This is a genomic window from Neobacillus sp. BF23-41, from assembly GCF_041106275.1.
Window position 1 is genome coordinate 1 of record NZ_JBGBPR010000019.1, and the last position, 87,002, is coordinate 87,002.

Annotated in this window: 74 protein-coding genes, 2 tRNA genes and 1 pseudogene; 59 read left to right on the forward strand and 18 right to left on the reverse strand. The window is 37.0% G+C overall.

Annotated features, from left to right (window positions below):
• Positions 1–104 precede the first annotated feature (104 nt).
• A tRNA-Leu gene (locus AB7942_RS22405) sits at positions 105–186 on the forward strand.
• Between the two features lie 312 nt (positions 187–498).
• Positions 499–572: transfer RNA gene (locus AB7942_RS22410), tRNA-Gly, on the forward strand.
• A gap of 79 nt (positions 573–651) precedes the next feature.
• On the opposite strand, the gene AB7942_RS22415 is transcribed toward AB7942_RS22410, so the two are convergent.
• Positions 652–1,323, reverse strand: a complete 672-nt coding sequence (locus AB7942_RS22415; protein ID WP_369448572.1) for a B3/B4 domain-containing protein — start codon at positions 1,321–1,323, stop codon at positions 652–654.
• A gap of 111 nt (positions 1,324–1,434) precedes the next feature.
• On the opposite strand from AB7942_RS22415, the gene queG reads away from it, so the two are divergent.
• The 7 genes from queG (at position 1,435) to AB7942_RS22450 (ending at position 9,405) form a co-directional block, all read left to right on the forward strand.
• Complete coding sequence (gene queG, locus AB7942_RS22420) at positions 1,435–2,565, forward strand: tRNA epoxyqueuosine(34) reductase QueG (protein ID WP_369448573.1); 1,131 nt, start codon at positions 1,435–1,437, stop codon at positions 2,563–2,565.
• 84 nt (positions 2,566–2,649) lie between these two features.
• Positions 2,650–3,522 (forward strand): amidase domain-containing protein, encoded by an 873-nt coding sequence (locus tag AB7942_RS22425; RefSeq protein WP_369448574.1) that lies wholly within the window; start codon positions 2,650–2,652, stop codon positions 3,520–3,522.
• 73 nt (positions 3,523–3,595) lie between these two features.
• Complete coding sequence (gene trmL / locus AB7942_RS22430) at positions 3,596–4,069, forward strand: tRNA (uridine(34)/cytosine(34)/5-carboxymethylaminomethyluridine(34)-2'-O)-methyltransferase TrmL (protein ID WP_088085886.1); 474 nt, start codon at positions 3,596–3,598, stop codon at positions 4,067–4,069.
• A gap of 52 nt (positions 4,070–4,121) precedes the next feature.
• On the forward strand, positions 4,122–4,871 hold the full coding sequence (nfsA, locus tag AB7942_RS22435; protein WP_369448575.1) for an oxygen-insensitive NADPH nitroreductase: 750 nt from the start codon (positions 4,122–4,124) through the stop codon (positions 4,869–4,871).
• A gap of 324 nt (positions 4,872–5,195) precedes the next feature.
• Positions 5,196–7,091: a PrkA family serine protein kinase gene (locus AB7942_RS22440; protein WP_088085888.1), complete on the forward strand. Its 1,896-nt coding sequence runs from the start codon at positions 5,196–5,198 to the stop codon at positions 7,089–7,091.
• A gap of 275 nt (positions 7,092–7,366) precedes the next feature.
• A complete protein-coding gene (yhbH, locus tag AB7942_RS22445) occupies positions 7,367–8,533 on the forward strand; it encodes a sporulation protein YhbH (RefSeq protein WP_088085889.1) in 1,167 nt (388 codons plus the stop codon).
• A 230-nt stretch (positions 8,534–8,763) separates the two neighbouring features.
• Positions 8,764–9,405: a copper homeostasis protein CutC gene (locus AB7942_RS22450; RefSeq protein WP_369448576.1), complete on the forward strand. Its 642-nt coding sequence runs from the start codon at positions 8,764–8,766 to the stop codon at positions 9,403–9,405.
• Between the two features lie 109 nt (positions 9,406–9,514).
• On the opposite strand, the gene AB7942_RS22455 is transcribed toward AB7942_RS22450, so the two are convergent.
• Both AB7942_RS22455 and nagE read right to left on the reverse strand, forming a co-directional pair.
• Positions 9,515–9,943, reverse strand: a complete 429-nt coding sequence (locus AB7942_RS22455; RefSeq protein ID WP_369448625.1) for a PTS sugar transporter subunit IIA — start codon at positions 9,941–9,943, stop codon at positions 9,515–9,517.
• A gap of 111 nt (positions 9,944–10,054) precedes the next feature.
• A pseudogene (gene nagE, locus AB7942_RS22460) lies at positions 10,055–11,491 on the reverse strand (N-acetylglucosamine-specific PTS transporter subunit IIBC); the annotation flags it as partial.
• A 294-nt stretch (positions 11,492–11,785) separates the two neighbouring features.
• Between nagE and nagA the strand changes: the two are divergent.
• The 5 genes from nagA to AB7942_RS22485 all read left to right on the forward strand — a co-directional run bounded on the left by nagA (position 11,786) and on the right by AB7942_RS22485 (position 16,395).
• Positions 11,786–12,985, forward strand: coding sequence for an N-acetylglucosamine-6-phosphate deacetylase (gene nagA, locus AB7942_RS22465; RefSeq protein WP_369448577.1), 1,200 nt, complete (start codon positions 11,786–11,788; stop codon positions 12,983–12,985).
• Positions 12,982–13,737, forward strand: coding sequence for a glucosamine-6-phosphate deaminase (gene nagB / locus AB7942_RS22470; RefSeq protein ID WP_369448578.1), 756 nt, complete (start codon positions 12,982–12,984; stop codon positions 13,735–13,737). Before nagA ends, nagB begins: the two co-directional genes overlap by 4 nt.
• Before the next feature lie 24 nt (positions 13,738–13,761).
• Positions 13,762–14,484, forward strand: coding sequence for a GntR family transcriptional regulator (locus AB7942_RS22475; RefSeq protein ID WP_088085894.1), 723 nt, complete (start codon positions 13,762–13,764; stop codon positions 14,482–14,484).
• A 21-nt stretch (positions 14,485–14,505) separates the two neighbouring features.
• A complete protein-coding gene (locus AB7942_RS22480; protein WP_369448579.1) occupies positions 14,506–15,243 on the forward strand; it encodes an SIS domain-containing protein in 738 nt (245 codons plus the stop codon).
• Between the two features lie 453 nt (positions 15,244–15,696).
• Positions 15,697–16,395 carry a CAP domain-containing protein gene (locus AB7942_RS22485; RefSeq protein ID WP_483310898.1) on the forward strand — a complete coding sequence of 233 codons (699 nt, stop codon included), beginning with the start codon at positions 15,697–15,699 and terminating at the stop codon, positions 16,393–16,395.
• A 45-nt stretch (positions 16,396–16,440) separates the two neighbouring features.
• Here AB7942_RS22485 and AB7942_RS22490 read toward each other — a convergent pair whose 3' ends face one another.
• Both AB7942_RS22490 and AB7942_RS22495 read right to left on the reverse strand, forming a co-directional pair.
• Entirely contained in the window at positions 16,441–17,712 is a 1,272-nt protein-coding gene (locus tag AB7942_RS22490) for a sensor histidine kinase (RefSeq protein WP_098932761.1), read from the reverse strand.
• A 127-nt stretch (positions 17,713–17,839) separates the two neighbouring features.
• On the reverse strand, positions 17,840–19,366 hold the full coding sequence (locus AB7942_RS22495) for a diguanylate cyclase domain-containing protein (RefSeq protein ID WP_369448581.1): 1,527 nt from the start codon (positions 19,364–19,366) through the stop codon (positions 17,840–17,842).
• 523 nt (positions 19,367–19,889) lie between these two features.
• On the opposite strand from AB7942_RS22495, the gene AB7942_RS22500 reads away from it, so the two are divergent.
• Positions 19,890–21,293, forward strand: coding sequence for an MFS transporter (locus AB7942_RS22500; RefSeq protein ID WP_369448582.1), 1,404 nt, complete (start codon positions 19,890–19,892; stop codon positions 21,291–21,293).
• 311 nt (positions 21,294–21,604) lie between these two features.
• Positions 21,605–22,987: a glycoside-pentoside-hexuronide (GPH):cation symporter gene (locus tag AB7942_RS22505; protein WP_369448583.1), complete on the forward strand. Its 1,383-nt coding sequence runs from the start codon at positions 21,605–21,607 to the stop codon at positions 22,985–22,987.
• A gap of 73 nt (positions 22,988–23,060) precedes the next feature.
• Here the strand turns inward: AB7942_RS22505 and AB7942_RS22510 are convergent, their stop codons facing one another.
• Positions 23,061–24,254 (reverse strand): ROK family transcriptional regulator, encoded by a 1,194-nt coding sequence (locus AB7942_RS22510; RefSeq protein ID WP_098932763.1) that lies wholly within the window; start codon positions 24,252–24,254, stop codon positions 23,061–23,063.
• A 259-nt stretch (positions 24,255–24,513) separates the two neighbouring features.
• Between AB7942_RS22510 and uxaC the strand changes: the two genes are divergently transcribed.
• The 7 genes from uxaC (at position 24,514) to AB7942_RS22545 (ending at position 32,578) form a co-directional block, all read left to right on the forward strand.
• Complete coding sequence (gene uxaC / locus AB7942_RS22515; RefSeq protein WP_369448584.1) at positions 24,514–25,917, forward strand: glucuronate isomerase; 1,404 nt, start codon at positions 24,514–24,516, stop codon at positions 25,915–25,917.
• Between the two features lie 74 nt (positions 25,918–25,991).
• Complete coding sequence (gene gndA, locus AB7942_RS22520) at positions 25,992–27,404, forward strand: NADP-dependent phosphogluconate dehydrogenase (RefSeq protein ID WP_369448585.1); 1,413 nt, start codon at positions 25,992–25,994, stop codon at positions 27,402–27,404.
• A gap of 238 nt (positions 27,405–27,642) precedes the next feature.
• Positions 27,643–28,578 carry an AraC family transcriptional regulator gene (locus tag AB7942_RS22525; RefSeq protein ID WP_369448586.1) on the forward strand — a complete coding sequence of 312 codons (936 nt, stop codon included), beginning with the start codon at positions 27,643–27,645 and terminating at the stop codon, positions 28,576–28,578.
• A complete protein-coding gene (locus AB7942_RS22530; protein ID WP_369448587.1) occupies positions 28,579–29,466 on the forward strand; it encodes a sugar phosphate isomerase/epimerase family protein in 888 nt (295 codons plus the stop codon).
• Positions 29,467–29,468: 2 nt separating this feature from the next.
• Positions 29,469–30,629, forward strand: a complete 1,161-nt coding sequence (locus tag AB7942_RS22535) for a Gfo/Idh/MocA family protein (RefSeq protein WP_369448588.1) — start codon at positions 29,469–29,471, stop codon at positions 30,627–30,629.
• An 81-nt stretch (positions 30,630–30,710) separates the two neighbouring features.
• Positions 30,711–31,715, forward strand: a complete 1,005-nt coding sequence (locus tag AB7942_RS22540; protein ID WP_369448589.1) for a Gfo/Idh/MocA family protein — start codon at positions 30,711–30,713, stop codon at positions 31,713–31,715.
• 2 nt (positions 31,716–31,717) lie between these two features.
• Positions 31,718–32,578, forward strand: a complete 861-nt coding sequence (locus AB7942_RS22545) for a sugar phosphate isomerase/epimerase family protein (RefSeq protein ID WP_335712950.1) — start codon at positions 31,718–31,720, stop codon at positions 32,576–32,578.
• Between the two features lie 521 nt (positions 32,579–33,099).
• Here AB7942_RS22545 and AB7942_RS22550 read toward each other — a convergent pair.
• Positions 33,100–34,281, reverse strand: coding sequence for an ROK family transcriptional regulator (locus tag AB7942_RS22550; protein WP_369448590.1), 1,182 nt, complete (start codon positions 34,279–34,281; stop codon positions 33,100–33,102).
• Positions 34,282–34,515: 234 nt separating this feature from the next.
• Here AB7942_RS22550 and AB7942_RS22555 point away from each other — a divergent pair, with 234 nt between their 5' ends.
• The 8 genes from AB7942_RS22555 (at position 34,516) to tkt (ending at position 43,416) form a co-directional block, all read left to right on the forward strand.
• Positions 34,516–35,784, forward strand: coding sequence for a nickel pincer cofactor-dependent isomerase, group 22 (locus AB7942_RS22555; RefSeq protein ID WP_369448591.1), 1,269 nt, complete (start codon positions 34,516–34,518; stop codon positions 35,782–35,784).
• Between the two features lie 22 nt (positions 35,785–35,806).
• On the forward strand, positions 35,807–36,577 hold the full coding sequence (locus tag AB7942_RS22560; RefSeq protein ID WP_088085909.1) for an SDR family oxidoreductase: 771 nt from the start codon (positions 35,807–35,809) through the stop codon (positions 36,575–36,577).
• 89 nt (positions 36,578–36,666) lie between these two features.
• The gene (gene larE / locus AB7942_RS22565) at positions 36,667–37,470 is read left to right on the forward strand and encodes an ATP-dependent sacrificial sulfur transferase LarE (RefSeq protein WP_369448592.1); all 804 of its coding nucleotides are present in this window, start codon (positions 36,667–36,669) and stop codon (positions 37,468–37,470) included.
• Positions 37,471–37,621: 151 nt separating this feature from the next.
• Entirely contained in the window at positions 37,622–39,094 is a 1,473-nt protein-coding gene (locus tag AB7942_RS22570) for a gluconokinase (protein WP_369448593.1), read from the forward strand.
• Positions 39,095–39,118: 24 nt separating this feature from the next.
• Entirely contained in the window at positions 39,119–39,877 is a 759-nt protein-coding gene (larB, locus tag AB7942_RS22575) for a nickel pincer cofactor biosynthesis protein LarB (protein WP_369448594.1), read from the forward strand.
• Complete coding sequence (larC, locus tag AB7942_RS22580) at positions 39,874–40,815, forward strand: nickel pincer cofactor biosynthesis protein LarC (protein ID WP_369448595.1); 942 nt, start codon at positions 39,874–39,876, stop codon at positions 40,813–40,815. Before larB ends, larC begins: the two co-directional genes overlap by 4 nt.
• A gap of 46 nt (positions 40,816–40,861) precedes the next feature.
• On the forward strand, positions 40,862–41,338 hold the full coding sequence (gene larC2, locus AB7942_RS22585; protein WP_369448596.1) for a nickel pincer cofactor biosynthesis protein LarC2: 477 nt from the start codon (positions 40,862–40,864) through the stop codon (positions 41,336–41,338).
• 65 nt (positions 41,339–41,403) lie between these two features.
• Entirely contained in the window at positions 41,404–43,416 is a 2,013-nt protein-coding gene (gene tkt / locus AB7942_RS22590) for a transketolase (RefSeq protein ID WP_369448597.1), read from the forward strand.
• Between the two features lie 91 nt (positions 43,417–43,507).
• Here tkt and AB7942_RS22595 read toward each other — a convergent pair whose 3' ends face one another.
• The 3 genes from AB7942_RS22595 to AB7942_RS22605 all read right to left on the reverse strand — a co-directional run bounded on the left by AB7942_RS22595 (position 43,508) and on the right by AB7942_RS22605 (position 48,318).
• Positions 43,508–44,788 carry an ArsB/NhaD family transporter gene (locus AB7942_RS22595; RefSeq protein WP_369448598.1) on the reverse strand — a complete coding sequence of 427 codons (1,281 nt, stop codon included), beginning with the start codon at positions 44,786–44,788 and terminating at the stop codon, positions 43,508–43,510.
• 156 nt (positions 44,789–44,944) lie between these two features.
• Positions 44,945–46,051 (reverse strand): metallophosphoesterase, encoded by a 1,107-nt coding sequence (locus AB7942_RS22600; protein ID WP_369448599.1) that lies wholly within the window; start codon positions 46,049–46,051, stop codon positions 44,945–44,947.
• A gap of 92 nt (positions 46,052–46,143) precedes the next feature.
• Positions 46,144–48,318: an MMPL family transporter gene (locus AB7942_RS22605; RefSeq protein WP_369448600.1), complete on the reverse strand. Its 2,175-nt coding sequence runs from the start codon at positions 48,316–48,318 to the stop codon at positions 46,144–46,146.
• 283 nt (positions 48,319–48,601) lie between these two features.
• Between AB7942_RS22605 and AB7942_RS22610 the strand changes: the two genes are divergently transcribed.
• The 10 genes from AB7942_RS22610 to AB7942_RS22655 all read left to right on the forward strand — a co-directional run bounded on the left by AB7942_RS22610 (position 48,602) and on the right by AB7942_RS22655 (position 58,996).
• Entirely contained in the window at positions 48,602–49,543 is a 942-nt protein-coding gene (locus tag AB7942_RS22610) for a DNA-binding transcriptional repressor DeoR (RefSeq protein WP_215003866.1), read from the forward strand.
• 130 nt (positions 49,544–49,673) lie between these two features.
• Positions 49,674–50,348: a deoxyribose-phosphate aldolase gene (deoC, locus tag AB7942_RS22615; protein ID WP_088085921.1), complete on the forward strand. Its 675-nt coding sequence runs from the start codon at positions 49,674–49,676 to the stop codon at positions 50,346–50,348.
• Positions 50,349–50,372: 24 nt separating this feature from the next.
• Positions 50,373–50,543, forward strand: a complete 171-nt coding sequence (locus AB7942_RS22620) for a DUF1427 family protein (protein WP_088085922.1) — start codon at positions 50,373–50,375, stop codon at positions 50,541–50,543.
• 25 nt (positions 50,544–50,568) lie between these two features.
• A complete protein-coding gene (locus tag AB7942_RS22625) occupies positions 50,569–50,967 on the forward strand; it encodes a cytidine deaminase (protein WP_369448626.1) in 399 nt (132 codons plus the stop codon).
• A 321-nt stretch (positions 50,968–51,288) separates the two neighbouring features.
• Positions 51,289–51,801 carry a DUF3189 family protein gene (locus AB7942_RS22630; protein ID WP_088085923.1) on the forward strand — a complete coding sequence of 171 codons (513 nt, stop codon included), beginning with the start codon at positions 51,289–51,291 and terminating at the stop codon, positions 51,799–51,801.
• A 13-nt stretch (positions 51,802–51,814) separates the two neighbouring features.
• Positions 51,815–52,618 (forward strand): pyrroline-5-carboxylate reductase, encoded by an 804-nt coding sequence (gene proC, locus AB7942_RS22635; RefSeq protein WP_335399036.1) that lies wholly within the window; start codon positions 51,815–51,817, stop codon positions 52,616–52,618.
• A gap of 246 nt (positions 52,619–52,864) precedes the next feature.
• The gene (locus AB7942_RS22640) at positions 52,865–53,287 is read left to right on the forward strand and encodes a response regulator (protein WP_369448601.1); all 423 of its coding nucleotides are present in this window, start codon (positions 52,865–52,867) and stop codon (positions 53,285–53,287) included.
• A 1-nt stretch (position 53,288) separates the two neighbouring features.
• Positions 53,289–54,326, forward strand: coding sequence for a HEAT repeat domain-containing protein (locus tag AB7942_RS22645; protein ID WP_369448602.1), 1,038 nt, complete (start codon positions 53,289–53,291; stop codon positions 54,324–54,326).
• Positions 54,327–54,329: 3 nt separating this feature from the next.
• Positions 54,330–55,742: a glycosyltransferase family 2 protein gene (locus tag AB7942_RS22650; RefSeq protein ID WP_369448603.1), complete on the forward strand. Its 1,413-nt coding sequence runs from the start codon at positions 54,330–54,332 to the stop codon at positions 55,740–55,742.
• Positions 55,739–58,996: a hypothetical protein gene (locus tag AB7942_RS22655; protein WP_369448604.1), complete on the forward strand. Its 3,258-nt coding sequence runs from the start codon at positions 55,739–55,741 to the stop codon at positions 58,994–58,996. Before AB7942_RS22650 ends, AB7942_RS22655 begins: the two co-directional genes overlap by 4 nt.
• Before the next feature lie 43 nt (positions 58,997–59,039).
• Here AB7942_RS22655 and AB7942_RS22660 read toward each other — a convergent pair whose 3' ends face one another.
• From AB7942_RS22660 to AB7942_RS22670, 3 genes are all read right to left on the reverse strand, one after another.
• Positions 59,040–59,627 (reverse strand): YitT family protein, encoded by a 588-nt coding sequence (locus AB7942_RS22660; RefSeq protein ID WP_335399044.1) that lies wholly within the window; start codon positions 59,625–59,627, stop codon positions 59,040–59,042.
• 133 nt (positions 59,628–59,760) lie between these two features.
• A complete protein-coding gene (locus AB7942_RS22665) occupies positions 59,761–60,768 on the reverse strand; it encodes an inorganic phosphate transporter (RefSeq protein ID WP_088085930.1) in 1,008 nt (335 codons plus the stop codon).
• An 11-nt stretch (positions 60,769–60,779) separates the two neighbouring features.
• Positions 60,780–61,397, reverse strand: coding sequence for a DUF47 domain-containing protein (locus tag AB7942_RS22670; RefSeq protein ID WP_088085931.1), 618 nt, complete (start codon positions 61,395–61,397; stop codon positions 60,780–60,782).
• A gap of 327 nt (positions 61,398–61,724) precedes the next feature.
• On the opposite strand from AB7942_RS22670, the gene AB7942_RS22675 reads away from it, so the two are divergent.
• Positions 61,725–61,982, forward strand: coding sequence for a GlsB/YeaQ/YmgE family stress response membrane protein (locus tag AB7942_RS22675; protein WP_214999964.1), 258 nt, complete (start codon positions 61,725–61,727; stop codon positions 61,980–61,982).
• Positions 61,983–62,039: 57 nt separating this feature from the next.
• Here AB7942_RS22675 and AB7942_RS22680 read toward each other — a convergent pair whose 3' ends face one another.
• Positions 62,040–62,963 (reverse strand): RluA family pseudouridine synthase, encoded by a 924-nt coding sequence (locus AB7942_RS22680; RefSeq protein ID WP_369448605.1) that lies wholly within the window; start codon positions 62,961–62,963, stop codon positions 62,040–62,042.
• A 107-nt stretch (positions 62,964–63,070) separates the two neighbouring features.
• Here AB7942_RS22680 and AB7942_RS22685 point away from each other — a divergent pair, with 107 nt between their 5' ends.
• Positions 63,071–63,457, forward strand: a complete 387-nt coding sequence (locus AB7942_RS22685) for a YhcU family protein (protein WP_369448606.1) — start codon at positions 63,071–63,073, stop codon at positions 63,455–63,457.
• A 203-nt stretch (positions 63,458–63,660) separates the two neighbouring features.
• The gene (locus AB7942_RS22690; RefSeq protein WP_369448607.1) at positions 63,661–65,403 is read left to right on the forward strand and encodes a phospho-sugar mutase; all 1,743 of its coding nucleotides are present in this window, start codon (positions 63,661–63,663) and stop codon (positions 65,401–65,403) included.
• 145 nt (positions 65,404–65,548) lie between these two features.
• Here the strand turns inward: AB7942_RS22690 and AB7942_RS22695 are convergent, their stop codons facing one another.
• Positions 65,549–65,803, reverse strand: a complete 255-nt coding sequence (locus AB7942_RS22695) for a YhdB family protein (protein ID WP_369448608.1) — start codon at positions 65,801–65,803, stop codon at positions 65,549–65,551.
• A gap of 149 nt (positions 65,804–65,952) precedes the next feature.
• Here AB7942_RS22695 and AB7942_RS22700 point away from each other — a divergent pair, with 149 nt between their 5' ends.
• The 14 genes from AB7942_RS22700 to AB7942_RS22765 all read left to right on the forward strand — a co-directional run bounded on the left by AB7942_RS22700 (position 65,953) and on the right by AB7942_RS22765 (position 81,323).
• Positions 65,953–66,939, forward strand: a complete 987-nt coding sequence (locus tag AB7942_RS22700; protein WP_369448609.1) for a M14 family zinc carboxypeptidase — start codon at positions 65,953–65,955, stop codon at positions 66,937–66,939.
• A 92-nt stretch (positions 66,940–67,031) separates the two neighbouring features.
• Positions 67,032–68,447, forward strand: a complete 1,416-nt coding sequence (locus AB7942_RS22705; RefSeq protein WP_088085937.1) for a SpoVR family protein — start codon at positions 67,032–67,034, stop codon at positions 68,445–68,447.
• A gap of 127 nt (positions 68,448–68,574) precedes the next feature.
• On the forward strand, positions 68,575–69,327 hold the full coding sequence (locus tag AB7942_RS22710; RefSeq protein ID WP_369448610.1) for a GTP cyclohydrolase II: 753 nt from the start codon (positions 68,575–68,577) through the stop codon (positions 69,325–69,327).
• Positions 69,320–70,426, forward strand: coding sequence for a bifunctional diaminohydroxyphosphoribosylaminopyrimidine deaminase/5-amino-6-(5-phosphoribosylamino)uracil reductase RibD (ribD, locus tag AB7942_RS22715; protein WP_369448611.1), 1,107 nt, complete (start codon positions 69,320–69,322; stop codon positions 70,424–70,426). The genes AB7942_RS22710 and ribD overlap by 8 nt, the downstream gene beginning before the upstream one ends.
• Complete coding sequence (locus tag AB7942_RS22720; RefSeq protein ID WP_088085940.1) at positions 70,426–71,001, forward strand: 5' nucleotidase, NT5C type; 576 nt, start codon at positions 70,426–70,428, stop codon at positions 70,999–71,001. The genes ribD and AB7942_RS22720 overlap by 1 nt, the downstream gene beginning before the upstream one ends.
• Positions 71,002–71,183: 182 nt before the next feature.
• The gene (locus AB7942_RS22725; RefSeq protein WP_369448612.1) at positions 71,184–72,359 is read left to right on the forward strand and encodes a hypothetical protein; all 1,176 of its coding nucleotides are present in this window, start codon (positions 71,184–71,186) and stop codon (positions 72,357–72,359) included.
• Between the two features lie 113 nt (positions 72,360–72,472).
• Positions 72,473–73,429 carry an NAD-dependent epimerase/dehydratase family protein gene (locus tag AB7942_RS22730; RefSeq protein WP_369448613.1) on the forward strand — a complete coding sequence of 319 codons (957 nt, stop codon included), beginning with the start codon at positions 72,473–72,475 and terminating at the stop codon, positions 73,427–73,429.
• Positions 73,410–74,360 (forward strand): lysylphosphatidylglycerol synthase transmembrane domain-containing protein, encoded by a 951-nt coding sequence (locus AB7942_RS22735; protein ID WP_369448614.1) that lies wholly within the window; start codon positions 73,410–73,412, stop codon positions 74,358–74,360. Before AB7942_RS22730 ends, AB7942_RS22735 begins: the two co-directional genes overlap by 20 nt.
• Entirely contained in the window at positions 74,357–75,805 is a 1,449-nt protein-coding gene (locus tag AB7942_RS22740) for an alkaline phosphatase family protein (protein WP_369448615.1), read from the forward strand. The genes AB7942_RS22735 and AB7942_RS22740 overlap by 4 nt, the downstream gene beginning before the upstream one ends.
• Positions 75,806–75,808: 3 nt before the next feature.
• Positions 75,809–76,588, forward strand: a complete 780-nt coding sequence (locus tag AB7942_RS22745; protein ID WP_369448616.1) for a glycosyltransferase family 2 protein — start codon at positions 75,809–75,811, stop codon at positions 76,586–76,588.
• Positions 76,589–76,681: 93 nt separating this feature from the next.
• Positions 76,682–77,434, forward strand: a complete 753-nt coding sequence (locus AB7942_RS22750) for a hypothetical protein (protein WP_369448617.1) — start codon at positions 76,682–76,684, stop codon at positions 77,432–77,434.
• Between the two features lie 35 nt (positions 77,435–77,469).
• Positions 77,470–78,393, forward strand: coding sequence for an FTR1 family iron permease (locus AB7942_RS22755; protein ID WP_369448618.1), 924 nt, complete (start codon positions 77,470–77,472; stop codon positions 78,391–78,393).
• A 69-nt stretch (positions 78,394–78,462) separates the two neighbouring features.
• Complete coding sequence (locus AB7942_RS22760; RefSeq protein WP_369448619.1) at positions 78,463–79,926, forward strand: glycosyltransferase family 39 protein; 1,464 nt, start codon at positions 78,463–78,465, stop codon at positions 79,924–79,926.
• A gap of 50 nt (positions 79,927–79,976) precedes the next feature.
• A complete protein-coding gene (locus AB7942_RS22765; protein ID WP_369448620.1) occupies positions 79,977–81,323 on the forward strand; it encodes a UDP-glucose dehydrogenase family protein in 1,347 nt (448 codons plus the stop codon).
• Between the two features lie 21 nt (positions 81,324–81,344).
• On the opposite strand, the gene alr is transcribed toward AB7942_RS22765, so the two are convergent.
• From alr to AB7942_RS22780, 3 genes are all read right to left on the reverse strand, one after another.
• A complete protein-coding gene (alr, locus tag AB7942_RS22770; protein WP_369448621.1) occupies positions 81,345–82,529 on the reverse strand; it encodes an alanine racemase in 1,185 nt (394 codons plus the stop codon).
• Positions 82,530–82,589: 60 nt separating this feature from the next.
• Positions 82,590–83,723: an alanine dehydrogenase gene (gene ald, locus AB7942_RS22775; RefSeq protein ID WP_369448622.1), complete on the reverse strand. Its 1,134-nt coding sequence runs from the start codon at positions 83,721–83,723 to the stop codon at positions 82,590–82,592.
• Positions 83,724–83,852: 129 nt separating this feature from the next.
• Complete coding sequence (locus AB7942_RS22780) at positions 83,853–85,091, reverse strand: helix-turn-helix domain-containing protein (protein WP_369448623.1); 1,239 nt, start codon at positions 85,089–85,091, stop codon at positions 83,853–83,855.
• A gap of 331 nt (positions 85,092–85,422) precedes the next feature.
• On the opposite strand from AB7942_RS22780, the gene alaP reads away from it, so the two are divergent.
• Entirely contained in the window at positions 85,423–86,823 is a 1,401-nt protein-coding gene (gene alaP, locus AB7942_RS22785; RefSeq protein WP_369448624.1) for an alanine permease AlaP, read from the forward strand.
• Positions 86,824–87,002 lie beyond the last annotated feature (179 nt).

Below are 87,002 nucleotides of genomic sequence, written 5' to 3' on the forward strand. Positions count from 1 at the left end.
GCGGAACTGGCAGACGCACAGGACTTAAAATCCTGCGGTAGGTGACTACCGTACCGGTTCGATTCCGGTCCTCGGCATTGCTTTATCAAAACAATTTTATACTCGCCGGTGTGGCGGAATTGGCAGACGCGCACGACTCAAAATCGTGTTCCGTGAGGAGTATCGGTTCGACCCCGATCACCGGTATCATTTTGTTTTAAAAGAACATTTCTCATTAATTTGAGAAGTGTTTTTTTTTGCGAAAATTTAGTGCTTTATTGACCACTAATACATTAAAAGAGTCACAGCTAAGTTATTTGCTATGTTAAAGGATAATAAAATCTATTCGTGCCCCTCGCTGGTGAAAAAACGGCTAGTCATAGAAAATACAGTGTTAGATCATTTTCTATGTAACGAAATAAATTCGACAAAATTTGCGTTTTTCCCTTGACGATACTAAAAATAGCGTGTAATATAAAAAAGGTCAGTTGATGGTTCAAAAATTTGTCACTTATTAATGCGGGTGTAGTTTACTGGTAAAACCTCAGCCTTCCAAGCTGATGTAGTGGGTTCGATTCCCATCACCCGCTCCATACATATTAACTAACGCAGTGTATCGTTACATAAGAGAACGATGCATTGCGTTTTTTTCTATACAAAGAAAAAGATGCCCTATGGACACCTAAGGATTTGGAAGGAAGCTTCTCCTCCATGTAATTTTGTAAACATGTTCATTAAAGATCCTGTTAGTTTCATCGCGTTTTCAACGTCGGTTGAAGGTCTCAAATAAATAATTTGCAGGGCATTTTTAGTAGCAAAAGTTACTGGTGTTCTATCAGAATCAACGAACGGACTTCCAAATGGCCCCAGTTCATCACAAGATACAATTAGACGATTTAAAGAATTTATTCGCCCATTCAATCCAGTATATTCCTCACCCTCCGTTCCCAACCGAATGCTCACCCGTCCCTTTATGAGATCTAGGTCATATATTCCGATTGGTACTTGATATTGGAAAGAGAAAAAATTATTAATATCAATCGCACTATGAACAGAAGTAAGGTAATTTTGTTTTTGTACTCTCCTGTATAACGCCTCTACTGAGGGTCGATACCTGTTCGGGTCTTTACCGATCTTTTTAAAAATAGTACGCCATTCCTGAATGCCAGAGAGTTCAGTAACATTTTTATTTTCTAAATCAAAATAAATAGATTCTTGGAAAAGCTGGAGTCTTCCTTTTATCATTTGCTGCGATTCCCCGACCATAATATCTTTATATTCAATTATCCCCAGCTTAAAGTTAGGTAATTGCTCAAATAATTCCTGTGAGAGTTGAATTTCCAACCATTCCACCTCCAAAATTTCTTGAAAATAGTTTATCATAAATAGATGCTCATCTAATAATATAACAAGCCAATTATTAAATAAATGACTTCTAGGGAAGGAGGGGATCAAATGGATGTCCTAAACTTAAAGGAAGAACTCATCGCCTATAGTAAAGAAATTGGAATCGATAAAATTGGTTTCACAACCGCAGACACGTTCACTGAATTGAAAAGCCGATTAATAAAGCAACAGGAACTCAAATACCAATCAGGATTTGAAGAACCAGATATAAAGAAAAGAGTGACCCCTTCTTTATTACTAGAGGAACCTCGTTCGATCATTTCCATTGCCATTGCTTACCCTTCAAAAATGAATAACCGTGTTGAGAGTAAAAAGGGTGAGAGAAGAGGGATTTTCAGCAGGGCCTCTTGGGGTCTCGACTATCATCATGTTCTAAATGACCGGCTACACAAACTTGAGGAGTTTATCTCAGTAAGAATACCAGAAGCTAGGTTAAAATCGATGGTTGACACTGGAGAACTCTCAGACCGCGCTGTTGCCGAGCGTGCTGGAATTGGTTGGAGCGGAAAAAATTGTTCCATTATTACACCGGAGTTCGGATCATATGTTTATCTGGGGGAAATGATTACCAGTATCCCTTTTGAACCAGATACACCAATTGAAGATCAATGCGGGTCATGCACAAAGTGTTTGGATGCTTGTCCAACAGGGGCTCTTGTACAAGGTGGACAAATTAATGCACAGCGCTGTATTTCTTATTTAACACAAACAAAAACATTTATCCCAGATGAGTTTAGAGACAAAATTGGTAACCGCGTCTATGGCTGTGATTCCTGCCAAACAGCATGTCCGGTTAACAAGGGGAAGAATTTTCATTTTCATGAGGAACTTGAGGCAGATTCTGATATTGCCAAACCGTTACTAAAGCCAATCTTAAAATTAAGTAATCGGGAATTTAAAGCTAAATTTGGTTCCGTTGCTGGATCATGGCGAGGGAAAAAGCCGATTCAACGGAATGCGATTATCGCGCTTGCACATTTTAAGGATATAACAGCAATTCCCGAATTAGTGGATGTATTAGAAAATGAGGGAAGCACAGTATCAAGAGGAACAGCTGCCTGGGCCCTTGGGAAAATTGGCGGTGAAACTGCTTTTGCTGCCTTAAAAAAAGCTCAAGAGCTTGAAACCGATCTGGAAGTACAAAATGAAATAGAAAAAGGTTTAAGTTATTATAGGTAAAAATGAGTGAACTCAAGGGTTCGCTCATTTTTTTGATTGAAATCCTGTCTTCTCTCATATGTATGAGAGAAAGGGGTGAGAAATATGCTTCATTTGATACAAGATTTATTTGATAAAAGAGTAAATCAATTTGTCTCCGATAAAAGAACACATAAAGTATTTTTTCCAAAGGCTGAAATAAAACAATGTGCTTTGTCAAAAAGGTCTGCAGAAATTGTCAAAGTAAAAGCAGCCGGCAGAATAATAGAAAGAAATGAAGAGGATGAATTTCAAACAGTAAAATATCATGCTCATTATCAATATTTAATTAAGCAAAAAGGTATTCTTTACATGGAGGAAGAAGTTGAAGAAAGATTAGCTAAGTTTTATAAAGAGGCTTTAGTGATGGATGAGGAAATCAATCCTTATGAACATCATGAGCCTTATCAAGTACCAATTACACAGAGCTTAGAGGATAGTGATGAACGGTTAAGCTTTCAATACAACCGCTTAAAAGCTGTACAATATGCGGAACGCTGGTGGAATACCTACAATCCTGCCTACAAAAAATTTGAGAATGATTGCACCAATTTTATTTCACAATGCCTCCATACGGGCGAAGCGCCGATGAGAGGCTATCCAAATCGGGGTACAGGGTGGTGGCTCCAAAATAAGAATTGGAGTTATAGCTGGGCGGTGGCACACTCATTTAAGCTTTATTTTGCACATTCTAAAAGTGGTTTACGGGCACGGGAAGTCAGCAGTCCTGATCAATTATTATTAGGTGATGTAATTTGTTACGATTTTGAAGGGGATGGACGATTTAATCATAATACAATTGTTACGGGTAAGGATGCACATGGAATGCCGTTAGTGAACGCCCATACCTATAATAGCCGAATGAGGTATTGGGCATATGAAGATTCATCTGCATACACACCTAAAATAAAATATAAGTTTTATACGATTCTGGGTTAAAAATGCATCATTATTGAAAGGATAAACAAAAGTGGTATAATGGCATGTAGAGTTTTTTTTCGAGGTGAGAAACGTGTCAATAAATGTAGTATTATATCAGCCACAGATCCCTTCTAATACAGGAAATATAGCAAGAACATGCGCCGGAACAGATACCAATTTACATTTAATCCGTCCATTAGGTTTTTCGACCGATGACAAAATGTTAAAAAGAGCAGGTTTGGATTATTGGCAACACGTTAATATTGTCTACTATGATTCACTTGATGACTTTTATGAAAAGAATGCTGGCGGTGATTTTTTTTATATCACAAAATTTGGTCAAAAGCCTTTTAGCAGCTTTGATTATAGTAATTCAAGCAAAGATTACTATTTTATCTTTGGACGGGAAACGACAGGACTTCCGAAAGATGTTATTGAAAATAACAAAGACGTCAGCTTGCGGATCCCTATGAATGAAAATATTCGTTCTTTAAATTTATCCAATACAGCTGCCATTCTTATTTATGAAGCACTTCGTCAGCAAAACTATGCTCATCTAAAATAATAAAAGGAGGTCCTATCGGGCCTCCTTTTGATGAAATGAAAGGAAGTTTGTCATGAATGAAGTTATCAAAACAATTCTTAATCATCGTTCCCTTCGTCATTTTGAGGACAAGCCATTAACAGAGGAACAAATTAAAACGATTGTTACTAGTGCTCAAGCAGCGGCAACATCAAGTTTTATTCAAGCCTACTCTATTATTGGTGTTAAGGACAAAGCGAAAAAGAAAAAATTAGCTGAGATTGCTGGTAACCAAGAATATGTTGAAAAAAATGGTCACTTTTTTGTTTTTTGCGCCGATCTTTATCGTCACAACATTATTGGGGAGAAGGAACAAAAAGATGTTACTCCATCTATCGAAAGTACTGAAAAGTTCATGGTTGCTCTAATAGATGCTTCTTTAGCTGCACAAAATGCAGCGATTGCAGCGGAATCGCTTGGGTTAGGAATATGTTACATAGGTGGAATTCGCAATAACCTAGAAGAAGTTAAAAAGCTTTTAAAGACACCTGAACGGGTTATTCCTTTGTTTGGACTAGCTGTTGGAGTACCAACCAAATTGACAGACAAAAAACCTAGGCTCCCGTATGAACATGTTTATCATGAAGATGAATATGAACAAAACACTGAAGTTTATCTTACTCAACTGCAAAAATATGATGAATTGATTTCGTCCTACTATGAAGAGCGGACCGAAGGGAAAAGAAAGGACCGCTGGTCTGAACAAATGGCTATTATGCTTGATAGGAAGAGTAGAATGTATATGAAGGAGTTTGTTCAAAAAAATAAACTTAATCTTAAATAAAAAAACTGCCGTTTGGCAGTTTTTTTATTTTGAAGAACCTGGTTTATCGTTATAACCTGATGTGAAGATTGCCGCTAAAAACGTGACCATTACTAAACAAACGATGAAAGTGTTCATATTTATGTAATCCTCCTTCGTCATACATTTTTCATTTTTATCACACATATAGTTTTATTATAGCCTATCTTATAAAAATGAAAAGAGGGAGATTCTTTTTATTAACACAAAAAAGATAGACGCTACTTACAATGGTACGCATGTTCAAAAGCTTATCAGCATAGAGTATATTAATCGTCTCTGATTAACCTACAGGGGGAGGGCCTTATGGATATTCTAAAAAAAATCGAGATGTATCGCGAAGAAGAAGAAAAGCTACGGTGGGAAGGGTCATTCGCAGATTATTTACAGTTGTTGAAAGAGAAGCCATGGGTTGCACAGTCGGCACATTCACGAGTTTATAATATGCTTAAAGATGCAGGAATTACTGAAGAAAAAGGGACGAAAAAGTACGAATTCTTTAGCAATCAATTATTTGGTTTAGAGGAATCGCTGGAACGGCTTGTTGAAGAATACTTCCATCCGGCAGCAAAAAGGCTGGATGTAAGGAAGCGTATTTTGTTATTAATGGGTCCTGTCAGTGGAGGGAAGTCAACTCTTGTTACCATGCTAAAAAGGGGACTTGAAGCTTACTCTCTGACGGATAGAGGCTCTGTGTTTGCCATTAAAGGATGCCCAATGCATGAAGATCCACTTCATTTAATTCCACATCATTTACGCAAGGATTTCCATGATGAGTATGGAATTCGCATCGAAGGTAATCTTTCTCCATTGAATATGATGCGTCTAGAACAGGAGTATGGTGGACGAATCGAAGATGTTTTAGTAGAAAGAATCTTCTTCTCCGAAGATAAACGTACCGGAATCGGAACATTTAGCCCGTCCGATCCGAAATCACAGGATATTGCCGATTTAACAGGAAGTATTGATTTTTCAACCATTGCGGAATTCGGTTCAGAATCAGACCCACGTGCCTATCGCTTTGATGGTGAGCTTAATAAGGCGAACCGAGGAATGATGGAATTCCAGGAGATGTTAAAGTGTGATGAGAAATTCCTTTGGCACTTGTTATCTCTAACTCAAGAGGGGAATTTCAAAGCAGGCCGGTTTGCCTTAATTAGTGCTGATGAGCTAATCGTAGCACACACGAACGAAACTGAGTATCGTTCCTTTATCTCCAATAAGAAAAATGAAGCACTCCACTCAAGGATTATTGTTATGCCTATTCCTTATAACTTGAAGGTGTCACAAGAAGAAAGAATTTATGAAAAGATGATTAATGAGAGTGATGTTTCTGATGTTCACATTGCACCGCATACGTTAAAGGTAGCAGCGATGTTTACTATTCTTACCCGCTTAAAGGAACCGAAAAAAGGCGATATTGATTTACTTAAGAAAATGCGACTTTATGATGGGGAAAGTGTGGAAGGATTTAATACGGCGGATGTAGATGAACTTAAAAAGGAATATCCAGATGAAGGTATGAGTGGTATTGATCCTCGGTACGTGATTAACCGGATTTCATCCACGATCATTCGTAAAGAAATACCTTCAATTAATGCACTTGATGTATTAAGATCATTAAAAGATGGGCTGGATCAACACCCGTCCATCACTACAGAGTTACGTGAACGTTATATGAATTATATCTCATTAGCCCGTAAAGAGTATGATAATATTGCCAAGAAGGAAGTCCAAAAAGCATTTGTTTATTCATACGAAGAGTCAGCTAAAACGTTAATGGATAATTACCTTGACAATGTTGAAGCTTATTGCAACAAATCAAAGCTTCGTGATCCACTAACTGGAGAAGAAATCAATCCAGATGAAAAGCTCATGCGTTCCATTGAAGAACAAATCGGCATCTCTGAAAATGCGAAAAAGGCTTTCAGGGAAGAAGTACTAATAAGAATTTCTGCTTTTGCAAGAAAAGGCAAACGTTTTGACTATAACTCTCATGACCGCCTGCGTGAAGCTATTCAAAAGAAATTGTTTGCAGATTTAAAGGATGTAGTAAAAATCACCACTTCATCGAAAACACCTGATGAACAGCAATTGAAAAAGATAAATAACGTGGTGGCCAGGTTAGTTGATGAGCATGGCTATAATACAACATCAGCTAATGAATTGCTGCGTTATGTTGGTAGTCTATTAAATAGATAAGTGGATTAAAATAGCTAGGACTGGCAGAAGGTAATCTGTCAGTCTATTTTTTTCCTTATTAAGGTACGGATAAACCTCGGTGCATCCACATTGATAATTTGTCCAATTTAGTAGGCAAAAGCACAATTGTCAAAATAATTTGTAAATTATTCTATTTTTCTGCATAGGATAAAGTAATCCATATTTATCTTAATTTTTTCACTCGAGTTATAATATGTATTTGATAAAAATTTGTGCATTTTGGAAACTAATAAATTAATAAGGAGGGGTTTACATTGTCAGTTAACAACCATCAATTTGTCATTTCAAGAGAAGATTGGTCCCTCCACCGTAAAGGCCACGATGATCAACAAAGGCATCAAGAAAAAGTCCAGGAGGCAATTCGCAACAATCTTCCAGACTTAATTACAGAAGAGAGCATAATTATGTCTAATGGTCGAGATGTCGTAAAAATTCCGATTCGTTCATTGGACGAATATAAAATTCGTTATAATTATGACAAAAACAAACACGTGGGCCAAGGTGATGGTGACAGTCAAGTAGGTGATGTCGTAGCACGTGACGGTTCTAGCGGTCAAAAGGGACCAGGCAAAGGCCAAGGCGCGGGAGACCAAGCAGGCGAAGATTATTTTGAGGCAGAAGTATCATTAATGGAGCTTGAGGAAGCCCTATTTAAACAATTAGAGCTTCCAAATTTAAAGAGAAAAGAACAGGAAGAGCATCTCGTTGAAAATATTGAATTCAACGATATACGAAAAACAGGTTTAATGGGGAATATCGATAAGAAACGAACGATGATGTCTGCATTTAAAAGGAATGCAATGAGCGGGAAGCCTGCTTTTCACCCTATTTATAAGGATGATTTGAAATTTAAGACTTGGAATGAAGTAGTTAAACCGGATTCAAAAGCGGTTGTCATCGCAATGATGGATACAAGTGGAAGTATGGGGATATGGGAGAAATATATGGCACGCAGCTTTTTCTTCTGGATGACACGCTTTTTAAGAACGAAATATGAAACAGTGGAAATTGAGTTTATTGCTCACCATACTGAGGCTAAAGTTGTTACTGAGGAGGACTTCTTTTCTAAAGGAGAAAGCGGTGGGACGATTTGTTCATCCGCATACCGCAAAGCCTTAGAAATCATTGATGCCAAATACAATCCACGAAAGTTCAACATCTATCCATTCCACTTCTCTGACGGTGATAATCTCACATCGGATAACGCCCGCTGCGTGAAGCTAGTTGAAGAATTAATGAAGGTGTCAAACATGTTCGGGTATGGAGAGGTAAACCAATACAACCGCCATTCAACCTTAATGTCGGCTTATAAGAACATTAAAGATGATCAATTCCGCTACTATATTCTTAAGCAAAAAGCAGATGTATTTCATGCAATGAAGAGCTTTTTCCAAGCAGAAGAAGAGAAATTATTCGCTTAACAAAAACGACTGGTGTCAGGCACCAGTCGTTTTTTTCTATTGCTACAATTTACTTTACATTAAGCTTTGTGGAATTGGTAAAGATGACAGGGTGATAGGGGGAAAGTAGGAAGGTTCATGAATGTTTTTTTCTTGTAGGGTAACATGATGAACCTGCAAGAAAACAGGAGATTTGATTTGCTTAGTGTTCCGGGAGTATTCTTTGAGTTGTATATGAAAGGTGGGTGTATATGCTAAAAGAAGTTTGTGTAGAGAATTTTACTTTGGTTCCTGTGGCTATTGAAAAGGGGGGACATCGCATTGAGCTTTGTGACAACCTATCTGTCGGAGGCACTACTGTTAGTCACGGGGTAGCTGCAAAAACCATTTCATATTGTCACTCCAAAAATACGAAGGTAATGACCATGGTTAGGCCCAGAGGTGGAAACTTTACTTATACTAAAGAAGAAATTGAGATTATGCAAAATGATATTGCCCATTTCAAACAGTTAGGGACAGATGGAGTGGTGATTGGCTGCTTAAATGATTCTGATTGGATTGATGAGGATGCCATGCTCAAACTGCTAGAATCTGCGAAAGGGCTGGATGTAACCTTTCACATGGCGTTTGATCAGATAAAAAATGAATACCAGTTTGAAGCTATTGATTGGCTTGTGAAACATCGAGTGAATCGAATTTTAACACACGGAGGACCGAGTTCTAAATCAATTGAAGACAACCTTAGCCGTTTGAGGGAATTTGTGGATTTTGCGGGTGACCAAATTATTATTCTTCCTGGAGGGGGAATTACTGTCAAGAACTTAAATAATATCGCAAGTATGTTAAATATTAATGAAGTTCACGGGACAAAAATTGTAGGTGAGCTATGTTAAGTTGCTGGCTCGAAAAACACAAATTGATAAGGGTTTGAATATCACTGAATTGATATTCAACCAATAATATCAAAAAATCGACAGGTGCCTGGCCTGCCGATTTTTGTTGTTATTCAATTGATAGGATTCCGTCTTGACCTTGGGTTAATTGTCCCTGTTTCTTTACATTTAATTTTCTTAAGTTTGTAAAGATAACTGGTGTAATTGCTGATGGTACTGATTTCTTAATGAATTCTAGATCAAACCTCAAGATTTCCTGACCTTTAGTTATTTGCTGTCCTTCTTTTACTAGTACATTAAAGCCCTCACCTTTTAAATTAACGGTATCCAAGCCAATATGAATAAGGATTTCATAGCCTTGCTTTGATTTAATTCCGATTGCATGCTTAGTAGGGAAGATATTCATGATTTCGCCGTCCACTGGTGAAACGACAGTACCTTTAGATGGAATAATTCCAAAGCCTTCACCCATCATTTTTTGTGAGAAAACTTGGTCTGGCACTTCAGTAATCGGGATAATTTCCCCTTCGATTGGCATAACAAAATCTTTTTCAGAAAGTGGTGAGAGTTCATTAGTTTCAATAGGAGCTGCCACTTTTTGTGCTAAATCCGAATTAATTCCAGCCTTATCAAATTTATTGGTCCCATTACGATGTTTTATAATTTCGTCTGCTACGAATTGTACATTGGTTCCGACAATCACTTGAATGCTTTGCTTCCCAACGATATTGATTCCAGGTACACCAGTCGCTTTAATTTTTTGTTGGTCGACTGCATTCATGTCTTTTACTTCCATTCTTAAGCGCGTTACACAATTGTCTACAGAAGTAACATTTGCGTCTCCGCCTAATCCTTCATATATCTGTGCGGCCATTGCGGCAAATTTACTTTCACCTGCTGCAACGACAACATCAGAAGACTCCTCATCATCTTCTTCACGTCCAGGAGTCATTAAGTTGAATTTCGTAATGATGAATCTGAATAAGAAATAGTAGATAACCGCAAACACTAAACCTTGAAGGATTAACATATAAGGGTGGTTTGCCATCGGCAATCTTGAACTTAAAACAAAGTCTACTAGACCGGCACTAAAACCAAATCCTGCTGTCCAATGGAATGCAGCTGCGATGGCTAATGAAATACCTGTTAATACCGCATGCACCAAATAAAGCATTGGTGCTACAAACATAAATGCAAATTCCAATGGTTCTGTTACTCCAGTAAAGAATGCAGCGAAACCTGCTGCCAGCATTAAGGATGCTACTTGCTTTTTCTTTTTCGTTTTAGCTGTATGATACATTGCCAGCCCTGCTGCTGGTAAACCAAACATCATGATCGGGAAGAAGCCGGCTTGATACATTCCTGTGACTCCCTTTACTCCCTTTCCAGACCAAAAATTACCAATATCATCGATTCCTGCAACATTAAACCAGAACACTGCGTTTAAGGCATGGTGTAAGCCAGTTGGAATTAGTAGTCGGTTGAAGAATCCGAATAGACCAGCGCCAATGGCACCTAATCCACTTATCCCTTTACCAAAAGAAACTAATCCTGTAAAAATTGGCGGCCAAATAAAGAATAATACTGCAGAAACGACTAACATCGAAACCGCTGTCATAATTGGAACGAGTCGTTTCCCGCTAAAGAATGCTAAAGCATCCGGAAGCTTCACATGACTAAATCGGTTGTACATCATTGATGCGACTATCCCCGAAATAATACCAACGAAGGCATTTCCGATTTTTCCAAACGCAGGATCTACTTCTTCTGGTTTAATTCCTTGTAGCAATGCCACTGATCCTGTTGAAAGCAAGGTTGTTACAACCAGGTAAGCTACTAGACCACTTAACGCAGATGAACCATCTTTTTCTTTCGCCATCCCTAGTGCTACCCCAACAGCAAATAGGATGGGGATATTATCAATAATTGATGAACCAGCTTTAATTAAGAAAGCAGCTAGCGGACTATCCGCCCCCCAACCTGTAGGGTCGATCCAATAACCAATTCCCATCAAAATGGCTGCAGCCGGTAAAACAGCTACAGGTAACATCAATGAACGACCAATTCTTTGTAAATATTTCTTCATCGTATTACCTCCTAACTAAAGTTTTAAAAAAATTAACTATAAAATGAAGTATTCCATCAAAATAATTGATGATTGGTGTAAGCGCTTTTCCATGAGTAAATATACCACTAAATGTTTATAGATGTCTATACCAATTTTAAAAATTTTATAATAGATAGTTACATTCCTTTACTATCAAATGGTTAGTATAAGTGGGGAATTTTTATTTTTTCATCAGATAAAATTGGTATAGACAACTAGAAATAGGTGATGCTAAAATATAGTTGTAGAGTTACCTGAAGGGAAGTAATATCAATGATTCAACAGATTAGGCATATTTTGCTTAAGGGAGTCCAAGTTTATTCAGAAGATATATTAATTGAAAATGGATTTATTAAAATAAATAACGGAAAAATAGTGGAAATCGGATCAATGGAAGAACTTGAAAAGGAAAATGAATTTGAAATTATTGAGCTTCCTGGGCACTATAAAGCAATTCCCGGTTTAATCGATGTTCATATTCATGGCGTCAATGGTGCTGATACGATGGACGCCACTAAGGAAGCACTGGACATAATAGTTACAGCTTTACCGAAAGAAGGAACCACGAGTTTTTTAGCTACAACAATGACTCAAGAAGGTAAACAAATTGAAAATGCTTTAATAAATGCAGGGCAATACATTGAAGAGCAGCAATCAATTGGAAAGGCCGAAATACTTGGCCTCCATCTTGAAGGTCCGTTTGTAAACTCAAAAAGAGCAGGGGCTCAGCCGATTCAGCATATTATTGACCCAGACCTTGCTTTATTTCAAAAATGGCAAAATCTAACAAACGGAAATATTAAACTTGTCACACTTGCGCCAGAGCGACCAGGCGGATTAGAAATGATTCGATATTTAAAGTCAAATGGGATCATTGCATCAATTGGTCACACCGATGCAACCTTTGATGAGGTTGACGAAGCCATTGATGCTGGTGCAAATCACGTAACCCATCTTTTTAATCAAATGAGGGGACTGCATCATCGTGAACCCGGTGTCGTGGGTGCAGCTTTTTTACGAGACGAATTAAAGGCTGAAATTATCGTGGATGGGGTGCATGTTCGTCCGGAAATGGTAAAACTTGCTTTTAAACAAAAGCAAAGTGAAGGGTTAATCTTAATAACCGATTCCATGCGTGCAAAATGTTTGAAAAATGGTAAATATGATCTTGGTGGTCAAGAGGTAACTGTAAAAAATGGAAAAGCGGTCCTTGAGGACGGAACCCTGGCAGGAAGTATTTTAAAATTGGGGCATGCAGTAAAAAATATTATTGCTTACACTGGCTGTCCACTTGAAGACGCAATTGAAATGGCTTCCGTGAATCCAGCAAAGCAGTTGAATATTTATGATCGGAAAGGCAGTATTGCTGTTGGAAAAGACGCAGACATTGTCATTCTTGATGAAGAAATGGAAGTTTATATGACACTTTGCCATGGGGCAATTGCATTTAATAGGGAGGAAAACTCAAAATGAGAATTATCGAAGTAAAAGATTATCAACAAATGAGTAACAGAGCGGCTGAATTTATCATTGAAAAGGTAGTTCAGAATCCAAGTATTAAACTTGGATTAGCAACAGGTGGGACACCAATCGGAACCTATAAAAGTCTAATCGAGGATCACAAAATGAATGGGACCTCTTATCAGAAAGTAACCACTTTTAATTTGGATGAGTACATGGGACTATCAGGTGATAATAAGAACAGCTACCGGTATTTTATGAATAACCAACTTTTTAATTATATTGATATGAATAAAGCTAAATCAAATATTCCAAGCGGAATTGCTGCTGATTTTCAAGAAGAATGTGATCGTTATGAAGATTTAATTGCTAAGCATGGTGGCGTTGATTTACAAATTCTCGGAATTGGCAGTAATGGGCATATTGGATTCAATGAACCAGGGACTTCCTTTGATTCCAAAACGCATATTGTAAAGTTAGCACCTTCGACCATTCAAGCAAATGCAAGATTTTTTAACCGAATTGAAGAGGTTCCTACAAAAGCGATTACGATGGGGATTGCAACCATTATGAAAAGCAAAGAAATTCTTCTTCTCGTTTCAGGTGAAAAGAAAAAAGAAGCACTGTTTAGACTTTTGAACGGCGAAATTAATGAAAGTTTTCCTGCATCCGTGTTGAAAAATCATCCTTGTGTTACAATAATTGCAGATAAAGCGGCAATAGCAGATATAAAGGTTCACTATAGCGAAAAGGTGCCAATGTAAAGGAAAGGATGCAGTTGGAGGAAAATGATTAATAAGAATTCTCCCATTCCAATTTATTATCAGCTTGAAGGATATATCAAAGAGTTAATTGAAAACGGCGAATTACGACCTGGTGATTCTCTCCCTCCTGAGAGAGAATATGCGGAGAAATATCAAATTAGCCGGATGACAGTTAGACAGGCCTTTACACAGTTAGTAAATGAGGGCTATTTATATCGTTTGCAAGGAAAAGGAACATTTGTTGCAGAAAGAAAAATCGAACAGCCCCTTCAGGGATTAACAAGCTTCACAGAAGATATGAAGGCAAGAGGATTGGAACCAGGGAGCCAATTAATCCACTTTGAAATTATTCCGGCGACAAAACAAATAGCAGGTCAGCTTTTGATTTCTGAATATGGACCCGTATATGAAATCAAACGGATTCGTATGGCAGATAGTGTCCCAATGGCCTTAGAAACAAATTATATTTCAGCAAATCTCGTTAAAGGACTTACGGAACAAATTGTAAATGAATCCCTATACGCACATATTGAAGGACAGTTAGACTTAAAAATTGATAGCGCTTCTCAGATTATTGAATCATCAATTGCCAGCCAAAGTGAGGCAAATTATTTAAAGATCAGCAAAGGGTCACCAGTCATGTTAATCCAAAGAAATACTTTTCTTAAAGATACTACCCCGGTTGAATTTGTTAAATCTGTATATCGGGCGGATCGTTACAAGTTTATGATTCAGATGAAACGCTGAAAACAAAGGAGATTATTTATCTTGTTCAATCTTTATTTTTCTAAGCTTAAAGAATTAATAAGCTTAATCGAAAAAGATGAAAATGAAAACCTCAAAATAGCTGCAGAGAAAGTGGCCAAGTGCATCCAAAAGGATGGGATTGTTCATGTTTTTGGTTGCGGACATTCCCATATGCTTGGGGAAGAACTATTTTACCGAGCTGGTGGACTGGTTCCAATTAATCCAATCCTAATAGAAGATTTAATGCTGCATAAAGGGGCGGTTCGCTCCTCTCAATTAGAAAAAGAAAATGATTTTGCAGAACAATTCATGATAAATGTGAAGATTCAACCTCAAGATGTTGTCATTGTCGCATCAACCTCTGGCAGGAATCCTGTGCCAATTGATGTGGCCGAGATTGCTAAAGATAAAGGTGCATTTGTCATTAGCGTCACATCGTATGTTTATACAGAAACAGTGAAGTCAAGACATAAAAGTGGTAAATATTTGTATCATACGGCTGACCTTTCCATTGACAATCATATTAAAGTGGGTGATGCATTAATGGAGCACGAGTCACTTGGTGTAAACTTTGGTTCTGGTTCAACGGTTATAGGGACAGCAATTGTTAACGGAATAATGGTTGAAGCCATCCGCATAATGATTGAAAATAATTTTGAACCGCCAATCTTTAAAAGTGGCAATGCAGATGGTGCCGAAGAACATAATCGAGATCTTATTAACAAATATAAAGGCCGGATTCCGATGCTGGAAAATTGACCTTTAAAAACAAGCCGACAGTTTCAATAGTTGGTTTTTTTTATGGAAAATTGTTAATATGCCCGATTATTAAATACGTTTATTTTCCATCAATACTTTCTTTGAAAAACATTAACACTATGAAGGCAACATGAATTTCAGAAGGAGGTATTTCGATTGATAAAACCAGTTGGGTTACTTTTAACAGCGGTCTTAACAATGGGCCTTGCTGCTTGTAATAACAATGATAATAAAGAAATAAATGATCAAGGTTCAAATCGTATAGGAATGAACACCAATAACAGAATCAATACTCCTTATATGGATGTACGTAATGGGAGAGATGATGGGATCGACCACAATGGTCCTTTAACTGAGGATTACACGAACAATAATAACAGCGAATCTGATTCTGATGTAAATTTTTATAACAATAATCGAAAAAACAAGAAAAATTACAAAAACAATGATGATATGATTTCTGCATATCAAACAAATTTGAACAGTAATCAATACCCTCATACAAGGGCGGTATTAATCCAAGATGCAAAGTACCAGTTTATTCGTCTCGATCCTAGACTAGGTAATTTGGCACTCCAACAGATCCAACCTTATATTCAGCAGCAAAGACCGAATGTACAAGCACCAGTCCAACAACAACCAGCACCCATTCAACAACCAGCACCAATTCAACAACAACCAGCACCGAAGCAACAACGGCCAGCACCACCACAAGCCCAACCGGCACCAAAACAGCCAGCTACTACACAAAATAATGCACCGGCTACTGGGACAGTTAGTCAATACGTACAACAAGTAATTGACTTAACAAATGCCCAACGCAGTAAAAACGGACTTCCTGCTTTAAAGGCTGACACACAGTTAAACAGTGTTGCACAGAAAAAATCGTTGGATATGCAGCAAAAAAATTATTTTTCACATACAAGCCCAACCTATGGATCACCATTTGACATGATGAGAGACTTTGGCGTGACTTATAAATCTGCAGGTGAAAATATCGCACAAGGACAACGAACGCCACAAGAAGTAGTAACTTCTTGGATGAACAGTGAAGGGCATCGTAAAAATATCTTAAGTTCAAATTTTACTCATATTGGGGTAGGATTTGAAGCGACAGGCAAACACTGGACCCAAATGTTTATTGGCAAATAAAGTAAAAACAAACCGACAAAAGTTAGTCTTCTGTCGGTTTGTTTTTTAAATGATATTATTTTCTTTTTTCATTATCGACGAAATCGTTGGAAATTTAAAATGAAAAGTGGTTCCCATTCCCACTTCACTTTCAGCCCAAACCGTACCATCCATTGCACGTGCAATGCTGTAAACCACCATCATACCTAAGCCTGTTCCATTTTTTCCTTTTGTGGAATAAAATGGTTCTCCTAATCGCTCTAGCTGTTCTATGGTCATTCCTACACCAGTGTCCTTCACACTAATGGTTACATTGTTTTTACTATACTCAGTTGTAACAGTTAAATAACCTCCATTAGGCATTGCTTCAATTGCATTTTTGAGGACATTCACAAAACATTGACGGAACTTTTGCCCATCCCCTTTTATAAACCCAATCACTGAAAAGTCTGTGCTAATCTCGACTGAATTTTGATTGGCTAAGGGCTGAAGAATATTAATTATTTGCCGTAATTCACTTTTTACATTTATTTCCTCAAACGCTTCTATCGATGGTTTTGCAAAGGTTAAATAATCTTGTATAACCCGTTCAGCCGAAATTAATTCCTCTTTTACGATCGATAAATATTCTTTCCGTTTATGCCTTGAAAGGTAATCATCTTGCAGGAGCTGAACAAACCCGCTAGCTGCAGTTAGTGGATTTCGAATCTCATGGGAAATGGCAGCTCCCATTTGTTCAACTGCTTTTAACTTTTCAGCTTTAATCAGCTGCTGCTGCATTTCATTATTTCTTCTAACAAATTCAATCCCATATGAAATGATCCCAATTCCGAGAGAGGGAATGAATAAGAACGCAGTCCATGCATCCAGCCAATAGTAATGGGGATGGGCGAAACTCATCCCAATAACTGTCACTATGCCGAGGATTATTCCCAAACATACAGTCACGAAAATGCGGCGTGCTGGCACTTGTTTTAAAAACCAAGGATATAATCGCCAAAATACTACTGTGAGAGGTACATAAAGCAACATTGTTTGATAAAAGCCTGAATCAAAGCCATAGAAACCCCGTATAATAATAATTGCCCCAATTAGAATCGGGCCTATTCCAACATAAAGGGCCCCCAAAACCAAAGGAATAATCCTTAAATCATATCGAGCATATGAAATTGGATTGTATGAGAATTGAATACATAACCATAACATGACAATAAAAAAGAATGTTAGTGAGGGTTTGGATAGGGTGAATTTTTTATAATTATCGAAAAAAATTAAACAAAAAAACAATAAAACGATATATATTGAGAGGTTAAAGAAAAGATGTTTCGTAATTTCCATTGTCATCACCATCCAAAAAGGGCTGATAGGAAAATTTTACATGTATTTTCCGCATTATACAACAAAATTTGCATAATATTTAGAAAAATATGTTTGGATTTGATAAAAAAAGGAAGGCTTGTATTATTTACAAACCTTCCATGCTTAAATGAGAGGATGAAATTGTATTTCTACCTTTTGTTTTAGATAAATATAATGCCGAATCAGCCATTTGGATTAATGCCTGCGGTTTTTCTAAAGTTGTTGGAACCATTGTGGCAAATCCAATACTTAGCGTAACAATATCAGCAATGTCAGAACTAATATGAGGAATTTTAAGTAACTTAATTGTCTCCTGAATTTGATAAGCAATTTTCATCCCTTCCTCCATGGTTGTAGAAGGAGAGATGAGAGCAAATTCCTCCCCTCCATAACGGCAAAAAGTATAATGAGATTTAACAGCTATTTGATTGTTAATAGCTTGTGCAATTGATTGTAAGCAAAAATCTCCAGTTAGATGGCCGTATGTATCGTTGTATTTTTTAAAGTAATCAATATCAAACATAATTAATGTGATTGGCGTATGACTTATAGAAGAATTAGCCCATGTTTTCTCAAGCGTTTCATCAAAATATCTTCTGTTGGCAATCCCTGTTAGTCCATCTAAGTAGGATAGTTGATTGAGTAATTGATTTGCCTCTTGTAGTTTTTGTTCCGTAAGTTTTCGATCAGTAATATTTCTTGATACAATAATGACTTTCTTACTTCCATCTTCTTCGAAGTGAACACTCTTTAAAGTAGATTCAATCCAAACATAATCTCCTTTACTCGTACGGTACCTGTAAGTTGATTCAGCCACACCCTCATGAAGTGCTTTTTCAAACATGTCTTTTGTTTGGGCAACATCATCTGGATGAATAAAAACCTCCATTTTTTTTCCGAGAAGTTCAGTGTACTCAAAATGAATAATTTCTTTTACAGCGGGTGAAATATAAATATATTCGGCTTTTTCGTTGTGCATTGTAATCATGTCACTGGAATATTCAGCTATGAGGCGAAAACGTTCTTCTGTTTCCTTCAATTTCATGACATTATGCTTTAATTGATTTTGTACTTCGTATGACTTCACCACGAAGACAAAAAAATGATAAGCAAAAAAACCACCAATGAGAGAAATTAAATAATGTATGGTTAAAACATTTTTGAGTATTGGGAAGTTGTCAATTCTGATAATGAAAATGATTGAAACAATTAACAAACCAATCAGATTCATTATGAAAGCCTTTAAAGTTCTGGAACAGTTTAATGTTGCGATTCCGCCACAGAGGATGCCTGTTAGTACAGCCCCGATTGCTCCCAGTAAGGAAGATTCATTCATACCAAAAAGAAGGATTCTTCCTGCTGCAATAAGGACAGCAGCCAATATTGCTGGGATATACCCACCGAAAGTTGCAGCGATCACTATTGCCAAATGGCGTAGATCAGCAATTGTGGTTTCGTTAATTTGAATACTAAACGTCATTAAAATATTCCCTAGAACTCCAAAACAAAATCCCCAATATAATTTTGAGGATAGCGGAGAGGAAGGATTTATTGGCTTATCTTTAAATAACACTCCCATAATAGAAAAGGAAGCAATTAATAGTGCGCCATTTGAAACAAAATCTTTTAACATGAATACTCTCCTGGAATAGTGAATAAAGTTCTTAGAGCTATTGTGCAATATTATTTCAAAAATTATTTGCATCTTCCAATTATACTATGAATTAGATATTTATGACAAAGTTAGATTAAAAAAGGATTCCTGTATTAAAGGAAAAAAAACTTGCTCAATATTGAACAACAGGTGACGTCCTTGAACATTTAGTGTCGATTTTTTTAATTACATCAAAATACTTCTTCTGACTTCAAACTATCTTAAGCACTTGAATCACGTAAGAGAAGCGATTTTAATAATTGGAATATTATTTAATTAAACGCTTACAAAAAGTTGTTGACTGAGTAAATAGTCGATGATAAGATACAACTATACTAATTAATTAGTTCAATAAACTAATTAAAAGAAGTGCACTAATAGTCTTTTTAATAATTTGTTTTGAAAAGGGTTTCAAGGTATTGAGAGTTCAAAAGTTTCATGGAGTTAAACGTATAGCTTTCGGGGTGAATTACAAATTAAATGCATAATGGAGGGGTAAAAAATGAGTCAACTTGCAAAAAAATCGGCTGAGGTACAAGGTTCAACAAATGAATTTAGAAAGTTTGGAATGAAAGACAAACTTGGTTATATGTTTGGTGATTGGGGGAACGATTTCTTCTTTATTCTAGTTGCCGCATTCTTAATGGTTTTCTATACAGATGTCTTTCATATTAATCCTGCTGCAGTCGGTGGTTTATTCTTACTTGCCCGTTTGTGGGATGCAGTAGCAGACGTTTCATGGGGCCGTTTTATTGATACAAGAAGAGCAGGGAAAAATGGCAAATTCAAGCCTTGGATTTTTAGAATGTCTTTCCCGCTTGTTATTTCTGGTATTTTAATGTTTGTTCACATTCCAGGAATGTCCGATGGATTTTATCTTGCTTATGCTTACGTAACATATATTATTTGGGGAACACTATATAGTACAGTTAATATTCCTTACGGATCAATGGCTTCAGTTATCACAGGCGATCCTGTTGAACGTACAGCACTATCAAGCTGGAGAACATTAGGTGGAAACTTGGCCGGTTTAATTATTAACGTGGTTGGTCCTATGATTTTGTTTGTTAACAACCGACCAGATGCTAATCGCTTCATATTAGCTGCATTAATTTTCGGTGGACTTGCACTTGCTTGTTATATGGCTTGTTATAAATTATCGGTTGAACGGATTACATTGAATGAAACAACTAAACCACAGATGAACTTAGGACAAACAATGAAAGGTCTTGTAAAAAACAGACCATTAATTTGGTTCCTTATTGCTTCATTATTGTTCCTGGTTGTCTTTATGTTAATTGGTGCAGTAAACGTTTATTTATTTAAGGATTACTTTGGAAATGCTAAAGCACTAAGTATGGTTGGTCTTCTTCAAGCTATTGCAGTATTTGTAGGTATGCCATTTGTTAAACCATTAGTTGCGAAATTTGGTAAAAAAGAAGTGGCTTCTGGTGGTTTATTACTTGCTGCTATTGTATACGGAGTTCTATATTTCCTTCCTAACATAACAGCAATACAATTTATCGGAATTTTAACCGTTGGAATGTTTGGTTATGGTATTTTCAACCTTGTCATTTGGGCTTTCGTTACTGACGTTATTGATTATCATGAGTATTTAACTGGCTTACGTGAAGATGGAACCGTTTACTCGATCTATTCTATGGCACGTAAAGTTGGTCAAGCAGTTGCCGGCGGTGTTGGCGGTGCAGCAATCGCAGCAGTCGGTTATAATCCAACTCTTAAAGCACAGACAGCGGATACGCTTCAAGGAATTCATACACTTGGAACTCTAGTACCTGCAATCACACTTGCTGTTGTGTTCCTAATTATTGTATTCTGTTATCCTTTAAACAAAAAGCGTACAGCACAACTTGCAGCTGATTTAGCTGAAAAGAGAAAAGGCTAAAATTAAATAGGTAAATAAAGGCTCCGATTTCATGCGAATCGGAGCCTTTTCTGTTATGCTATGAACTCCCTTATTGATCTTTACTGGATAAATGTTAATAAATGGGTCGAACAGGATGATAAACGCTTACAAATTATTATTGACGAAATTTGTCGACGGTGGTATTCTATCAATGAAGTTAATTTGTTAGTTTATTAAACAAATTAAAAAACTTTTTTCAAGCTCAAAGATTTAAACATTTATTCTTTGTAGTTTTGAAAAGGGTTACAGCTAAAACACACATTTAATTATTAAAGAAGGAAGAAGGAGTCATGATGGAGAATAGTGCCCAAAAAAAATTAACCTTAAAAGAAAAAATCTCCTACGGTTTAGGTGATGTGGGTAACGGCTTTATGTTTGATATGGGGCAAATTTATTTGCTTAAGTTCTATACAGATATTTTAGGAATTTCGGCTTATTGGGGCGGCCTCGTATTTTTAGTATCAAAGATTTTTGATGCATTTGCAGATTCCTCAGTAGGTGCTTTTGTGGATAAACGGAAGGTAGGTAAACGAGGTAAGTTCCGGCCGTTCATCTTATTTGGATCGATTCCGCTTGCCATTATGACTGTCATTTCTTTCATGGCACCTGACTTTTCAGATACAGGAAAAATTGTATTTGCTTTTATAACCTATATGGCCTTTGGGTTGTCGTATTCCATTGTTAACATTCCTTATGGATCACTCGCAGCTTCCATGACCCAAGATTCTGTGGATCGTGCATCTCTTGGATCCTTCAGAGCTATTGGCAGCCAATTTGCAATGCTTATTTCTGGGATGGTTGTTATCCCAATTGTTTTATATTTTCCAGATCAAAAATTAGGATATACCGTGGGAATCGGTTCGATGGCGTTAATTGGGGTCATATTCCATTATATTTGCTATCGTAATACAAATGAAAATGTGATTAGGGTGCCTAAAAAAGAAGAAGAAAAGCTTCCGATGTCAAAACTCTTCAAATTATTGCTAAGTAATAGACCGCTAATTGCTCTTTGTTTCGTTTGTTTGTTTATGGTTGCTGGGAGTAACCTACGCACAGCTGTTCAGTTATATTACTTACAATATAATTTAGGAAATTCAGGTCTTATGTCTTTGCTTTCATTTACTAGTATTGGAATCGCTGTCATTGGTTCATTTTTTATTCCAGCACTTGTTAAAAGACTTGGAAAAAAGAAAACATTTATTATCGGTCTTTTTATTGGAATTGCCGCGGATGTTGCAAACTTTGTTCTTCCAGCTAACGTACCGACTTTCCTTATATTACTTACAATTGGAAGCTTAGGTCTTAGCTTTGCACTAGGTTTACCATGGGTAATGGTTGCGGATGCAGTGGATTATCATGAATGGAAAACAGGACAACGGACAGAAGGGATTGTATATTCAAGTTACAGTTTCTTCCGTAAACTAGCACAGGCGTTAGCTGGTTTTATTCCTGGCGTTGCCCTTGGATTAATCGGTTATGTTCCAAATGCAGAGCAAACTGCTGACGCACTCCTTGGTATTAAAGGGCTAATGTTCCTCGTTCCAGCCGGACTAAACTTAATTGCAGCGATTATCTTAATTGTTCTGTATAATTTAACAGAGGATCTTTATAAAAAGATTGTTGATGAACTTAAAGATAAACAAAAGGTAAATGATAGTTTAAAAAGTGCGTAATGAACATCGTTAAAAACCCCTTTTAGCACTAGCTAAAAGGGGCTTTTTCCATGAAAGAAGAAGTAATCATGTTCTAAATGAGTGCGCTTCCAATACGGTTGGATTTTATCTCATAGGGTAAATTTAACATCGGGACATCAAGAAAATGTTTGATAGCAAGTGCACATGCCCCAAGGACACAGGATTCTTTCCCGATAGTAGAGATCATTAATTCCCGGTAATGACTAATTGAAGAATTTAGATTTCCACTAATTTTATCGAGAGAGTCCGGATACATACGCAACAGTTCACTATCAAGCACGAGTACGTCTGGATTATACATGTTAATCATATTATTCAATCCAATGGAAAGATAAAAAAGGAATTGTTCCATCAGTTCGTGCACTTCCACATCGCCTTCATTAAGCCACTTTTGAATATGTTCGTACGTTAGATTCTTTATTTGTCGTTTTTTAGATAAATGTTCAAAAATGACCGATTCTGAAGCATACTTTTCCCAGCATCCCTTATTTCCACAATTGCATGGTTTACCTTGTGGAACAACAATCATATGACCTATTTCACCAGCATATCCGTCATTCCCTCGAAAAAACTCATTGTTCATCATCATACCTAGGCCGATCCCAGAATAGAGGGTCGCACATAACAAGTTGTCTGTTTCATGGTGCACAAAGACCCTTTCGGCAAAAGAACTTAGATTTGCATTATTTTCAAGGTAGATAGCCGAATCAAATTCTCTTTCTAAATCACGCTTGAGATTAATATCATGCCAATTAAACCGAGGAACATAGTGGATTTCTTCGTCTTTTGTAACTAGACCATGGATGGCGATAACAATTCCAACAATACCATAGCGGCTCGTAGTGTAATCTGCTTTGAACTTTTTGATTTGTTGAATTAAAAGATGAAGTATCTCTGTATAATCTGCAGTATTTATTTTGATAATATTAGATGAAACAGGACCGCCAAGAAGGTCTGATAATGTAAATGATATTTGACCATAATCAAGGTCAATACCAAGTGCATAGCCAACTTGTCCGTTCAATGAGAGCATAATCGGCTTTCTTCCAACCGAAAAATGCTCAAGCTGTGTCTCTATAATAAGCCCTTCTTCCAATAAGTCTGCAACTTGTGCTGAGATGGTTGCTCTTGTTAAGTTAGTGGCTTTGGATAGATCTGCTCTCGAAATCATTCCTTCTTTAACAATTTCTCTAAGGATTAAAGAGCGATTAATTTTTTTTATATATGCCGCATCACCAGTAACCATTTTTATCCTCCATTTCGTGCATTCCTTTGTTTATATCCTTATTATATCAGTTCTTTCATTAAAAGGTCGTTATTATTCTATTAATACCTAAATAGTTAATTGACTAAACATATTAAACATGATAAATTAGGAATGTAATTAATTTGTTTAATAAACAAATTAAAAGAGAACTATCTGATAACAAATACTTATATATTTCTGTAAGGGGTTACAGATGTGCATTAACCTTATGAATTTCTATCTAAAGGAGAGGTATTCGATGAAAAAATTTATGGATCAACACTTTTTGTTAAATACAGAAACTGCAGTTAAGCTTTATGAAAATGCCGCAGTATCTTCACCAATTTTTGATTTTCACTGTCACTTAGATCCGAAGGAAGTATGGGAAAACAAGTCATATGAAAATATTACTCAAATCTGGCTTGGTGGGGATCATTATAAATGGCGAACAATGCGCATGCATGGTATTGGAGAGGAATACATTACCGGAGATGCAGGTGATTGGGAAAAATTCGCAGCATGGGCAGAGACAGTTCCACATTTAATTGGAAACCCAGTATACCATTGGACGCACTTAGAATTAAAAATGGTCTTTGGTATTGATAAAGTATTAAGTCCTGAGACAGCTCGTGAAATTTGGGAAGAATGTAATGAAAAGTTACAGACGCCTGAATTCACTGCAAGAGCTTTAATTGAGAGATCAAATGTAAAGTTTATCGGAACGACGGATGATCCAATCTCTACATTAGAATTCCATCAATTATTGAAAAATGATGAGACCTTTAAAACAATTATTGCTCCAACATTCCGTCCAGATGGTGCGCTTTTTATTGAACGTCCAACTTTCGCTAGCTGGATTGAAAAATTAACACAAGTTTCAGGTGTAAACGTGGATTCATTTGACGCATTACTAGCAGCGTTAAAGCAACGAATTGCCTACTTCCATGAAAACGGAGGTCGCGCATCGGACCATGACATTCAAAATATGGAATACGTGGAATCTACAAAACAAGAGATTGAAGAAATTTTCAATAAAAGATTAAGCGGCTTAGAGCTTTCAACTAGTGAATTAGTTTCTTACCGTTACTACTTATTAAAAGAGCTTGGCAAGATGTATGCCGAGAAACAATGGGTTATGCAACTCCATATGGGAGCGATGAGAAACAATAATACAAGAATGAAAGAACTTCTTGGAACTGACGTTGGATTTGACTCAGTTGGAGAAACTAATATGGCAGAAGGATTATCTCGTTTCCTAGATTCCTTAGACCAAGAAAATGCATTGCCGAGAACAGTACTGTTTAACTTGAACCAAAAAGACAATGTTATGCTAGCAGGAATGATGGGTAACTTCTATGAAGAAGGGATTCCAGGAAAAGTTCAATTAGGTTCTGGTTGGTGGTTTTTAGACCATATCGATGGTATGGAGAGACAAATGAAGGATTTTGCAAATGTCGGATTACTCAGTCACTTTATCGGTATGCTGACAGACTCTCGCAGCTTCCTATCTTATGCACGTCATGATTACTTCCGCCGAATTCTGTGTAACCTCCTTGGCGATTGGGTTGAAAAAGGGTTAGCGCCGAATGACATGAAGCAAATGGAGCAAATGGTAAGGAATATTTGTTATGATAATGCCGAAAAATATTTTTTAAGACGCTAAAAAAGCACTTTTTAATTGTATTAATGAAAGAAATGTGGTTATCTAAATAGTATTAATAATGAAAGAGGGATAGTATGTCTAAACAACAAATTGGTGTAGTTGGTTTAGCTGTTATGGGTAAAAACCTTGCCCTAAATATTGAAAGCCGTGGATATTCCGTTGCTGTATTTAATCGTTCATACGATAAAACAGAAGAGTTTTTAAAGAATGAAGCAGAGGGAAAAAACTTTGTAGGTGCACGTACTGTTGAAGAATTCGTTAATTCTTTAGAAAAGCCTCGCAAAATTTTATTAATGGTTAAAGCTGGTACTGCAACAGATGCAACCATCGACTCTTTAAAGCCATTTCTAGAAGAAGGCGATATCCTAATTGATGGTGGGAATACATTCTTCCAAGATACAATCAGACGTAATAAGGAACTAGAGACAGCAGGATTCCATTTCATCGGAACTGGCGTTTCAGGTGGAGAAGAAGGCGCATTAAAAGGTCCTTCTATCATGCCAGGCGGTAAAGAAGAGGCTTATAACCTTGTTAAACCAATCTTAGAAGCCATTTCTGCAAAAGTAGAGGGCGATCCTTGCTGTACGTATATTGGTCCAAATGGTGCTGGTCACTATGTGAAAATGGTTCATAACGGAATTGAATATGGAGATATGCAGTTAATCTGTGAAGCTTATTTTATTTTGAAAAATGTCCTTGGTTTAGATGCAAATGAGCTTCATGAGGTCTTTGCTGAATGGAATAAAGGCGAATTAGACAGCTATTTGATTGAAATTACGGCTGATATCTTTACAAAAGTGGATGAAGAAACTGGTAAACCAATGGTTGACTTAATCCTTGATACAGCTGGTCAAAAGGGTACTGGTAAATGGACAAGCCAAAATGCTTTAGACTTAGGTGTTCCACTTCCAATTATCACTGAATCTGTATTTGCCCGCTTTATTTCAGCAATGAAGGATGAGCGTGTTAAGGCAAGTAAGGTTCTTAATGGACCAGAAGTTAAGGCGTTTGAAGGCAATAAAGAAGAATTAATCGAAGCAGTTCGAAAAGCATTATATATGAGTAAAATTGTTTCTTATGCACAAGGTTTTGCACAAATGCGTGCTGCCTCTGAAGAATACGATTGGAATCTTCGTTACGGTGATATCGCGATGATTTTCCGCGGAGGCTGTATCATTCGTGCACAATTCTTACAAAAGATTAAAGATGCGTATGATCGCGACCCTGAATTAAGGAACTTATTGTTAGATCCATACTTCAAAGAAATTGTTGAAAACTATCAACAGCCATTACGTCAAGTTCTTGCTGTGGCAATTGAACGTGGTATTCCTGTACCTTCATTCGCTAGCGCGATTGCCTATTATGACAGCTACAGGACTGAAACTTTACCTGCTAATCTGTTACAAGCACAACGTGACTACTTTGGTGCTCACACCTATCAACGTGTTGATAAAGAAGGAGTATTCCATACACACTGGATGGAATAAGCAGTTTGATTTGGACCACTTTCAAAAGAGACAAAACTAGCTCAATAGGGGCTGGTTTCGTCTCTTTTTTTTATAGTCGGTTGCCTTAAATTTATTATTAAAAAGCAATGTGAGTCAAAAATCAACTATTTTTTAAGCAGTTTTAGAGAATGATTTTAGTTTCTAAGTGCAATATAATAATAGTATGTTAAGTAAACAAATTAATTTGTTAACGCTTACTTATAAGGGTGTGAGAGTAATGGATGAGTGGAATATATCTCCTAATAGAAGAAAAATAATGGATGAATGGATAAACGCATTCTACCGAGTACAAGGTATGGAGTCCAACATATTTAATTTTCACTCACATCAAGAATATGAGATCTATTTTTTTCATTCGGGTGATTGTAAGTATTTAATTAATAATAGGATTTATGAATTACAGCCTGGTGATATCATTCTTTTGGATGGTATGACATTGCATAAACCGAACCCGAGGACAGGCAGCACGTATACAAGGAGTATGCTTCATTTTTCACCTACGTGGCTGCAAGAGTTATTGACAGCTCTTGGAATCCCAAATTTGTTAGATCCTTTTAAGAAACTTAACAATTGTTTGCTGCGAACACGATATGATGAAGCGGGACAATTTGTTGATGGACGGATAAAGGAAATCGCCGAGTCGTTGGAACAAATTAATGAAGAAATGCAACGAACCGGCAAGAAAAATGAACTATTAGAAGCCGAAGTGAAACTTGAGTTAGTTCAATTATTGTTAGGAATTTTTAAAATGAGTCAAAAAGAATTATCTCAAGTAACAAGTAAAAAGACTGAAAAGGAACATCATGCAGAGGCCATTGCGTCTTGGATTAATGAACACTATAGCGAAAAAATAAGTTTAGATAGAGTGGCTGCAGAGTTGAATCTGAGTAAGTATTATGCTTCGCATGTGTTTAAGGAAGTCACTGGCTTTACGGTGATGGAATATGTAATGGGGTGCCGGCTCAATCAGGTGAAGTATTTGTTGGAAATGGAGCCTGATCGAACGCTAACAGAGGTGTCACGGGTAACTGGCTTCGAGAGTGTTGCCCATTTTAGTCGGTATTTTAAAGAGAAGGTGGGCACCACACCGTCACGTTATCGTAAAAATAAAATTTCTAGCAACATTACTGTGAAAAAGGGGGAACATTCCTAAATGAATAAAGACTTAATGATCTCAGGCTTTTCAGATGAAATCTCTTCTGATTTTGATACCCAGCTTGAAGTTGTCTCAAATCTTGGTATGCATTATCTTTCTTTACGCGGTATTGATGGGAAAAATATTGGTGATTATACCGTTGATGAGATTAAAGATAATGTACAACCACGGCTTCAAAAGGCGGGTATCGGTGTTTCTTCAATAGGGTCGCCTATTGGCAAGGTGTTCATAAAGGATGAAGATGGATTTGCCCATCAAAAGATCATGTTGGACACGCTTTGTCAAATTTCCAACTTATTAAATTGTAAATATATCCGTATATTTAGCTTTTATATTCCTAAGGGCGACAATGCCGACCAATATCGTGAGGAAGTCGTTAGTAAGCTTAAGGAATATGCAGCCATTGCTGAAAAATACAATGTTATTTTACTGCATGAAAATGAAAAGGATATCTTTGGTGATATCGGAAGACGCTGTCATGAGATTTTAACAGAGGTTGGTTCTCCTTACTTCAAAGGGATTTTCGACTTCGCTAATTTCGTACAGTGCGGTGAGGACACACAGGAGTGTTACGATCTCTTAAAGAATGAGATTGTTTATATACACATAAAGGATGCTGTAACATCTGACAGTCAAAATGTTGTCTGTGGGACTGGAGAAGGGAAAATACCTGAGCTGCTGAAACAATTTATTCAAAGCGGTTACAAAGGCTTCTTAACGCTTGAACCACATCTCGTTTTATTTGATTCATTAAAGGATTTAGAACTGGAGGATGCTACAGAGATTATTAAGAATGACAAAGGTCTCGATGGTGCAGGCGGCTACAAGCTTCAATACGAAGCACTTTTAGAAATTCTTCAAAAAATTGAAGGCGAGGAGAAATAATTATGAAACCTGTAAGATTAGGTATTGTTGGACTAGGAGCACAAGGTGGAGCGTACGCTCAATTTATTTCAGAAGGAAAAGTTAAAAACATGGTGATTGGAGCAATTTGTGACAATGACCCAGCTAAAAAGGCAGTAGCAGCAGAAAAATACCCTGATGTTCCTTTTTATGATAACTATATTGAAATGCTTGAAAGCGGTGAAGTTGACGCTGTTGTGACATGTGTACCTCATTACTTGCACCCTGAAATGGGGATTGATTCGTTGAAGAGAAACATCCATGCATTGGTTGAAAAGCCTGCAGGTGTTTATACAAAACAGGTGAAAGAACTTAATGAATTTGCCGCTACAAAGCCTGAATTAACCTATGCGATCATGTTCAACCAAAGAACGAACCCACTTTATCAAAAACTGAAAGAGCTTATTGATAATGATGTAATTGGTAAAATCCGCCGTACAAACTGGATTATTACTACATGGTGGAGACCACAAGGTTATTACGATCAAAGTGAATGGAGAGCAACATGGGGCGGCGAAGGCGGAGGTGTTCTAGTCAATCAAGCACCACACCAAATTGATTTACTTCAGTGGATTTGCGGGATGCCTAAAAAGGTTTATTCGAATGTGAAATACGGTTACCAACGTAATATTGCAGTTGAAGATGAAGTAACAGCTATGTTTGACTACGGTAATGGCGCTACTGGTGTATTTATTACAGCGACACATGACATTATTGGTACGGACCGTTTTGAAATTTTAGGAGACAACGGAAAAATCGTTGTTGATGACAGCAAAAAAATTACCATCAAACGACTTAACAAACCTGAACCAGAAATGAATGCTACAATGAATATGCAAGATGTCATGAGTATTTTCATGGGTGGAGACACTTCAGATATTTATAGCACAGAAGAGATTGTATTCGAAAGTGTTTGGGGCGGCCAACATATTGCTGTCTTGGAGAACTTCGCAGCAAATATTATAGATGGCACACCATTAATCGCGCCTGGAAGCGATGGGATCAATGGAGTAGCCTTGGCAAATGCTATCCACTTATCAAGCTGGTTAGGTAAAGAAGTTGAGCTTCCGATTGATGAAGAGGTCTATTTAGCAGAATTAAATAAAAAGATTGAAGAAGAAAATAAGTATCCTGTTAGAAAATAATCATATACATTTAAGAGATTTATCATTCAAACGAACTCATAGCCTTCATGCCATGAGTTTGTTTGCAAAGGGGATAGGCTGATGCTAAATGTAGCAGTAATAGGACTTGGAGATATTTCTAAAATTCATATTCCAGCTATACAAGCTAACCCAAATGCTGAGTTAGTGGCAGTTTGTGATATTAATGAATCATTAAAAGATACCGTACCTGGGGTAAACTTTTATACAGATTATCATGAGATGCTAGAAAAAGAAGTCCTTGATTGTGTCCATAATTGTCTGCCTCACTACCTACACTACCCTGTAACAAAAGCTTGTGTAGAAAAGGAAGTACATGTATTTCAAGAAAAGCCGCTTGGCTTGAACACTGAAGAGGGACAGGCACTTGTAAAACTTGAGGAAGAACACAGTGACGTTAAAATCGGCGTGTGTTTACAAAACCGATATAATGAAACTTTTGAAATGCTTCAAGAAATGGTTAAGAGCGGCGAATACGGCAAGATCACTGGAGTAAAGGGTTTGGTACCTTGGTTTAGACCAAAGGCTTATTATGATGTTAAGCCCTGGCGGGGTCAAATGGAGTATGCCGGCGGCGGCGTAATGATTAACCAAGCTCTTCATACCTTAGATTTACTACAGCTGCTCGGCGGTGAAATTGAAGCAATAAGAGGAACCATTGACCAGTTATTGGACTACGGAATTGAAGTCGAAGATACGGCGTCGGCTCATATTCAGTTTAAAAATGGTGCAAAGGGGTTATTCTTTTCTACGAATGCCAATGCAGAAAATGCAAGTGTCGAGCTAGAGGTAGTCTTAGAAAAGGGAAAATTCAACATCAAAGATAGCATTCTTACGAGAGTGACGGAAGAGGGTAAAAAGGTAGAATTGGTGGAGGATGCGAGACTGCCTGGAAGCAAATTCTATTATGGGGCTAGCCATTTCAAAACTATTAACCAATTCTATAATTGCATCGCCCAAAATACTCATGAATATGTTCATGCAAAGGATGCATTAGTTTCCATTCAAATGATTGATGCAATTCGAAAATCATCCGAGACAAAACAAACAATAAAAATGGAGGGGTAACCATGAAAAAAGGTAAAATTGGCGTTCAAATGATGATGCTAAAAGGCAAAGTGGACGAACTTGGTGCCTATGAAACAATGAGAAAAGTAAGAGAGCTTGGATATGGTGCTGTAGAAGTATCACAAATTCCAATGACAGCAGAAAACGTAGCGGAGTTAAAAAGAGCAAGTGAAGATTTTGATATCAAAATTGCTGCCCTTTCTGCTGCTTTAGAACCCATGCTACCTGGTGTGCCTGGCGAGACGTTAACGAATGACTTTGAAAAAATTGTTAATGATTGTAAGACATTGGACTGTAATTTTTTAAGAATTGGAATGCTGCCGTTAACTTGTATGGGACATAAAGATAAAATTATGGAATTTATTGAAAAAGCTGAAGCGATGGCTCATAGATTGGCAGAGTATGGAATTGAATTGTATTATCATACACACCACCTTGAATTCCAAAAATATGATGGTGAATATTTATTGGATATCATTAAAAATAATACCTCTAAGCTTGGTTTTGAGTTAGATGTTCACTGGATTCAAAGAGCTGGTGAAAATCCAATCGAGTTTGTTAAAAAATATGCTGGTCGGATTTCTCTATTGCACTTGAAAGATTATCGGATCGGACAGATGGATTTAAGTGAAGTAGACTTTAAGGATATGGTTAAATTCATGCAAGTCTTTACGAATACGATTGAATTTGCTGAACTTGGGGAAGGAAACCTTGATATCAAAGCGATTACTGAGGCAGGTCTAGAAAGTGGGGCTCAATATTTCTTGGTAGAACAAGATAATACGTATGGTCGTGACCCATTTGAGTGCCTAGAAATTTCAGCAAATCACCTGAGAAAACTAGGATTTGGCGAATGGTTTTAAAATTAAAACGACCGTAAAAAGATATGAAGTAAATTGGGTGTCAGGCACTATGGTGTCAGGCACTTTCTTTTTTTAAAAAGGCTGTGTTATAGGACATTGTTGATTTTATATCCAAGTTGATTGGAGCGAAGCACCTGGAGCGGAAATCAACAGCCAAGTTTAACAAAGTCAAAAAAAAACCAATTCACATTTTATTTAAGTGAATTGGTTCTGACTGGTTCAGATAGATGAAATGGAATGTATTCAGCATTTTTTTCAATTTGTTTAACTACTAAACTAATTAAATATTTCATTACAATTCCTCCTAGTAATTTGATACTCTTATTATCATTTATTATCAAAATTTAAACAATCTCACTGAAAACGGAAACAAACACGATGAAAACGGGAACATTGGTTATGAAAGTGTTAACATCAACCTTTTTCTTATAATTACGCCGATTTTCTCGCTATTTCATTCATTCCAAATGAAAAAGAAAAAGCCCTCTAGAATGAAGGCTGATAGTTACTTTTTGGTTATTCTATTTATCGAGAAAGCTTTCCTCACACAAAGTTAAACAAAGCTCTGATACCCCTAAAAAGTTTTGAATGGTCAAAGCACAGGCACCCATGATACACGCCCTTTTGCCAAATTCTGAGATCAACAATTCCGAATAATGGCTAATTGAAGAAGAGAGATGGGCTTTAAGTTCTTCAGCTGCATTAGGATATAAACGAAGGATTTCACTATTTACCACTAAGATTTCAGGATTATAAAGGTTAATTAAATTATTTAATCCAATAGATAGGTACATAATAAATCGATCTATCTCTTTGAGGAAAACAGGGTCATGTTCATTGATCCGATTTTGAAAATCTTCAAGGTTGAAAGCTAGTTCTTTTTGATTTTCAGCAAATTGGGTAATAAAACTCAATTCGGAAGCGTATTGTTCCCAGCATCCCAAATTTCCGCAACGGCAGGGGAGTCCATTTGGAACGACAATCATATGCCCAATCTCACCAGCGTAACCGTGGAATCCTTTGAATAATCCACCATTGATAATAAATCCAAGACCAATTCCGGAATACAAACTGACAGATAATAAGTTGTTACTCTGGTGGTGCTTATACACCTTTTCCGCAATGGAGCATAAGTTGGCATTATTTTCGATATAAACATTGACTCCTATTTCATTTTCTAAGTCTTTTTTTAAGGTTTTGTTTCGCCAACCGTGTTGAGGGACAAAATCAATCATTTCATCTTTATTCACAATTCCATGTATTCCAATGGTAATTCCAACAAGACCGTAACGAGTATGGGCAAATTTAAATTTATAACAAGTAATCTGTTCTATTAATAACTTAAGAATGACATCATAATCAGATACTTGAAGTTCAATTATATCGGTCTGAACGGAAGTACCGATTAAATCCGATATGGTAAAAGTAATGGAATTTTTATCTAGGTCGATTCCCAGGGCAAAACCTGCCTCTCTGTTAACTGAGAGCATGATTGGCCTTCTCCCCAAACTTTTGTGTTCCTGTTGTGTCTCAATAATTAATTCTTTGTCCAATAAATCTGATACCTGTACAGAGATCGTTGCTTTATTTAATCCTGTAATTTTTGAAAGCTCCGCTCTAGATATCAATTTATGCTCAATAATTTTACTTAAGATTAAAGACTTGTTCATCTTTTTGATAAATGCTGCATCTCCTGTGAGCATAAAGAACCTCCTTGCTATTTTTAAAAGGAAATAACTTATAAATATTGACGTAATTTAGCCATAATGATATTATACAAGTAATTAGTTTGTTTGGTAAACAAATTAATGAATAATACTTTTTTTTAGTTTCTTTTGTAAGGGATTACAGGGGGATTTCATTATAGCCTCATCAATACATGGAATGTAATAGAATGAGGAAAACTTTAATAGGTAAAAAAAAGGAGTGATACAAACATGGGTATCCTACAAGAATTATTAAAAGATATTCCAGTTCCTAAAATGGCAAAGGTAAAAGTTCACTTTGATAACACAAAGATTGATGACCTTGGTACTACGCTGAAGGAACAATTACAGCATGTACATATTCAGAAAAAAGTCCAGCCTGGGATGGAAATTGCGGTTGCTGTTGGCAGCCGCGGACTTGATCGCCTCGTTGAAATTACTGCAGTAACAGTCAAGTTTCTTAAAGATTTAGGAGCAAAACCATTCATTGTACCGAGTATGGGGAGTCACGGGGGGGCGACTGCAGAGGGTCAACGCGAAGTTTTAGCGCACCTTGGTGTAAACGAAGAAAGTGTCGGTTGCGAGATTCGATCTTCAATGGATGTAGTAAAGATTAGTGAGCTGCCGAATGGATTACCAGTTTATGTGGATAAATTTGCTTCAGAAGCGGACGGAATCGTTGTTATTAATCGTGTGAAACCACACACAGCTTTTCGTGGACAAGTGGAAAGTGGAATTATGAAGATGATTAGCATTGGATTAGGAAAGCAAAAAGGGGCAGAAGCCTGTCATCAAATGGGATTTAAATATATGGCAGAAAATGTACCAGCCATGGCAAAGATCATCATGGAAGAGACCCCCATACTTTTCGGAGTTGCAACAGTTGAAAATGCATTTGATAAAGTTGCAATTATTGATGTACTTACTCCAGAAGAGATTATTAATAGAGAACATGAACTTCAAAAACAAGCAAAAGAGTTATTACCAAAGCTTTTCTTTGATCAATTGGATGTCCTTGTAATTGATGAAATCGGTAAAAATATTAGTGGGGATGGTATGGATCCGAATATTACGGGACGTTATCCAACACCGTATGCATCTGGTGGACCTGAGGTTAACAAAATGGTGGTGCTCGATGTAACACATCAATCAGAGGGTAATGCCAACGGCGTAGGAACGGCTGATTTTACGACACAACGGCTAATAGACAAGATGGACAAAGAAGGAACTTATGCAAATGGTTTAACTTCAACCGTTGTTGCACCTACAAAAATTGCTACGACATTACCAAACGATAAACAAGCGATCCAAGCGGCTATTAAAACATGTAATATTTTAGATTTTAGAAACGTCAAATTAGTCCGCATTAAAAATACATTAGTGTTAAGTGAAATTGAAGTGTCTGAGCCTTTACTTGAATATGTAAAACAGCATCCAAATATGGAACTAAGTTCAGATCTTTATGATATTCCTTTTAATGAAAATGGAAATTTATTTTAATAGAACAAAGGGGAGAAGAATGATGTCAAATTTATTTGATTTAAGTGGAAAAGTTGCAGTCGCAATTGGTGGAAATGGTGTATTGGGTTCAGCGATGGCAAAAGGCTTGGCTTCTCAAGGGGCAAAAGTTGCGATTGTAGGACGTAATCTTGAAAAAGCAGAGGAAGTTGTCAAGGAAATTGAAGAGAACGGCGGGGAAGCAAAGGCATTTTCTGCAGATGTTAGTTCAAAGGATTCTTTAATTACCGTTGCGAATGAAATTGAACAATGGTCCGGCGGCTGGGACATTCTTTTAAATGCACCAGGTACAAATAGTGCTACACCATTTTTTGAACTTGGTATGGACGAATGGGACAAAATTATGGATATAAATTTAAAAGGAATTGTGTTAACCTGCCAGATTTTTGCGAAGAAAATGATTGAGCAGGATAGAAAAGGAAGCATTATTAATATCTCATCCGTTTCTTCAACAACACCACTTTCAAGAGTGTTTACCTATTCCGTATCAAAAGCAGGCCTTAACAGCGTTACACAGTTTTTAGCTCGTGAATTTGCTCCAAATGGGATTCGTGTCAATGCAATTATTCCAGGATTTTTCCCTGCTGAACAAAACCGAAAAATTTTAGACAAAGAACGCATTGAATCAATCATGCGACATACCCCAATGAATCGTTTTGGTGAGGCGGAAGAGTTACAAGGTGCTACTGTTTGGCTTGCTTCTGAGAAAGCGTCAAGTTTCGTAACAGGAACCCTCGTTCGGGTTGATGGCGGCTTTGGCAGCATGACTATATAATCCAAGGTACACATAAATCTACAGCTCAATAAATAAATTAACAATGGCTGACTTTATATTAGATGAGGGATAGGGGGGAGAAAAGGACCATGCTAACAGAGAAATACGAAAAATTAACGTCTATTCTCCGAGAAATGGAATCCGTGGTTGTAGCATTTTCAGGAGGAGTGGACAGTACATTTCTATTAAAGGCTGCTGTGAACGCATTAGGTGCTGAACATGTTCTCGCCATTACAGCAGACTCTGAAAGCTACCCTTCTAGTGAGCTTGAAGAGGCAATAGTACTTGCAAATCAAATTGGTGTCAGGCACCAAGTGATTGAAACATCTGAACTCGCAATCCCAGGATACGCGGAAAACAATAAAAATCGATGCTATTTTTGTAAAAGCAGTTTATTTGATCACATAATTCCAGTTATGGAAGAAAAGGGCTTTCAAAATGTAGTTTATGGAGTCATTGCTGATGATATGAATGAATTTCGACCAGGTATGCAAGCCGCTAAAGAAAAGGGGATACGCGGTCCTCTCCTAGAAGCTAATCTGTTTAAACAGGAGATCAGAGAACTCTCCCGGGAATTTAGTTTGCCGACATGGGATAAACCATCTTTAGCTTGTCTTTCTTCAAGAATTGCCTACGGTGAATATATTACAAAAGAAAAGCTGACGAAGGTTGAAAAAGCCGAAGCTTATTTAAAATCATTTGATATCCATCAGGTACGGGTCCGAACACATCAGGATATTGCAAGGATCGAAGTAGAACCTAATGATATGAAGGCGATTCTTGAAAATCATGACTCGATCGTGAAAGCACTTCAAGGGTATGGTTACAAATATATCACCTTAGATTTAATAGGATATCAGAGTGGAAGCATGAATAAGGTGTTATCTGAATAGCTTACTGCTCCGCTATTTGTCTTAGGAATGTACATTAAAAAAATGGCTTTGGATCGTCCAAAGCCTCTTATTTTAACATAATATAAATAGCAATAAAGGAACATTATAAACTTCAATATTACTTATTGTTATGTGAAAAGGAAGAGGAAGCATGTCAAGAGAAGTTGTAATTGGACTTGATATCGGAACTACAAGTGTTAAAGCATGCGTATTTGACTTACAAGGTAAATTAATCGCAGAAGCCGAGAGAATGAACACATTCAATTATCCACAGCAAGGATGGGTGGAACAAGACCCCATTGAGATTGAACAATCAGCTGTAAAAGCAATCAAAGAGGCGATCCAAAAAGCTGGTATTGAGAAAAATGAATTAATTTCAATCGGGATTTCAGCTGCAATGCATTCCCTGATTTGTGTAGATGAGAATGGCTGTCCAATATCTCCGGCCTTAATTTGGGCTGATGGAAGAAGTTATCTACAAGCAGAATCAGTGATAGAAACAATGGGTAACGAGGTTTATTCAAACACAGGAACACCGGTTCATCCAATGACACCATTCGTTAAGTTGTTATGGATGAAAGAAACAAAATATGAACCCTACCTCCAGGCAAAGTACTTTATGTCGATTAAAGAGTATTTACTACAATGCTGGTTTAATCAGCGGGTTATTGATTATTCGATGGCATCTGCGACAGGTTTATTTAACCCTGCCACACATACTTGGAATCAAAAATTATTATCTCTAACGGATATTCATGATGGTCAGCTTTCAAGAATTGTCTCTCCAACTGAGATATTAACAGGGATTAATCCACAAATTGCCGAAGAAATGGGAATTGACCCGGAACTTCCTTTTGTGATTGGTGCTGCCGATGGCCAATTGGCTAACTTGGGAATTGGAGCGATTCTCCCTGGTGAAGTTGCCGTTTCAGTTGGAACTAGCGGGGCCATCAGACAAATCACAAAAGGCGTTAAGATAAGTGAAAATCAAGAAACCTTTTGTTATTCCTTTACTGAAGATTTTTCTATCATTGGAGGTCCAACAAATAATGGCGGGATTGCCTTACAATGGTTAAAAGACCTTTTGAACGACCAAAGAGACTTCTCCGAATTCCTTGCCGATGCAGAAAAGGTTCCGCTTGGCGCAGACGGAATCATCTTTCACCCTTATTTAAATGGCGAAAGAGCGCCGATTTGGAATCAACGGGCAAAAGGGAATTTCTTTGGATTATCTGTAACTCATAAAAGAGAACATTTTATCCGAGCTGTTCTAGAAGGAATCACTTTTAACCTCTTTCAAATTGGCAAGGCATTAGAGAGGTTAGCTGGGAAACATCAAAAGATATATGCTAACGGTGGTTTATCCAGATCTCCATTGTGGCTGCAAATGATGGCAGATGTATTCGATGCGGAAATTTATGTGCCGGAGAGCTATCACAGTGCAGCATGGGGAGCAGCTTGGACAGCTTTAGTGGCAACTGGTAAAGTCAATTCATTTGAAGAGATTAAAAAGAATATTCCAATGGGTAAAGCAATCGTTCCTATTAAGGAAAATAGTGAAAAATATAGAATTATATATGAGAACTATGAAAAATTGGCAAGTGGAATGACAAAACATTTTTGAAGTGAATATTAAGGGGGAGAACGAATGCTTGAAGAAATTTTAGAGCAGGTTCAAAGAGGTACCCTAAGTGTTAAAGAAGCTAAAGAGCAATTAGCAACATTTGAAAATTTGGGATTTGCTAAAATTGACCATCATCGTAAGAAACGTCAAGGTTTCCCAGAGGTCGTGTACGGTGAAGGGAAGACGACTGAACAAATCGTTTCAATTATTCAAGTGTTACGAGCTCGAAACAACCAAGTGCTCGTCACTCGAATTTCCAAAGAAAAGGCAGATATTGTCCAACGTTCTTGCCCTGATTTTATCTACAAAGAAGAAGCACAAATTCTTTTTTGGAAAGAGGACTATGCGAGTGAGGGGGATCCACAAGGGTATATTGCTGTGATTTGTGCAGGAACCTCGGATTTAAGGGTTGCAGAAGAAGCTGCAGTGACGGCTGAAGTATTAGGAAGCAAGGTCCATCGTATCTATGATGTGGGTGTTGCTGGAATTCATCGCCTGTTAAGCCATGCTGAGGAAATTCAAAATGCCACGGTTTCAGTTGTAGTTGCAGGTATGGAAGGGGCACTTCCAAGCGTAGTAGGCGGACTTGTATCACATCCTGTAATTGCAGTCCCAACAAGTATTGGGTATGGGGCAAACTTTAATGGACTATCTGCCTTATTAACCATGTTAAATTCATGTGCATCCGGGATTAGTGTCGTGAATATTGATAATGGGTTTGGCGGGGGATATAACGCAGTATTAATTGATCAACTTGCACAAAAAGGGGCCAGAAAAAATTGAAAACACTTTATTTTGATTGTTTTTCAGGTATCAGCGGAGATATGGTCATTGGAGCCCTTATCGATGCCGGAGCAGATCCCAATCGGTTAGTAGAAGAATTAAAAAAACTTCATATTGATGATGAATATAAGTTGAAATGGACAAAGCTAGTTAAGAATGGGATTACAAGTACCAAATTTGACGTGGTGCTATTGAATAATGTTCAGGACCATACACACGACCATGATCACGAGCACCATCATGAACATGACCATGAGCACGGTCATGAGCACGGTCATGAGCACCATCATGAACATGAACATGAGCACGATCATGAGCACGATCATGACCATGATCATGACCACAATCATGACCACAATCATGACCATGACCATAATCATAATCACCATCATCACAGTCATAGCCACGAACATGAGCACCATCATCATGAGCACCGTGCATATAAGGATATTGTTGGATTAATTGAGAGTGCTGGTTTTGCTGAGCCAGTGAAAGAAATGGCTTTAAAAATTTTTAAAAGAATCGGTGAAGCAGAAGGACATATCCATGGAATTCCACTAGAGAAGGTCCATTTTCATGAAGTAGGGGCAGTAGATTCGATTATTGACATTATAGGAGCTGCTATCTTAATTCATCAATTAGAAATAGACGTAATCAAGTCATCACCCATCCCAGTAGGAACTGGACGTATCCATATTGACCATGGTATTTATCCTGTCCCTGCACCGGCTACTCTTGAAATTTTGAAAGGTGTACCAATTGAACAATCGGACATTCGTTTCGAGCTCACTACTCCAACGGGGGCAGCGATTGTCGCTGTACTGGCAGAAGAATTTTGCCCCATACCATCCATGAAGGTTACATCCATTGGTTATGGTGCTGGAACGAAGACCTTTATAAACCATCCCAATGTGCTCCGTGTCATCATTGGGGAATAGAAATATAGCTCTTAAATCCTTTTTATGAAAGAAAGGAAATGATTCAATGGTCTCTCATCTTCCTCCCAGTAATGAGCATCTTGATGATCAGATGGTCAAAATGGAAGTTAATCTCGATGATATTCCTGGAGAATGGCTTGGCTATGTGATGGACTTGCTGTTTGAAGCTGGCGCTAATGATGTCTTCTATACCCCGATTTATATGAAAAAAAATAGACCAGGCGTATTGCTTCAATTGCTTTGCTCGATGAAACATATAAATACAATGAAGGAAATTCTTTTTAAGGAAACCACCACACTAGGAATACGCTATTATCCGTTAACAGTACACCGGTTAGAAAGAATGTTTAGGAAGGTTACAACTGAGTGGGGTGCAGTGACAGTAAAAGAAGGAATTTATGAAGGACATGTTGTGCAAAGAGCTCCGGAGTTTGAGGAATGCAAAAGCATTGCACAACTACATAACATTCCCTTGAAAAAGGTTTACGAAATGGTTTGGAAGGCTTTGGGTAATGAAAACTAAGCCTTTCAAACTGCTCTATAACAAGGTTGGTATTCAATATTAATAGATTTGGAGTGTAATAGCACATGACAACATTACTTAATGAAACAAAACTTGATCAATTAGCTATAAATACGATTCGTATCTTATCGATTGATGGGATCGAAAAGGCTAACTCTGGTCATCCTGGCATGCCAATGGGGTCAGCCCCAATGGCTTACACGCTTTGGGCAAAAGAAATGAATCATAACCCAGTGAATCCTAAATGGTTTAACAGAGACAGATTTGTATTATCAGCAGGTCATGGATCAATGCTTCTATATAGTTTATTACATTTATTCGGTTACGACGTAACCATTGACGATTTGAAAAACTTCCGTCAATGGGGAAGCAGAACTCCTGGTCACCCTGAATTTGGTCATACTCCTGGGATAGAAGCAACTACAGGGCCATTAGGACAAGGGGTTGCTATGGCTGTGGGGATGGCAATGGCGGAAAGACATCTTGCAGCTACATACAATCAAGAGGGATATGACATCGTTAATCATTATACTTATGGTATTTGTGGAGATGGTGATTTAATGGAAGGTGTATCTGCTGAAGCAGCATCTCTGGCAGGCCATCTTAAACTTGGAAGACTAATTGTTATGTATGATTCAAATGACATTTCATTAGATGGAGATTTGCATTTATCTTTCTCTGAAAGTGTGGAGGATAGATTTAAAGCCTATGGATGGCAAGTGATTCGTGTAGAAGATGGAAATGATACTGATGCTATTCAAAAAGCATTACAAGAAGCAAAAACAGAGTTGAATCGCCCTACTTTAATTGAGGTTAAAACCGTGATCGGCTATGGTTCTCCAAATAAAGCTGGTAAGTCTGCTTCCCATGGGTCTCCACTTGGGAAAGAAGAAATTAAGTTAACAAAAGCTGTATATAATTGGGAAAATGAAGAGCCATTTTTCGTTCCCGAAGAAGTAAAAGAGCATTTCAAGCAATTTACATTAGATGGCCAACTCAAAGAAAATGCATGGAATGAATTATATGCGAGTTATAAGAAGGACTACGCAGAGCTCGCTAAGCAATTTGAAGCGGCGATCATTGGAGAGCTTCCGACAAATTGGGAAGAAGCCTTACCTGTTTTTACAGAAGGAGAAAAAATCGCAACTCGCGTATCATCGGGGAAAACACTGAATGCGGCAGCCAATGTTGTCCCACATTTTATCGGGGGGTCTGCAGATTTAGCAGGATCGAACAAAACACTTATTACATCAGAAAAAAATTACTATATTGATAGCTATGCAGGTCGCAATATTTGGTTCGGAGTTCGTGAATTCGCAATGGGTGCAGCACTAAATGGGATGGCTCTTCATGGCGGCGTTAAAGTATTTGGTTCTACTTTCTTCGTATTCTCTGATTACTTACGTCCAGCAATTCGTCTAGCTGCCTTAATGAAGCTTCCTGTTACTTATGTGTTTACACATGATAGCATCGCTGTAGGTGAAGACGGACCTACACATGAACCAGTTGAACAGCTAGCAGCATTACGTGCAATGCCGGGAATTTCCATTCTTCGCCCCGCGGATGCGAAGGAGACTGTTGCCGCTTGGAGATTAGCAATGGAAAGCACAGATACGCCAACGGCCCTTGTTTTAACACGTCAAGACTTACCGACATTAGCGCTTTCACAACAAACGGTTTATGAAGGTGTTAAAAAAGGTGCATATGTTGTTTCAGAAGCAAACGGCAATGCTAACGGTTTATTGCTTGCAACAGGATCCGAAGTGGCCTTAGCGATCGCAGCTCAAAAAGAGCTTGAAAGTGAAGGGATTTTTGTATCAGTTGTAAGTATGCCAAGCTGGGATCGTTTTGAGAAACAATCGCTTGAATATAAAGAATCAATCCTTCCTAAAAATATTAAAGCACGTCTTGCTATTGAAATGGGTTCGTCAATAGGATGGAGAGAATATATTGGGGACAATGGCAGCGTCATTGCCATCAATCAGTTCGGGGCATCTGCGCCTGAAAGTATATTACTTGAGAAGTATGGTTTCACAGTTGAAAATGTCGTTAAATGCTTTAAGGGGCTTAAAAATTAAGATATTAAACGATAATAGAAATGGCTGCCAGATTGATGGCAGCCATTTTTTAGATCCATTTAATCTCTTTCACTATTTGTTGTCTAAACAACTAAATTAAATATCTTAGATAAATGTAAACCGTACAGATTATGATCGATAAAATCATTAATGGGAAGGCAATTAACAAGAATTTACCAAAAGTAATCGGATGCCCTTCCTTCGCTGCTAGCCCGGCAACAATCACATTGGCACTTGCACCAATTAATGTACCATTTCCGCCAAGACATGCCCCTAACGATAGACTCCACCAAAGTGGCTCTAAATTATTTATTCCTAGTTCTCCCATATCTTTAATCATAGGAATCATTGTAGCGACAAACGGGATATTATCAATAAAGGCAGATGCGATGGCGCTTACCCAGAGAATTAATATCGATGTAGAAGTAACATCACCCCCTGTAAGGTGTACAGAATAATCTGCTAATAACGAAATCACCCCTGTTTCTATCAAACCTGATATCAATACGAACAGTCCGATAAAAAAGAAAATGGTTGTCCATTCAACTTTTGAAAATGCTTTATCTAAATATTTTTCCCCTGTTAAGAGAAGAAGCAGAAAGGCACCGGCCAACGCGACAGTGGCTGATTCAATGTGAAGCAGTTGATGCAGGAAGAATCCCAAAATCGTCAGCAAAAGGGCAATTAATGATTTGATTAATAACCTTTTATCCGTTATTTCTTCCTTTTCATCCAGGTCCATAAGATTAGCTTTTAATTCTTCTGATGTCCTAAGCTGTTTCCGATAAATGAATGCTAATATTCCAATATTAACGAATAGGATAAAGAATGATATGGCTGTAAGATTATTAATAAATGCCATAAAGGTAAGTTCCTTCACGGCGCTGCCTAGCATAATATTCGGAGGGTCACCAATCAGTGTGGATGTTCCTCCAATATTTGATGCGATAATTTCGGTAATTAAAAAGGGAATCGGATTTACTCGAAGCTGTCTTGTGATACTGAATGTAACTGGAACCATTAAGAGTACCGTTGTCACATTATCTAAAAACGCTGAACCCAATGCAGTTATGGTACCGAGCGCCAGCAAGATTTTTATAGGATCCCCTTTCACTTTTTTAGCAGCCCAAATAGCTATGTATTTGAACAGACCAGTCTCAGAAGTTATAGCAACTATGATCATCATACCGGTTAGCAATCCGAGTGTATTAAAATCGATATGATGAAGTGCCTTTTCCTGCCCAACAATTCCTAGTAATACCATCATAATTCCGCCGGTCATGGCAATGATCGTGCGATGGATCTTTTCTGTGACAATAAAGGCATATGTAATTAAAAATACACCAATTGCGATTAGTGCTTGTGTTGACATGTAGCGACCTCTTCTCCCAAATATTTTATCTAATACAATAGTAAAAAATGACAAAAAGGAGCCTGTTTGACAGACTCCCCCAATAAAAACACCAAATATATATTCTACATTATTTTATAAAATTATCCTTTGGATGTAAAGAAAATCTTATAACTATTAAAGCCCCAATTTTTTAATAAAATCTACCGTTTCCTGATGCTCAGGTTTAACCAACTTATATAGTCCTTTATCCTTCCTTACAAGAGGATTTCCTGACTCATCAGCAATGGGTCTTGTTAAAGATGTCCCTTTTACTACCCTCCACGTACCGTTGCTTTTTTGGATTCTGAGATCAATAATCCCAAGTCGGCTTCCAAAAGCCCCAGCCATTACAACAGGCTTTCCATTTATTTGCCCCATTTTTATGTTGGTATGAGGAGAATTTTTATAAACAGGTCCTGGGAAGACGCTATGTGAATGTCCAGCTAACACGGCATCAATTCCAGGGATTTTTGTTAAATAATAGACAGCATTTTCTGATTCAGCATTATATGGCTCGTAGCTGATTCCTGTATGGGCAAGGGCGACAATGATATCCGCTCCTTTAGACTTCATGATCGGTATAAATTCTTTCGCTGAATCAACAATCGGTTTTGCAGTAATCTTCCCTTCAAGATTCGCCTTATCCCATTTCATGATTTGTGTTGGCATAAATGAGATGACCCCAATCTTTAGTTCATGTTTTCTTCCTGTTTGGTCAACCACATCCCTTTTTAAAATAACATAGGGGGTAAAATAGGGTTTATTCTTTTTAACAGAGAAAACATTTGCATTGATGACTGGCATCTTGGCACCCTTTATGGCGGCATTTAAGAAATCTAGTCCATAATTAAATTCGTGATTACCAATGGCAACCGCATCATAGTCCAAAAAATTAAAGGCACGATAAACTGGATGTATTTTTCCCCTATGAATTCCCCGAATTCTAGCTAAATACTCTCCAAGAGGATTTCCCTTAAGGTGATCTCCATCATCAAACAATAAAGAATTTTGGACTTCCTTCCTTGCAGTACGGATAAGTGTTGCAGTCTTTACAAGTCCAATTCGGTTGTCTGCTTTTGTTTGATAATAATCATAATTGATTAAAGATGCATGCAAATCGGTTGTTTCTAGGATACGTAAATCAACTACTCCTTGTTGATTTGGCGTACTCTCTGCAATAGACAAAAAGGAAGTTTGCGAAAGACATAAAAGAAAAAGGATAAGAAGAGTTTTTTTATGCAAATAGAATACCTCCTTCAGAATCTGGCTTTAAAGGTATTCTTAGTATTCATACTTCTAATTGAATTATGATTCTTTTTGACAATCAAGTGAAATTAGGCTGGCTTTTTACTTGATCTATGTAGTCTTTTATTTTTTTTGCCAAAAAACCACCAGTTCCAATCGCCAAGCAGCTTCATCAAGGCTGGCACCAAGACCATCCTCACAATCGTCGCATCAATGAAAATTGCTATGGCAATTCCCACCCCTAATTGCTTAACTGGCATAACCCCAGTAAAAGCAAACGCACCAGTAACGACAATCATAATGGCAGCGGCTGAGGTAATAATTTTACTGGTATAAGTCAAACCAGAAATTGTAGCCTCACTATTATCACCTGTTTTTAAATAGAATTCCTGTATTCTCGAGATGAGAAATACTTCGTAATCCATTGAAAGACCAAAAACAAGTGTAAAAACAAACACAGGTAAAATTAAGGCAATATCAACAGGTGTGATTCCTAAATGACCTTTCTGGAAAATCCAGACAACAATTCCGAAGGTGCAGCCCAGGCTTAACACATTCATTAGGATGGCTTTCAATGGAATAAGAATCGAGCGGAAAGCTGCCATTAATATTACAAACGTAGAAATGACAATCAATAAGAATCCGTAGGGAGCTTTTTGGAATATTTCCGAAAAAATTTCTTGCTCAAATTTTATGGGTCCGCCAAATGAAGCTTTTAAGCCTAAATCTTTATTAGACCAATCAGCTACCCATTGTCTTGCTTTAGAAGAATGTTCGCCTGTTTTTAAATACACCTCGATAAGCATTTTATTATCTCTAATATAGTAATCAAAAATAGGAGCCATCTTGGCATTTTTTCCAATGGTGAGGACTTGATAAAGTTGGTCCACATCCTGTAATCCTGTGGCGGAAAAGGGTGAGTTTATAGAATTTACGAGCCTGTCGTTATCAAGTTTTTTTATCACTTCACTTACTTTTTCAAGATTGTTTTTTTCAAGAATGCTGCCTTTTGTTTCTAGTACCATCGTCACTTTTTTCTCATCGCGCTGTTCTTTTGCTACGAAGTGATCCTTAAATACTTCCAAGGCAGTTCGTGAAGGGTAATTTGGCGGCAGAGATTCAGTACCAGGAATTGCTAAAACCATTTGTTTAAGAGGTATCAATCCTGCCAAAAGAATAACAAGGGCTGTAACTGTCATAAGAATAGGGCGCCTCATCACAATCTTAGCAAATCGGTACCATATGCTTGTTTGCTCGTCTGCCAAGGGCAGTATACTTAATCTGTTGATCTTGGTTCCCAATATGGCAAGCAATGCAGGAAGAAAGGTTAATGCACAAACGGCAGAAATTAACACTACGGTCATCCCGCCTAGCGCAACATTTTGAAAAATATCAATTTTGATAAACCAAAGAGCTGATAAGCCAATAAAAACACAAAGGCCTGAAAAGATGATGGATCGTCCCGCGGTTGATACTGTTATTTCAAGTGCAGACTGAATGGATTTGGTTTTTAGTTCTTCTTTATATCGATTGATAAACAATAAAGCAAAATCAATACTTAGTGCCAACCCGATCATTGGAACAATATTTAATATAAAAATGGTTAAATCAGCACCATAACTAAAAAAGTAAACGGTTCCCATTGTACATAATATCGAAACAACACCGATTACAATCGGGAGAGAGGCAGCAACAAGACCTCCGAACGCTAGGATAAGAACGATTAAGGCAATCGGCAAACCGATCATTTCCGCTTTTGCTAAATCTTCCTGACTCGCAGTATTTAGGTCTTGAACAATAATTGGTTCACCAGTCATTGTGACCTTTAAGCCCTTTTTATTTTCAAGTACATCTTTTAATTGGTTAATTTCTTTTCCAAGACTCTCCGCCTTCTTGTTAAAAGTAAGAAGTCCATAGGCATAATTATCCTTTACCATCCCGTCCTGCTCGAATGGAAGAATCATTTGTTGCCTATCATGAATAGCCGTTATTTTATCAAATATGTCTTGAATGAACTTCCTGAAATTCTCATCACTAACCGATTTATCTTTTTCGAACACAAGGATAATGGAGGATTTAGAATGTCCAAATTCTTGTTCGAGGAGCTTACGTGTTTGATTGTATTCGCCTTTATACTCAAAACCATTTCCGCTAAGAACTGTCGGTAATTTTAATGCAAAAAATCCTAATAACAGGATCACAAAAATCCAAAACACGAGTACCCATTTACGTTTTTTGTATATATATCCCCCTAATTTCTGCAAAGTATCGCCTCCTCGGAAGGAATCATTTTCCTTATTCAGTATATAGAAGAACTGAAGATTAGCGGATGACTTTTTCGTGTCTTTTTCAATTTTCAATAAACCAGATAAATATCTTAATAAATGTTCCCCATAATAGATGATGAAAATTCACCGTCCTAATAAAGCCCATCTTTAAATATATTGAAATTAAATTCAAAATGTTGTTTACAAATGTAAACTATAAATGAAATCATTTGTTTTTTTTGTTACAATTAAGAAAATATTAAAACATAGGGTGATAGCAGTGGATCGTGAAAAATTAGCGAAAGTCATTGAAGCAGCAAAGTTATATTATCTATTGGATTATAATCAAAATGAAATTGCCAAGAAGCTCGGAGTTTCCCGCCCTACTGTATCCCGTCTATTACAGCAGGCGAAAAGTGATGGTATTGTCCAAATCAATATTTTGGATCCTACTGAAGATGTTGAGAATCTTGCGATGCAGCTTGAACAAAAGTTCAATCTTAAAAAGGCGGTTGTCGCTTCGATTCCACAATATGAAGATCACATTATAAAGAATTATCTAGGTGAAAAAGCTGCCGTTTATCTTGATGAAATTGTCAAGGACGACGACATAATTGGGGTGACTTGGGGAACAACTTTATACCATGTTGCGGTTGAACTCAAGCAGAAATTTGTAAAAGGGGTAAAGGTTGTTCAATTAAAGGGCGGTGTTAGCCACGCTGAAACAAATACGTATGCATCGGAGATTTTATATCTTTTTGGCAAGGCCTTTCATACAACCCCCCATAATCTACCGCTTCCTGCAATTGTCGATCATGTCGTTGTAAAACAGGCAATGGAGGCTGATCGTCATATTCGAAAAATCCTCGAGCTAGGAAGTCAGGCCAATATTGCTCTCTTTACGATTGGTCCAATTAAAACCGACTCTTTATTATTTCAGCTAGGTTATTTTACAGAAAGTGACTTGAAGTCTCTTTATGGAAAGGCAGTCGGTGATATTTGCTCGCGTTTTTTTGATGAATCTGGAGAAGTATGCAACGAGAGCCTAAATGAAAGGACACTGGGAGTAAATCTTAATGAATTAAAGAAAAAGGACCATTCCATTCTTGTAGCCGGAGGTCCGAATAAAATTGAGGGAATTTACGGAGCATTAAAAGGCGGGTACGCCAATGTGCTCGTTACGGATCAATATACAGCACAATTCTTGCTTGATAAGAATTAAAAAAAATTAATATTTACATTTGTTCATAAATGTATTTACAAATGTTCAGTGTGTTTGATATAGTTACATTGTGATAAATGCCATTAAAATCTTTATATAAATTTACAGGAAACAGGGAGGAAGATTGGTTATGACTCAAAATGTTGTTAGGATGATTGATCATACATTATTAAAAGCAGATGCAACAAAAGAAGAAATTGGAAAATTAGTTGAAGAAGCGAAAAAATATTTATTTGCATCGGTGTGTGTAAATCCTACTTGGGTAAATTTTGCAGCTAAAATGCTTGCAGATACCCCAGAAGTGAAAGTATGTACAGTCATTGGTTTCCCGCTTGGGGCAACTACATCAGAAACAAAAGCATTTGAAACAAAAAATGCCATTGATAACGGTGCAAATGAGATAGATATGGTGATTAACGTCGCTGCGCTTAAAGATAAGCAGGATGATTTGGTTGAAAGAGATATCGCTGCAGTTGTGGGTGCTGCAAAGGGAAAAGCATTGGTAAAGGTAATCATCGAAACTTGCTTGTTAACAAAAGAAGAAAAAATAAGAGCATGTGAAATTTCTGTAAAAGCTGGGGCAGACTATGTAAAAACTTCTACTGGTTTTTCAACAGGCGGTGCAACAGTCGAGGATATTCGCTTAATGCGCCAAACAGTCGGACCTGAAATTGGCGTAAAGGCATCTGGTGGGGTTCGCAGTCGTGAAGATGCAATTGCAATGGTAGAAGCTGGAGCAACTCGCATTGGTGCAAGTTCTGGTGTTTCAATCAGTAAAGGTGAGCAATCTTTAAGCAATTACTAAAAAAACTATTGTGAGGTTTATTTGATGAGAGACGTAATAATGGCATTAATTGCCGGATTAATAGTTGGTATGTTGTTTAAATTTTTAAAGCTTCCGTTACCTGCACCTCCAGTATTTTCGGCTGTCGTTGGCGTTTTCGGGGTGTACTTTGGCGGCGTCCTGCTTGAATGGATTACAAAAATTGTTCAGCATTAAATTTCCTTGGCGGAGTGTGAACATGATGGAAAAAAACGACTTAATCGTTGAAGCGAAAAAAGCGAGAGAGTTTGCTTATGCACCATATTCAAAATTCAAAGTTGGTGCAGCCCTATTATCAAAGGATGGTCAAGTTTATCATGGTTGTAACATTGAAAATGCATCATACAGCATGACGAACTGTGCTGAACGAACGGCTTTGTTTAAGGCGTACTCTGAGGGTGTAAAACAATTTGATTCGCTCGTTGTTGTGGCGGATACTGAAGGGCCAGTTTCACCTTGTGGGGCTTGCCGTCAGGTGATTTCAGAACTTTGTGATGCAGAAATGGAAGTAGTGCTAACAAACTTAAAGGGTGATATTTTAAAACTCAAAGTAAAAGACTTACTTCCAGGAGCTTTTTCACCTAAAGATTTAAATAAATAAGTAAAAGAAGTTTATCCTGTGTGATAAACTTCTCAGGCTGTCGAAAAACTTTCGATAGCCTTTTATTTTATTCTCTTTCGTTAAAATTAATTCAAAGAGTTAAATTGTTAAAAATTATTAATATATAGGATTTTCAACAGGCTAGGTAGCAGGGAAAATCAATTAATAAAAATCGGGATTTTGGATCAGATAAAATGAAAAATTGCCGAGAAAATGAACCTTTCTCCACAATCTGAGAAGTTTATCCTTTTGTGACTGTAACAAGAATTGGCAGTTGCATTATTGTGCATAATATACATAGTAAAAATAAAGGATGATACCATGATTTATATCTATAATGATTTTGGTGGGACACATACAACTTCTTTAGCTGCAGCCTATCACTTAAAACATTTACCACAATCTGAACGGAAACTTACGAAAGAAGAAATATTAAATGTGAAATATTTTAATAAATTAACAAAAGCCGATTTTGGGAAAATTATTTTCCATGGGATCGATGAAGATGGACATTCTGTATACACTATCGGACGGAAAAGGAACAAATATGTGGTTCCTGCATTAAAAGAAATGTGTTTATTGCTGCAAGAGAAATTTAAATTTGATGAGAAAATTGTCTTCTCCAATACTTCACCAACGGTGCCTTTTGCAATGTCTATGGGGGGATTTTTCTCTAGAGGTTTAAAAATTGATTTTATCGGTGTGCCGTTATTAGTTATTGGTGCAAAACAATGTTGTGATAATATATATAGGTTGGTTGAAAATACAAAAGAAATAGGGAGAACTACATACGCAGAGAATATAATCGTACTGGAGAATGAAATGTATAAATAGGTGGGGAGTTAACATGAAGAAAAAAATAGGTTTTATTGGAGCTGGAAAAATGGCTCAGGCTATGATGGGGGGAATTGTAAATTCACAAATGATTCCAAAAGAAAACATCATGGCTAGTGCGAATACAGAAAAAACGATTGAAATAATTGAACGAGCATACGGTATTATTACTTCATTAAATAATAGGGACGTTGCTAGGTTTGCAGACGTACTCATACTTGCAGTTAAACCTGATCTCTATGACACTGTCATAAAAGAAATAAAAAATGATATAAAGCAATCTGTAATCATTGTAACGATTGCAGCCGGAATTACATTAATAGATATTGAACAGTCGTTTGGATTCCAAGTAAAGGTTGTTCGAACAATGCCCAATACTCCTTCTGTGGTCGGAGAAGGAATGAGTGCAATTTGTGCAAATGAATATCTCTCCGAAAACGAGATAAATGAGATAGAGAGTGTGTTCCACACCTTTAGTAAAACCGAACGTCTAGATGAAAAACTAATGGATGCCGTACCTGCAATCAGTGGTTCCTCACCAGCTTATGTTTATATGCTAATAGAAGCTATGGCAGATGGAGGAGTAAGGCAGGGAATACCTAGGGATCAGGCTTATCGACTAGCTGCTCAAGCCGTACTGGGTGCAGCAAAAATGGTTCTTGAGACTGGAAAACATCCTGGTGAACTTAAGGATAATGTATGTACCCCAGGCGGTGCAACGATTGAAGCAGTTGTTACCCTTGAGGAAAAGCAATTTAGAGGATCGATATTGGCAGCAATGGACAACTGCACAAATAAAGTAAAAAATCTTATATAAGCAGCAATCTCGGGATCCAATTTGATGGATCCCTTTTTTCTACTTTCAAAATTGGGGAAATTCGACAAAAATTATTATTTTTCGACACTTTCTGTATTTTACGCGTGACACATGGTTTTATTAATAAAAAAATTTAAATACATTCAAACTGTTAGGAAAAAAGGGAATAGTAAAAGCAATGAATCAAATACCGAGAAGGTCTGTTCATCATAAGTGAATGATTTTCAATCAGGGAGTAGATCGTTGATGGGCTTAATTAATGAAATTACGAAAAAAACCTTGTTCATTTCGGTTATTGATGACGATGCGATTATTCGAACAATACTAATGAGAATACTTAAGGTAATGGATTTTAATCATTACGAACTGAACCTTGAGGCATTTGAAAATGGTCTTCAATTTTTTGAATCCAAGCGCTTAGAGGAAAAAGGAGATCATTTTTTAATACTAGATGGTGTCATGCCTGTCATGGATGGAATCGAAATCCTCCAGAAAGTAAAAAAAATAGAAAATAGAAGAATTATTCATGTCCTTATGTTGACAGGGAGAAAAAGTGAAACGGACATTGAACGTGCATTAAAGCTTGGAGCAGATGATTATATGACCAAACCTTTTAGTATTAAAGAACTTCAATCTAGGATAGAACGGTTAATCAAAGGGATGAAATAAAATGCTGAGAAATGAGTTGTTTTTCCTAACAATTCTAACTATAACCATTTTAGGGTTATTAATGGTTTTACTAATATACTTAACGATAAGAAAAGCAATAGTTAGTAAAAACAGAAAGGCGATTGAACAATATATAGAAAATTATCAATCCATCCTTTTTACGATGCTTATGGAGGGAGGATATTCTAGGGGAATGAATCCTAAATCAGTTCTTGAACGGAAAGCCACCGAAAAACTTCTAAGCATGTATAGTAAAGTTTTAGAGGGTGAGGATGAAAAGAAACGTTTATCAGAATTAGCATCCATGTATTTAGCAGAGTATTATCATAAGCAGCTTAAAAGCAAAAAGTGGAGTCAACGGATGAATACCCTCTATCATATTGAGGATTTCAAACTAAGCCTACTTATCGATGATATACATAAGCTATCCCAGAAAAAACGAATTTCCCATGAAGAACTTATTCATACCTTGAGAATTCTAGCTTTATTCCAATATGAAAATTTATTTGAAATGCTGACAATCCACTACAATTCTTTATCTGAATTCGAGTATCGTAATATCTTAATACGCCTCGAGCAACAACAATTTGAACAGTTTATTCTACATTTTCATAAAAGCAGCCCACCATTACAAAAAGCAATTCTTGATGTAATTTCGATGAAAAAGGAGATTAAATATTTATCTTTTCTTGAAAATATTTTTTGCAACTATAAAGGGGAAATCAAGCTGAGAGCCTTAAAGGCATTATCGGAAATTGGTTATGTAAAAAATCCAGATCCCTATTTAGAACTTCTATATTCCACCAAGTGGGAAGAAAGAATGGTAGCCGCTAAACTTGTGGGTTCATTAAAAGAAGTAAAAGGTATATCGAGATTGATTGAACTTTTACATGATCAAACATGGTGGGTTCGATCGCAGGCCGGCCAATCAATCTGTCAATTTCCAAATGGGCACGAGATTTTGCGGGAAGTATTTGAAACATCAAAGGATGCATTTGCCAAGGACATGGCCTGGGAATGGCTTCATAAAGGGGTATAAATAATGATAATTTTGCATTGGGGAGATGTTGTAACTGTTTTTGCTTGGTTTATAGCAGTTTATATGGTAGTTGTCATTTCTTTCTACTCCGTTATTTTGGTTATTTCCTTTTTTCAGCTTCGGAAGGAATACCAACTAGACAGAGTTCAAGCTTATGAAGATTACTCGGATGAATTTTATACCAAACCTGTTTCAATTATCGTACCTGCTTATAATGAAGAAGCAGGTATTGTTCAGAGTGTACGCTCATTATTAAGTGTTAATTATCCTACATTTGAAGTGGTTGTGGTAAATGATGGGTCAACTGACCATACACTTGAAAAAGTGATTGAACACTATGGTATGAAGGAAATAAAAAAAGTGGTTAGAAAACAGGTGGAAACAAAACCAATTGGCAAAATTTATCAGTCAGACATTTTATCAAATTTGTTTCTTATTGACAAGGAAAACGGGGGAAAAGCGGATGCGCTTAATGTCGGTCTTAACTTTTCCCATTACCCTTATTTTTGCTCTTTAGATGGCGACTCAGTTCTTGAGCCAGATGCCTTTTTAAAAGTGATGAAGCCTATAATAGATTCAAATGAAGAAGTTGTTGCCTCAGGTGGGAGTGTTCGAATCGCGAATGGCTGCCAAATCATTAACGGACATATTCAAAAAATTGAGTTATCCAATAAACCATTGGTCGTAATGCAAATTATCGAATATTTACGAGCTTTTTTGATGGGGAGAATTGGCTTAAGCCGTCACAATCTTTTATTAATCATTTCTGGGGCGTTTGGTGTTTTTTCCAAGCACTGGGTGATTGCTGCAGGTGGTTATAAAACAGATACGGTTGGGGAAGATATGGAATTAGTCGTGAGAATCCATAGACTCTTAAAAGAAAAAAATACAAAGAAAAAGATTGTGTATGTTCCTGACCCTGTATGTTGGACTGAGGTTCCTGAAGACATTACATTCTTACGCAAGCAGAGGAGACGCTGGCATAGAGGGCTGTTTGAAAGTTTATGGACTCATAGAAAGATAACATTTAATCCAAAATACGGGTCGATTGGACTTATATCTTTTCCATACTTCTGGATTGTTGAATTTTTGGGTCCCGTTATTGAATTATTAGGATATTTCTTTATGATCCTTTGTTTATTTTTGGGCGGTATCTATGTTGAATTTTCTATTTTGTTGTTCCTTCTTTCCTGTTTATATGGGTCTATTTTTTCAATGACCGCTGTTCTTTTGGAAGAATGGAGCTTAACAAGGTATCCAAAAGTAACAGATATCATCAAGCTGTTTTTATACTCTTTAACTGAAACTATATGGTACAGGCCTATGACTGTACTCTGGCGATGTGAGGGAATATGTCAAATGATAATCGGGGATAGAAGTTGGGGAGAAATGAAGAGAAAAGGTGTTTCCGAATGAAAAAACCCATCAATTTAATCATTTATACAATTCTTTTTTTTATTATTTTGACATGTCCTTTTTGGTTATGGCAAATTCAGCCTGTTAAAAAATTAAACGTGTTAATTGTCGATAAGACCGTGCCAAATCCTTCCTACAGAGAACATAAGGGACTTGTTTGGATATTAAACAATGCTAAATATTATAAAAATGGAAAAAGACCATATTCGGTGATCGATGACTATAAGGGGTTTGAACCAAAAGAAGGACAGAAATATACGATTGCATCCCTGCCTAAGGACTTGAAAAAATATGATGTTGTCTATTTAACAGACCAATACGGGGTTTATAAAGAAGAGTTTTTGGGACAGAATCTGTCGGGAAAAAGGTCTGAAAAAATATACGGAGGACTTAAATCAAGCGAAGTCAATCTAATTGAAAAAGCACTTATCCAGTCAAAAGGAAAAACATTAATAGCTGAATTTAATACCTTTGCGAGCCCTACATCAGAAACCGCCAAAGCTGAGATTTCTAATTTACTAAATGTAGAATGGTCTGGCTGGATTGGACGATTTTTTTCGGACCTTAAAAGTATGGAAGTACCTGAATGGGTAAAGGGGAATTATGAGAAACAAAACAAGAAATGGTCCTTTACTGGTGAGGGATTCGTTTTTGTCAGTAAAAATAATTTTGTAGTTGTAATAGGGAAAAAGGATGTTCATGATGAGGGGCTTCTTTTTCAATTAACAGATAAAGGAAAGAAACATTTTACACGCGATATTCATGGGAAGTATACCTATTGGTTCGATATTATAGAAGCTAAAGATAAGGATGAAATATTAGCAGCTTATCAGCTGCCAATATCAAAGCAAGCAAAGGAAACGCTAAAAGAATATGGGATCCCAACCCATTTTCCTGCAGTTATTTATCACGAAAATGCTAAGTATTCCTCCTATTATTTCTCAGGAGATTATGCAGACGAATCCGAAGTTCCTGAAATTTACCAAACAAAGGGCTTGGATATATGGAAAAGGAATGTTGGAGCAACCGAGTCTTTTTATTGGGAATCATACGTTCCAATGATGAAGGACATCTTAGAAAATGGCTTGCACCACATAGCGAATCAAGAAAAAGTAGAAGTGACAGACCGTGATGGAATAAAGTCAAATAGCCAAACAGGAGATTCCTATATACAGGTTCAAAAGAATGGGAAATGGGAGAATCTGTTAATCAAGGGCGTGAACATGGGGATTGGAAAGCCAGGATATTTTCCTGGGGAGACGGCAATTACCAAGGAAGAATACTTCCGATGGTTTAAAGAAATTGGCGAAATGAATGCCAATGCCATCAGAATTTATACGCTTCACCCGCCACAATTTTATGAAGCCTTTTATGAATATAACCAAATTGCTAAAAAGCCGCTCTTTCTATTTCATGGTACCTGGGTTAATGAGGAAAATCTCATCCAAACCCAAGACGCCTTTGCCAAAGTTAATCTAGAGGATGCGAAGCTGGAAATTAAAAATATGATTGATATTATCCATGGAAAGGCTAAGCTTCCTGAGCGGTCTGGTCATGCTTCTGGTGTTTATAAATATGACATTTCAAAATATGTCCTCGGAATAATTGTCGGCACAGAATGGGATCCTGCGATGGTTATGAACACAAATGAAAAGCATTCAGCTATCGGTCAATATAAAGGGGATTACTTTAAAACGGAAAAGGCAAATCCCTTTGAAGTCTGGCTGGCTGGTTTAATGGACTATGCTGCTGAATATGAAGCCGATAAATACATGTGGCAGCATTCGATGAGTTTTACTAACTGGTTAACTACAGATATGTTAAAGCATCCTGCTGAACCGCTTGAGAATGAGGACATGGTATCGGTTAATCCCAATCATATTAAAGCATCCAAGTTGTTTTCTTCAGGTTTATTTGCATCCTACCATATATACCCATACTATCCTGACTTTCTAAACTTTGAAGAGTCGTACCTTAACTATGTTGATAAGACTGGGAAGAAAAACAATTATGCCGGCTATCTGAATGAACTGCGTGCTGCCCATCAAATGCCAGTACTTGTAGCTGAATTTGGTGTGCCGGCTTCTAGAGGCTTAACCCATAAGAACGCTTATGGGATGAACCAAGGGTTTCATTCGGAAGAGGAACAAGGGAATATTAATAAGTATCTATATCAATCGATTGTTTCAGAAGGATATATGGGTGGGCTTGTCTTCGCATGGCAGGATGAATGGTTTAAACGGACTTGGAACACTATGGATTTTGATAACCCAGACCGAAGGCCATACTGGAATAACATGCAAACAAATGAACAGCATTTTGGTTTAAATGGTTTTGAACCAGGAAAAAAGGAACAAGAAATCATTGTTGACGGTGTCTCAAAGGATTGGGACTTAGCTGGAGTTAGGAATAGTTATCTTACAAAAGATAAGAAAGACACTTTAAAGGAAGTTCGGTTTTCTTCGGATAATGGGTATTTATATTTTCTTCTAAAATATAATCGTCCCGTTGATTTTGGTAACCAAGGAACTTTTCTATTACTTGATACCATCAATAAGCAAGGGCAAACTAATATATCATTAGCAGGTAAGAGTTTTATAAAAACAGACTATGGAATTGATTTTTTAATAAAGCTTACAGGAACTAATAATTCAAGAATATTGGTTGATAGTTATTATGATACATACTATTATCAGTATGCTCATCTGTTGAAGTTGATTGACGAGCAATCATATGTAAACAAGAAGAATAATGGAGTGTTTCATCCCATTAGACTTGCCCTTAATAAGGAATTAACGATACCGACAACAAAGACAATCATTCCTTTTGAGGGATACGAAACTGGAAAACTGAAGTTTGGGAATGCGAATCCCAAAAATAAAGAATTCGACTCGTTAACCGATGTAAGTATTAGTAAGGATAAGAAGGTTTTCGAAGGAAGGATTCCATGGCAGCTATTAAATGTGAAGGACCCTAGTTTAAGAGAAGTAATGGGAAATGTGTGGGAAAGTGGCTTATCAAGCAGCATTGAAACAAGCGGAATTAGGGTGGCTATTGTGACCACTGAGAATGGAAAGGTCCAGCAGACATTCCCTAAAATAACTAATAATCAGCTGCATCAAACTGATTCATTTTTCTACAGTTGGAAAAAGTGGGGGGAGCCAGCCTTTTATGAACGGTTGAAAAAATCCTATGAAATCATGAAAGAGGCCTTTCGAACGACGGAACTTAAGGATGGTAAGAATACAAATTAAAACGCTGGCAAAGAGCCAGCGTTTCTTTTAAATCTCTTATCTCTCAATAGTAAGGAAAATGCTCATTATTATTACCACTAACAGTTAAGGTCGTCATAAAGCCGACACATATGATGGTAAGAAGGGAATAAAAAAAATTTTCTAAACCGACTATTTGAATGCCGCTCGTTATGACTAGACCATCGATTAAGAATATAATGATACCTACATTTATTGAAGTGAATTTGGTTAGAATCTGAGCCAGTAAATCAGTCCCACCCGTACTTGTTTCATAACGAAGCATAAGACCGATGCCAATGCCGACAAGTAATCCACCAATTATTGTACTGGGTAATATACCTAATTGTATTTTACCGTTCATAAATGAAAGAAAATCAATACAAAACGAAGAAATGATAAGTCCGTGGAGGCTAAAGTAGAAGTAGCGTCGCTCAAAAAACCAGGCTAAGACATATAAAGGCAGACTTAAAAGGATAATACTTAGACCAGTCGGCCAACCGTAAAAATAATGAATGAGTAGCCCTAAGCCGATTACCCCTCCGTCTAGCAAGTGATAGGGAACTAAAAATCCATTTACCCCAAGACTCAATAGCAAACTCCCAAGCAGCATAGCTGCAATTTTTTCCTTCACAATCTCACCTCAAAACTTGTCCTCTAACATAAAAATATGAAAGTTCGAGGCATTTAGAAGTGATATCACCAAAAAAATGACTATAATGAATGATTAAAAAAACAACCAGGAGAAAAAATTCCTGGTTGTTTTTTTAAAAGAAGATATTCAAAATAAAATAAATGATACCTGCTAATAAGGAAGTTATTGGTAATGTAATGACCCAGGTAATTAACATCCGTTGAGCTGTATCCCATTTTACACCTTTAAGTCTATGTGCAGAGCCTACCCCTAGTATCCCTGAAGAGATGACATGGGTTGTACTAACTGGTAAATGGATATAGGTGGCCCCGAAAATGATGGCGGCACCCGTTAAATCTGCAGCGACACCATTAATCGGACGGATCTTCATAATTTTCCCACCCACTGTTTTAATGATCTTCCATCCACCAATGGAGGTACCAAGTCCCATTGCAATCGCACAAGAGAGCTGTACCCAAAAAGGAACCTCATCAGTATGTAGATAACCATTAGCTAACAGAGCCATGGTGATAATACCCATGGATTTTTGTGCATCATTTGTTCCGTGTGAATAGGATTGTAATGCTGCAGTAGCAATCTGGATAAAACGAAAGTTTCGGTTTGTCTTTGTTAAATTGAAGTTCTTAAACACGACTTTAAAAATGCTGTAAACAATATACCCAACTGTGAAAGCTAAGATCGGTGATAGGACTAATGCCTCGAGGATTTTTTTAAAACCTTCTGCTTTAATTACGTCAAATCCTTTGGCAGCAATTGCCGCACCAGCAATAGAACCAATAATTGCATGGGAAGAGCTGCTTGGAATACCGTAATACCATGTGAGTAAGTTCCAAATAATAGCCGATAGCAGCGCCGCAAAAATAACAATTGATCCGGTATGACCACCAGTTAGTGAGAATGGATCAACAATATCCTTAGATATGGTTTTGGCTACGCCTGTGAATGTCAAAGCACCAACAAAATTCATTACGGCTGCCAGCAAAATTGCTTGGCGTGGCTTTAGGGCTTTTGTTGATACAGAAGTTGCGATTGCATTTGCAGTATCATGGAATCCATTAATAAAGTCAAATGCCAGGGCACCAATTACAATTAAAATCGTTAGAATTAATACAACACTCATATATTTGCTCCTTAAGCATTTTTCATGATAATGGTTTCAAGTGTATTAGCAACGGTTTGGCAATAGTCTGCGATATCTTCAAGATTTTCGTAGATTTCTTTATATTGAATAATACGGATTGGATCTTTTTCAACCGTAAATAAATTTTTAATCGACTGGCGTAAGATATTATCACAGTTGGATTCATAATCTTTTATTTTAATCGCATGTTCTCTTATTTGTTGTAACTTTTTATTTGAAAGCAGTTCAACCGCTTTGTCAATTTCATGAACACTGGCTTGTATAGCGTCTACAAATTTCTTCATATAGTCATCAGCATTAGTAATGGAGTACATTTCAAATAATGCCGCACATCCTTCAAGTCCATCTAGAACATCATCCATGCTCATCGCTAGATGGAGAATGTCTTCACGTTCAATTGGAGTGATGAAAGCATCATTCAATTCTTTGATTACTTCGTGAACGAATGTATCTCCTTTGGTTTCCAGTTCTTTCATTTTCTCTGAGAAAATTTTCAAATCACTCACATTTTTTAATTTATAATCAGTGAAGAAATTTGCACTTTCTTTAAGGTTCGCAGAAATATTACTAAGTAATGCCATAAATTTATCAGTTTTTTTGAATGCCATGTAATTACCCCCATTTTAATTTAAAACGTCTTGTAGACTAACTTAGATATTTTATCTGAAAAATGTCGAAAAAAGAAACAAATTCTATGTAACTTTACAAAAACTTAACATTAGAATTTTTTGAATAGTTCATTTTTAAGATGGAGACCTTTTTACTTTTACCTAAATTCATTGATTTATGTATTAAAGGAAGATTGTAAGATTTTTTCTTTTCTGAGTATAAAAATGAAAATAGGGTACTTTAAAGGTACAGGTAGCATGAAAATTAAGTTACTTTTCCAATACTGCCTGAGACAAATAATTGAATACTAAAAAGGAGTGTTCTAAATGAGTTTCATTTGGGCATTAATTATTGGTGGGATTATTGGATGGTTAGCAGGCCTTATCGTTGGAAGAGATATACCGGGCGGCATCATTGGTAACATCATAGCTGGATTTGTTGGGGCGTGGCTTGGGACAGCGATTTTAGGTAACTGGGGGCCGCATGTGGCTGATTTTGCAATAGTACCTGCAATCATTGGTTCTGCAGTATTGGTCTTGCTGCTAAGCTTCATTTTGAGAGCCTTTAGAAGAACAGATAAATAACCATTGAAAAAGCCTCCTAAACCAGGAGGCTTTTTCAATGGTTTGTGGTTCAATAACCTAAATTGAATATATGTCAATATCTTTAAAAATAGCAGGTTGATCTAAAAATGGAGCATGACATACAATTTTATCCTGAGTAAATGGGTGAATCAACTCAAGCTTTGCTGCATGGAGTGCTTGTCTTTTAATAATTGCTTTCCCGCCATACAAAGTATCTCCAACTAAAGGATGTCCGAGATGACTTAAGTGAACTCTGATTTGATGGGTTCTCCCAGTATCGAGCCAACATTTTACATAGGATCGTTGTTTGTCTTTGTCTACCTTTAAGACCATGTAATGAGTAAGTGCCTCTTGACCTGTTGGAGAAACTCTTCTTTTTGTTGCATGATGGCGGTCACGGCCGATTGGATCCTTAATTGTTCCGCTTCTATGTTTAACTATCCCATGAACCAAAGCAATGTAGGTTCTTTTAATTTCCCGTTTTTCGAGCATATTGTCCAAAATAGCACCAGCTAAAGCATGTTTAGCAAAAAGGATGGCACCTGATGTATCGCGATCTAATCGATGAACCTGCCGAATGTTTCTTATTTCCCCATTTGATTGCAAATAATATTGCACCGCATTAACAAGGGTATATAGATCGGCGTTTGGGTCATTCGGATGGGTATTCATAAATGGCGGTTTGTTAAGAACCAATACATGGTCGTCCTCATAAAGGATGTTAACATCTATATAGTTTGGTGTGATTAGTAATTCTTCTTCCTCAAAAAGTTTAACTTGCAGCTTCGATCCATGACTAAGAGGGATATTCCAGTTAGCCTGATCTCCATTTAGTAAAACCTTATTTTCCATTCTAAAAGAATGAGTTAATTTTTTGGGGGCTCCCCATACGTTTCGAAAAATATCAGCAATGGTTCTTCCATTCCATTCCAAAGGAACCGTTAGTTGAAACCATTCACCCACTCGCATTGTTTTTAGCATTTAATTCTCCTTCAGGTTATAATTACCACCGTAAATACAGGCTTTGTTATGTTATTCTTATGATATACAATCAGACAGAAATAAGCGATGGCAAAGGTGGGTTAAAAGTGAAAATTGTTTTTGCCTCCACACCAAGTCAGGAAGAAGAAATTAATGAACTGGTGAGGTACATCTATTCGAATATTTTTCCTCTCTACTATACCGATGAGGAAATTAATCAATTTGAACAGTTAAAGGTTTTGCATATATCTGAAGATTTCAACACATTAAAAGATGCCTTTCAGGTAATGACAAGTATTCAAACATTAATCTCTATTCTTGAGGCCTCTCAACTTGATGTTCAGTATACATTATTATTTAATAAGAATGTTGAGACCTTACAGGAATTTGGATTATTTTTTCCATTTAAATATGAACACTTTGAAGAGGCAAAATGTATCAGAGTAAACATGCTAAGTATTTATTCTAATGCTGATAATGAGTTGCTAGTATAATGAAGAAAAAAGTCTGCAAAATTGCAGACTTTTATTTTTTTCTATTAGTAATGAGTAATTTTAAGGTAATATAGTAAAAGGAAAGAAAATAACAATTATATATTACTGCGAAAATTGTCGGCTAATTTCAGTAGATTTTTAAAGGAGTAACAAACATGGAATTAGAAATAATATAGAGTAGACAGAAACTGGAGGGGACACCTATGGATTGGAAGAAGAAAGCAAAAAGTTGGTTAGAGTTTGAAGGATTAGATACTGAATTAAGAAATCAATTAACAGAAATAGAGAAGAATGAAGGGCAGCTAGAAGAGGTTTTTTATAAGAACTTAGAATTTGGAACTGGTGGTATGAGAGGCGAAATCGGTGTCGGTACGAACCGAATGAACCTTTATACTGTACGCAAAGCCTCAGCTGGTTTAGCGGGATACATAGAAAACCAAGGTATAGAAGCGAAACAACGCGGAGTTGTGATTGCTTTTGATTCCCGTCATAAGTCACCGGAATTTGCAATGGAGGCCGCTAAAACGTTAGCCTCAAAAGGAATCCAAACATATGTATTTGAAGAATTAAGGCCTACCCCTGAATTATCATTTGCGCTAAGATATTTAAATGCCTTTTCAGGAATTGTCATCACTGCAAGCCATAATCCGCCTGAATATAACGGATTTAAGGTATATGGTTCAGATGGCGGCCAACTTCCGCCAGATGGAGCAGACAAGGTTATTGCCAAGGTAAATGAGATCGAGAATGAATTACTAATTGAGGTTGATAGTGAAGAAAACTTAAGAGCTGCCGGATTAATTAAAACGATCGGTGCTGAAATTGATAATGCTTATATTGAGAAATTAAGAACTATTTCAGAGAATCCAAACCTTGCTGAAGAAACTGATATTAAAATCGTCTTTACCCCTTTACATGGAACTGCTAATAAGCCTGTCCGTGCTGCTTTATCTGCATTGGGCTATAAAAATGTAACAATCGTTAAAGAACAAGAACTTCCAGATCCGGAATTCTCGACTGTAAAAAGTCCTAACCCTGAAGAGCATGCAGCCTTTGAATTGGCCATTCGTGATGGAAAAGAAGTAGGAGCGGATCTTCTCATTGCTACAGATCCCGATGCAGATCGATTAGGTATTGCTGTGCGCAATCCTGAAGGAGAATATGTTGTTCTTACAGGAAACCAAACAGGTGCTTTGTTACTTGATTACATTATCACACAGAAAAAGGAAAAAGGAACACTCCCGGAAAATGGAGTTGTTTTAAAAACTATTGTTACATCAGAAATTGGCAGGAAAATTGCTACAGCTTATGATTTAGAAACAGTTGATGTCTTAACCGGATTTAAATTTATCGCTGAAAAAATTAATGAATATGAGACCACTGGCAATTTGAAATTTCTATTTGGATATGAGGAATCCTATGGCTATTTAATTGGTGACTTTGCCAGGGATAAGGATGCGGTCCAAGCGGCCCTACTAGCAACCGAAGTGTGTGCTTTTTATAAGAAACAAGGAAAAACCCTTTATCAAGGAATGATGGAAGTATTTGAAAAGTATGGTTATTACCAAGAAGGCCTACGTTCCTTAACCTTAAAAGGAAAGGAAGGGGCGGAGACAATCCAACAATTATTGGCTTCTTTCCGATCTGAGCCAATTACGAGTCTTGGAAACTTGACCACCTTCACGACTGAAGATTACTTAACAAGCATCCGTGTAAAGAATAATGGAGAAGAAGAAATTGATTTACCAAAATCGAATGTTTTAAAATATACTTTCGAGGATGGTTCATGGGTTTGTTTAAGACCATCAGGAACGGAGCCTAAGGTGAAATTCTATTTTGGAGTCAATAGTAAAAATTTAGAAGAAAGCAAGATAAAACTAAAATCGATTGAAAATGATTTTATGGCTTTAGTTGACGATAAAATGAAAATGGTTCAAGAAATTTAATCCAATCTTTATACGATCTAAGAACATCAATATGAAAAGAAAAAAAAACACAGCTTCCATTTCAGGAAGCTGTGTTTTTTTTGGTGGAATTCTTTGGTCCGGTTGTAAAAAGTTTCTCAGTCAGAAATTGTATTCACTTATCATTTTAGGAAAGACTATACATCGGTATCTCATTAGGGTTAGGCTCTACGGTTTCATTCGCATGGTCAATGTAGCGAAGAAGGTTATATAGTTTGGTTTCAATTACACTGTAATCACGTTCGAAATTGTAGGCATGCAGGAATTGTTCAATTCTTTTCGATAAAAATTGGTCTTTTGTTCGTACCATTAAAATCAGCAAATTATCCCACTCAGATCGATGTGTATAATATAACGCTCGATCGTAATCCATTTTATTCATTTGTTTTATCTCCTCCTTATTAGGAGTTGAGATTATTGTATGATATTTTGACGATAACTTTCACAGAAAATGTTGGACACCCATTGTTTACGCGGTTTTCAACATTTACCTGTATAAATTATTTTCATTTTGAACAAGGTGGAGGTCATATGGGTAAAATTATTATTTGCGTTATGCTCTTTTTATCCCTTCAACTGGAAAATGCTGCAAACGCTAAAATTGTTAAGACCAATAAGCCATATTCTTATGAAATGTTAGAAAATGACCTTTCAAAAATTAACAAAAAGTATCAAGAAAAAGTAAAAATCAAATCGATCGGAACAACACACTTTGGTCGGGATATTTGGGCAATTAAGCTGGGAAAAGGGAAGAAAAATGTCGTTTTGATTGGTTCGCATCATGGGCGAGAGTGGCTGACAAGCTTAATGTTAATGAAAATGCTTGAGTCTTATGCATCTTCCTATGAGGAGAAGGGTCTTTTCGGATTTAAATCCAATCATATTCTTAATGAAGTATCATTATGGTTTGTGCCAATGTTAAATCCAGATGGAGTGGCCATTCAACAGAATAATCTTAAAAGTTTTCCATCTAAACATCAGAAACTTTTGATGAATATGAATGAGGGATCCGATAACTTCAAACGATGGAAAGCAAACGGAATGGGCATTGATTTAAATAGGCAATATCCAGCTGGGTGGGATCGTCTTAATCAAGATCCTGCATTACCCTCCTACAAATTTTATAAAGGAGAAAAACCGTTAGAATCGAAAGAAGTACTCTCCTTAACGAAATTTATAAAAGAAATTAACCCTTCGATTGCAGTCGCTTATCATACAGCGGGAAGAGAAATTTTTTGGAATTATAAAAATGGCAAGCATCTTAAACGAGATAAACTGGTTGCTAAACAGATATCGAAAATAACTGGCTATAAATTAACGAAGCCAGAAAAAGACGCAGTAGGTGGCGGTTTCACGGATTGGTTTATCACAACCTATCACAGACCTGCCATGACAATTGAGATATGTTATTTAGTTGGCGAAACAAATCCCCCCTTATCTATTTTTAAAAAGGAATGGAAACGGAATCGATATGTTGGCCTGAAACTTGCTGAGGAAGCCAAAAAAATCCCTGATTAATGCAATACTTGCCTATTGTTTTTTCTATCTTGTTTCATCATTCCCCTTTTTACTTCATACATTGTGGTAAGAGGAAAAGGGGGAATGGCCAAATGAATGTGGAAGGTCGTAATTCACTCGAATATGCGATCAGTGAAATCACTGAAATAGCAACCGGGTTTGGTTTAGATTTTTATCCAATGCGTTATGAAATCTGTCCTGCCGAAATTATTTATACATTTGGGGCTTATGGTATGCCAACTCGATTTTCACATTGGAGCTTCGGCAAGCAATTCCACAAAATGAAACTTCATTATGATTTAGGGCTGAGTAAAATTTATGAATTAGTTATCAATTCAAACCCATGCTATGCTTTTTTGCTTGATTCCAATACACTTATTCAAAATAAACTAATTGTTGCCCATGTTTTAGCACACTGTGACTTCTTTAAAAATAATGTTCGTTTTCAAAATACAAAACGTGATATGGTCGAAAGTATGGCTGCCACAGCAGAAAGAATTCATCAATATGAAGTTCAATATGGTAAAAAAGAGGTGGAAACCTTTTTAGATGCGGTATTGGCTATTGATGAACATATAGATCCATCGCTTATGAGGCCTAAGTTATCTTGGTCCATTGGAGACGACGAGGAAGATGATGACCTAGAGCTTCAAGTAGCAACTCCATACGATGATCTGTGGAGATTGGATGAAAAAGATAAAAAGGAGACCAATCAACCGCGAAAAAAGAAATTTCCTCCAAGGCCAGAAAAGGATCTGTTGCTATTTATTGAAACGTATAGCAGAGAGTTAGCGGATTGGCAGCGGGATATCTTAACAATGATGCGGGAGGAAATGCTCTACTTCTGGCCGCAGCTTGAAACGAAAATAATGAACGAAGGCTGGGCTTCCTATTGGCATCAACGAATTTTACGGGAAATGGATTTAACGAGCGGTGAGGCAATCGAGTTTGCTAAATTGAATGCGGGAGTTGTACAGCCATCAAAAACGGGCATTAATCCTTATTACCTGGGGATAAAGATTTTTGAGGATATTGAAGAACGCTATAACAATCCAACGGAAGAGATGAAGCGAAGAGGCGTGGTTCCAGGATCAGGGCGGGAAAAAATGTTTGAGGTCCGTGAAGTAGAATCCGATATATCTTTTCTTCGCAATTACTTAAATAAGGACCTTGTCATGCGAGAAGATATGTATCTTTTCCAAAAACAAGGAAGAGACTACAAAATTGTTGATAAACAATGGGAACAGATTCGTGATCAACTTGTAAATATGCGCGTAAATGGAGGTTTCCCTTACATCACTGTCAATGATGGCGATTATTTAAAAAATGGGGAACTATATCTAAAACATTGGTATGAAGGGGTGGAACTTGACGTTAAATATCTAGAAAAAGTTCTTCCATATATCCAACAGCTTTGGGGCAGACCTGTTCATATCGAATCGATGATTGAAGATAGAAAAATGTTATTTTCTTATGATGGTAAAGGAGTCCATCGTAAATATTTGTAATTTCTTGAGGCTATCTTGTACTATCAAGATAGCCTCTTTTTATTTACGCGTAAAAGGAGAGAGGAAATCATTTCATGAATGTATTTGTTAATGTAGTTAAAACTATTATTAAAAAGGGGATAAATAAATGAAACAAGCTCTTAATTCTAAAGTTCTTACAGTTTTAGAAGACAAAATTCAATTAATAAAAACAGAAAAAGGTGCGATATATTTAGTAGGGCCGATCCGGCTTCCCGTTAATTTATACGGAGAAACAGTTGTCTTCAAATGGTACTGTTGGCTAAATTGTGATGAAGTAACAGAGGATTTTGAAAGAATTATTGATAAGTTATCTTCTGCAAATTTAGCAGAGTTTCAACAATCAAGCGTTTTAGTTTATGGTGACTTTGAATATGAAGATGATGTCATTATTAGAATGCATTCCATCTGCCATACGGGAGATATATTTGGAAGCAAGCGATGTGACTGTGGATTTCAATTAAAACAATCAATGAAAATGATCTCCGAACATGGAACAGGGGCATTATTTTATCTAGCTAACCACGAAGGAAGAGGAATTGGCTTATTCAGTAAGGCAATGGCCTATGTACTTCAAGAAAACGGCTATGACACAGTTGAGGCGAATGAAGGCCTTGGTTTTGTCGATGATTCTAGAAACTATGGGGATGCTATTCAAGTCCTTAAAGCATTACGCTCTAAACCTGTCACACTTATGACTAACAATCCAAAAAAATTGGAAGCATTAAAAAATGCTGGTTTAGAGGTAGCAGGCAGAAAGCCTTTGTGGGGAGATGTATCAGAGTATAACGAAAAATATCTGCAGACAAAAGTAAATAAGTCAGGTCATATAGGAGATAAGGGGACTTGTCCAAATGACTAACCATGAATTCTATATGGAGTTAGCTCTAAAAAATGCTAGTGCAATGAAAGGCCAAACAGACCCAAATCCACTAGTAGGGGCTGTGATTGTGAATGATAACCGAGTAGTGGGAATCGGAGCCCATTTAAAAGCTGGCGAGCCTCATGCTGAGATTCACGCTCTCCGTATGGCTGGCGAAGCAGCAAAAGGCGGAACCATTTATGTTACATTAGAACCATGTTCCCACTATGGCAGGACAGGCCCATGTGCTGTTGCAATAGTAGAAGCCGGTATTAAAACAGTCGTTATTGCCACACTTGATCCAAATCCTGTTGTGTCAGGGAATGGAGTAAAAATTCTAAAAGACGCAGGAATTGAAGTAATAATCGGGGTTCATCACGGGGAATCCCAAAAGATGAATGAAGTATTCAATAAATTCATTGTGGAGAAAAAACCATTTGTAACCTTAAAATCAGGGATTACTTTAGATGGGAAAATAGCCACTTATGCATCAAACAGTAAATGGATTACTTCGGAACAATCCAGACATGATGTCCATCTTCTGAGAAATGAAAATATGGCCATTCTTGTAGGGGTTAATACAGTAATAAAAGATAACCCGGAACTGACGGCGCGAATTCCGAATGGAAGAAATCCAATTCGTATTATTTTGGATTCTACTTTAAAGATCCCTTTAGATTCAAAAGTTGTAACAGATAACCTTGCTGAAACTTGGATATTTACGTGTCAGAAATATGATCAGGATAAGGAAAAAACATTAAAGTCCTTAGGGATGAAAGTCTTTCCTACCAATGGGGTGGAAAAAGTAGATCCTAAGGAAGTCATGGAGATATTAGGTGAGCACCTTATCTCATCCGTATTAATTGAAGGTGGGGGCACCATAAATGCTTCTTTTCTTGAAAATAAATGTATTGATAAAGTAATTCTTTATTTTGCACCCAAATTAATTGGTGGAAGGCATGCACCTACTTTCCTGGAAGGATCGGGAATTGAGAAAATGGCAGATGCGGTCGATTTAGTAGATACATCGATCATTAAAATTGGAAAAGACTATAAATTTATTGGCTATCCGAATTATTCAAAAGAGGAAAATTTGTGATGAGATTTGGTTTTGATATTGATGATACATTAATAAATCTACGCGAGTATGCCTTTAACATATACAATCAAAGATTGAATCAAAATGTTCCGATCGAAGTTTTTCATAACTTAAAACGAGTGGAGATACATGGACCCTTTGGATTAACAGATGAACAAGGGAAAGAAATGTGGCGCAATTCTTTAGAAGAAATTTATTATACGTCATGTCCTGCTTTTCCAGATGCTGTTGAAACTTTACAAGAACTAGAGAAGAAGGGGCATGAAATCTATTATATTACCGCAAGACCCAAAGAACATGGGGAAAGAACGAAAGAATGGTTAATAGAAAACGGTTTTCCTGTTCATGAGGAGAGGTTTTTTTATGGAATGCAGGATCATGAAAAGGTAGAAATCATTAAAAAGTTAAAACTCGATTATTATTTTGATGATAAACCAGAGGTTTTAAATACATTATTAAACGAATCAATTAAAATTTTTCTCAGGGATCAATCCTATAATCGGCATCTGGATTTACCACGTATTAAACATTGGAGCGATCTTGAGGAGATAATTAAAGTTAGTAAGAATTTATAGAAGATAAAGGCTATCTTGTGATTGCAAGATAGCTTTTCTATTATTTAGTATTTTTTAAATAGTGTCTTTTTTGTTACAAAATTTTAAATATCATTGACATTGATAATCATTCTCTTTATAATCATAAATGTGAATGATAATCATTATCAACAAAATAAAAAAAACAAACCGGGGGAAACAAAATGTCGATCAAATTTAAACTTCTAGCAGCTATGGCAGCCCTTTCATTAGTTCTTGGAGCTTGTGGGAAAGCGGAAGAAACAGCTAGCAAACCAAAAGTAGAAAATAAAGAAAAATCAGCAGAGAAGAAAGAAACAGAAGAAAACGAAAAAGTAGCGTATGCTGATGTATTTACTGAAGCTACTACGGAACTTGAAAAAGCTAAAGAAGGAAAAGAAGTTGATTTTGATAAAGTAACAGATTTATATAATAAGAATTTTAAAGAGCTAGTTCAACAACGTGACGCAGAATTTGAAGACACAATCGACGAAAAAATCACTACTGCTCTATCTGCAGGTAAAGACGGATCAATGGATAAAGTAGTCGTCAAACAACTCTTTGATAAATTAATGCAAAAGGTATTTTATACATCGATTAAACACGATTTTACAGAAGTAACTGAAAAATGGGGTAACACAGAAGAAGTGAATGCAGAACTAGAAGAAGCAAAAAATTATTATGCCATTCTTAAAACAACTGTAGAAAAACGTGATGCTGCATATGGTACTACCCTTGTTAGTGTAATTGATGGTGGATTCAGCGAAATCGAGACAGCGGTTAAAAATAATGATCAACTGGGCTTTAACTTAGGTAAGCAAGTGGTTGACAAAACATTAATGAAGACTTTCTATCTCGCAACTGGTGCACTTCCAAACGGATATGCAACAAAGGCAGCAGCTGAAGCGGGGAAAGACGCTGCACTTGCTAAGGTAGAGCAAGCAGAAGGCTGGGCATTTTACCAATCTCTAAGCAGTTACTTAAGCAAGCATGCAGCTGATGAAACTGCCTTCATTGAAAAGCAATTTAATCTTGAATCTGATGTAAAAGCAGTTGACCCAGCAGCTGTTAACAAAGCGTTCGTCCGTGGTTTTGCGAAAATTGCTATTGATGAATACGGTGAGAGTAAAGAATTATTTGGCGAAGATAAAGCCGTTATCACTGGTTTAGAGGGTGCGTTATTTATCGATATCATCGGTGAAGATATCAAAACCCTTCTTGGTGAAGATGCTTATAAGACATTAACTGAAAAAGCACAGAAATATGTTGAAACAGCAAAAGCTAAAGATAAAGCTGCTGGTGAAGCACAATTGAACGAGTTAATTTCCACTCTGAATACAATCGTAGAAAAAGCGAAATAATGCAGAGGAAAAACCTTGTTAACTTACGCAAGGTTTTTCCTTTTTTCTCTGATATGAGAGAATAATGTACATAATAAGTCGTGATGACCAACTAGGTATAGAGGTGTTATACATTGAAAGTAATTGTTACTGGCGGAGCAGGGTTTATTGGCTCCCATCTTACAAGGAAATTGTTAACGGAAGGCCATGAGGTTTTAATCATCGATGAACTGCATCCTTACTATTCTGTTGCTAGGAAAAAACGACAGCTAGAATTTGCACGTGGAGCAGGAGAGTTCGCTTTCTTTCAAAAAAGTCTTCTAAATGACGAAGCGGAAGTAAAGGAAATCTTTCTTTCCTACAAGCCAGAAATGGTAATACACCTAGCGGCCATTCCTGGTGTATCACATTCAATAGCGGCCCCGAATGAGTATGTTGACTACGATATTAAAGCCACCATTAATGCACTGCGATTTGCGGGTCAGTCAAACGTAAAACATTTTATTTTTGCTTCTTCCTCATCGGTTTACGGAGAACAAAAGAACGTTCCGCTTCAAGAAGAGATGGCGATGGGAAAGGTGGTATCTCCTTATGCAGCAGCTAAATTTGGGGCTGAATCCTTTTGCCATGCCTATTCTTCATTATTTGATTTTAAAATTTCTATCCTTCGCTTTTTTACCGTTTATGGACCCTGGGGCAGGCCAGATATGGCCATTACAGGGTTTATTAAAAATTTGCTGAATAAACAGGAAATCACATTGTTTGGAAATAGAACGGCTAGAGACTATACATATATAGAAGATTGTATAACAGGGATCATTTGTGCTTTTAACCAAACTGAAAGGGTCGGTACCTATAATATAGGGTCTGGTAAACCAATTTTTATTGAGGAATTAGTTGAGTATTTAAAGCAGCATTTTCCTGATATAACTGTAAAACAAGGTGGTTTTCGCCAAGGGGATGTCAATTCCACATGGGCGGATATTTCGAAGGCACATCAACAGCTTGGATTTTCCCCATCAATATCTTTTTCAGAGGGACTTGCTAAAACAATAGAATGGGCCAAAAAGCATGTTTCGGAAATCAGTTAAACGTTTGGTTAAAGTGATGGGATTCATTCTGGCAGGAATTTTTATCCTGTTGTCCTGGCGATATTTTCATGCTGAAAACTTCTTAAATGGGTCCAAAAAATTTTTCTTGGGTAATCCTTTGATAATCATAGTTGTTACCGTGGGATACCTATCTTCATTTATCCTCAGAGCTGAGGCGTGGAGATTATATCTAGGAAAGAATGCCAAGTTTATAAGCTGTTTACAAGGCATTCTCTTAAGTCTTTTCGTAAATCATATAACTCCAATAAAGGTTGGGGATGCGGTTAGGGTCGGGGTGTTGTCCTGGAAGGAAAAAAATATAAGTCCTGATATTTCTGCACATTCTGTAGTTGTGCTCAGATCGCTTGATATGTTGTTCCTAATGTTATTTTCCATAATAGGACTAATTGCTTTTTCCAAAGCGTTTATCGTTCACTTGTCATTAGGAGTATTGCTTATTTTAGGTTTAAGCTTTCTAATAGGAGGATTTATAGTCTTTAAATACTGTCCACTCTTTGTGGAAAAGCATATCTTATTATTAAGAACAAGCTTTAAGGGCTGGAAATTTGTTTATATTTTTTTCTTAATTGGATTAAGCTGGGCTATGGAAGGCGCTGTTTTGTGGGGAGTAACAGCTTCGTTAGGTGATGGTCTTTCTATTTATAAGTCAATTTGGGTCAATTCTATTACTGTCGGTGGGCAGGTATTTCAAATTACACCTGGGGGAATATCTACATACGAATCAGTCATGACCGCGGCTTTAACAAGTTTTGGGTTTCCGACAAAGGAAGGATATATGGTTGCTCTTATTAGCCATAGTTATAAGTTTCTTTTTTCCTATTTCGTTGGTTTCCTGCTATTGATTCATTCTCCTGCATCAAATTTTAAACAAATAAAAGTGTTTCTAAGAATGAGAGGAAGACAAAAATGAAAAAAGCATCTTCTTTTGAAAAAGTGGCGGCAAGGTGTTGGAACCTTCTGAATGAAGGGAAGCCGTTTACTCCAATATTTACAATCGGTACCATGTTGATTTATTCCCTATCTAAGTTGGGATCCCCTTCTTACAGTTTAGATCTATTCTTAGGGTTATTAGCCATCTTACCTCTATTAATTATTTACTACCTGTACGATTATCCATTATTTCTTAGAAATTATTTATGGATCCCATTTACAGCCTTTCTTATCATTTGGGATCATGTGAATCTTAGTCTGCTTTTTACTGGTATTGGTTTATATTTCTTCTTTACAGTATTTTTTTGGGGCACATTTTATTATCATTTGCGGATCGGCACCTCATGGCTGAATTTTACCCGGTTCTGGAAGCTCGTTTTAAAAAATAGTGATTCAACAAGTGGAAATGCCCAAGAACAACTGCCAAAGTTTCTTTTGTTATTATCACTTTGGAATTTGACTATTGAGAAGCAAACCTGGTCGGGAAGTGAAATTGGAGTCATCGTATTCTTCTATTTAGGAATTCTATTGTTTTCTTGGATTCTTCATAAAAATCTGTTCGATTGGAAGCCGAAGATTATCCCTACCTTTACTTCTAATGTTGATGAGCGGACAGATGCCATTAATAAGAAAGTTATTGTTATGGTCATTGACGGAATGAGGAAAGAGCGTTTTGAAGAAGCGAACACTCCCTTTCTCGACTATTTGAGAAAAAATGGAACAGACTATACTAGAATGGAAACCGTATACCCAGCAAGAACTGTCGTTTGTTTTTCATCGATGTTTTCAGGGACATACCCATTTGAACATGGAATCAAGTCGAATATGGTTTGGAAGCAGGGTATTAAAGTAGAGAGCGTATTTGACACATTAAGAAAAGTAGGGAAAAAGGGTTCATTATTAGCGGTAGCCCATCTCGTTGATTCCTTTGGAAAGGATGTAGAGACATTCACAGCCGTAATGCACAACAATGTTGTCGATCGTAAAATCATTGATCGAGCGAAAAATATCATGGAAGAACAGGATCCTGATTTGCAAATTGTGCAATTAATAAGTACAGACCAAACTGGACATAGCCGAGGTGTATTATATAACGAATATATTCAAAAAATCGAAGAGGCTGACGCCTTAGTTAAAGAATATTTTGAGTGGTTAAAAGAGAAAGGTAAGCTTGAAAATTACACGTTTATTGTTTGTGCTGACCATGGTCAAGCTGATGGGATTGGTGGACATGGCCACCTCGATGAAGGTGAAAGATTCGTACCGTTCTTTATGTATGGTCCGTCTATTGAAATAGGAAAAAGTGTGGAGGAAAAGCATAGCTTGGTTTCCCTCGCTTCAACGATTTCCTATTTGTTGGGGGCACCATATCCTAGTCACAGCCGTGGACCAGTATTAATAGAGGCAGTAAGGAAGGATGTTTAATCAATGGAGCAGCAAAAAGTAATTGTCTTTCTTCCAGCTTTCAATGAGGAAGAGTCGATTGCCCAAGTCATTCAAAAAATACCAAGAGATTTCGATCCAAAGGTGAAGGTAGAGGTTTTAGTGATAAATGATGGCTCTAATGATCGAACGGTCGAGCAGTCCTGGAAAGCAGGGGCAGATTATGTCCATACCTTTGCTAAAAACCTTGGATTAGGTGCTGCTGTTCGCAAAGGGCTGGAGCTTTGTGTTTTAAATGGAGCAGATATTGGTGTCATGATTGATGCTGATAATGAATACCCTGCAGATCAGATTCCTGATATTGTCAAACCCATCTTAATGGGAACAGCTGATTATGTAATGGGTTCCCGTTTCCTTGGAACTATTGAAGGAATGCAGTGGAACAGGAGAATCGGGAATTATTGTTTTACGTTTCTGCAAGCTCTTTTACTAAGAAAATGGATTTATGATGGACAGTCTGGGATGAGAGCTTTTTCTAAACAAGCTATGGAAGAAGCTGAAATTGTTCATGATTACAATTATGCACAAGTTGTCACGCTGAATCTCATTAGAAAAGGCTTTCGGATGAAAGAAGTCCCAATTCGATATCAGGTCCGTAAAGCAGGGGAATCATTTATCAAGTTTCGTAGTTATATGACATCGGTCTTACCTGCCATTTTAAAAGAAATGAGGAGGCCAGTGAAAAAGGTGATCCATAATAGGACAACATCTGGTGCAAGAGACAGGGAATTACACCTGTTTAAAGCAAGGGAGATTAATAAGTAAGATAAATATGATAAATATGTGACATTCTAAATCCTTGCATTGACAGCGAGGATGATAATCATTATCATTATCCATGTAGGAGGGAAATTCTTAATGAAAAAATTTTTTGGATTATTTTTTACTTTCGCATTTATTTTTTACAGCATTCCTTTAAGTAGTGCTTTTGCCTATTCCTATGGTGATCCGAATGAGGAGAAGGTTGCTGAGGTGTACAAAGAAATGGTAGTGAAGCTTGATGAGAATCCTCCCAATTACAATTCTGCCAAAAAAAACTTTGAAACTGTTAAAGAAGAGATTGATATGCATATGGGCCAAGAGCCTGCTAAGCTAATTCTGAGTAACCTTAAAGATAAGGACAAGGAAGCTACCATTGACAATATGGAAAAACTACTGGTTTTAAATATTGCGAGGCGTTTAGAGAGTATTGAAAAGGACTTTGCTGAATATGACACAACGAAAAGACTCCTAGCTAAAGCCTTTGCTACATACGATGCGTTGTCTCCTAGAGTGGAAGCTGAAAAACCTGAGAATGATAAGAAAATCAGAACGGATTTTGATCAGGCCCTTGAAGCATTGGGTAATCCCGGATTGTTTGGTGTAGGGAAAAAAGAGGCGAATTTAGACGCATTTAAGGAAAATAAAGACGAGATTCTAAACTCATTAAAAACTGAATTCAATTTAAAAAGCCTTGAAGTTGGGCATTTTTCTGAAAGTGCTACAGAAGCTGGGACTGCTAAAAAGGACTGGACGGATATTTCGAATATCCGAAACTGGATACCACTCGTATTAATCGCAGGATTAATAATAGCTGTACTGATAGTTGTTATCCGCAGAAGAAGAAAATAGAAACTGAAACAACACCATCGGGAGGGGAAACGGCTGTGGAGATTCAAGCTCTATTAATTACATTCCGTGAAGTATTAGAAGCTTTGTTGATTGTTGGCATCATAACTACTTATCTTAAAAAAGTGGACCATAAGCAGTACACGAAATATGTTTGGTTAGGAGCAGGTCTTGCAGTTTTAGCTAGTGTCGGGGTAGCTCTCTTATTTCAAATTGTCTTTACTGGATTCGCCGCAATGGGAAGCGAAATGTACTTGAAAATAGGCATTATGCTAGTTTCGACCGTATTATTAACCCAAATGGTATTCTGGATGGCTAGTCACAGCCGTGATCTAAAAGGAAACATGGAAGGAAAAATGAATAAGTTTATTTCTACTGGTAATGTAGTGGGGATGGTTATCCACTCCTTTCTTGTGGTCCTTCGTGAAGGTGTTGAAACTGTGTTCTTTTTTGCTGCCATTACAGGGGGAGACATCGGTGCTGCAATGCAAGGATGGGGTGCAATTACTGGAGTGGCCATAGCCGCCATTGTCTCTTATGTGTTCTTTAAAGGAACGATGAGGATTCCGTTGAGCAGCTTCTTCAAGATAACCGGTGCTTTTATTATTCTTATCTCTGCTGGACTACTAGTTCAAGCGATTTCGATGATGCAGGACCTTAACATCATTGGCAGTGTTCTTCCACATGTATATGATCTAACATGGTTCCTGCCAGAGCATCCGATTGATTACACACATTACCTTCGTGATACTGGTTCGGCTCCGCTTTTATCAGGGGATATTGGAATATTTCTAAAGGCGCTGTTCGGCTATTCTTCCATGCCTTCTATTGAAGAAATATTGGCTTATATCGGATACTTTGTCGCAATTTTATTGCTTACCTCTTCCAAACCTGCAGGAAGCAAGCAAACGAATAAAACGAATTCAAAGACAACTAAAATTCTTGAGACACAAGTGAAATGAATTTTTGAACATTTAAAGTACAAGGCCGATGCCTTGTACTTTTTCTCTAGATCAGGTGGTGGATATATATTGTTCAAAAGTAATTTAAAAGATCCCTTTTTATTAGTGATAAGTGTTGCAGCTATAATTATTGTTTTTATATCTCAACTGTATTTTATTAATCCATATACCTCCTCGTGGGATCAGGTAGATTTTGCACTGGCAGTGAAGCGCTATGATTTAATGGCTATGCAGCCGCACTTCCCTGGATATCCCTTTTTTATTTTAGGAGGGAAATTCATTCATCTGTTTGTGATGGACCCATCAAAAGCATTAACGATTTTTAATGTCTTTTGTTATGCTAGTTCTGTTTTTCCCATTTATAAGTTGTCCAGGAGATTCATACAGAGATCATTTGCTAGTTTATCTACAGCACTTATTTATTCAGCAAGCTACAGTGTTATTATGGTTAATCAGCCGATGTCAGAAGGAGCGGCACTGGCAGCATTTTGGTGGTATTTATGGAGCCTTCTTTTTGCTTTAAATAAAAAAAATTCAAGAGCGATCTTAATACCATTAGTTTTTTTGAGTCTTATGCTAGGAATTCGCCTTTCCTACTTGCCCTTTGCAATCGGTATAATCTTTCTATTTTATTGGAAAGTAAAAAAAGATGGATTAAAAATGAAAGAGATCATATATTACTTGATCTCGGGAGTCATCTTTCAAGCAATATGGGTAATTGGTCTTATCATTTCTGAGGGGAGTATCATCGGTTTTATTAAGCTTTCTTTAGCGTTTACCAGCGGTCATTTCAATGATTGGGGAGGAACGGTAGAGGCAGCTGATATTGGTTTTTTTGATAGATTTATCATTTTTTCCTCAAAGAACATCCTATGGACAGGGATTGCAACTGAATCTGTGCTTAGTGCTTTCATTTATATTTTCCTTCTCATTTATATATTTGTTAGGGCGTTCAAAAAAACAAAAAAAAGATGGCCATTTATGAACCTTCTTTTTATATTGTTTAGCAGTTATTTTGGTTGGGCACTATTGGCTCAAAATGTAGAAAAAGCAAGACATGCGCTCCCGCTTGCAGTCTTAATGATATTTTTCCTTTGTATTCGTCTTTTTTCAGAAAGAATCCCTTTTCTAGTAGTGGGACTCAGCATTTTCGTCCTTGGCCATCAGGTAAATCACAATGTAACCCTATTAGCGACGGAAGCTAAAGAACCTCCAGCTGTTTATAAAATGAATGCATTTATTGAGAAAATGAATGAACCTGTTATACTCTACACATGGGAAGAAACGAGGGTGTTACAGTATTTAGAGGTTCCATATACACACAAAAGGATAGAAACTTATCAATATTTTCGGTATGATGCGAAATATTTCCAAGGCAGGACCGTCCTACTTACAGATAAAGTGATTCAAGGATTTAGGTCACAAGGTATTTCAATAGATGGGAAAATCAAAAAGATAGCAACTTTTCATTCCAACGGGCTTTTTGATCCAGTTTATCATGAAATAATTTTATATAAATGGATGGAGAAATGAACTGAGTAGTAATAAATAAGAAATACTCAATATGGAAAGGAAAATCTTCATTGAAAAAAATAGCCATTGCTGGAACAGGATACGTTGGACTAGTTACAGGGGTTTGTTTAGCAGACATCGGCCATGATGTGATTTGCGTAGACCAGGACCATCATAAAGTAAGTACATTAAACAATGGGAATCCTCCAATTTATGAGCCAGGATTAAATGCACTGATGTTGAAAAATATGGAGGAGGGGCGGTTACGGTTTACAACTAGCCCTGCTATTGGCTTTAAATCGGCTGAAATCATCATGATAACTGTAGGAACTCCTCAAAATGAAAATGGCTCCCTTGATTTACAATATATTGAACAGATTTCTAAAGAAATTGGCAGGTCAATAAAGCGAAATAACGTCATTGTCGTTACAAAAAGTACGGTACCTGTGGGAACCAATGCAAAAATTAAAAATTGGATTCAATCCGAAATGCAAACAAGTCTTAAATTTCAAATCGTTTCCAATCCTGAATTTATCAGCCAAGGGTCGGCAATTTATGATACTTTTCATGGGGATCGGATAATTATTGGATCTGATAGTGAGGAAGCCCTCCATTCGTTGGAAGAATTATATCAGCCGTTTGGTATTCCCATTTTTAAAACGGATATGAATAGTGCTGAATTAATAAAAGTAGCATCAAATTCATTCTTAGCTTTAAAAATTAGTTACGTAAATGCACTCGCAAGTATTTGTGAACATGTTGGCGGAAATATTGAAGACGTATCATTTGGAATGGGGATGGATTCAAGGATCGGATCATCATTTCTTAAGGCTGGAGTAGGTTTTGGCGGCTCATGCCTGCCGAAAGATACCCACGCACTAGTTCAAATGGGTAATGATGCGGGAGAAGCTTTTAACCTCATTGAGGAGGTTATTGAAGTTAATAAAAGACAGGAACTTAAACTAGTGGAAAAGGCCCTGAACCGATTTCAAAGTTTACGTGGGAAAAAAGTTGCATTACTGGGCCTTTCATTTAAACCTAATACAGACGATATCAGGGAAGCCGTTTCGATTAAGTTAGCCAAGCGTCTAGTTCAAGAAGGGGCGATAGTTATTGCCTATGATCCCGTCTCTATTCCAAATGTGAAAAAGGTTTTAGGAAAGCTAATTTCTTATGCAGATACGGTCGAGCAAGCTCTTATGAATGCTGACCTCACGTTTATTGTAACTGAGTGGGATGAAATTAAAAATGTCCCATTAAATCTCTTCCATGAGTTAATGAAAGAACCCGTTATCTTTGACGGGAGAAATTGCTTTCAATTAGAATCTATAAAAAAATATCCAGTTGAATATTATTCAATTGGCAGACCTAATGTAATTGGAGAGATAAACACAGTGCTACAAAACAAAGGCAGCTAGTCGAAATAGCTGCCTTTGTTATTAAAATAATAAATTACTTTGTACATTCTTTGCAGGTTTGAATAGTTCATTGTAGTTGTCATACACTCGGGGGACTCTTTTCCCAATTAAACAAACAACCTCATAATTGATGGTGCCCATTAAATGGGCAATTTCGTCTACGGACTGAAAAGAAGAGCAGCTTTCTCCAAATATGGTGACTACATCACCAACAGAACAATTTTGTATATCCGTAATATCGATCATCGTTTGATCCATGCACACCCTTCCTGCAATAGCAGATTTTTGTCCATGGATTAAAACCTTCCCACGGTTTGATAGGAGACGGGAAAGTCCGTCAGCATATCCAAGCGGAAGGGTAGCGATAAGACTTACTCTTTCCGGCTTCCAAGTCCACCCGTAGCTGATTGCTTGTGAAGCTGCTACTTTTTTGATTGCTGCAATTTTCGTTTTGAAGGTCATGGCCTGCTTTAGCTGGATGGAGTGGTTTGTTAACGAAGCATCTGGATATAACCCATACAAGGAAACTCCAATTCGAACCATGTCCAGATGCATTTCTGGGAATTTCATTGTTGCAGCACTGTTGCAGCAATGTTTTATGGGTATATAAATACAGTTATTTTCCAAATATTCTACTATTGATTGAAATTTATTAAACTGTGCATATGTAAGGTCACTGTTTTCACTATCTGCATTAGCAAAATGAGTAAATACCCCTTCAAGACAAACATTTGTTGCTTTCATGGCCTTCTTAGCAAGAATTAGTGCATCATCACTGGAAGTAACGCCAATCCTGGACATACCGGTATCAATTTTCAAATGAATAGAAGCAGTTTTGCTTAAGCTATCCGCTTGGACAATGACTTCATCCAATACTTCATGGTCAAAGACTGTTAGCGTGATATTCTCTAAAATGGCAGCCCGAATTGAACGTGTCGGAGTATACCCGAGTACGAGAATGGGTTGTGTGATCCCAGACAGTCTAAGTATGATGGCCTCATCTACAAGAGCAACTGCTAAATAATCTGCACCAGCTTCAATCGCTGTTTTTGCAATTTCAATGGCCCCATGTCCGTATCCATCTGCTTTAACCACTGCCATGATTTTTGCATGTGGGTGAACAAACTGCCTAAACTGTAGAAAATTATTTTTAATATGGTCTAGTGAAATTTCAGCCCATGTATCGCGGTAACTCAATTGATTCATGTAAACCATCCCCTTTAATCAAAAATCCCCTCAAGAGTTCCTTGAGGGGAATAACAACAATTAAATCGTAGCTAGTTCTTTTTCTAATGCTTTTTCAACTGTTACATAGTCAAACCCTAGATCTTTTGCTACTGCTTCATAAGTGATTTCTCCGTTGGCAACGTTAACGCCGAGGTATAATGCAGCATTTTCAGAAATGGCTTTGAAAACCCCTTTATTTGCGATTTGCAATGCATATGGAACTGTAACATTGGTTAGTGCTATTGTTGAAGTTCTTGGAACTGCACCAGGCATATTTGCAACAGAATAGTGTACAACCCCATGTTTGATAAAGGTTGGATTGTCATGTGTTGTCACATGGTCGATTGTTTCAACAATTCCACCTTGGTCAATCGCAACATCGACAATTACTGAACCAGGCTTCATCGATTTAACCATTTCTTCTGTAACCAGCTTAGGAGCCTTTGCACCAGGGATTAATACTGCTCCAATCAGAAGGTCAGCTTCTGCCACTGCTTCAGCAATATTGAGAGGATTAGACATTAATGTTTTGATTTGATTTCCAAAAATGTCGTCTAACTGACGAAGACGGTCAGCACTTAGATCAATAATTGTTACGTCAGCACCTAAACCGATGGCCATTTTAGCTGCATTGGTTCCAACAATCCCACCACCAACAATGGTAACTTTTCCACGGTTAACTCCTGGGACACCAGCAAGGAGAATTCCAAGACCACCATTATTTTTTTGTAAGAACTGTGCGCCAATTTGAGCAGCCATGCGTCCAGCTACTTCACTCATTGGTGTAAGCAGTGGAAGAGTCCTGTTTACAGAAACTGTTTCATAAGCAACTGCGATAACACCTTTTTCTTTAAGAGCTTTTGCTAACTCTGGCTCAGCTGCAAGGTGTAAGTAAGTAAATAAAATTAAACCTTGGCGGAAGTACTTATATTCACTTGAAAGAGGCTCTTTCACTTTCATAATCATATCTGCTTTTGTCCATACCTGTTCAGCGCTATCTATAATCTCAGCACCAGCTTTAGCATAATCGTCATTAGTGAAACCGCTTCCAATTCCAGCGTCCTTTTCCATTAACACAGTGTGGCCGGCATTTAGGAATGAAACAACACCTGCTGGAGTTAGTGCTACACGATTTTCATTATTTTTAATTTCTTTAGGTACACCTATAAACATAATCTTATTTCCTCCCCTAGTTACATTAAAGTGTTTTGCTATGGCTAAAGTATAGAATGTTTGCCAGAGAATTTCTTTGTTTAGAAAAGAGAAAGATTTTCATTCTTTTTGGGGATTTTCACAAAAAGTTCAAATCCCCTGATATTTTTCCAGTTTTAAATCTAGGTAGAGGATCATTTTTTGGTTGGGATCCTTGAAATTTACATCACCAATTTCGGTGATTCGTTTAAGTCGATAATTTAATGTGTTAGCATGGACATTTAATTCCTTGGCTGCATCATTAATGTTGTTATCTTTATTTAAGAAAACCTCTAAAGTTTCAATTAAATTGCTGTTGTGTTTTTGGTCATATTCATGAAGCAGTTTTAAGGAATAATTTTCATATTCTTCGGTTTGTCTTTTTTCTAAAATAAGATCAAAAATTTGATATATTCCAAGCTTTTGATAATTAAAAATGTCCTTAGTTTCAATTGGGAATTTTTCTTTAATTGATAAAACCGCCAATGTTTCCTTATATGCTTTGTTTGTTTTTTGATAATCCTCTTTAATACTGCTATAGCCTGGATTGATCTCCTTTATTCCATATCTTTCACTCATTTGCAGGACAAAGAATTTCGCAAATTGATCAAGTTCATTGAAGGGGTTTTCAATATTAGTAACTGATACCAATAGAATTAGTTGATTGCAGTCTATTGTATAAAGAGTAATTTTTATCCGTTGATTTGTTTTCAAAAGATATGAGATGGATTGCTCTACTTTGTTCGTGATATTCTCTTGGAACTGAAACACAAGAACCGCATAAGAGGTCGGCGGTGTTAGTTGTAATGAATGGAAGTGTTCGGAAATTTCCTCTTTTGTTTTCAAATGACCTGTTAATAGTTTCCAAAAGAATTCTTGTGAACGTTCTTCTTTTTTGTTCTTTCTCGTCTGAAGCTGTAATAGTTTATTTTTTGCTGAATCTGCTGCTTTTTTTAAAAGGGTGAAATCATCAGCCGTTAATGATTTATCAATTTCTATCGCCCAAATAAATCCGATCACTTCATCTTGCTTCCAAATTGAGATTGCGACTCTATGGTTAAGCCCTATATCATTCATGTTTTTCACACGGATGGGCTCTTGGGTCTTAAGTAAAGCAGGAATCGTTCCTTCTTTCCATAATTGATTAATGACTTTTTCCGGTACTCTCCGGCCTATGATGGTAGAAATTCTTGCTGGATCTGTACGTTCATCATGTGTACTATAGGCAAGTAGACGGTGGTTTGCATCCTCAATTGTAATAGGGCACATTAGTACCTGACTAATAAGGTCGGCAAATTCATCTAAGCTATCAAAGGCAGTCTTAAATGGATCATGTAGTCTAGTATTCAAAATGATTACCCCCGGATTAATATATAATGACATATGGTAGTCTTGTTCAGTTCATAAAATGCCTTTGTTTAATTTTACAAAAAATATAAAATAATTTCATGTATTTTAACAAAATAAATAATATGAAATAATGTTAAAATTATTTCAAGTAATCCAAAAAGAGTAAAAATTTTAATAATTACTCTTTTGAAAGCGTTACCATTAGGAAAAAAGGAGGAATTATTAATAAAAGGCTTAAAAGTTAAGGTAAACATTGATATATTAATAAAGTGACGAAATTATTTCATGGGATGAGAGAAATTTTGAAGTTTATTCATAAAGGGGGATTTATATGAGTAAAAGCAATCATGGGAAAGAGCTTCATCGTGGGTTAGAAGAAAGGCATATCACCTTGATGTCTTTAGGGGCAGCCATCGGGGTGGGATTGTTTCTTGGTTCTGCAACAGCCATTAAGATGGCCGGACCAGGTATTTTAGTTGGATACGCAGTTGCAGGACTGATTATGTTTTTTATCATGCGGGCACTGGGAGAAATGGCGATTCAGAAACCGGTTGCAGGTTCTTTTAGTAAATATGCACGGGATTATTTAGGGCCACTTGCTGGATACATAACAGGCTGGAATTACTGGTTTTTATGGGTCGTTACCTGTATGGCAGAGATTACAGCTGTAGGAATTTACATGGAGTATTGGTATCCGGATGTTCCACGGTGGATTTGGGCACTCACCGCACTGGTGGTTATGGCGACTGTCAATTTCCTTGCGGTAAAAGCGTATGGTGAATTAGAATTTTGGTTTGCGCTAATTAAAATTGTTACGATTATTGCGATGATTGCCATTGGTATAGGAATGATTTTCTTTGGTATTGGCAACGGTGGTATTGCTACTGGAATTAAGAATTTATGGGATCATGGCGGGTTATTCCCTAATGGGATTAAAGGCGTATTATTATCTTTACAAATGGTTATGTTTGCCTATTTAGGGATTGAAATGATTGGGGTAACTGCAGGTGAGGTTAAAAATCCTGAAAAATCTCTTGCAAGAGCAATCGATTCTGTTTTCTGGCGTATTCTAATTTTTTACGTGGGTGCTTTATTTGTTATTATGTCTATCTATCCATGGGAGGAAATTGGTACAAAAGGAAGCCCATTTGTACTAACCTTTGAACAAATCGGGATACCGGGAGCAGCAGGTATTATTAACTTTGTCGTACTAACAGCAGCACTTTCGTCCTGTAACAGTGGGATTTTTAGTACGGCAAGGATGTTATTTAACCTTGCTCAGCATGGTGAGGCACCACAGAATTTCGCGAAGGTTACAAAAAGTGGTGTTCCAGGGATTGCAGTAGTTGCTTCTGCCGGTGCGTTATTGATTGGCGTCGTCTTAAATTATATTGTTCCTGCAAAAGTTTTTACATGGGTTACTAGTATTGCGACCTTTGGTGCGATCTGGACGTGGGGAGTCATTCTTTTATCGCAAATTCGCTATCGTAAGACCTTAAAGTCGACTGAGACGAAAGCTTTAAAATATAAGATGCCACTTTTCCCATTTACTTCATATATTTCATTAGCCTTCTTAGCTTTTGTCATTGGGTTAATGGCTTATAATCCTGATACGAGGATTGCATTAGTAATTGGACCATTATTCCTAGTATTCTTGGTTGCAGTTTATTATGCAAAAGGATTTCATAAACGAGATTCAATCAAAAATAATGTTGAAGAACGAGTTAGTTAATAAACTATCTTAAATAGGATTAGGAAAAAGCAGTGGGGCAATGTAATGCACCCCAAAAGTTAGAGTAAAATCTTAACTTTGGGGTGCATTTTTATGGCTAATTATAGTGAACAATTTAAGTTAATGTTAGTCAAAGAGTATCAAGAAGGGAAATTGGGATATGACTCTTTAGCTAAGAA

Excerpts from the sequence above, each read along its gene's own strand:
- queG (WP_369448573.1), top strand. The coding sequence starts at position 1,435 with ATGGATGTCCTAAACTTAAAGGAAGAACTCATCGCCTATAGTAAAGAA.
- AB7942_RS22425 (WP_369448574.1), top strand. The coding sequence starts at position 2,650 with ATGCTTCATTTGATACAAGATTTATTTGATAAAAGAGTAAATCAATTT.
- nfsA (WP_369448575.1), top strand. The coding sequence starts at position 4,122 with ATGAATGAAGTTATCAAAACAATTCTTAATCATCGTTCCCTTCGTCAT.
- AB7942_RS22440 (WP_088085888.1), top strand. The coding sequence starts at position 5,196 with ATGGATATTCTAAAAAAAATCGAGATGTATCGCGAAGAAGAAGAAAAG.
- AB7942_RS22450 (WP_369448576.1), top strand. The coding sequence starts at position 8,764 with ATGCTAAAAGAAGTTTGTGTAGAGAATTTTACTTTGGTTCCTGTGGCT.
- AB7942_RS22455 (WP_369448625.1), bottom strand. The coding sequence starts at position 9,943 with ATGCCAATCGAAGGGGAAATTATCCCGATTACTGAAGTGCCAGACCAA.
- nagA (WP_369448577.1), top strand. The coding sequence starts at position 11,786 with ATGATTCAACAGATTAGGCATATTTTGCTTAAGGGAGTCCAAGTTTAT.
- nagB (WP_369448578.1), top strand. The coding sequence starts at position 12,982 with ATGAGAATTATCGAAGTAAAAGATTATCAACAAATGAGTAACAGAGCG.
- AB7942_RS22475 (WP_088085894.1), top strand. The coding sequence starts at position 13,762 with ATGATTAATAAGAATTCTCCCATTCCAATTTATTATCAGCTTGAAGGA.
- AB7942_RS22485 (WP_483310898.1), top strand. The coding sequence starts at position 15,697 with ATGATTTCTGCATATCAAACAAATTTGAACAGTAATCAATACCCTCAT.
- AB7942_RS22490 (WP_098932761.1), bottom strand. The coding sequence starts at position 17,712 with ATGGAAATTACGAAACATCTTTTCTTTAACCTCTCAATATATATCGTT.
- AB7942_RS22495 (WP_369448581.1), bottom strand. The coding sequence starts at position 19,366 with ATGTTAAAAGATTTTGTTTCAAATGGCGCACTATTAATTGCTTCCTTT.
- AB7942_RS22500 (WP_369448582.1), top strand. The coding sequence starts at position 19,890 with ATGAGTCAACTTGCAAAAAAATCGGCTGAGGTACAAGGTTCAACAAAT.
- AB7942_RS22505 (WP_369448583.1), top strand. The coding sequence starts at position 21,605 with ATGATGGAGAATAGTGCCCAAAAAAAATTAACCTTAAAAGAAAAAATC.
- AB7942_RS22510 (WP_098932763.1), bottom strand. The coding sequence starts at position 24,254 with ATGGTTACTGGTGATGCGGCATATATAAAAAAAATTAATCGCTCTTTA.
- uxaC (WP_369448584.1), top strand. The coding sequence starts at position 24,514 with ATGAAAAAATTTATGGATCAACACTTTTTGTTAAATACAGAAACTGCA.
- gndA (WP_369448585.1), top strand. The coding sequence starts at position 25,992 with ATGTCTAAACAACAAATTGGTGTAGTTGGTTTAGCTGTTATGGGTAAA.
- AB7942_RS22525 (WP_369448586.1), top strand. The coding sequence starts at position 27,643 with ATGGATGAGTGGAATATATCTCCTAATAGAAGAAAAATAATGGATGAA.
- AB7942_RS22530 (WP_369448587.1), top strand. The coding sequence starts at position 28,579 with ATGAATAAAGACTTAATGATCTCAGGCTTTTCAGATGAAATCTCTTCT.
- AB7942_RS22535 (WP_369448588.1), top strand. The coding sequence starts at position 29,469 with ATGAAACCTGTAAGATTAGGTATTGTTGGACTAGGAGCACAAGGTGGA.
- AB7942_RS22540 (WP_369448589.1), top strand. The coding sequence starts at position 30,711 with ATGCTAAATGTAGCAGTAATAGGACTTGGAGATATTTCTAAAATTCAT.
- AB7942_RS22545 (WP_335712950.1), top strand. The coding sequence starts at position 31,718 with ATGAAAAAAGGTAAAATTGGCGTTCAAATGATGATGCTAAAAGGCAAA.
- AB7942_RS22550 (WP_369448590.1), bottom strand. The coding sequence starts at position 34,281 with ATGCTCACAGGAGATGCAGCATTTATCAAAAAGATGAACAAGTCTTTA.
- AB7942_RS22555 (WP_369448591.1), top strand. The coding sequence starts at position 34,516 with ATGGGTATCCTACAAGAATTATTAAAAGATATTCCAGTTCCTAAAATG.
- AB7942_RS22560 (WP_088085909.1), top strand. The coding sequence starts at position 35,807 with ATGTCAAATTTATTTGATTTAAGTGGAAAAGTTGCAGTCGCAATTGGT.
- larE (WP_369448592.1), top strand. The coding sequence starts at position 36,667 with ATGCTAACAGAGAAATACGAAAAATTAACGTCTATTCTCCGAGAAATG.
- AB7942_RS22570 (WP_369448593.1), top strand. The coding sequence starts at position 37,622 with ATGTCAAGAGAAGTTGTAATTGGACTTGATATCGGAACTACAAGTGTT.
- larB (WP_369448594.1), top strand. The coding sequence starts at position 39,119 with ATGCTTGAAGAAATTTTAGAGCAGGTTCAAAGAGGTACCCTAAGTGTT.
- larC2 (WP_369448596.1), top strand. The coding sequence starts at position 40,862 with ATGGTCTCTCATCTTCCTCCCAGTAATGAGCATCTTGATGATCAGATG.
- tkt (WP_369448597.1), top strand. The coding sequence starts at position 41,404 with ATGACAACATTACTTAATGAAACAAAACTTGATCAATTAGCTATAAAT.
- AB7942_RS22595 (WP_369448598.1), bottom strand. The coding sequence starts at position 44,788 with ATGTCAACACAAGCACTAATCGCAATTGGTGTATTTTTAATTACATAT.
- deoC (WP_088085921.1), top strand. The coding sequence starts at position 49,674 with ATGACTCAAAATGTTGTTAGGATGATTGATCATACATTATTAAAAGCA.
- AB7942_RS22620 (WP_088085922.1), top strand. The coding sequence starts at position 50,373 with ATGAGAGACGTAATAATGGCATTAATTGCCGGATTAATAGTTGGTATG.
- AB7942_RS22625 (WP_369448626.1), top strand. The coding sequence starts at position 50,569 with ATGGAAAAAAACGACTTAATCGTTGAAGCGAAAAAAGCGAGAGAGTTT.
- AB7942_RS22630 (WP_088085923.1), top strand. The coding sequence starts at position 51,289 with ATGATTTATATCTATAATGATTTTGGTGGGACACATACAACTTCTTTA.
- proC (WP_335399036.1), top strand. The coding sequence starts at position 51,815 with ATGAAGAAAAAAATAGGTTTTATTGGAGCTGGAAAAATGGCTCAGGCT.
- AB7942_RS22640 (WP_369448601.1), top strand. The coding sequence starts at position 52,865 with ATGGGCTTAATTAATGAAATTACGAAAAAAACCTTGTTCATTTCGGTT.
- AB7942_RS22645 (WP_369448602.1), top strand. The coding sequence starts at position 53,289 with ATGCTGAGAAATGAGTTGTTTTTCCTAACAATTCTAACTATAACCATT.
- AB7942_RS22650 (WP_369448603.1), top strand. The coding sequence starts at position 54,330 with ATGATAATTTTGCATTGGGGAGATGTTGTAACTGTTTTTGCTTGGTTT.
- AB7942_RS22655 (WP_369448604.1), top strand. The coding sequence starts at position 55,739 with ATGAAAAAACCCATCAATTTAATCATTTATACAATTCTTTTTTTTATT.
- AB7942_RS22665 (WP_088085930.1), bottom strand. The coding sequence starts at position 60,768 with ATGAGTGTTGTATTAATTCTAACGATTTTAATTGTAATTGGTGCCCTG.
- AB7942_RS22670 (WP_088085931.1), bottom strand. The coding sequence starts at position 61,397 with ATGGCATTCAAAAAAACTGATAAATTTATGGCATTACTTAGTAATATT.
- AB7942_RS22675 (WP_214999964.1), top strand. The coding sequence starts at position 61,725 with ATGAGTTTCATTTGGGCATTAATTATTGGTGGGATTATTGGATGGTTA.
- AB7942_RS22680 (WP_369448605.1), bottom strand. The coding sequence starts at position 62,963 with ATGCTAAAAACAATGCGAGTGGGTGAATGGTTTCAACTAACGGTTCCT.
- AB7942_RS22690 (WP_369448607.1), top strand. The coding sequence starts at position 63,661 with ATGGATTGGAAGAAGAAAGCAAAAAGTTGGTTAGAGTTTGAAGGATTA.
- AB7942_RS22695 (WP_369448608.1), bottom strand. The coding sequence starts at position 65,803 with ATGAATAAAATGGATTACGATCGAGCGTTATATTATACACATCGATCT.
- AB7942_RS22700 (WP_369448609.1), top strand. The coding sequence starts at position 65,953 with ATGGGTAAAATTATTATTTGCGTTATGCTCTTTTTATCCCTTCAACTG.
- AB7942_RS22705 (WP_088085937.1), top strand. The coding sequence starts at position 67,032 with ATGAATGTGGAAGGTCGTAATTCACTCGAATATGCGATCAGTGAAATC.
- AB7942_RS22710 (WP_369448610.1), top strand. The coding sequence starts at position 68,575 with ATGAAACAAGCTCTTAATTCTAAAGTTCTTACAGTTTTAGAAGACAAA.
- ribD (WP_369448611.1), top strand. The coding sequence starts at position 69,320 with ATGACTAACCATGAATTCTATATGGAGTTAGCTCTAAAAAATGCTAGT.
- AB7942_RS22720 (WP_088085940.1), top strand. The coding sequence starts at position 70,426 with ATGAGATTTGGTTTTGATATTGATGATACATTAATAAATCTACGCGAG.
- AB7942_RS22725 (WP_369448612.1), top strand. The coding sequence starts at position 71,184 with ATGTCGATCAAATTTAAACTTCTAGCAGCTATGGCAGCCCTTTCATTA.
- AB7942_RS22735 (WP_369448614.1), top strand. The coding sequence starts at position 73,410 with ATGTTTCGGAAATCAGTTAAACGTTTGGTTAAAGTGATGGGATTCATT.
- AB7942_RS22740 (WP_369448615.1), top strand. The coding sequence starts at position 74,357 with ATGAAAAAAGCATCTTCTTTTGAAAAAGTGGCGGCAAGGTGTTGGAAC.
- AB7942_RS22745 (WP_369448616.1), top strand. The coding sequence starts at position 75,809 with ATGGAGCAGCAAAAAGTAATTGTCTTTCTTCCAGCTTTCAATGAGGAA.
- AB7942_RS22750 (WP_369448617.1), top strand. The coding sequence starts at position 76,682 with ATGAAAAAATTTTTTGGATTATTTTTTACTTTCGCATTTATTTTTTAC.
- alr (WP_369448621.1), bottom strand. The coding sequence starts at position 82,529 with ATGAATCAATTGAGTTACCGCGATACATGGGCTGAAATTTCACTAGAC.
- ald (WP_369448622.1), bottom strand. The coding sequence starts at position 83,723 with ATGTTTATAGGTGTACCTAAAGAAATTAAAAATAATGAAAATCGTGTA.
- alaP (WP_369448624.1), top strand. The coding sequence starts at position 85,423 with ATGAGTAAAAGCAATCATGGGAAAGAGCTTCATCGTGGGTTAGAAGAA.